The organism is Photobacterium indicum, assembly GCF_003026215.1.
Classification (GTDB): Bacteria; Pseudomonadota; Gammaproteobacteria; order Enterobacterales; family Vibrionaceae; genus Photobacterium; species Photobacterium indicum.
The window spans coordinates 1-115,343 of record NZ_PYOC01000014.1; the positions used below are offsets into that span (position 1 = coordinate 1).

Genomic DNA, 115,343 nt, shown 5'->3' on the forward strand with positions numbered 1-115,343 from the left:
GATAATAATAGTATTAATTTTCAATTATTATTAAAGTGAAATTTTTCACAAATTTGCATTCATAAGGTGAGGTTGATCACCAATTGTAGGGCGGTACAATGCGCGTCCTTTTTGAGTTTACATTCTGGTTTAAACCATGATTGCAATTTTTGGTATTATTGTTCTGCTTTTTCTTGCGTGGCTAATTTCGGTTGATAGAAAAAGAATTCCATTGAAAATGGTGTCAGTCGCCTTTCTGCTCCAAGTACTTTTTGCATTATTGGTTTTATATGTGCCTGCGGGTAAATCGGCGCTTCAAGCCATTGCTGGTGGCGTTACTTATGTGACAGATTACGGTAATGAAGGGTTATCATTTCTTTTTGGTGGCTTAGCAACAGGTAGCGTTGGTTTTGTATTTGCGGTTAACGTGCTAGGTATTATTGTCTTTTTCTCTGCTCTTATTTCGATGCTGTACCATATTGGTATTATGCAAAAAGTGATCGATGTGTTGGGTGGGGCTCTACAACGTGTACTTGGCACGGGTAGAGCAGAGTCGCTTTCTGCGACAGCCAATATTTTCGTTGGCATGTCTGAAGTGCCGCTGGTGATTAAACCTTACTTAAAGAAGATGGACGACTCCCAACTTTTTGCCGTGATGACATGTGGCATGGCATCTGTTGCAGGTAGCACCATGGTGGGTTATGCAGCCGTTGGTGTTGACCTTCAGTACCTTATTGCAGCTTCGTTCATGTCTGCACCTGCTGGCTTATTAATGTCGAAGATGATTGTACCGCCATCGGTTGATAAGCTACAAGACGACGAGATTTCTTCTGTTGTTATTCCTCGAGCAACTAATATTGTTGAAGCACTTGCCGACGGCGCAATGTCGGGTATGCGCATGGCTGTCACAATTGGTGCCACATTATTGGCATTTATCAGCGTAATCGCATTGTTAAATGGCATGCTGGGTGATGCGGGGGCTTATTTTGGTATCGAGAACCTAAGTTTTGAATTAATCATTGGCTACTTATTCGCCCCTATTGCGTTGCTTATTGGTGTGCCTTGGATTGATGCTGTAACCGCGGGGTCATTGATTGGTCAGAAAGTCGTTATGAATGAGTTTGTTGCATTTATCGACCTAATGAGCTTAAAAGATACGATGCAAGAACACAGTGTTGTTGTGGTGACATTTGCACTATGTGGTTTTGCTAACGTAACAACGCTAGCTATTCTGATTGGTGGTATGGGCAGTTTGATTCCTGAACGTCGCCCGTTTATCGCTGAATATGGTATTCGTGCAGTCATGGCTGGCGTATTAGCTAACCTAATGAGTGCGGCTATCGTTAGCATCATTCTATTGCTTTAGGTTTATACACCTAGTAACGGCAAACTAAAAAAAGCGCAGTCTTCGTTTGAAGATATGCGCTTTTTTGCGTTGAAGAGCTGCTGGTATACTTACCCAGAATGCTATTAGCTACACACTGAACAGTTAGCTTGTTTGCCTAACTTCATTTCTCGCCAACTCATCGACATGGCATCTAGCATTAAAATCTTACCTGTTAATGCTGTACCCATGTTTGCCACTACCTTAATGGCTTCCATTGCCTGTACTGCACCCACAATACCGACCACTGGTGACATAATACCGGCTTCTACGCAGCTTAATGTTTGTTGACCGAATAGGGCACTCAAACATTGGTAGCATGGTTCGTTATCTTGGTAGGTATACACGCTAATTTGACCTTCCATACGAATTGCAGCACCAGATATTAACGGTGTTTTCGTTTGGTGGCATAAACGGTTTAATTGATTACGTGTTTCAACATTGTCGCTGCAATCAAGCACAATTGTGTGTTGTTGAATTAGCGGTAACAATTCATCATCGTTCAGGCGTTGTGCAATCGTATCAATGCTTGTGTAAGGATTGATGGTGGTTAACGCTTGTTTCGCTGATTCAACTTTTAACTGACCAACTGTATTATCGTTATGTAATACCTGACGCTGTAAGTTTGATACTTCAACCTTATCATCATCAATTAAAGTCAGCTTACCCACACCTGCTGCTGCTAGGTATTGTGTGGAAGCACAGCCTAAGCCGCCAGCCCCTAGAATGAGCATGGAAGCGTCTTTTAATGCTTCTTGTCCGTCAAAATCGAATTGGCGAAGAATGATCTGGCGGTTATAACGAAGCATTTCTGCATCAGACAGTTCTGCCACAATATATTCCTGTTCTGTGAGAGTGAAGGGGGCAAAAACGAGATATCAATGATATCCCGTTTCTTTGATTCGTGTATTTAAGCGGATGCCAGTACATCGAACCTTAGTCTTTAAATACTTAGTACATCGAGTGGTTAAACAACTCGATAGTCACATCTTCACCCGGAGAAACGCGTCCACGTTCTTGTTCAAGTACAACAAAGCAGTTAGCTTGATGCATAGAGCTGAATGCACCTGAGCCTTGATTGCCCGTTGTGGCCACTTCGAGTTGTCCTTGCGCGTTAATTTGGTAGATACCGCGTTGGAAGTCAGTACGGCCAGGGCGCTTTTTAAAGAGTGTTGTCGCTTTCGCTGTCATGCGCTGCGGTGGTTGGTACTGAGAATGACCAGACAACTGTGCTAGCATCGGCTGAACAAGCTGGTACAGCGTTAGCATTGCAGAAACAGGGTTACCCGGTAAACCACAGAACCACGTATTATCAATCGTGCCAAATGCGAATGGTTTACCTGGCTTCATGGCTATTTTCCAGAAACCAATTTCGCCTTGCTCATCAAGAATGTCTTTGGTGTAGTCAGCTTCACCGACACTTACACCACCTGATGTAACCAGTACGTCAGCTTCAGATGTTGCTTTCTTGAATGCTTCTCGTAGTTTTTCAGGGCTATCCGGAATGATGCCTAAATCCAATACATCACAGCCAAACTTTTCAAGTAATGCACGAATACCATAACGGTTGCTGTCGTAAATCTGACCAGCTTCTAATGGCTCGCCAACAGATCGTAATTCGTCGCCAGTTGAGAAAAAAGCAGCTACAGGTCGTGCAAAAACAGAAAATTCAGCAATACCCAAAGAAGCGAGTAGTGGCATTTCACGCGCCGTAATACGTGTACCTTTAGCGACAACTGTATCACCTTGATGTACATCGTCACCAATAGGGCGAACGTTGTCATGGGCTTTTGGTTTGATAAGGAAACGAACGTTGTCTCCTTCGACTTCCGTTTCTTCCTGCATGATGACAACATCAGTGCCTTCAGGCATTTGAGCACCAGTCATAATACGAATACATTGACCCGCTTCGCATACACCTTCAAAGGGAACACCAGCAAAAGATTTTCCTGATAGAACAAGGGTATCGTTATCTTTTAGATCGCCAGCGCGAAGAGCGTAGCCATCCATTGCCGAATTAGCAAAAGGCGGTACATTGATTGGAGAACGAATATCTTCAGCAAGAACACGTCCCATTGCATCAGAAAGTGCAACAATCATTACTGAATTAAGTGGCTTAATGTCAGCCAAAATTTTATCTAAAGCCGTTTCTACAGGCATTAAACCTGGTGCGTCACAACATCCCATATTGGTGTCCGTCGTTAGTTATAAGTCATAGGCTTGAATAGCAACTAAGAAAGATTGAAACACGCTCAATATTCTTGATTGGTATTTGCTTGAATGATTATTATGACAAAAAAATGGAGTTTCAACTATTCACTTATCATTTACGAGGTGTAATTGTGTTTATTTACAGGTATCCTTCGGTCAGATTTAGCTCTGGAAGTGTGTTTGTAGGTAATTTCTACACATCATGTTGTAGACGATTTAAGTACAGGCATGACACGTTGGGCTTGTTTTCGCATTAAAGCCCAAGCCAGTTGGAGGGGAAAGAATGACAGCATTAAGCGAATCTGCATTGATGGTACGCGCAGCACTTGAAGAACGTGGGCTTGAAACACCCATGACGAGCAAAGTGGTAAGCCGCGAAGAGAAAAAAGAAAAGATCGAGTATCACATGCGTGAGATCTTAGAGTTATTGTCGTTAGATTTAACCGATGATAGCTTAATGGAAACTCCGCATCGCATCGCTAAGATGTATGTAGATGAAGTTTTTTCTGGTTTAGATTATGCGAATTTCCCAAAAATTACCGTGATCGAAAACAAAATGAAATGTGATGAAATGGTACGTGTAAAAGGCATTACGCTAACCAGTACCTGTGAACATCACCTTGTTACGATTGATGGAAAAGCGACGGTAGCGTACATTCCGCGTGGCAAAATCATTGGTCTATCAAAGATTAATCGCATCGTTCGTTTCTTTGCTCAGCGCCCTCAGGTGCAAGAGCGAATGACACAGCAAATCTTAGTTGCGCTGCAAACATTGCTTGAAAGTGATGATGTGGCCGTAACGATTGATGCGACCCACTACTGCGTGAAAGCTCGTGGTGTGATGGATGCAACCAGTGAAACAACGACGACGGCACTTGGCGGTATCTTTAAGAGAATTCCTGCAACGCGTGCTGAGTTTTTCCACGGCATTCGCTAAGCAAAAATGATTTATCGGAAGCCGCGATTTTTTCGCGGCTTTTTTGTCTGTAAAATTAACGCTTTGCCTAGAACCCAATAGATCCTCGCTGAAATGAGCATCTTGCGATAATTGGGTATAGCCTTCCAGTAGGCAGAGTGTTGTTAGCTTTACGGTAAGTTGAAGCTTTAAATTGAATGGGTTATGAATAGAGCGATATGGATCTTATAAAGCTTTCTCGAATTAGCATGAAACACTTGATTACCTTGCATGTCATGTTAGATACATTAAGCGTAACGGGCAGTGCAGAGCGTCTTTGTGTTAGCCCGTCATCAGTCAGTAAAACATTAAGCCAGTTGCGTGATTCTTTGAATGATGAGCTGTTTTACCGTCACGGTAATAAGCTTGTTGCAACCCCGCTGGCGCGAAGACTTGGCCCTAGTGTTCATCAGATGATTAACGATATGAACCAAATTATGACGCAAGAGGCTTTCGATCCTTCGCGTTATGAAGGTGGTTTTTCATTAGCGATGCGAGAAAGTACTTTTGAGTTAATAGCGGCAAAGTTAAGCACCCATGTATTAAACCTTGCACCGAATATTCGTTTAGATATTTGGTCGAAAGATAGTTTAGGTTTTGATGCGCTAGCCAAAGGTAAGCTTGATTTTGTGATATTACCGCATGATAGAAGTCAGCCACCGAGCACTCAAAATAACCTTATCTGGGAAACCTTAATCGACGATGACATGGTGTGTTTGATGAATCCATCGCACCCTTTAGCTGATCAAACATTGAGTATCGATAACTACCTAAGTTATGGGCACATAGGTATTATGGATACTGATTTAAATGTCCCTTTCTTTGAATTGCAATTAGCACAACAGCATAAAAAAAGAAAAATTACCGTAACCGTGTCTGATTTTGGTAGCGCGGCATTGATGTGCCATCATAGTGATTTACTGTTTACCTGTTCTCGTCGTTGGGCAAACATTGCCTTTCAAGCTAAAGGTTTGTTCAGCAAGCCTTTACCGTTCAATTACGGCGATGTGGCTTATAGCTTGGTGTGGCATCAACCAAGTATGAATGATCCGGCTCACCGTTGGATGTATGAACAAATAAAAGCGTGCTGCAAAGATATAGGCATGTAATCTAGATAGGGTAGTACATGTCTGTATTTGCCTTTATATCTACACTTGTAAATGGTGGTGTGTCCGGTTCTTTATAGATAAATAGGCGGAACGACAATGTTTCTTACATTACGCTCTGTAAGCTGATTAGCTAAATGGGTAATATCACTTTTTTGGCAAGTATCCCATGTTAATGCTTCGCCTGTAACGCCATGATGCTGAAATGCATTAAGTTTAATACGTGTGTCTTTAGGTAATTGCGTTAAATAACTCGCAAGTTCATCAACTTCTGCATCAAAATCTGTTTTTCCTGGTATGTGTAACAACCGCACTTCGTATAACTTATTGTGTTGTGCTAATAGCTCGATACTTTGAAAAACACGATGATGTTGCCGCCCAGTTAGCCATAAATGGGTTTCTTCTTGCCATGCTTTTAAATCAATCATTACACCGTCTGTAAAAGGAAGCAGTTTAGCCCAACTTGTGGTGCGTAAACTCCCATTACTGTCAATCATACAGGTTAAATGCTGTAAATTTGACGATGATTTAATCGCACTAAATAATCCCTGAATAAAGCCTAATTGTAGTGTTGCTTCTCCTCCTGTAACAGTAATACCTGATATGAAAAAGAGGTTGTTACGTATAACATCCAGCATTTCTGCCACGGTATATTGTTGCGTTTTGGGGCTAGATTGCTTCGGGCATACAGCTAAGCAATTATCACAATGGGAGCACAATGACGCATCCCATTTCACTTTTTGTGGATTATTAGGTGCTGGCTTACTTTGCTTGTTTTCAATGATAGAAACGAGCTTAAGTGCACCTGTCGGGCAGGTTTCGACACAATCACCGCAGTGATTGCACATATCGATAGTCTGCGGGTTGTGGCAGCTTTTACACTGGTAGTTGCAACCTTGCAAGAAAATCACCAGCCTATTACCAGGACCATCGACACAAGAGAAATTCAGAATTTTACTGACTGTCGCTGTTCGTTCATTCGAATCTTTTACATGCAGAATATGTTGATTATGTGATTGAACTGTTTTCTGTCTTTCACTCATGTCGAATATGTCACTTATTTGATGTTGGCTTTATTGGTTATTGGTTATTGGTTATTGGTGTTGATTCTTGGTATTAGCTCTTGGTATAGGTGCGCGCTGTTAAACTCACTTTTTCTTATTCCGTATACATGGATTCTGTATAAATCGGTGATTGTTCATGACAGGCGACACGCGGTTTACGGTTCAAAATCCCCGTGTTTTCAGATGCCTCTGCACCTAACCAAGTCGTATTGGTGCGAGATCCTTTTTCTTTAAATACCGCAACATCGGATAACTTGATCATATAGCCTGTCACACGTACTAAGTCGTTAGAAGCAACGTTAGCCGTAAATTCACGAAATCCAAGGTTTAACGCGCCCTTACACAATTGGTACATTGCCTCAGGATTATCTTTAACAGTTTCATCAATCGTCAGAATTTCACTGATACCCGATGTGTAATATTGATGATGTGCTGCCAATGCTTGGATATGCGTAACAGGATCGGGTTCTGTGCCATAAGGAATACGCACGCCAGGTGTTACGTCTTTATCAAGACTAATGCCACCTTGGGCATGCAATAGGGCACGGTTGTTATAGCCATATTTTACGGGTGTAGATTTAACAATATGATCAAGTGTGGCTGAGATTTGATGCCCTAATTGATTCGCTGTTTCATTATGGCCATATAGATTTACTGCTGTTGCGTGATGGTTTTCTTTATTTGTAGTGCTTTTTTCTAGCGAATCTTTTTCGATTAAAATATTGACTGCTTCCGCCATACCGTAGATACCAAACATAGGGGCAAAGCGACTCTCTTCAATTAATTCTTCTTTCACCAAAAAACTATCAAAAAAATGTGATTCCTCATGTAGAAACTGCGTACGTGCTTCAATCAGTTCATACATAACTTGGCAATAATGTGGCAAGGTTTCAGTTAAGAATAATGCGCTGTTTTGGGCTTGTTGTGCGACTTCTTTTAAGTTCATTCGCACTAATGTATTGGCACCGCCCGCTAAAGGTAATGAGTTATAACAGCTTACAATCCCAAAGCCTTTCTCATCATAGTTTTTTGCATGAATAGGGTAATTGGCAATGTGTGGCTTGCTGCATTCACATATGTTGGATGTTGCTACGCGCAGTAAATCATCTGGTGTGATTTCAGGGTCATACATAAAGGTAAGGTTTGGCGCGATTTGTTTCAGCTCTGCGTCAATTTTTAAAATGGTTCGGCAGATTATATTATCAGTAGGACCAATATTCACATGCATGAATGCATCGGGCAAAGTACGGTCGAGCATGATCCAAAACCGTTTCAATTTTCTGTATATTTCATCGTGTGTTAAATCTTGTACATAATCGATTAAAATATCGTCAAGAGAGCCTAAATACACTGGAATATTCGTTACAGAAGGAACATGGTGATAAATGATTGTTAGTGCATTTAATGCATCATCAAAATCGGCCACCGGAGGTAACTCTAAATATTCAGAGCCATTTTGAAGAAATTTAGCGTAATCAGGTAAGACATAGCGCGGCTTAAAGGGGGCGTGTCCTTCAAACATGTCACAGATAATACCAGCTTTCATCGCGGTGTTTACGCTTTCAGGAACAGATACATAGTCAAGGCTAGCTTCTGCTTCTAATGAGAGGTAGGTCGACTTTTGTTTAACTGTCAGCGTGTTATCTGTAATTATGCGTCTAAGGTTGTCTTGTAGGGTCATCACAATATATCCATTTAAGCAGTGTGGATATAAATGTAGCGTGAATAATAAGTTTCCAGAAGTGAAAAATATAAAGGTGTATATTTCCATTTTAGAAATCGGCTATTGTCGATCACACCTACCTTGTTATATGGAGAATAAAATGTTTTCAAAAAAAGTTGCGGTATTATTTGGTGTAGTTACGGCTGTGTCATTGTTATCAGCGTGTTCTACAAAAGAACCTGAGCCAGTAAAGCCAATTGGTATGGCTAATCCTGCTTCTGTTTTCTGTACAGAGCAAGGCGGTAAGCTTGTGATGGAAAAAGATACAGAGGGTAATAGCATAGGGTATTGCCAATTATCTGATGGTACATCTGTCGAGCAATGGGCTTATTTTCGCGAAAATCAGAAATAATAAGAGCACTTTCTTGTGAGAGTAATAGATAAAATACCAGATTAGACATTTTATCTACGCGTCAAAATAAAGGCATGTGAAGAAATGAAAGGTTATATTTTTGTTTAATTAAATCATTGGCTTAAGTTTACTTGTGTTTAGGTTGATGTGTTTAAAAAACATTAGTTGAGATAATTAATAATTAAAAATAGAGACGTTAAATTGTATGAATGGTGTTTTTTTGTCTAAATATAAGAGTATGAACATTATTTTAATGATGAGCTAACTTGGCTCAAGCTTGTATTACTGCTTGATGTACTTTGTGTCACTGGTTGGCATTTATCTATTTTTAAACAATAAGGAGCGCTATAACGATGTTTAATCATAAGCGTATTGTTATACAGCGTTTCAGCACTCTTGTTGCGTTATCTTTTTTTATTTCCGGCAGTGCCTTTGCGGTAGAGTCGGGTGTTTATTCAGATCGTTTGTCTGTGAATGCCCCTGACTCTTCAGTAAAACCACTCGCGCCTATTAATGCTAATTTACCCTCAAGCAATGTTGAGTGGTCTTATCTTGATGCTATAACGGTAAATAGCAGTCGACAGCTATGCCCTAATTCAGGGGCAGCAGTCTGTTTTAAGACGTTGGCAGAGCAAGCCTATGCAGATAATTATTTTTATCCTCTGTGGCAAAACCTCAAGCAACGAAGAGAGTTTGAATTACAGTTAAAATCCGTTGTTGATACAAGGGGGGTCGATGGGCTTAAAGATCGTTTAGATGAGCTGTACTTGCTTGATAAACGTAATGACCAGCGTGCATACGATTTACTTGCTACAGATAGTTACTTTGTTTACCGCAAGTATTTAAATACGATTCAGCGTAATAGAAGTGCCTTGTTTACGTTGGAACAGATGAATTTTTCTTTACAGGAAAATACCTTAAGTACAAAGCATTACTTTCCAATGACAATGGATAAGCTGAGTCTTACTCGTCCCGCCAATGTTCCTTTTGAGCAAAGCATGTCTGTGATTGAAACATTACAGCAATTGCCGCCCCACAGTTTGACGAACTCAGATCTGAAAGGACTTATCCGCAAAGGTGATACGATTGTTGCAGGCAAAGATCTTGCTAAGGTGCTATTCGATTTAAATGACATGACGGAAGCTGAGTATGCTTTCATTACACAAATGCCAACGGTAACGAACAGCGGTACAATGTTAGAGGCGATTAAACGCTTTCAACGGCGTCATGGTTTAGCTGATGATGGAATTATCGGTGCTGCAACCAAAGCCCAACTAGTGATGCCGTATACTGATATTGCGCGCCGAGTTGCTTTAAACATGCAGCGCTTTCGTAATATCAATATGATTGATAACCAGCCACATATTTGGGTGAATATTCCTGATTATATGCTGAAAATTTTTGAGCAAGGTAATGTGATTTTTGAATCTAAAGTGATAGTTGGCCGATCAAGCCGTCCAACTAACTTGTTCTCATCAGCAATAAATACCATTGTGGTAAACCCGACATGGAATGTACCTGAAACAATTAAGCGCAAAGATGTTATTCCTAAAGTGAAGCATTCACGTGATTACTTAGCCGCTCATAATATGCGTATATTGAATAGCTGGCGTGATCGTACTGAAATTCCGGCGGATCAAATAGATTGGGCTAGTGTAAACCCCAAAACGTTCCCTTATGAGTTTCAGCAAGGGCCTGGTCCAAGTAATTCTCTTGGTCGGGTTAAGTTTTTAATGCCAAATGATTACTCGATATATTTACATGACACGCCAGCAAGAGGCTTGTTTAATAAATCTAAGCGGAATCTAAGCTCTGGGTGTGTGCGTGTCGAAAAAGCGTATGATTTAGCCAATTTTATTATCGACTTTCAAAAACGTAAGAATATTGAACCGTTTAATGCAATGTTGAAAGATGGTGATTTAGATACGGTTCGGTTGTCTCAGCGTTTAGGTGTCGATTTTGTATATTTTACTGCGTGGGTTGATGAAAAGAACATCCTACAAATGCGTGAAGATATTTACGGGTATGATAGCCCACAAAAAGAAGCGATCGATTCTCAATTTATATCAATGAAAAACTATCGTAGATAGAGGGATGGGTATACCCAAGTAACCTCAAAGTGCAAGATGTAATATGTAGGATTCAGAGTCATTCTGGTCGTCTTTTGACTAAAATAAAGCCCCTAAAAAGGGGCTGAATTAAAGATGATTGACATGTTAATTGCTAATTTTAAAAGAGCCAACATGATGATCGAGCGTCTGAGCAAGCTCAGATAAGTTCTGGCTTGATCTTTCTAACTCTTGACTCGCCGCTAGGCCAACTTTTACCGAACCATCTACAGTGTCCATGTTGAGGTTGATTTCATTGGCAACGCTAGATTGCTCCTCAGTAGCAGTAGCAACTTGCGTATTCATATCAAGTATCGTCATGATCTGTGCTGAAATTTGTTCAAGGGCTTGCTGAGCTTTTTCCGTCGCTAAAGAGCCCTCTACGGTTAATAATTTACTACTGTCCATCGCATTTACAGCGTTTTGGGCTTCATTCTGTAGTTGGTCAATCATATTTTGAATTTCATTGGTTGACTGAGACGTCTTGGTCGCAAGGTTTCTGACTTCATCTGCAACGACTGCAAAACCACGACCAGCTTCACCAGCTCGTGCAGCCTCAATTGCCGCATTTAACGCCAATAGGTTAGTTTGGTCTGAAATACCTCGAATAACGTCAAGAATAGACCCTATGGATTGTGTTCTATCAGCTAGGGAAGTAATCACCTCTGACATACTGTTCATTTGAGAAGCCAGATCAGTAATGCTGCTGGTTGCTTCCTGCAAGATTTTTTGTCCTTCCTGAGTTTCGACGTTGGCGTTCTCTGCAGATTCTGCGGCACTGGCTGCATTTTGAGAAATTTCACCAATTGTTGCGATCATTTCATTCATCGAAGTTACGACTAATAAAGACTGTTCGCTTTGCTCGTGACCTCGTGATAATGCTTTCTGAGATTGGCTATGAAGCTCTGTTGCAGAGTTGCCTAGCTCTGTTCCCGTATTGACTACTTGACCAATAATTTCATTGATTTTTCCCACAAAGATATTGAAGGCTGTGGAGATATGGGCAATCTCATCGTTGCCTCGTACGGGCAGTCGAATAGTAAGATCGCCATCGCCTTTAGATATATTTTCTAGGGCATGCTGTAATCCGGAAAGCGGTCTTAAGAGTTTGCCTAGTAGCCACATAAGTATACAGCCACAGATAGAGAAGATAGCTAAGATGGCTATTAACTGAGTAATTACAATGCCTTTCGCCGCTTCACTGACTTCAGTGATAGGGATACCAACATCGAAAGTACCGTATAACTCGCCATTAACATAAACAGGTGTCAAAATGTCGTATACCCAAACATCTTGTATATCTGCATACCATTTAGAATGCAGTGCTTTTCCTGTAGTGGCTCCATCAACGGTATAGCTATCGTTATAAGTCTTGTTTAATTTTTCAATATCACTATGAGCAATCGCTTTGACATTTTTGTTAATTACGACAGCATAGCTAATATCTGAACGACTTTTGAGTGATTCGACCAAGTTTTGTAAATCATCTAAAGGTTTTGGAGATGTGCTTAATACATATTCCACATTTTTAGCTAATAATTCAGCTTGTGCCTGAGATTTCTTTAAAATGATCTTGTCAATTTCTTGATGAGATATATAAGAGGTTGAAGTAACACTTGTTATTGCAGCAATTGCGAACATTAGACAGACAACAAATAATATTATTTTTTTCATAACTCGTACCTTTATGCCATTTTCAGCAAGAAAGACCTAACCAATAAATATGAATGAGCATCACTAGGGTGTGTACCCAAGCTGCTCGCTGAGAACACTCTGAATCCTGTATCTTGAGGTGGCTTGAGTATTGGATAAAATGACAATAATAAACTCATGCATCATCAGCAATGAAAACGCTGATTTCAATGTGAAATATTACATAAAAGGCTTACAGATTATCCTCTGCATAACAAAAATATTGATATAGCTCTCTATATAAGTTCAATGAGAAAGGTATATCTGTACATTTGCTTACAATTTGAGCGGCTTACTATACCTTGTGCTTCAAAGAGATAATGATTGCGTGAAAGAGTGACTAAAGTGACTCGAGTGTGAGGGTGGGTTTATAACAATCTTTGTTTTTCTAATTATACTTTTGTCGGGTTATAAAAAGGCTTGCCAACCGACAAGCCTTTTTAGGTATTAATGTAACTTTTACATCAAGAACATATTTTATTATTGTGTTTGTTCAACTTGATCACGAGTTTTCCAAAGCGACGCCACAATAGCCGTTGTTATACTCAGTGCAATTACCGCTAAAGATACTGGCGTTGGAATTGCCCATACAGTTTCCATTAATAGCATCTTGATACCAATGAAGCTAAGAATGAACGCTAGTGCTACGCGTAGGTAGCAGAAACGTGTCAGCATACCTTCCAGTACGAAATACAACGAACGCAAACCTAGCAATGCGAATACGTTAGCCGTAAAGACCAAAAACGGTTCTTGAGTTACCGCAAAGATTGCAGGAATCGAATCTAGTGCGAACATAACATCAGTCAATGCAATAACGGCAACCACAATCATTAGCGGTGTTGCTATCCAGCCTTGGCTGTCTTTCACCAGCATTTTATTGCCTTGATATTCATCACTTACCCGGAAGAACCGCTTAACTAAACGAACAGGCAAGCTGTTAGAAAAGTCTTCTGGTTCCTCTTCACCTTCTTTCCATAACTTATAACCGGTATATAGCAGGAAGGCTGCAAAGATATATAGAACCCAGTGGAACTCACTAAGTAGCTGAGCACCAACGGCAATCATTATGCCACGCAGAATCAGAGCCCCTACAACACCTAGCATCAGTACGCGAGGGCGTAAATGTGCAGGTACAGCAAATTGACCAAATATAAGTGCAAAAACAAATAGATTATCGACACTTAATGACTTCTCAAGTAAGTAACCTGTTAAGAATGCAGTGGCAGCTTGACCATTGGTGTAGCTACTTTCTGGCGCCATTAACGGCCAGTATAAATAGATAACAACGTTGAAAAGTAATGCAAGTGCAACCCAGAAAAGGCTCCAGATTGCTGCTTTTTTGATAGTAACTTTACCGCCGCGAGTTTGATACAAATCCAGCGCTAGCATAAGTACTGTTAATATAGCGAAACCTTCATAACTAAAAAGGCTCATAGTTTTTATCCTTCCAAACGAACGCGGAAGGGTACGGATATTAGACGTGACTAATGACCTTCCGCGCATTAAAAAAACCACACAAAACGTGCAGTAAATAATGGCGTTGGTCTCGTCAAAATGGTGCTTGCTGTTTTAATGAAATGATTTATATCGGTATAGCGTCAATAATCATTTTTCTTTTACAGAAACAAATCCATTCTCGGCTGCCGGAAGCATGGGGCTTCGTGATGACGACAGACGAACAATTGGTGACTACTCCCCAAACAGGGGCATTCTATGCCTACTGAAACTGAGATACCAGCACTATTTCACCCGTAATTACGCTTATTAATAAAAAGCTTTTCTGTGCAAATACGGGGGCGTATGTCTCTTCATAATCCTGTAAGCCTGACATAAGCCGGAATCAGTTACTGAACCCGGTTTATGTAATTAAAATCAGAACGTTTATCTATTGGTTGAGTGAGATACCGCATTTGCTAAAAGTTCTTTTGCAGTATGTTCACACGGTGGTAATTCAATATCCGTTTGATGAATAGCGGTTGTGCGCTCACCCCACTGAATAAACATCGCTCCCCAAGTTAAACCTGCACCAAAAGCCGCTGAAAGTATTTTACTTCCTGCTTGAATTTGACCTTGTTCAACCGCTTCACATAATGCAATAGGCACGGTTGCTGCAGAAGTATTACCGTATTTATGAATGTTAATAAACGCTTTATCTAATGGGATTTTTGCGTGATCACACAACGCTTCAATAATACGTTTGTTTGCCTGGTGAGGGATAACAACATCAATATCATTACTGTCTAGTTCAGCACGATTAAGCACCGTATTCGCCGCTGATCCCATGCCGCGTACGGCGCTTCGGAAAATATCACGACCAACAAAATCAAAAGCAAAATGGCCTGATTCTGGGTCGTAACGATCCATCGCTGTACCAAATTTAGGTATGGCAAGTACATCACGGCCTTTCGAGTCACAACCTAATTGTGCTTGAAGTACACCAACAGGCTTATCTGTTTTACTTAAGACGACAGCGCCAGCACCATCACCAAATAAAACCGCGGTATCACGCTTGCTCCAGTCTAAATACCAAGATAAACGTTCTGCACCAATCACTAAAGCGTGACGGTAAGCACCGGCTTGGATCATACGCGTCGCAGTTTCTAATCCGTACAAAAATCCAGTACATGCCGCATTCATATCAAAAGCGGCTGCTTTACTAGCACCGAGTTCTAATTGAACCTTAGAAGCAATATTGGGAATTAATGTATCAGGTGAACAAGTAGCAACAATGATTAAATCAAGTTCGTTGGCATCAATGCCGGCAGCTGCTAATGCTCGTGCGCCAGCAACATGTGCTAAGTCTGATGTATTTACATGGCTGATATGGCGAGATTCAATACCGGTACGGCTTTTAATCCATTCATCAGATGTTTCAACAAATGTACTGAGTTCATCATTGGTGAGTATTGCTGGTGGTAAACATTTTCCCCAGCCAGTGATTTCAGCGTAATGCAGCATAGTTCCCTTCGCTATCGTAATGGCCTGTCTTTATTCATGCATAGTTCGGCATCAATAGTGGTTGGCGTATTTTAATGTTTAAAGAATTGAATCGTGGAGGTCACGTATTTTCAATTGGTACAGAATTATTTTCTATACTACGTCAGTCGCGTATTAGTGCAAGGCAGAAGCTTATGTTTACCTTCAGTTGGTTAAGTGGATAATAGAACTGTTAACTATGATTGATTTAAACTGGTGTAGGGAAGAATAATGGTGCGTTTTGGTGTAATTGGAACAAATTGGATTACTGAAAAATTTATCGAAGGGGCACATGCATCAGGAAAGATGCAGCTTACTGGCGTGTATTCTCGAGAGATGGACAGAGCAAAAGAATTTGCGGCTAAATTCAGTGTTGATCATAGTTTTGATAGCCTAGAAGAAATGGCTGCAAGCGATATGATTGATGCCGTATATATTGCTAGTCCTAATTCTTTTCACGCACCACAAGCCAAACTGTTTATTGAAAATAGTAAGCATGTTATTGGTGAAAAACCGCTCGCATCGAATATTCATGAAATTGAATCGTTGATTGCGTTAGCGCAAGAAAAAGACGTTGTGCTTTTTGAAGCTCTTAAAACGACTTACAACCCAAATTTTAAAATATTGCAGCAAGCACTTCCTAAGCTTGGAAAACTGCGAAAAGTGCACTTTACCTATTGCCAGCATTCATCACGTTACCAAAAGTTTTTAAACGGTGAAAACCCGAATACATTTAACCCGAAATTTTCAAACGGTTCATTAATGGATATCGGTATTTATCCACTCAGTGTTGCGATTGGCTTATTTGGAGAACCGAAGAGCTTTACTGCTCAAGGTGTATTATTGCATTCTGGGGTTGATGCTCACGGTACATTGGTGCTGCATTATGATGATTTTGATGCGGTGATTTCTCACTCTAAAGTCAGTAATGGTTATGCGCCAAGTGAACTGCAAGGTGAGCAAGCATCAATTCTGATTGAAAGCATTTCTGAGTGTGAAACGGTGTCGATATTGCGTCAAGGTGAGCCTGCTGTTGTGCTATCACAAGATCAAGGTGCAAATACGATGCAGTATGAAGCTGACGTTTTCGCTGACCTTATTGAAACAAAACAAACAATGCATGCAGGTTTAGATCGTACATGTATTGTAAGTGCCATTATTACACGTGCTCGCGAGATTACTGGGGTTCGATTCCCTGCTGATGAAATTGTGTAATATCCCCCATTTTCGCTGAAACGAGCATCTTGAGGCAACTTGGGTATAGCTTATATTTAGTGGTGAAAATCATAAAAAAGGTGGTCTACAAGAGACCACCTGAATGGGGGGGAAGTTGATTATGATTTTAGAATCACTTTAAATCACTGTTACCAGAACAACCATGCAAACGTTGTTAGTGCAATAATACAGGCAAGATTCAAGTAGATACCCACCTTCATCATCTCACTTTGCTTAATATGCCCAGAACCAAAGACGATGGCATTCGGTGGCGTTGCTACAGGTAACATGAATGCACATGACGCGGCAACAGCGATAAGTGCAGAAAGAATAATAGGTGAAACGCCTAACGCTTCTGCAACCGTTGCAAAAACAGGCACTAGCAGTGCAGCACTTGCGGTGTTACTGGCAAATTCAGTAAGGAATACCACGAAACTCACAATCACTAAGATAGTAAAGAACAAGCCAGCTTGCTCAAGGAAGCCACTAAGACTATGTGCCAAGAAAACACTAGTACCTGTTGCTTTCAGTACGTTACTTAGACAAATGCCACCACCGAACAGAATCAATACACCCCAGTCGGTAGATTTTTCGATGTCTTTCCATTCAACAACTCGTGATACACCAAGCAAGATGATTGCAAATAAAGCGACTAAGGTATCGAATTTGCTAAAGCCACCTAAGAAAGCATTGACTGGTTTACTGAATATCCATAAAGAGACAGTAAGCGCAAAAATAGCGAGTGTAATCAGTTTACCGTTATCCCATTTTACTGGTGTATGGTCGAGTTCAAATGTATGCGAAAGGTTTGGCTTTAAAATGAAATAAAGTAGCGCCACTGTAATAGGAAGTAGAATCATGGCAATTGGCACACCAAATTCCATCCATTCAGTAAAACTTAAACCAACTTCGGCAGCAGCAATTGCGTTGGGTGGGCTACCAACAACGGTTGCAATACCACCAATACTTGCACAATAAGCAATACCTAATAGTACAAACACGTAGGTACCACGTTCACTTTTGGCGTTTACTTTATTAAGTACACCTAATACTAGCGGTAACATCATTGCTGTTGTGGCTGTATTACTGATCCACATAGAAAGCCCTGCAGTTACACCGAAAAGCATAAAGACAGCAACAGACATTTTACCTTTAGCAAGAATAAGTACTTTATCTGCAATGGCTTTATCAAGCTCTTGCTTATGAAGTGCAGCGGCTAACGCAAACCCACCAAGAAATAAGAATATAATTGGATTTGAAAAGTTGGTTAATGCTTGTGGAGTTTGAAAAATGCCAAAACCTACCGCGAGTACAGGAACGAGAATAGCGGTAATGCTGACATGAACAGCTTCGGTAAGCCAAAGTATCGCGACAAAAGTCAGTATACAAAGCCCGATAACAACATCTCTTTCAAAAGGTAGGGTATTTAGCATGATTGAGAATAATAAGATATTTCCGATGAATATCATGCTGTTTCGATTCAGCAGCCAGTTTTTAAGTGTGAGCGTTAAGGCTGTCATAGACTTTCCTTCCATTGGTTATCGTTGTGTCTATTAGCGGAACCACAACGGTGTAGTTGCTAAGAATGTTACACTTTATCTGTCTTTTGTTAATGCCTTGCTGGTCAGTTGTTGCTCTGTTGGCGGAGTAATTATAATTTTTGTGAGGTTATTGATTTCTTATGTGTAGAGATCTACCCATTGAATAGGATGGGTAGAAAACAAGGCAAAACGCGAGAAGGGTAGTTACGTAGTGTCATTAGATATTCATTATTAATGAGAGTCTGTATTTTATTATTGGTAGTTATCATTCATTAAGTGCAGGCTAAGTGTTGTTGCTTTGTGTTATTCGATACGGTCAATGTTAAAGGTTAATTGTTATATATAAATAACCTATCGAATAACCATTTATTGACTAATATATTAGTAGCCATCATGTGTAGAAAATAACGGGTTAAGGTGGCCGATATTAAAAATTAGGCCAGAAAAAAGCGTGATTTATATCGCATAAAATATTTCATTGATTAAAAAAACTCGCTCAAACTCAATGCCTTATGTATCATATGTCTAGGTTCTTTTTATGAATAAGAATCACAAAAATAATACTAAAATAAAGGCTAGGTTAAAATGAGTTCCAAAAATGCACCATTGCGTAAAAGGATACACGCTGAAGCTCAAGAACATATGAGGCAAGTGCGAGCTAGGTGTCTGCGAGAGCTTAAAAATAATTCAAAAAACAGTAGTTGTGATGAATGATTGAAGTATATATTCGTAGTTCGAATTTATTTTTCACTAAAAAAGCCAGTATTAATACTGGCTTTTTTAATGAATTTTAAAAGAAGACATACTAATTAAAATTATTTAATTGGCCGTTCATTTGGCGGTTTTGTTATCAATGTTAGCGCTTATTTTATCATTTTTTGTGGGTTCTATTGGCTCTTTAGGGCCAAGAAAACGCGGCTGAATATCTAATACGTATAAATCGATCACCGCTTTACCACGAGCTAGTACTTCTCTAAGTCGAATTTTAAACCCTGCCAACCCTCTTGGTTCGGGTACCGCCAAACAAATCGCATCGATGTTATTGCTCTCTGCTATAAACAGTGCACGCTCACAATGGAATTTTTGGGTAATAATAACAAAGTGATCGGCTTCAAAAACCTCTTTAGCGCGAACAACAGAATCTAAGGTTCTAAAACCCGCATAATCGAGCACAATATCGCTATCTGGAATGCCTGACTTTAATAAATCACGTTTCATTGTCCAAGGTTCATTATATGAGCGATGGGCGTTATCACCACTCAATAAAAAAACGTTAATTTTCCCTTGTAGATAAAGCTCAAGTGCAGCTTCCATACGATAGCTGTAATAAGGGTTCAACGTTTTAGCGATGTATTTACTCGTGCCGAGTACTAACCCAATAGAGCGAGAAGGAATATGAGAGACGTCATAAAAAATACGTTCGGAAGTACTCGCTGAAACCCAGCGATCGATCAGTAAACTAGTACTAACTAAAATGATACAGAGAACTGCAAAAAAGCGACATATTGTGAGCAGTTTCATAACTATCCAAAGATAAAATAGATTCGATAATATTACCTTAATCTATTAATAATGTTGCGTTAAAAACGTGTCAAAAGTGATGTAAATTTTACCTGTTGGTACAAATTTAAGCATAACGAGTATTTGTTTACCATGTGAATTATAACTAACAGCTGGTTATTGATTGTAACTTATGCGGTTATCTTTCAATATATTAAAAAGCCCGCTCGAAGCGGGCTTTATGTTTCATTTCTGCGAAATTACGTATTAGAAAGAAGTACGTTTGTAATTACGGTAATCTGACTGCCAGAAGTTAGCATCGATTTTCTCAAGGATACGATCATCAGAGTTCTTCGGTGCTTTACCTTGTTCAATGGCTTTTTTCGCAACAGCAAATGCGATCTTACGTGATACTTTTTGAATATCTTCAAGTGGTGGAAGCAATGCCCCCTGACCGTTGATTGCAAGCGGAGAACACTCTGCCAATGCACGGCTACTTTCCATTAGCATTTCATCTGTAACACGGCGAGCATTTACTGCTAGTACGCCTAGACCAATACCAGGGAAGATGTAGCTGTTGTTACACTGTGCAATTGGGTATGTTTTACCGTTATGTACAACAGGTTCGAATGGTGAGCCTGTTGCTACCAATGCGTTACCGTCAGTCCAACGAATGATGTCGGCTGGTGTTGCTTCGACACGGCTAGTTGGGTTAGATAACGGGAATATGATAGGGCGCTCGCAGTGGGCATGCATTTCACGGATCACTTCTTCACTAAATAGACCCGGTACGCCAGATACGCCAATTAGTACGGTTGGTTTCGCATTGCGCATTACATCAAGCAATGAAACATTGTTGTCTGCTAGATCCCAATCATTCACAGTATCGCGTTTCTGAACCAGTGCCTGTTGGAAGTTAAGCAGGTTTGGCATGTCGTTAATCAGCAAGCCCCAACGGTCGACCATGAATACTTGGCTGCGTGCTTGCGCTTCAGAAATACCTTCAGATACCATTTGTGCAACAATCGCTTCAGCAATACCACAACCTGCTGAACCAGCACCCAAGAAAGAAATTCGCTGTTCAGACAGTTTACTCTTCGCCGCTTTACACGCCGCAAGTAATGAACCTACAGTAACAGCAGCTGTACCTTGAATGTCATCGTTGAAACAGCAGACTTTGTTTTTGTAACGCTCAAGCAATGGCATAGCATTCTTTTGTGCGAAATCTTCAAATTGAATTAACGCATCTGGCCAACGTTGCTTAACTGCTTGAATGAACTCATCAACAAACTTGTCGTATTCCTGTCCAGAAATACGAGTATGACGCCAGCCCATGTACATAGGGTCAGATAAACGTTGCGGGTTGTTAGTACCAACATCTAGTACAACGGGTAGAGTATATGCAGGGCTTATACCACCACAAGCGGTGTAAAGTGCTAGCTTACCAATGGGAATACCCATGCCGCCGATACCCTGATCGCCAAGACCAAGAATACGCTCGCCATCGGTTACAACAATAACTTTTACGTTTTGACGAGAGGCATTGTTTAGCATGTCTTCAATGCGGTCACGGTTCGGGTACGAGATAAACAGACCACGACCACGACGATAAATGTTAGAGAAATCTTCACAAGCCGCGCCAACTGTTGGCGTATAAATAATCGGCATCATTTCTGTGATGTGATTTTCAACCAAACGGTAGAATAACGTTTCATTTGTATCTTGGATATTACGAAGATAGATGTGCTTATCCATATCTTTATCAAACTTTTGGTATTGTTGATAAGCACGTTCTGTTTGTTCTTCTATAGATTCAATTGCTTCAGGAAGCAGACCTTCCAAGTTGAAGAACATACGTTCTTCTATAGAGAATGCACTACCTTTATTTAGCAGAGGTGTTTCAAGTAAAGCAGGACCGGCGTAGGGGATGTATAAAGGTCTTTTATCGTTGTTCATGCAATAGACTCTGTTTATGTTTAGAAGAAGGCATAAATGAAAATTTTAGTATAACTTTCATTTAGGGCGTCAATCGTAGAGCGTCGAGGCGCGTAATTCAAAGGATGATGACATAAATTTCGCGTCCGAGATCATGTTTTTGTATATTTGTGGGGATTTTCCCCGATCCTGATTCATTAAGCGTTAAAAACAATATGCTAAGGTAATTAATAAGTTAGCTAGTAACACTAATTTTGTGACTCTACATAGTGTTTTGTAACGAAGTGTACGGTTGCTGTATGACAATATAATGTTTGTATTTAAACATAAAACCCGCTGTTAGCGGGTTTTATGTTATTCATTCTAGCGCAGGGAGGATGGATTAACTACTGTGAGAGCTCAAACCGTATTTTTTGATTTTTCGGTATAACGTTGCAATACCAATCCCGAGTTCATCTGCAACTAACTTCCGGTTGCTTAACCGACTAATTGCTTCTTCAATTCGAATCTTTTCCATCTCTTCTAAGCTCATAATGCTGTCATCAATAATCAGTTGATCACTTTTATGTTCTAGTACTGTGCCTTCAAAGTAGGGAGGTAATAGATCGACATCGATAGCATCACCTTCTGGTACCACATTGACGAGGTATTCAATAAGATTGCTCAACTCACGCACATTGCCTGGCCAATGGTATGCATTCAGCCGCGACATAACGGCAGGTGTAATACCCGGATAGCTAACACCGATTTTACGGGTGTGAATATCAAGAAAGAAGTGGATTAGCAGCTCAACATCTTTTCCGCGTTCTTTTAAAGTGGGTAAATGAATGGGAATGACGTTTAAACGGTAATATAAATCCTCTCTGAACTTGTTGGTGGCGATCATTTCAGAGAAATTACGGTTTGTTGCTGAAATCACGCGAATATTGACGGGAATAGCCGTATTTGAGCCAATCGGCATGACTTCTCGTTCTTCTAATACCCTTAATAATTTCGCTTGTAGCGTCATCGACATATCACCGATTTCATCAAGAAATAGGGTACCTTGATTGGCGGCTTGAATTAGCCCTGTTTTTCCTTTGCTTGATGCACCAGTAAATGCCCCTTTTACGTAGCCAAACAGTTCACTTTCTAATAATTGGTCTGGGATTGCAGCACAGTTAATGGCAATAAAAGGCTTGCTAGCACGATCGCTCATATTATGAACCGCATGCGCGATAACTTCTTTACCTGTGCCGCTATCACCATTAATTAATACACTTGAAGGGCTGCTGGCAATACGAGAAATAAGCACCTTGAGTTGCTGCATTTTTTTACACTCACCAATCACACTTGTAAATTGTGCCTTCGGTACTTCGCTAATCGAGAAAGATGTATTTGGTTGATAGAAAGCCATAATAAAGAGTTGGTGCCCTTGAATATCATGGAACTGACCAACCACTAATTCTTGGCGTTTACCTAAAGAAATTATGTGCTGTTGATGACCTTTAAGGTCGTTATTGTGAATGGATAAAGGTTGGATGTTTACTTCTACCCGTACTAATTCTTCTTTTTCTATATTCAAATTAGTGAGGGCTGGCGTATTCCCATATTGAACTCGGTTATGTTCATCGAGTACTAATACACCTTGATCCATATTTTCGATAAGACTAGTAAACACTTTATCAAGCCCGTGCTCTGAGTCGTTTATGTCCAAAACTTTTGAGACAAACAGCTCTGAAATGTGCCGAATATAGTCGGAAAATAGCTGAGCATTTTCTTTGATTTTTTCACGCGACTCGATATTAAATGCCACTAAGCTGATCACACCGATACAGCGGTCTTCAATCATAATGGGGACGCCAAGAAAAGCAGTTTCACGACAGCTCGTTTTGTTCGTACATCCATCGCACAATGGATCGGTACGTGATTTAACGACGACTTTTTCTTGGTGTGTTTCCAAAATATAGCGAAATATTCTGGAACTTGTATTTAACTTCTTACCAAAAAACTTACTGTAAGGACCAGTACCCGCAATACGTACTAAATTGGCATCAACCACTTCTGCATCCAGTTGAAGTACGGCAGAAAGCATCTGGGTGAAGCGCAGAATGGTTGGTTGCAATTGCATTAATTCTGATTGATGTGTGGTGTTCAACATAATTCAGTTCTATCCCTAAATAATACTTCTATAACTTAATCAAGTATTGCTTGCATCAATTTGATGTGAATCAGGCTTTTATCGTCGAGTGATAATACGAAATAGGAATTGCTAGCGGGGTCACACCTGAATATCAATATGATAATTGACACTGTGATCACTATCATTTTGGTCACTATCACTGATAGCCGATGATAGTGATAATTTGGCTATAAATATTAAGTAACTTTCCCTGTGTAAATGTAAGCTGTTGTTTTTTAATGTGTTAAATCTATTTTAGTTAATTGTTTTTTAATTGGCACAGTTATTGGATTAAGAGAACCAGAAGCTTGTTAACACCCACAAGCATTTACAGCCTCGCGCTCTTACAAATTTAATAACTGGATATACACCAATAACGAATTCATAACTGGGAAGAATAAAATGAAAAGCATTAATGAACTGATCAAGGAAATCAATGAACTAAAGTCTGAACTGCATGATAAAGATTTCTTATTAACGTGGGAGCAGAGCCCAGAAGAACTAGAGCGTGTATTAAAAACAGCGCAAGTTTTAAAAGCGATGCGCCAAGAGAATATTGCAACCAATGTATTTAATAACGGCTTAGGTATCTCTCTGTTCCGCGATAACTCAACGCGTACCCGTTTCTCTTATGCTTCAGCGATTAATATGTTGGGTTTGGCTCAGCAAGATCTTGATGAAGGTAAATCTCAAATCGCACATGGCGAAACCGTACGTGAAACAGCAAACATGATTTCATTTTGTGCCGATGCGATTGGTATCCGTGATGATATGTATTTAGGCGCGGGTAATGCCTACATGCGTGAAGTGGGTGCTGCACTAGATGAAGGCGTAAAAGAAGGTGTTTTACCGAGCCGTCCTGCATTAGTTAATCTTCAATGTGACATTGACCACCCGACTCAATCAATGGCAGATCTTGCATGGCTAGAAGAGCACTTTGGTGACTTGAATCAGCTTAAAGGCAAGAAACTTGCGATGACATGGGCGTACTCTCCAAGCTACGGCAAACCACTTTCTGTGCCACAAGGGATTATTGGTTTAATGACCCGTTTTGGCATGGACGTGACATTAGCGCATCCAGAAGGTTACGACCTTATTCCTGAAGTGGTTGAGCAAGCGCGTCAGAACGCTGAAGCATCTGGTGGTAGCTTTACTCAAGTAACGTCGATGGAAGAAGCGTTCGACGGTGCAGATATTGTTTACCCTAAATCATGGGCTCCGTATCAAGTGATGGAGCGTCGTACCGAGCTGCTTCGCGCACAAGACCATGATGGATTAAAGGCCCTTGAGCAAGAGTGCCTAGCACAAAATGCGAACTTCAAAGATTGGCATTGTACTGAAGAAATGATGACGAAAACCAAGGGCGGTGAAGCTTTATACATGCACTGTTTACCAGCTGATATTACCGGTGTTTCTTGTAAAGAAGGCGAAGTGGAAGAGGCTGTATTCGAGAAGTACCGTATTGCCACTTACAAAGAAGCAAGTTGGAAGCCGTACGTCATTGCATCGATGATCATGAACCGTAAATACCAAGAACCTGGTTTGGTATTACAGCAACTGCTTGATGAGTATAAAACTCGCGTTAAATAAGCTTTTATCCTTATCGCGGGGTAGTGTGTTCTTCGTTATCCCGCACTTCTTTTTATTCACATCAATGAGGTCTGATCGTGTCTATATTCTCTCTAAAAATGGAGATAGCAGATAACCGTCACTATAACGGTCAGCTGTCTTCTTTGTTCACCATTGATGAAGCGGAAAAAGCCCGTGCCTTCCATCAAAAAGTTGAAGGTTATCAACCAACACCGCTGCAATCCCTCGACTGTCTAGCCAAAGAGATAGGCGTTGGCAAAATTCTTGTAAAAGATGAATCTCACCGTTTCGATTTATGCGCATTCAAAATGTTAGGTGGGGCATATGCTATTGCTCGCTTGCTATGTGATGAATACCAACTTGATATTAATGTCTTTGATTTCGATACGCTCAAAAATGACATTAAAGAAAAGATGACATTCGCAACAGCAACCGATGGTAACCATGGACGCGGCGTGGCATGGGCAGCGAATAAGCTGGGTCAAAATGCAGTTGTGTATATGCCAAAAGGTGCGGCTGACGAACGCGTAAATAACATTCGCGCTTTAGGTGCTGAATGTATCGTTACCGACATGAACTACGACGATACCGTGCGATTAGCTATTAAGACAGCAGAAGAGAGCGGATGGAAAGTGGTTCAAGACACTGCATGGGAAGGTTACACCAAAATCCCAACATGGATTATGCAAGGTTATACAACATTAGCGGCAGAAGCCGTTGATCAAATGAAAGCCCACGCTGTTGCTAAACCAACACACGTGTTCTTACAAGCCGGTGTCGGTGCATTAGCGGGCGGCGTATTGGGTTACTTATGTGACCAATATGGCGCTGAAAATCTGCATTCTGTAGTCATTGAACCCGACCAAGCAGACTGTATTTACCGTTCAGGTATCAGCGCTGACGGCGGCATGGTGAATGTTGGCGGAGACATGGCAACCATTATGGTGGGGCTGGCGTGTGGTGAACCAAATCCATTAGGTTGGCCAGTATTGCGCGATTGCGCAACTCAATTTGTTTCTTGCCAAGATAGCGTAGCAGCACTCGGAATGCGCGTATTGGGTAACCCGTTAGGTGATGATCCCCGTGTGATATCTGGGGAATCAGGTGCAGTAGGTGCAGGCTTATTAGTTGCTGCTCATTACCATCCAGATCGTGAAGCATTAATGGCGAAATTGGGGCTGAATGAAGACTCTGTTGTGCTGCTAATCAATACCGAAGGTGATACTGATCCGGTGCATTACCGTGAAGTGGTATGGCAGGGCAAGCACCCGACGCTTTGATTGTTATTTTTGCTAATTAGCACAATTACGGCATCGAAAGTGCTCATTTATAGTCATAAATTCCGCGCTTTCTCTTTGTTCTAGCACTAATTAGCTTCAATAAAAAGCAAAGGTTACATCAATATATATTAAGAAAATTAATTAGCGTCCTGCGTGTGTCATCAATAGTGCAGGGTGCCTTGAAAATAGATCATGTCGGGTGTGATGACCACCACTCGACCCAAGGAGAATTACAATGACAATGAATATTCCTTTCAACACTGTTGTAGAAAAAGCTGAAGAATACCGCGCAGATATGACACGTTTCTTACGCGACATGATTGCGATTCCAAGCGAAAGCTGTGACGAAGAAAAAGTAGTGTTGAGAATCAAAGAAGAAATGGAAAAAGTGGGTTTCGACAAAGTTGAAATCGACCCAATGGGTAACGTACTAGGGTGGATTGGTCATGGTCCACATCTGATTGCGATGGATGCACACATTGATACTGTTGGTGTCGGCAACATGGACAACTGGGAATTTGACCCATACCAAGGCATGGAAAACGACGAAATTATCGGTGGTCGTGGTGCATCAGATCAAGAAGGCGGCATGGCTTCAATGGTTTATGCTGGCAAGATCATCAAAGATCTTGGTCTTGAAGATGAATACACGTTGTTAGTTACCGGTACTGTACAAGAAGAAGATTGTGATGGTCTTTGCTGGCAGTACATCATCGAAGAAAGCAATATTCGTCCAGAGTTTGTGGTTTCTACCGAGCCAACAGATTGCCAGATCTACCGTGGCCAGCGCGGACGTATGGAAATTCGTGTTGATGTAGCAGGGGTGAGCTGTCATGGCTCGGCACCAGAGCGTGGCGATAACGCTATCTTCAAAATGGGTCCAATTCTAAACCAACTTGAAGGGCTATCTCATAACCTAAAAGATGACCCATTCCTAGGCAAAGGCACACTGACTGTCTCTGAAATTTTCTTTACCTCACCAAGCCGTTGTGCAGTCGCAGATAGCTGTGCTGTATCTATTGACCGTCGCTTAACATGGGGCGAAACATGGGAAGGTGCACTTGACGAAATTCGTGCACTACCGGCAGTACAAGAGGCACAAGGTGTGGTGTCTATGTATGAATACAACCGCCCAGCTTACACAGGTTTGGTTTACCCAACAGAGTGTTATTTCCCAACGTGGGTGATCGATGAAGAGCATGTCGCAACTAAGACACTAGAAGCTTCTTACGAATTATTATTCGACAAGAAACCAAAGGTTGATAAGTGGACGTTCTCTACCAACGGCGTTTCTATTATGGGTCGTTACGGTATTCCTGTTATTGGGTTTGGCCCAGGTAAAGAGCCTGAAGCACACGCGCCAAACGAAAAAACGTGGAAAGATCACCTAGTAACCTGTGCAGCAATGTATGCCGTGATCCCACAGATGTATTTGAAGGAACTAGAAAAATAGAACCCTGATTTCAGGTACTGCTTTAGATTGATGTAACTGCGCAATGTCGGATGATGTTTTCTTCTAACAATAAGCGTTAAACGACATTGATACCGACTTCCGTCCCGAGGGTGTCAGTTCACTCTGCCTTAGAGAACTGACCACATATCCCCCTCGGGATGGCTTTATCGTTTGAGCTAGCGAATGCAACATAGAATCAGTCGATAAAAAATAACAAAATAGTGTAATAAATGGATTTGATACGAAAAGGACAACGTGATGAAACAGAGTATTCATTCTTCAAACCGTCCAGCCGACAACGATGGTCGTCCAACTTTGATCGTTAACGGTATTGTTGTAGACGCTCATAGCGAAAGTAAAAAACAGATTTTAATTATTGATGGCAAGGTAGCCAAGGTTGCTCATACCATCGATGATTATCCCAAAGGCACCAAAGTGATTGATGCCGTGGGATTATACGTGATGCCAGGTGGTATTGATGTACATACCCATTTCAATATTGATGCAGGGTTTACCCGTAGCATCGATGATTTCTATACAGGTACCCGATCGGCAGCTTGTGGTGGTACAACTATGGTTATCGATCACATGGGGTTTGGACCTAAAGGGTGTAACCTGCATCATCAACTTAGTGTTTATAAAGACTATGCTGGTAATAATGCCGTTATTGATTACAGTTTTCATGGCGTTATTCAGCATATAAATGACGAGATTCTTGCCGAAATGGCATCTATGGTCGAAGAAGAGGGTATTTCGAGCTTCAAGCTCTATCTTACTTATGGCTATAAATTAGATGATGATTCAGTACTGCGCGCATTAACGCAGTTAAATAAAGTGAATGCGCTAACAACGGTTCATCCAGAAAACGATGCTGCAATTGCATTACGTCGTACTCAACTGTTGGAAGCCGGCAAAACCGCCCCGAAATATCACGCCATAAGCCGTCCACTAGAGTGCGAAGCAGAAGCTATCGGTCGAATGATAAATCTTGCACGATTAGCCGATAATGCACCGTTATATATCGTCCACTTATCCAATGGATTAGGGCTGGACTACATTCGCTTAGCCCGCCAAAACAAACAACCGGTATGGGCGGAAACCTGCCCTCAGTATTTGTTATTGGATGAACGTTGTTATGAACGTGACGATGCATTGAAATTCATTTTAAGTCCACCATTACGACCAGTCGCAGAACGTGAAAAATTATGGCAAGGCCTTATGGATGGCAGTATTGATACCGTTGCGACTGATCATTGCTCGTTTACTTATCATGAGCAAAAACAACGCGGGAAAGACAACTTTAGTGCCTGTCCAAACGGAATGCCTGGCGTCGAAACGCGTATGCCATTGCTCTTCTCTGAGGGTGTGATGGCAGGGCGAATTACGCCAAGCCGTTTTGTGGAACTAACCAGTTATATGCCAGCAAAGCTGTTTGGATTATATCCACAGAAAGGCAGTTTTGATATTGGTGCTGACGCTGACATTGTGCTGTTTGATCCGAAAGAGAATGTCACAATCACACACGATTTATTGCACGACAATACCGATTACACCCCGTTTGAATCAATAGAAAGCCATGGCTGGCCAGTTATGACGTTGAGCCGTGGCAATGTAGTGGCGTGCATGGGTGAATTTATGGGGAAAGCTGGGAATGGCCGCTTTGTTCACCGCAAACCTTTCTCAACGCATCAAGCCGCAGAGAAAGAGTAAAACGGCAACTTCCCTTTAAAATTTTTAAACCTCAAGGAGGTAATATGAAACCCATAGCTGTAGTCGCCCTTGGCGGTAATGCATTACTGCGTCGTGGCGATGCACCCAGTTTTGACAACCAACTCGCGAACATCAAAGTCGCGGCAAAAGCCATTGCTGAAATAGCCAAAGAATACCAAGTTGCTATTGTTCATGGTAATGGCCCGCAAGTCGGTTTATTAGCGTTACAAAACCTAGCGTATGACAAAGTATCACCATACCCACTCGATGTGTTGGGTGCAGAAAGTGAAGGCATGATTGGCTATATGTTGGCGCAAGAGCTGCAAAATCTAATGCCTGAAACACAAGTGGCGAGTTTGTTAACCCGTATTGAAGTCGATGCCAACGATCCAAGCATGTTGGATCCTTCTAAGTTTGTTGGGCCTGTCTACAACGAAGAAGAAGCAGGTATCCTTGCAGAAGCCAATAATTGGATTATGAAACGAGATGGCGAATTTGTACGTCGTGTAGTGCCGTCACCCAAACCAATCAATATATTAGATAAGGTGTCTATCGATACTTTACTTGCGGCTGGGCAGGTCGTGATTTGTTGTGGTGGTGGAGGCATTCCTGTTTGCCGTGCAGAGGTGGGTTACCAAGGTGTAGAAGGCGTGATCGACAAAGATCTTTCAGCCACGTTATTAGCAAAGCAACTCAATGCCGATAAATTATTGATCTTAACCGATGCTGACGCTGTGTATTTAGATTGGGGTACTAATAACCAACGAGCACTGCGTAAGGCAACGCCTACAGAACTGAATGAATATGATTTTCCCGCCGGGTCAATGGGGCCAAAAGTCGAAGCAGCGACTGATTTTGCTACATTCGGTGGACGTGCCTATATAGGGGCGCTTGAAGAAGGATTAGAAGTATTGGCCGAACGCGCAGGTACATGCGTGAGTATGTAGGCCAAGTGCAGTGATGAGGAAAAGAGGTGGATATTGGCACTGTGCTTAACGTAGCTAATAAGCCTAATTCTTTCACATCACTGCTTTTCATGATCTGCGCCCACTCAAATTATTACCTCCAAGGGCGCATTTTTTTACCGTCAAAAAGGTAGAATATGATGAGCAATTGTTCTAAGGATATGACCTTACCCCCAGACCTTAAACTTAAGAAAGGGTCAGGGGCCATACGTACAAAATTCCCTATCTATTCCAATTCCCTACCACCTTGTAATCACGCCTGTCCTACCGGGAGTAATATACAAGAATGGCTATCCCTCGCTCAGTCAGAGCGATATGAAGATGCCTTCCAAGCATTAATCAAAAATAACCCAATGCCAGCGATCCATGGTCGTGTGTGTTACCACCCGTGCGAATCGGCGTGTAACCGTACCAACGTGGATCAAGCGGTGAGTATTCATGCCGTTGAACGTTATTTGGGTGACCAAGCGTTAGTCAATAATTGGCAAGTGCGTTTTCAGGCCGAGCCAACCGGTAAACGGGTATTAGTTGTCGGTGCGGGTCCTAGTGGTTTAGCGACAGCGTATCACCTCAAGCGTAAAGGGCATGAGGTTGAAATACGTGATGCAGCACCAATGGCGGGTGGCATGATGCATTTTGGTATTCCTGCGTACCGTTTGCCGCGTGATATTTTAGAGAATGAAATTGCACGCATCGAAGCCATGGGTATCAAGATTGTCTTGAATCACAAAGTGGAAGATTTACTGGCCGAGAAAGTGAAAGGGCAGTTTGATGCGGTTTTCCTAGCAATTGGCGCACACGTAGGTCGTGGTGTTGACATTCCGAACGATGAGCCTGAAAAAGTCAATGATGCGGTATCGTACTTACGCGATATTGAAATGGGCACTGCACCAGTATTAGGCAAACGTGTTGTTGTTTATGGCGGCGGGAATACCGCGATGGATGCAGCTCGAACTGCACGTCGTATGGGAGGCGATGTGATGGTGGTTTACCGCCGTGATCGTGCACACATGCCAGCCCATGATTTTGAATGCGTCGAAGCTATGGAAGAAGGTGTGACTTTCCATTGGCAACGAACCATCAAAGAAATAGATGGCACGACGTTTACACTGGAAAAAATGGCGATTGATGACAGTGGTCGTCCACAACCGACGGGTGAATTTGAAACGGTGGAAGCGGATTCATTGATTCTAGCGCTGGGTCAGAATATTGATACCAAACTGACCGAATCGATACCCTGTGTTGAACACAAACACGATGGAACCGTGATCGTAAATGAACAAATGATGACGGGTTACAAAGGGTTGTTTGCAGGCGGAGATATGGTACCGAGCGACCGCACCGTTACCATTGCGGTGGGGCACGGTAAGAAAGCGGCAGCGCACATTGATGCCTTCCTTAACCACCGTAGTTTTAACAAGATCAGCAAGCAACCACTGATCCGCTTTGATAAGTTACACCTGTGGTACAAAACCGATGCCGAGCAGAGCGAGCAGCCCGCGATTCCAGTGATCCAGCGTGCAACTTCATTTGATGAAGTAGTGGGTGGGTTAACCGAAGAAGAAGCCTTATACGAAGCGCAGCGTTGTTATTCTTGCGGTAACTGCTTTGAATGTAATGGTTGTTTGGGGGCTTGTCCGCATGGTGCAATTACTTATCTGGGGAAAGGTAAAGGCTACAAGGTGGATTACGACAAGTGCACTGGCTGTGAAGCCTGCTATTCCCAATGTCCTTGTCATGCGATCGAAATGGTCGCGGCACTAACGGAATAGGAGCTTATCATGACAACGAACAATGATCTTATCGCTAAAAATCTGTCAACAGAATCTGTTATGCACACCTGTGACGGTAACGAAGCCACGGCACATATTGCTTATCGTGTTAGTGAAGTGTGTGCTATTTACCCAATAACCCCATCTTCGACCATGGCGGAATTTGCCGATCAATGGGCAGCCGAAGATAAGCGTAATATTTGGGGTAATATTCCTCTTATTGCTGAAATGCAGAGTGAAGGTGGCGCAGCTGGTACCGTTCATGGCGCGCTACAAAGTGGAGCATTAACCACAACATTTACCGCCTCTCAAGGCTTAATGTTAATGTTGCCGAACATGTATAAAATTGCAGGGGAACTTACTTCTGCGGTATTCCATGTTGCTGCCCGTTCGTTAGCTGCACAGGGTTTATCTATCTTTGGTGACCATCAAGATATTATGGCTGCTCGAGGTACCGGTTTTGCGTTATTGGCGTCATCGTCGGTACAAGAAGCCCATGATATGGCGCTGGTGGCTCATGCCGCTACTCTGGATTCTCGTATTCCCTTTATTCACTTTTTTGATGGTTTTAGAACATCGCATGAAGTGAATAAAATCGAGGTGATTTCAGATGCCCATATCAGAGAAATGATCTCAGATAAGTTAGTTCGCGAACATCGGGAGAGAGGCTTAAGGCCCGATAAACCGTTTATTCGTGGTACGGCACAAAACCCAGATGTTTACTTCCAAGGTCGTGAAACGGTTAATCCGTTTTATGCTCAAACGCCTGCAATTGTGCAGCAATGTATGGATAAACTGGGAGAGCTAACAGGGCGTCATTATAAGTTACTGGAATTCCATGGCGCACCAGATGCTGAACATGTCGTAATTGCGATGGGATCTGGTGTTGAAACCATTAAAGAAACTGTCGAATATTTAGTGGCGCAAGGCAAAAAAGTGGGTGTATTACAAGTACGCCTCTATCGTCCTTTATCTGCGGAACATCTGTTGGCAGCATTGCCTGAAACAGTAACGAAAATTACGGTGCTTGATCGCACCAAAGAGCCGGGTGCCAATGCTGATCCGCTGTATCAAGATGTATTGACTGCTTTGATGGATAATCAAGATGTGTATAGCACTAAGCCTAACCAGATTATGCCGCGATTAGTGGCAGGTCGTTATGGATTATCCAGCAAAGAATTTACACCCGCGATGGTTAAAGCTATTTTCGATAACCTCGCACAAGATAAACCAAAGCATCATTTTACGGTCGGTATTATTGATGATGTGATGAACTCGCACCTTGAATACGATCCCGCTTTCGATATTGAATCAAACGACGTTGTTCGCGCTATGTTCTATGGACTTGGTGCCGATGGCACGGTTGGGGCCAATAAGAATACCATCAAGATCATCGGGGACGATCCTGATTATTTCGCGCAAGGTTACTTTGTGTATGACTCTAAAAAGTCAGGATCGCAAACAGAGTCACACCTGCGTTTTGGTCACCACCCAATTAATAGCCCGTATTTGATTCAATCGGCGAACTTTGTGGCGTGTCACCAATCAACGTTTGTTGAGAGCACAGACATGTTGGCGAAAGCCGCTGATAAGGCAACGTTCTTACTCAATACCACGGTTCCAGCAGACAAGGTGTGGGATAGTTTACCTGCCAGAATGCAGCAACAATTAATTGAGCGCCATATGAGCCTGCATGTTATCGATGCCTACAAAGTCGGACGTGATACGGGTATGGGAACGCGCATTAATACGATCATGCAAACCTGCTTTTTTGCGCTGTCTGGTGTGTTAGATAAAGACGTCGCCATTGCGAAAATTAAAAAAGCGATCGAAAAAACCTATGCGCGTAAAGGTCCTGAAGTGGTAAAGAAAAACTTCGCGGCGGTAGATCATACTTTGGCGCATTTATACCAAGTAGACGTTCAGCAGAAAGTAACAGCAACCAGCCAGCCTAAACCTGTTGTGTCAGAGCTGGCACCTGAATTTGTGCAGCAAGTGACAGCACAGATGATGGCAGGGAAAGGGGATTTAATTCCTGTTTCTATGCTCCCTGTCGATGGTACTTATCCGTCGGGTACTACTCAGTGGGAAAAACGTAACATTGCTCAGAAAATACCAGTTTGGGAGTCGCAAGAGTGTATTCAGTGCGGTAACTGTAGCATTGTCTGCCCACATGCTGCGATTCGTGCCAAGTTCTACGATAAGTCGATACTTGAGCAGGCTCCGGAAGGATTCAAATCGGCAGGTATTACTGCCCGTGGTTTCCCAGATACTCGCTATACCTTGCAGGTGTATGCCGAAGATTGTACCGGATGTACGTTATGTGTTGATGCTTGCCCAATGGTGATCGAAGAAGCGAGCGACGGGAAACCTGAACGCAAAGCGATAAACATGGAAATTAAAGCGCCGTATATGGAGCAAGAAAAGCAGAACCTTAGTTTCTTTGAAACCATTGCTTATAACGATCGCTCTCGTATTGATTTCTCTAATGTGCGTGGCGCGCAGTTCTTGCAGCCGTTATTTGAATTTTCGGGGGCGTGTTCAGGTTGTGGAGAAACCCCTTACCTTAAATTGATGTCTCAGTTATTTGGTGATCGCTTAATGATTGCTAATGCGACAGGGTGTTCGTCAATTTATGGGGGTAACTTACCCACCACACCATGGTCGAAAAATACGGATGGTCGTGGCCCTGCGTGGGCAAACTCTTTGTTTGAAGATAATGCCGAATTTGGTTTTGGTTTCCGATTAGCAGCGGTCAAGCAGCACGAGATGGCAGAGCAATTGCTGGTGGAAAATAAGGAATCGCTCGATTCTCAATTAGTCGATCAGCTTCTGCATGCCGATCAGCTTACCGAAAGCGATATTCAGAACCAAATTAAACGGGTTGATAAGCTAAAAGCACAGCTTAAAGCACTGGGTACAGAATCAGCCTTAAATCTAATATCGGTAGCCGACCAGCTTATTCGTCGCTCTATCTGGATAGTGGGTGGTGATGGTTGGGCATATGACATTGGCTCAAGTGGTTTAGATCATGTATTAGCCAGTGGTGCCGATGTTAACGTGTTGGTGATGGATACCGAGGTGTATTCAAACACAGGCGGCCAGATGTCGAAATCGACACCGTTAGGCGCGGTAGCAAAATTTGCCACTGCAGGTAAGCAAGCCACCAAGAAAGACGTCGCGATGCAGGCTATTTCTTACAACAATGTGTATGTTGCTCGAGTTGCCTTAGGTGCTGATCCGCAGCAGGTGTTGTTAGCGATGCGAGAAGCAGAGGCGTATCGTGGTCCTTCTATTATTATTGCCTACAGCCACTGTATTGCGCATGGCATTAATATGGAAGAGGGATTACATCAGCAGCAATTAGCGGTGAAGTCAGGGCACTGGCCGTTGTTCCGTTATAATCCGGACTTACGAGATGTTGATGAAAACCCATTCTCATTAGATACATTACGCCCGAGTATTCCATTGGCAGAGTATCGTTATAATGAAGCGCGTTATCAAATTCTTCGGAGAACGCACCCTGAAGTCGCTGCTGATATTACAGCCCGCGCACAGAAGGTGGCAGAGCGTAAATGGCAACTCTATGAGGAATTAGCGACTCGAAAACAAGGGTCAATTGCCCCTCATGTTGAGTTAGAAAATAATGACTAGATGTAAAGAGTAACTGCTTTTGCTAGCAAAGCCTGATGTTAGATTACATGTCTAACTATCAGGCTTTTTTATTTGGGGTAAATAAAGTAAATCAAAATGATAGTATTGAAAAAAGTGACTATCAATTTGATAAATTTCAAATGAAAGGTGAAATAGTCAACGGTAATACATTTGTTAGTGCAGAACTGCGATTACTGCGTTTTGATTAACGATTGATACGCATCTGGCGTATCAATATCTAAATATATTTCATCACATTTTAGACCGAGATACTTCACAGTATGCGCCATAATTAAGGGCTTCATTTTGCTGGTAATCGGTGCGTTTTTTATTATATCAATCATGTTCTTGGGTAATAAAACAGGGTGTCCAGGCTTGTTTAACGTACCGGGAAAGACGGTACATTGCCCCTTAAGTGCCCATACTTGCTGATAGATACTTGCGGGAATACACGGCATATCACCATGGCAAATAAAAAAATGTTCACTTTCTACATGTTCAATACCTACTTGAATGGAACTGAACATACCTTGTTGATAATGAGGGTTTACCACGACCAATACATTATCGTGACGACAATAATGTCTGACTAACTCTTCATGTCGATGACCCGCGACAACGATCACACGCGAACAAAAATGGAGTGCGTTTTCGATACTCTCATCAAGGATTGTATGCTGGTGGTAAGGTAGCATTAATTTCCAGTCACCCATTCGTGACGATAATCCAGCGGCTGGCATTACACAATCTAGATGCTTCTGTTTCATTGTCATTCAGTGCTCGTAATTAAAGTTATATAGCCATTAAGCGAAGTAAAGGTGTTGTTATGACCCCAAATAGTCTTTTTGCTCAGCCTTCGACCCCTTTTGTTATTGCCTTAGTGGGTGGGGGCGGTAAAACATCAACAGCATTTTGGTTGGCGCAAGAATATAAAAAGCGTGGTCATTGCGTATTCGTAAGTACGACCACCAAAATGTATTTACCAGAGAGGCATCAGGCCGACTGTTTTATTAGTCGTGCCGATTTGTTTAATAAAGATAGAGTCTTAAGAGCTGATAAATCAAACAATCAAATTGATAGCCTGCCTATTAGCTGTTCTTTACCCTTAAATCTTGAATCGTCTAAAAATGTGATGGAAACACCTTTACTATTATCACGACGTCAACCAAAAAAATCAGAGCCTTCTATCACTTTTTGCTATCAAGAAATAATAAATGAGACATCAGCAGCGGATAAAAAAAAGGTAGCAGGGATCACGCCAGAATGGATCGATAAACTAAAAAATGATTCGCCTTTCACAGTTTTTATTATTGAAGCTGATGGTGCTAAGTGTTTGCCAATAAAGGCACCTTCTGGGCATGAGCCTTGCATTCCTCTTAGTTCAGATATGGTAATTGGCGTTACAGGTGCAGAGGTTATTCATACTCAGGCAAGCCCCGAGAGAATTCATAGATGGAACGTATTCTCTGCACTGACTCAATGCTCGGAAGGTGATGATATGGATCACCGAGTATTTAGTCATTTGATTGCAGATCCACAAGGAATGTTTAAGCAAGCGCCCAAACATGCCATCAAGATTTGGTTAATAAATAAAGTAGACCTTGCGTGTTCTTATTCCACTGTAAAACAGTTGGCGGAAAGGGTCATAACAGACAACCAAAAACTTGATGAAATTTGGCTTGCAGCGATGTGTGATCATTCGCCAATAAGAGAGATTGTAACGAGGTAGTCGTATGGACCTCTTACAGATAATTAGAGGTTATATTTCATGAACATTTTTTCGCAGGCAGCTCAGTTAGAGCAACAGAATATTCCATTCGCTCTTACAAATATTATTGATACCAAAGGCTCTGCTCCTCGCCATTCAGGGCAGATGATTGTTAAAGCGGATGGGTCAATCATAGGCACTGTTGGTGGCGGTATGATTGAACGTTACGTTATAGAGCAAGCCATAGAAGCGCTACAAGAACGCAAGCCGCGTGTTGTTAAAGGCAGAATGACCCGTTCAGGTCCCGAAGCGATGGGAATGGATTGCGGTGGTGCAATGACAGTCTTCATTGATGTATTCGGATTACGCCCTGCGTTGTTATTAATTGGTGCTGGGCATGTAAACCGTGCTGTTGCCCATGCTGCCCATGTTTTGGGGTTTGATATTACCGTTGCCGATGCGTATGAAGAAAGCCTGTCAGAAGAACACTTCCCCGAAGGTACAAAGCGTGTATTGGGTAAAACGATGGATGATGCCATCGACCAACTTACGATTGATAAAAACAGCTTTGTAGTGATAGCCACCAATCATCAAGACCAAGATGCGATCACGAAAGTAGTGGGGTGTGACACCCAATATATAGGTTTAATGGCAAGCCGTCGCAAAGTACAAACCTTATTTACCCACCTACGTAAAAGCAATGTGAGCGAAGCCCATATTCAAGCGATCCATTCCCCCATTGGATTTAATATCGGTGCAGAAACGCCAGATGAAATTGCCATTAGTATTATGGCTGAGGTGTTAAAAGTTCAACACCAGTCAGCGGGTGGATTAATGAAGGATGATACCCGCGTGAATCGTAATAAATTAGTATTAATCCGTGGTGCGGGAGATATTGCTACAGGCGTTGCTGTGCGTTTACACAATTCTGGCTTCAAAGTAGTGATGACGGATATTGCCCAGCCAACAGTCATTCGTTGTACCGTTTCTTTTGCTCAATGCTTATATGGCGACTCGGTAGAGGTTGAAGGTATTACAGCCCAGAAAGCACGAAGTTGTGAAGAGGTTTTTACAGTCCTAGAGCAGGGGAATATCCCTGTAATGGTGGATCAAGAATGCTGTTCACTTAATAACCTTAAACCTACTTTTGTTGTTGATGCGATTTTGGCGAAACGTAATCTTGGTACGACTAAAGATATGGCACCCGTCACGGTAGCGTTAGGTCCCGGTTTTAATGCGGGTGTTGACTGCGATGCAGTGATCGAAACTAACCGTGGGCATTACTTGGGGCGCGTGATTTATCACGGTGAAACACAAGCCAATACGGGTATACCGGGTAATATTGCGGGTTATACCCATCAACGGGTTCTTCGTGCACCTTGCAACGGTATTATGCACAACCATGTATCACTGGGTGACATTGTTGAAGAAGGTGATGTTATCGCACATGTTGCAGATAGCCCTGTAGTGTCTCCATTAAGTGGCATGGTAAGAGGGCTATTGAATGAAGGGCTCACCGTAACCGAAGGATTCAAAATTGGTGATATCGATCCTCGTGGTATAGAGGCAGATTTCACGACGGTTTCAGATAAAGCACGTGCCATTGGTGGCAGCGTACTGGAAGCCATGTTGCACCTAGAGCAGACGATATTGAGTTAGCGCAAGGTGAGTAAGGGTACCCACCTTAGCAAAAATTTTTGAAGGAGAGGGCGACGTTATGAAAATCAAAGGATATGTTCATCACTTCATTACTTGTTTCGTATTTTTTACGGTGGCAGCTATTGCTTTAAAAGGCTTTTTTATGCCTGAACACACAGGTGTACTGCTCATTGATACGGGACTAATACCAGCAATGTATGTTGAACCCATAACGTTCGCTTTTCCTTTTGCGTTAACTGTCTGTGCATTGCTTGCGTATGTTGACATAGTGAGTCTTAAACCCACTATTTTTTGCCTTGCTTTATATACATTTTTAGCAGGGTTAGCAATTCAACAAGGACTAAATCTAGACTGTAATTGCTATGTGGCAGGTTCGTTAGAATCAGCCGTTTATCGAGAATTAGAACCCCAGTTTTACATTATATTACTCGTTATTATTGTTACCAGTGCCTTGCATATATTCAATACACGGCATTCGAAACAGAACCAGCCTTATATGGTGTAACTCCTATTTTACAATAACTTAGAAGGTATCGTTATGCATATACATAAACACTCGTCTATGCCTTGCCGCCGCGGCTTTTGGTTGAACGTCTTCATTCTTGGATCGGCGATATTGCTGTTATTGTATTAGTGGGAAGATTCATCCGAACAACTAAATTCGATAATGTGTCATGGCGGTCTTTTTCGTTTCTAAACTGATATTGAGTAAGTGCTTGCTTTAAATGGCTAGTTCAATACCCAGTCCCCCTTCGTTAATTTGTGATGCACCCCAAAAAAAGCACCCGCTTACTTGTTAAATTAAAGTTATTGTTATATCCATAAGTAATAGTGACCAAGTTGCAGTGCGTTTCGGTGCTTAAGTGGAGTTTGAATGAGCAAGTTTTTGATAATAGAAGACAGTAAAGTGATGGCAGAGGTACTAGCTCAAATTATTCGAAAATGCATTACTCCTAAGGAAATTATGAAATGTTCAACCATTGAGTCTGCGCATAAGGTCCTCTTGAATTCAAAAGAAAACATAACAGGCATTTTTTTAGATTTAAACATAGAAAAGCGTCTTGATGGATTAGAACTTTTAGCCTTCATTCGCAATAATTACCCCACAATACCGATTTCTATAATTACGTCTGAAAGTGATACTGAAACAGTAAAACGTACTCTTTTATGCAAACCTCAAGATTATTTAATAAAGCCATTATCTGTTGCTAAAGTTAAACGAAGCATATTGAAATTTGAAGAAAACAAAAAATACAAACAAAAGATGACTTAATAGCCAATCACAGGGAATTGTATGTTTAACGCAAAAGAAATAATCAATGAGTTAATTGTCGATACTGTTTTACCAATAAAACCTGATTTAATTGGCAATGATATAATTAAAGGTTTAATCGAAATTGATCCTATTTCGTTACAATACGTTCCGCCTGAATGGCAATGTAATGAGCTATGCATGTTAGCCGTAGGAAAAAATGGAGTCTCTTTACAATTCATAGCAATGACACTAAGGAGTGAAGATGTTTGCAGAATAGCCGTTGGAAATAATGGATTGTCTTTGCAGTATGTGCCTGAAAAAGTTAAGAGTTTTCATCTTTGCGAGCTAGCACTTGATAATAATCCAGATGCAATTCAATTTGTATCTGATAAATACATTACAGAGTTACTTTTACTAACATTAGTGAAGAGGAAAGGAAGAGTATTAGCATATATTCACAAGTCTTATAAAACGTCAGAACTATGCAGGGAAGCTGTTAAGAATGACTTATGGGCTATATCTTCTGTACCTGTAGAATTGAGATGCTATGACATTTGTTTTGATGCAGTCAGTCGCTATGGTTTAGCTATACAGTTTGTACCTAGTGATGTCATTGATATCTATATGGCGATTGCCGCTGTAGAGCAAGACCAACGTGCAATAGAATACATTTCAGATGAATTCAAAACATTAAGTCTCTGTGTAACAGCAGTACAACGAGACGGCGATTTACTTGAGTTTATACCCTTTGAGAATAAATCATTTGAACTGTGTATTATCGCGCTCAAAAACAAGCCTGCTGCAATTAAATTTGTGCCAGATATGGTACGACAAAAAATCTGCCATAAATATGAAATAAATAAAAACGATTCACCTGAGTTAATTGAGATTGCACTCATTGTTCCGAAGGATGAATAATTCTTCCAGAGTTATATAGCTTATGCGGGCTAATTGACTTGGTGAACCTACTTTTTTCTATGACAACCTGCAGGCTTTTTGAACCCCGCCACGATCCATTAAATTATCAACAACCTAGTTGTGAGAAGAAAACATAAAAACAGCGAGCTATTTTCGTTTCGCTCAAGTTTAGCCCACTATTATTTGCGAGTTATTAGAGGCGTTATGTTTTCTAGCGAACTAAGAAGTATGTATCTTCTATAATTAAATTGTTCAAAAAACAATGCATCCCTAGGGGCAAGTAGTCTGATTGTTCCGTGGATGAATAATCAATTATGAGGGTAAGGGCTATGCATTTAGCTGATATTGTACAAAGAGGTTGGGAAGCAGTAGGTGCTGGAGATTTTGATACGTTAGTGGCTGACTACGCAGAAGAAATGGTTTTCATCATGCCGGGGCAAACGGATATTTTAGAAGGACGAGCTGCGTTCCGCTCTGCTTTGGATTGTCTTGGCGAGCTCCTTCCTCCTGGTTTTGAAATAACAGAGTTGCGACAAATTGAAGGTGAAGATGAAGTCATCTCGATTGTTGGTTGGAAGTCTGAGAAAGTATCTGGCTCTCAGTTTTCAGTGTTATTTAAGTTTGTCGACGGGAAAATTCACGAGGAAAGGTGGTTTGTTGACACTGAACAGTGGAATGCTGCTTTTTGATACCACAAGAGAAACATAACCAAAAGGTCAAGTTGACGCATTTTACTCCACAGTTTTGGTGTGGGGTTTAGTGCGTTATATGCCATCGTTGATTCGTCCTATGAGTAGCTTGGAGGACGACTACCTTTCATCAATAAATCTAGCCTTCTTTGAGCTTGTTTCGGTTTGTCTAAGTCTATTGTTTCAATCATTTCACATTCATCTCTAATCATTTCTGGTACGAGGCTAGGGTAATGACGGCAGTCTTCAGGTCTATCTAAGTAGATGCTGCATGTATATTTATTTGGGGCAAGAGAGTTTATTTTGAGTGAAAGCTCAAGAAAGGGGCATTTTGTAAGTCTTGTTCCTGATTCAGGCTCGAACCATATCTCACCATTTTTAACGAATTTGAAGATTTCTGGGTTAAATATTTCCCATAGATCAATTTCATCTTTTGTCGCCGAAAGATCACCACCTCCGTATTTGATGCAACATTTACCGCATTGATTACAATCTTTCATAATTCGCCAATTAGCAGGGTTTGCGAAGCTGTATTGTACCATCAATGGTATTTTTAATTATCTGTGTATGTGATGAAACCATAAGACTTATAGGTGACTTAAGTGTCTACATGTTTGCACAAAAATGTTTCCGACCTTATTGACCCATGGATAGAAAACGCGATTAAGTAGTTGTGAACTGCGCCTAACAGATAAGGATGTGTGTCGCGAAGCCAGCACCTATCATATAACAAATAGCGATTAACTGTTACCAATCACTTGGCTTCATATTGAAAATAAAGATGCTTTCAACGTGAAAGCATCTAAAGTTTATTTTTGTTCTTCTTCAATGATTTGCTTTTTCAGTTCCTTTACAAAACGAGATAAACGCACAGATTCAGCCGCAGTACTAAAATATTCATTATCAGTAAATGCCCAACTTTCGTCGTTCCAATAGACATTTCTGCATGTTGGGTTTAATGGGTCAAAAACAACTTCACAATCACCAAAGGGATTACTGGCTGAACGAACTCGTGTGATTAAGCAGTCGTGAGGGTTTACCCATATCCAACGTCCTGCATAAACTGTAGGGCGAAGCGCCATTTTTATCCTCCTTAAGTTAAATGAGTGAAGTCTTTTTAACAAAAAGAGGGGAAAAGTCGTGTGACAGATGTCCGCATTTTACAATTCATTATCATCTGTGTGTATTTATACATACTTGGTTTTTTCCGGCGGCTTTCGCTTTATACAGTTGTTTATCGGCACGTGCGTAGCAGTTTTTATCGCCATATTGGCAGGGTATAACCCCAATACTTGCGCTGATTGTAATGGCTACATTATGTTCGGTTTTGAATAGTGGTTGTAAAGAAAGCGCAGACAGAATGGCATCGGCGATGGCTTGCGCTTCAGCTTGGTGAATGATGTTTGACCAAATCGCAAATTCTTCACCACCGATACGCCCAATCATATCCTGATCACTGAGGCATGATGTGCACACTTGTGAGAAATACTTGAGGGCATCATCACCCACGACATGGCCATATTGGTCATTAAACTGTTTAAAGTTATCGATATCGAGAATAAACAACCAGCCACGGTGTAACGGTGATTCTGCTGGTCCTGTTGGCTGATGTAATTGGCGTTCAAATTCATCCCAAAAGTAACGGCGGTTTGCCACGTTGGTTAGAGGATCATAATACGCTAATTGTTGGAGCTTTTTATTGGCTTCGGTAAGTGAGAGAGTGCGCGCTTGAACGCGCTCTTCTAACTTCTGGTTTTGTTTTTCGAGCAATGCATTTAAGCGTGCGGTTTCATCTTGATGCGTATTGAGTTGGTCGATGTAAGATTTTAAGTGCTCAATCATCTTATTAAACGAACGTGCTAGTTGACCGAGCTCATCTTGGCGATCAAGGTGTATTTGGTGATTCCATTTACCTTGGCTTATCGCTTCAGCGCTGTGTGTGAGCCGTATGATCGGCGTGAGGATATATTTAGTGCCGTATGAGCCGTAATATATTGCGATGCCAACCAATAGTACTGTAATGATGATGGCAAAATGCATGGTTTCGATAAATTCAGATGTGAAATCGGAAACGGGCGTTAGAAATAATACTAAAATGTCCCGACTATCACTGAGAGGATAATAGGAAGTAAAACAGACCCATTGTTCACCTTCATAGCGAAACTGATACGCTGAGTTGTTTTTGTAATATTCTGCGGGCGAGACTGTTGGCCAAATGGTTTGTAAGAGCGGTGTTTGACCGGATGACACATTGAGCAGTTGTCTATCTTTTGGGGTGTGCTTATCATTCGTACTTGCAATAATCTCGCCTCTTGTATTCATTAAGAGAACTGTACTGTTTGGGCTCAACTTACTTTTCTGTAATTTCTGAGTCACACTATTGAGCGTTAAATCTAGCCCCCACACACCAAGTACTTTACCGTCGGTGTCTTTTAGCACTTTAGAAAGACTAATACCTAAAATATCGTCGATGACACCAGGGTAGATATCACTCCATACCGGCTGGTTTTTTTCTAGTGCCCGCTGATACCAATCACGAGTGCGGGGATCAAAAAAAGTCTTTTGATTTAAGATATGCTCGCCGTTTCCACTGAAATCAGCTTTATAACTACTAATTGGGCCGACGCTAGGTTGATCAGACTCAAGACGTATATATTGTGCATTTTGAGATTTACCCAACGACAGCAAGGCACCTTTATTATTGGCAAAATAGTAATAATCAATATCATGGTGGTGATTCAAGATATTGGCGATATGTGTCAACAGTTTGTCTCGATCGTTGATAGTTTCGGCTAAGTTAATATTTAACCGAGATTGATGTTCATAGACGATTTTGGCTTCGGTGAAAAAATCGTCTAACTGACTTTTAATCACCTCGCTAGAATGGTGATAGAGTTTTTCTATGGTTTTGAACAGTACTTGCTCAGAGCTTGTATACCAAATCAAGCCAATCGGTACAGCTGTAATAAAGACAAACAGAGATAACGTAAACTGAATTCGCCAGCCAAGATTTTTGGTGAAGAATATCAGCATAAGTTGTGAGCCTGAATAATTGTTATCATAGATGCGCTTTTTTACTTCTTTGGTAAGTGAGGAGAGGATATATTTTTGATGTGAACAATTCAAACATGAACTGTCAAAAAAATAACGATACCTCATTTTTATTGACGGTCTATTTATCAGGTAATTAGTTATAGCCGAGTAAATAGCACCAAGGTGTTGGTGGTAAAATATGATAGACATTAAATAGTTTGGCTCAACGTAATTATTTAAGCTGGGGAAACACTAATAATGGCAGTAGATAAACGTGGCTTAAGTGTCTCTAATTCGGGGGGGAATGATGAGAAACCGCGCATAAAGCACGCGGATTATATCAGTTTCAACCTACATGTTGGGCGATGCTTTGCTGGCATTGGGTTTTGATCCGTTTCATTTCAGCTAAAAAAGCGAGGCATTGTGGGCACATTTTAGGGTGCTTATCGGGATGCATAATCTTGGCGTACTTAAGCGCACTTCCATAACTAGAGTGATAACCAATTATAAGTTGTTCGCTAATATAGGTTCCACAGTCGGTACGTTCATTATGTAATAGACTTACGCCAGTCAGGGCACTCTCTTCATCATCCATCCAATAGAACATGATTTCTTACTCGTGTGATTAGGCTAGAGAATATGGTAAGCCATTGACGTAAATTAAAAAGAGAACATCTTTGTTTTGTTTTTTCCTCTTTTAACTCCTCTGATGTAGAGGTGTTTGTCTTGTATGCATTTCTTGAAATAAGGATTCTTCCTACGTAGGTAAGATTCTTATCTCAGTCGCAACGTTAAGTATTGCCTTTAACACTTTTAGTCAATGTTAATCCTTCTAATGAAAGCCTTCAAAGAGGCAACTTCTATTGGCTACGCTAGAGATACGCTTTGTGAAAGGCTTGAATTCTTTTCAAGTAGCTAAACAAAGTTGTCATTTTCACTCTTTTTTTGTGGGTGTAACCTGCAAGTTGTATTAAGGGCTTAATCTATGAAATTCATTGGTATAACCAACCGATTGCTCATGATCGGTGCGGTATGTATGTTGTCGTTTTTTTATTCAGGTGCTTCAGTTGCGTTTGTTGAGCCGCCCAATACACTGCAATTTACCTTGGAAGGTTGCCGAAATGATGGCTCTCCATTGATAACGCCTGGTGGTACATTACCGAATACGGATGGCAATTTTACCTGCCAAGATGTGAATAGCTTAGGGGGGAATGACACACCCTATACGTCAGGGAACTTAGGGAAAGGATGGCATGAGCTGGATTTGGTTCCACATCGCTTAATAACGAAAAATAATCAAAATGGTACAAATGCACAGTACAACGTGCTCATTGCTGCCGATAATGCACTTAATAGTGTAGAAGGGTATGACCAAATTTTTGATGTGCAAATTATCACACCCCCCAGTGACTCGTTAAATGTATTCTCCGACCCTTCATGTAGCTTAATCGTTGGTCCGCAATTGATTGATCAGACTGGTACAGTAACGGGCGGTATTGATGATGTTATTTATCGCGAACTGACGATCTCTCAAAATGCGAATACAACGTGTGTGATTGATTGGGCTAGCCGTTTGGCTATCGGTGCCAGCCAATTTAGTGGCTCATCACTGCAAGCGTATATGTTTGAATCGGAAGATTTTACAAAAGGAAAGCGAACAGTACCCATTCCAGTCAAAGATATCGTTGCAACATCGCTGCGCAAAGACATGACCGCGACACAAGGTGGTGGTGATATTTGGAATGTTACCAAGCAAGCCTCACCGACAGCAGTAAACCTTGGTGATACTTGTGACACTTCTGTAACCAATGAGCAAGATGTTGAAATTAGGGTTGAATGGAGCGTTATTCCAAGCGAGGCAGGGGAAGTATTGGTGGTCACCAATATTTATGCCACAAACCCGGCAGCACGTGCTATTACGATCAATGTAAAAGATGTCATCAGTGGTAATTTAGGTAATGGCATAATCGAGTTAGATGATGCAGAGTCTGGTGATGTTACGTTACCACCGAATCAAGACGTGAATGTACTTATACATACATTTTCTGCTGCTGCAGGTGTGACTGATTTAAGTGATACTGTGGCTGCTACATATTCGGACCCTGCATCTTCAGGTTTAGCGCCTTTACCTATTACAGGTCAAACAAGTGCCAGCTTTGACTTAGATACTGATGGTGCTGGTATTCAGCCAGGCTCTCAAGACAATACAACAGCCGTGATTACCGACACTGAAACAATTACAGGGAATGGGCTAAGTTATGCTGCATTGGGTACGGCAGCAGGTAGTGCTAATGGTGATTTTACCCTCGATGGTGTGGCTTATACATTAGCGACTCTTTTAGATCAGAATAATGAGAATTTATTATGGACATCAGCTACTCAGTCTGCTGCGAACGCTGTTGTCTTTAATAAGCGCGTCTCTGTACCTGCTGCGACAGTAACATCAGGTATTTTGTCTGACTGGGCATTGTTAACTGCATCTGACGGTGCAACAGCATCTAGCGGGTCTAGTGAAAGCCCTGTGAATATTTCAATTGTTAGTACTGCACTTATTGATTTGATGGTATCAGTTGAAATTCCTGCTTTAGCTCCATCTGAAACGTTGACATGTGAGGTTGAAGTTAAAAATAGCAGCAACGTAGTTGCTGATACGTTAACGTATATGTTTGATGACAATAACAATATACTTTCTATGGATGCCAGCAATCTTATTCCTGACGTATATACGCTGAGTGTTAGCTCCTGTGGAACATTAGTTGTCGATGGACCTGCGATTCAAACCGTTGATCTTACGTTACCGGCACAGCCTACGATTGATGACTGTTCGGATACCGCAAGTTTTGTTTTGATTAAACCGGAGGTTGATGCACCAGTATTAGTATCGGTGAATAAAGTTACCCTGCCCGCAGGGCTTGAAAATGGCTGGGAAATGACGTTAACAGGTAGCCCACTTACAGGCTCAGTAGAATTAATTACCGCCGATAATGACGCATCTGCTTTTGAACTCTTTCAAGGTGATGCTAGTCCTCTGGAGTTGGTACCAGGTGACTATACAATAACTGAAAGCCTTAAGCCTGGCTGGGAGCAAATATCCAGTACTGGGTGTGAGTTTACAGTGACGGAAAATGATGTAGGAACAACTAAGGCATGTTCGTTCACTAATCGACAATTTGGTACCATTATTATTCATAAAGTGACCGAGCCTAGTGGCGGAGAAGGTTTTGGTTTTACACATAATATTGGTGATGCGGGAACAGCATTTACCTTAAATGACGCCAATAACCAAACTTTCATGAATGTACCTGCTGGTAGTTATACCGTAACAGAAGATAATCCGGCTCCTACTTACTCATTATCTAATCTTGTTTGTACCGAGGGTACTCAAAACTCGTCAGTGGATGTGAACAATCGTAGAGTGAATATAGAGTTAGACCCAGGTGAAACCGTAGAATGTACATTTACCAATAGCGAAAAAGGCATGGTGGAAGTACTTAAGTTAACTAAAGGATATGAAACCAATGATGTTTGGGACTTTACACTAACGGGGCCGGGGGTGAATGTGTCGGCGTCTACGCCTCCTACGCGTTTAGATTTCGGTGGCGTAAAATTGGACTCTGGCGTCGAATATACTTTATGTGAAGTGAATATTCCGTTTGGTTGGCGTCCAATTTGGCGAGTTAATACCGATGGTAGCGCAGAGACATCAATTGCTTACACTGAAGATACTAGTTCTGTGATTGAACCTGAGTTGGGTTATAGCGAAGTGTTCAATCCAAATGCTGATACCTCTGTCGATTATAAAAGCACCAGTACCTATTGTGTAAACTTCATGGTTGATAATGGGCAAGCGCTAGTGTTCGAGCTGAATAATGTGAAGTACTACAAGGTGGCTAGCCATCCGCCGCAGGAAGAGGTCTGCTATGTGATGAAGCAAGGTTACGAAGTGACGGAAAACTACATTGCAAATAATGCATACAATGTAGGATATATGCGTATTGATAGCTGTGAGTTACTTTCTACACTTTTTAATAGCCATTATTACAATAATCGACGCTTACCTGCTCATTATTTAGCTGGTAAACTATTAAAAGCGAAAGTGTATCAATCATTAGGTTACGCGATGTGTGATAAATCCTCTCGTCTTATGCAAGACGGTCAAAACTTATTGCTGCATGTAGGGTACGATGGATCTTATGGCTATATGCCTCGAAAATATGCGAGGACTGCAAAGAAGTTGGCGTTAGCACTGAATAAATATAGTAGAGGCAGAATGTGTCGATAGTGGGTAGGTACATATATAATGTATTAATTGCAAATTATCATACAAACAAATAGAAGGAGGCTAATATGCCTCCTTTTCTTTTGGGATCTACGATAAGAATTGTAGCGATAGTGAGCTATACCAACTTAGATAAGTATTAGTCTGTTTATTTTTGAATCTTTATAGGTTATTGATATAGAAAATGATATTTTAATCATTCTATGATTTCTCTGTCTAAGTTGATGAAAAATGAGTGAAAGATACTTAAAAGGTGCCGAAAAGCTGAATGAATTAGAGCCTAATGGCGCTAATAATTTAATAGATACTTTTAGTGAGGTCTGCCCTGATCTTGCGAAGTATACAATTGAGTATCCTTTTGGCGATATATTGCAGCGAGATGGGCTGGATTACCGTACGCGTGAGCTTGTAACAATTGCTGCTTTAACCACACTTGGAAACTGCCAGCCACAGCTTAATGGGCATATTAATGGTGCTTTGAATATAGGTTGTACTCAGAAGGAAATTACTGAGGTTATCCTTCAAATGTCAGTGTATGCAGGTTTTCCAGCTGCAATAAACGGAATGACTGTTGCGAAAGAAGTGTTTGAATCTCGTGATGAAATGCCTGTATAAAAATCAAACACACACTATTTCTCAGTAGATTGGGTTTGAATAAGCTTTGTTATTATAGTGTTTAGGTTAATTTGTGGCGTAATTGCGCCACAAATTACAGGCGGTAGTTGAATGGAGTCATGTATGTCATCAATCCCCCAGAATAAAGATGAGTTAATCAATGCAATCATCTTTGTATCGGGAAGGTTGTTAGATGATTACCGTTCAATTCCTGATGAATTGTCGAGAACAATTGCGATAGAAGGGAATGTTAAAGGTACGGCTATTAGTGTTTGCGATACGCTTGCATATTTGATTGGCTGGGGGAAACTTATCTTGAAGTGGTATTCACTGCAATCACAGGGGCAAAGCGTCGATTTCCCAGAGACTGGCTACAAATGGAATCAACTAGGATTATTGGCACAGAGTTTTCAAAAAGATTATAAAAATTGGGATTACTTGAGCTTACAAAGTGAGTTCACAGCGACAACGCAAGATATTTTACTGCTACTGGCTAGTCTTGATAACCATGCTCTTTATGGTGTGGCTTGGTATGAAAAGTGGACACTTGGACGTATGATTCAGTTTAATACATCATCACCAATGAAAAATGTGCGAATCAAGGTTAGACGATTCAAAAAAATAAATGGGATCAAGTGAGTATATTAGGGTAATAACGATCATATTGATGCTTTCACATGGAGATTAGAGAGTATTATGGTTTTTAGGTATTTGATAACACTTTAGGAAAGTGGGCGATGGATTATTTGTTGGTTGTTACTCATGTTGTTCTGATCTGGATATTAGCAGTTATTACCCCAGGGGCTAATGTGCTGCTTACCATTAATACTGCACTGCATTATGATCGCAAACTTGCAACGTTTTCAGCCTTTGGGGTCAGCTCTGCGATATTGTTATGGGCGCTCTTTGGAGGTTCAGGACTCGTCATTCTATTTTCTCTTTTCCCTCAATTATTTTGGGTAATGAAGTTCTGTGGTGGAAGTTACTTACTTTATCTAGGCATACGTCAGATTTACCGTGCACGATTAGATAAAAATAGGGCAAATACGACAGATGTTCATCAAGCAGTACTTCCCTCAAAACGAAAGATCTTTTTTTCTGCATTTATCACCAGTATTTTAAACCCAAAAACTGGTTTCTTTGTCGTTAGTTTATTCAGTGTTTCAATGCCTCAAGAGGTTAGTGTGGGGTTGATGTTTACTATTATGTTAATAATGTCATCAATTACACTATGCTGGCACCTTACCCTTGCTGCTATTTTTTCGCACAACTCAGCGAAAGGAGCATATAGCCGAATATCAGGTATTGTTGATTATATTACTGGTGGTCTATTTGCAATGTTTGGCTTAAGAATCATGATGTCTTAGAAAGCAAACTACAAGTGTATTTTAAAAGGTAATAAGGCTTGAACAACCATCAAGTTTCTCTGATGAAGCGAGTGTGATAATACCCACATAAGTTATTGGTCGTGTTTTCATTGCCATTCCTTTTTTAGTGACACTGTCACACTGGTTGGTGTTGTGCTCTGAAATTAGCCATTAATCGTTTCTTTATTAAACAAGGGATAGGTGTATTCTCTATTTGATGTCTAAAAATGTATACAGTAGCTCGTTTTAATATATTGAGCAGTGTGCATATTGACAGATTAATATATTATTAATCACAGTGAATATAATGAGCTACAAGGTTGTTTAATATAATGCGTATTGGTGTATTACTCGGGGGCGAATCTAGCGAAAGATCTGTCTCCTTAAAATCAGGTGAATGTGTTGTAAAAGCGATTGAATCGCTGGGCCATGAAGCTATTTCAATTGATCCTAAGCACATTGATGTCACCCTGATGGGTTTCTTTAAACTGGATAAAGTGTTCATTGCGTTACATGGTGGAATAGGGGAAAGCGGGCATATTCAGGCATTGTTAGATTTGCTTAAAATTCCTTATACCGGCAGTGGTACTTTAGCCTCTGCAATGTCTTTAAATAAACTCAATAGTAAAGAAATTTGGCAAAGTAATAGTTTAAAGAGTGCTGATTGGGTAACCCTTCATAAGCATGCACCGATAGAAGACATTAAAGCACAGTTGTCGAGTGTTGTTTGCCCTGTCGTAGTTAAGCCTATATCTCAAGGATGCAGCATTGGTGTGTCAAAGGTAGACAATAATGCTGACCTTTTAGAGGCGGTGATTACTGCCTTTGAATATGACGATGATATTTTGATTGAATCCTTTATTGCTGGTCGTGAATATACGTGTGCAGTGCTTAATGGTAAACCATTACCCATTGTTCAAATTCGGTCTGAGCAATTTTTTGATTATGACGCGAAATTTGGCAGTCAGAGTGCGACTTATCATTGTCCTAGTGATCTAACGAGCGAACAAGAACGCGATATGCAAGTATTAGCGTTAAACGCATATAATGCCCTTGGATGTCGTGGCTGGGGTCGGGTAGATACTATTTTGGATGAATCTGGCGACGTTTTTTTGATTGAAATGAACACCATTCCAGGAATGACAACACGCAGTGTATTTCCAATGGCTGCAAAAGAAGCCGGGTTAAGCTTTGAGCAGGTTATTTCATCATTACTCGATTCTGCAAAATATGACGATATTTGTTAAGTCATGCCTCGCATTGCGTGTTGACTAAATGCTGATTGCTATAAAACAAAAAGGGTATCGTTAGATACCCTTTTAAGATCACTAATTAATTAGCGAATTATGCGATTTCAACGTTTGCAGCTTGAGGGCCTTTTTGGCCTTGCTCAACGTCAAAAGATACTTTCTGACCTTCAGCTAGAGATTTGAATCCGTCACCAGTGATTGCACGGAAGTGAACGAATACGTCAGCACCGCCGTTATCTTGAGTGATGAAGCCGAAACCTTTCTCGTCGTTAAACCACTTAACGATACCTGTTGTTTTAGACATTTTATGTCTCCTGAATTTGTATTGTGTTATTACGCATTATTGCGCACTTAAGCCAACATAATGTATTACTTATGGACAAAAGAAGTTTGAAGCTCTTCAGGACAACAACACTTATTACTAAGTAGCGGAACGAAGTTTTCTATTTCAATTTGCGGCATAAATATTTCTGCATTACAAGCCGAACTCCATTAAGCCATAGGCTAGGAAGAGGGGCAAGGGGTTACAAATAGTTTAAATAACTTATCATCAGAAATGTGACAAAAATAACGTTTGTCCGTATCAAAAAGCGTATTAATTTATGAGGTTAGACCAGAAATGTGATGAAAATAATGGGTTGGGTCAAGGTTGTTAATTAATTTGGAGAAACAACGGAAAAAAGGGCTAAAAAGCCCTATTTTATAAACTGTTATATAAAATATATCTACAATTAGATAGCTTCTACATTTGCAGCTTGTAAACCCTTTGGTCCTTGTTCAGTTTCATAAGAAACCTTCTGGCCTTCGGCTAGTGTTTTAAAGCCGTCACCCGTAATGGCACGAAAATGAACGAATACGTCAGCACCGCCGTTATCCTGTGTGATGAAACCGAAACCTTTTTCTTCATTGAACCACTTAACGGTACCTGTTGCTTTAGACATGTTGTCTCCTGATTTTTCTACATCAACTGTTATAGGCAATAATCATTTAACGGATAGTGCAAATTGAAATGGTGAATATCTTCAAGATAACTAATCTATAGTAGAAATGTTACACGAAGCTTTCATTGTTCAGATTGCGATATAACTGTCAAAAACGTATTAACCTATTAGAAGAGTAGGCACTCATATGCCAAATGCAAATAATTGTGTGAAGATTTTGTGGGTTAATTCACATATCGGTAGGCATGAATGTCTAAATTTTAGTGGTGTCTACGTTTGTCATAATCATTTGTTACAATACCTCGATTATCTTGAACGAAATCAAGGAAGCTATTTTAAAATCAGTAGATTCTAGTAGGCACTAATTAGATGCAATTTGAATATATTTTCCGTAAAAAGCATAATGCTGGTGGTATTGCTTGAGGTTTTATACGAATTTCTGTTATAACGATTTCAGTGATAATGAACTGAGTGATTAAGTGATCTGTTGGTGTGTTTATAACCGCCGAATAAGATCTTGCATTAAGTCAGTTCAAATAGATTTATATTTTTATTAAGGGACACAAAATGAACAATATCCTTGAGCTAGTGCGCCAAACACGTCGTAAAAACAAATTGAAGCGTGAAATTCTTGATAACGACCGTAAAATCCGTGACAACCGTAAGCGTGTTGAATTGCTAGAAAACTTATTGGACTACATTCGCCCAGATATGAGCCAAGAAGCGATTCTAGAGATTGTTGAAAACATGAAGGGTGATTATGAAGATCGTGTTGACGACCACATCATCGTTAGCGCAGAGCTTTCTAAAGAGCGTCGTGAAGTAAGCAAGAATGTAAAAGATCTTAAGAAAGCAGAAATTGCACACAAATAACAGATGCTTACCACTAGATAATAGTATTAAGGTCTGAGTTGTGTAAAATTAGTGCGAGATATAAGTCTGATCATGATCAGGCTTTTTTTTTCGCTTTTTTTAAGGTTAAGCAGTTAAACTTATACATTAGTAATCATTGCATCAAATAATAAGTAAATTTGTAGCATTTGTGGGGATGTAAATTTGATAAAACGCTGGGCTTGTTTCGTACTGTCATTACCTGTATTCGCATTCGCGGGTGATGAGGGATCTAACGTAGAGCAAGAAAACGCCAAGAAAACAGGCTTTGTATCTTTGCAAGAGCTGCGTGATAAGCGAGATGAAGAACAAGATTGGGGTATTGCTGCTGCTGTTCGAGTGGCGTCTATCCCGTATTCAACGAGTAGCGCAGTTGCAGATAGTACTGTTAGTACGTTTGTACCCATGATGTTTTATCAAGGTGATAGGTTTTTTGTTTACGGCACCGAGGGCGGGTTAAACCTATACCGAGAAGATGAGTGGGAAGTGAATGCACTTATTCGAATGCATTTTATTGATTTACCTTCATCATTTCAAAACGAAATAGGCGGCGACAGTGGCGATGGTGGGCTGCGGTTTAAGTTTAATATTGATGAGAATATCTATTCTAAAGTGGATTTAATGTTCGACTCAAATATGCGTTTTCATTCTGTGGCCACGATTGGTGCGCGTTACGACGAAGGGAACTGGTTAGTTCAACCAAGTGCTTCATTAATTTGGAAAGAATCGGATTATAACTCATACTATTATGGTTTGAATCATGAATCTATAGACGGCGGCATTGATTTAAAGCTTGGCACTACAGCGCGTTATCATGTCGCGTCTAATTTGTATTTATTGGGCGGTGCATACGCGAGACGTTTCGATAGCAATGTACAAGATTCAGCGACGATTGATGCTGATTGGCAAGGTGAATTATATGCAGGCTTTGGTTTCTTCCGTGATGACAGTAAACCTGCAAAATCATCAATATCAAACAAATCATATTGGCGTATAGCTCATGGTTGGGCAACACCTTCTAACATTGGCGATATTTTTAAGTTTAACCGTGAAAAAGATGAATTTGATAATAAGCTCACGTCTATTTTCTATGGGCACCCGCTTACTGATGAACTATTTGGTTTACCGCTAGATATCTATTTAACGCCTGGTGTTGCGTGGCATTGGGAATCTGATGTACAAAGTTCATCGCAAGAATATGTTCTCGCGATTAAAGCCTATTATACTTTCGATTGGCCTGTGCAATGGCGTTTTGGTTTAGCTGAAGGTTTATCTTATGCAAGTCAGATTACCTATATCGAAGGCAGTGAAATGGAGCGTAAGGGCTACGAGCCAAGTAAGTTATTAAACTACCTTGATTTTTCTTTTGATGTAAACCTTGGCGATATCTTTAATGAGAAGTCGATGGATAATGTCTGGGTGGGATATAGTTTGCATCACCGTTCTGCAATCTTTGAATCTGCTTCTCAGTTTGGCAGAATTAAAGGCGGCAGTAATTACAATACTGTTTACGTTCAGTTCGGCTTTTAACCTGATACGAGTATCTTGATATAACTGGGTATATAGAGTTCCAAGAGCGGGCTAATTTATTACAATAAGCCATGCAGAATATCAATCATTTACGTAAATTGAATGTAGCATGGCTTTTTGAGCGATAGGTTAAGGTTATTCAGTATAGGGAAGATACCCTGTAAAGCCGCAGATTTTCCAACCAGCGTCTGTATTTTTTAGGTAGTATAGCGTTTGCCATAATAGCTCATCATAAAAATAAAAAAGCCTTATCGAACAATGTGATCCGATAAGGCAAAAGCTAAAATAATTCTTAGCAGGCAATTTAATTGGTTATCTAAAAGTCATTGGTAGCATCAATGCTTATGCACTGATTTTGTCTAAAGCAGATTTAGCGTCTGTAATGCCTTTAGCTGCCATATCATCACCCATCGCGAGTGCTTCACCGTAAACAAACTCAACATCGGTTAAGCCAATGAAACCAAGAATTGTTTTAAGGTATGGCACCATTGTATCGGTAGGGCCATCTTTGTGCATGCCGCCACGAGTTGTTACAACAATCACTTTTTTACCTGTAATTAACCCTACAGGACCATTTTCAGTATATGAAAAGGTAACACCTGCACGTGCAATAATATCGAACCAGTTTTTAAGTTGAGTAGGCACAGAGAAGTTATACATTGGTGCAGCAATAACGATTGTATCGCTGTTTTGTAATTCGTTGATAAGCATATCTGATAGTGCAAGGGCTTCTTCTTGACGAGCAGTCAGTGTATCACCACCACGTAAACCACCTGCAATCTCTCCATCTAATACTGGAATAGGTGTTGCGACTAAATCACGCTCAATCACAGAACTGACACTATCTCCCCATGAAGAAACAAGATGCTCGATAAGGCCATTTGATTGTGAGTAGTCACCAAGAATGCTTGATTTAAGTACGAGTACATTAGACATGTTGTATTCCTTATTCGGTATTAGCTGTTTGCTATGGGGTTAACTATAAAAGGGGGAAGCACTAGAAGATAGCGGAAAAAATTGTGTGTCTTATTCAAAAAAATAGAACGTCATTGTTTGGTCGTAATTATTGTTAATAATCAGATTGTTACTTTTTAATTTGTTGGGTATAAGACGCAAAGTTCTGAAGGTTAAAGCATGCGAAGACTGGTTTGGTCAGAAATTATGAGCTGTATTCATTAATGTAATGCAGATTGTTTAGCCAAAAAGCTAAAAGCATATTTATGAAAGGTGAAAAACAGACAAAAAATAGCCCGAAACGACTCCTGTCTCGGGCTTAGGGGAATGGCTCGTGAGAGCCTTGCGCTAACTGGTTAATATATGGTTATCGATTACACTATCAATGTTAGCTCACACATTATAATTTGCCAGTTTAACTAATGAGAATGTAGATTAGCTGCACATTACTTCCCGTTTGTTGCCTTCTAGATTGGTTGATGGCCAGAGGCTTATCTAGATGGCATTAAATATCGAATAAGTTGGTATCACGGACCAATTCACGTGGAAGACCATTTTTAATTCGGTTGCCTACCCATTTGCCTATACCGATAGGGTAATCGCGGTAAGTCACAATGACCTCACCTTTACCTAAAAGGTTTTCTGGGCGAATATCTCTTCCCATGAACCATTCTTTAGCTTGCTCTGGAGTTAAATCGATCGCAACGTCTTCTTTTCCAGTTGCAAGAGTCATAACTGCTTCATGTTGCCAGCGGTAACCTTTTTTGTGCTGCTCTGCTAATTTAACACCCATGCGTTGGAATCGTATTTCACCAATAAGTGGACGCAGGTTCACAGGGAATAGCCATACTTCTTTCTCTCGTATCCAGACATCACTTTCTGCCGGTAGAGTAATACTCAGTGTAGCTTGAAGCTGTTCTGCAATTGTGGCTTTATCGGCATCTGTAACAATAGTGAATGGGAATTTACCCATACGCTTTTTAACTTTAGGTGTTTCAACAGCTGCATGTTTACGAATACGGGCAACAAAGAAGCCTTCACTGTCGAAGACTTGAGGATAAACGTGTAAAAAGCCTTCCTTTGTTAAGGACTTTTCAGCACCTTCAAATAGGTCGCCTAATGGCTCAAATTCAACGGCATCACCAAATGTTTCTTTCAGAAAATGGCAGACGTGCTGATTTTCGCTAAGGTTAAGTGTACACGTTGAATACACCATCATGCCGCCTGTTTTCAGCGCCTGAAAGGCACTAATAATAAGGTTTCGTTGAATGGCTGCGATGTCTTCAATGGAACTTAGGCTCCAGTTCGCCATTGCATCGCTGTCTTTACGAATAGCGCCTTCACCTGAACAAGGCGCATCAAGCAAAATAGTATCAAATGATTCTGGGGCCCAACCACCAAACACACAGCCGTCAAAGTGGGTGAGTGCTGCATTGTAAACGCCACAACGTTGTAGGTTCGCATGAAGCACTTTAATACGGCTTGCTGCTAATTCATTTGCCACTAATGCGCCACGGTTTTGCATTGCACAAGCAATTTGCGTCGTTTTTGAACCGGGAGCTGATGCCATATCAAGTACACAATCTAACGCATCGTTATCTTTTAATAATGCAGTTACAGGCATCATAGAGCTTGCTTCTTGAATATAGAACAAGCCAGCCATGTGCTCTGCTGTATTACCTAACGATACCGATTTTTCATCTTCTCGTTCAATCCAAAACCCTGTGTCACACCATGGTACTGGTGTTAACGTCCAATCTTTATCAGACACACGAACAAGAAAATCTTCAACGCTAATTTTTAATGTATTCACGCGAATACTACGGCGTAAAGGTGTTCTACATGATGCGATAAATTCATCCATGCTTAGGTGCTCTGGTATGATTTCACGGATCATTTCAATAAATGTGTCTGGGATATAGGTTTTAGGATTCAAGAGACTATCTCGATTAACTAGCAATGGGGCGAGATTCTATACCAAATAGTAGGAATAATCGAACGCTCAAGCTTGATTGAACAGGTTTTTAATCAAGTAGGTAGGATTAAAAAGATAGGAGCGCAAAAGCGCTCCTTAAATCAAAAATCACATCGTTATAACAGCTAGGTGCTACTAGTCACGAGGAATGGCGGTACGCCATGTTTTCCATCTGTCGTCAGCTTCTCTATGTAGCAAGAAATGATCTTCTTGTTTAGCAAGCGGTGATAAAGGTTGTTCTTCTGGTGTGGCAAAAGAAATACCACCACGCAGTAAACTATCAACGGTACCTGTTTGTATTTTGGCTCCCGTTAAGCCGATGGTGAAATCAACGCCTGAGGTATTCCAGAACACGGTATCGGTACGAATAAGGTGGCTGTATTCCTTTTCAATTTGGATTTTAATCAATACGCGGTCAGATAAATCACCTAGAGATACTTTGATTACTTGGCCAACTTGAATATCACGGTAAAGAAGTGGGGTGCCTTCACTCACAGAACCTCGGTCTTCACTTTCTAGAATCAATGTTAAACCTGATGAAATCAGCTTTGCTGTACCCAAGTTAAACGTTTGGGAATAAGAGCCATCACCTGGTTGCACAGCAATATAGCTGTTTAATAATGAATCTAAGTTTTTTGCACCTGACAGGCTTAATTTGGGGGTGACTGTCCAGAAATAGCTGTTTGATTTTGCCAAAATCTTGGCGTATTTAGGGAATAATCGCGCCTTTATCTGTACATTAGCCAGCTCAAAATTAGGTTCGATACTAACAACCTTGCCCACATTAATACCTTGATAACGGATGTCTGCATTTTTCGATACAGAGCGTGCATCTGGCGCTGTTAGGGTGACTAATAAGCCAAAATTTTGAGCGTCACTTAAGCTTGGATATAATTTGAATTTCGACCCTGCCTTATTTGTGACTCCGACGATATCATCAAATGCGATCCCCCCTTTAATGAGCGTACTAATAGGGTCGGCTTTAACTTTAACCCCATCTAATCCAGCTTCGATTTCAACACCAGAACGATTCCAAAAAACCGTACTAGGGCTGATTAAATGACGATATTTATTCTCAACCTTAAATGACACAGTTACACCGTCACGTACAAGGGCGTAGCCAGTCACTTCACCAACTTGTAGGTTACGATAAAGAATAGGGCTACCCTCTGAAACGGGCGGTAATTCATCGGCAAAGAGCGAGTATTTAGCGAATCCGCGTTGGTTATCAGCGGCAAGGTTAGACAGACGCTTATTTTCGTAAAGAGGGTAACTCTTTTGAATATTCTTAGACCCTGATGAGGTAAAGCTAATACCATTACTGATCAGTTGATCGGCAGGTGGCATTGATACGTCGATGCCTTTCGCACTGATGCTTGCTTGAATACCACCGTCTATAAAGAATCGACTGTTAGAACGTACAAGGGATGTGTATTGAGGACGAACAATAACATCGAAGCGCACTCTATTGCCTTCAAAAGAGACTTTCTTCACTCGGCCTACATCTAAACCGCGGTGACGAAGCTTAGAGCCTCGCTCTATACCGTAGCTGTTATTGGCATACAACGCGAAGCTAACAGTACCCGGTTGCTGTTCCTGTAGCTGGTCTTGTGTTATAGCTTTGAACATTCGCGCCTTTTCGCCTTCACCTGGTATTAAGGTTAAGAAGTTACCGCGAATAAGGTTACCAATATTCTTAACCCCATTTAAAGACAATTCAGCTTCTTCTAATAGCAAGCGAGAGCCCGTATTTAGCAAGTCACTCATGCTTGGCTCGATTGCTGCGTTAGCAATAATTTTATTGGTCTCTTTATCAAGGCGAAGGCTTGAAATTTTGCCGATCTCTAACCCACGATAGATAATAGGCGCGCCACTTGTACTGATGTTATTACCGTCAGGTAATTCAACTTTTATGGCAATACCACGACCTGCAGTATTCAAATCTGGATATAAGCGAAATAGATGATTGGGATCGATAGCAACGCCTTCATCGGGAGAATCAAAGGCAATGGCACCACCAATCATGGCTGATAGGCTCTCAAATTGAACATCAACACCATTAAAACCAATGTTGGCACTCATGCCACTGACATTCCAGAATCGACTCTTATTGGTTATCAGCTCTGAATATTGTGGTTTGATAGTAACATCAATTAATACCTGCTTTCGGTTCTCACTTAGCGTGTAGTTATACACTTCACCGACAGGGATCTTTTTATAAAAGACTTGCGAGCCAATACTGACAGAGCCAAGATCGGGTGAGCGCAATTGCAACGTTAACCCTTCTCCCAAAGGTGTATCAGCAGGTTGGGTATCCAGCGCGGTAAATTTATTGGTGGTTTTGCCTTCCCCTGGTTGCAAGGCAATGTAATTACCAGACACCAAGGCATCTAACCCCGATATACCAGTGATTGATGCTTTAGGCTTTACTAACCAAAAACGCGTGTTTGCTTTTAATGTTTGTACGGCTTTAGGGTAAATATCCGCATCGACATAAATACTTTGAAGATCTTCTGATAAGTTCACGTCACGAACAATACCGACTTCAAGGCCTTGATAACGAATAGTTGTTCTACCTGCAATCAAGCCAGCAGCATCATTAAAATGGATTTGAATACGTTCACCAGATTCATTCACCGCTTTAAATACGAGCCATCCCGCGAGCACAAGTGCAAGTAGGGGCAGTAGCCATAAAGGGGATAATCCACGGTCACGACGTATATCTACTGCTTCGGGTTGTTGATCATTTTGTCCGTTATTCATAGTTGTCCCATATCAGACGAGAATCTAAGTTTTCTACTGCTAACATTGTTAAAACCACTACCACTCCAAACGCAATAGCGCCTGGCCCTGGAGTGAAATCCAAAATTTGTCCACGGTCGATCAGCGTTACCATGAGGGAGATAACAAATAAATCCATTACCGACCATTTGCCTACCCATTGAATAACACGAAAAGCAAGCATGCGTTGTTTGTGATATATACAGCGTTTAAATTGGATACAAAGCAGGATGTAAGCCATACCTAAGATCTTAGCGACGGGTACAACAATACTGGCAATAAAGATAATGATTGCTATACCCGTCATGTCTGTTTTTACTAAATAAGCGACACCTGAAAAGATCGTATCTTCTGCTCTTTTCCCGTTATTCAAAAATATCGAAATAGGGTATAAGTTTGCAGGGAAAATAAAGACTGTTGCCGCAATTAAAAAGGCCCATGTTCGTTGAATTGAACGTGGTTTACGGTGATGTAAGAGCGAATCACAGCGAATGCAGTGTGAAGAATAAGCCTGTGTCATATGGCATGTTTCACAATGAATCTCTTCCAGTGTTTGTAATTGATTATTTATTGGGTTCGTAGATTCATTATCACTTTTAGCCTGTTCGCCAGCTAAAGGTCGAATTGTCTTAAACGTAGGGTGATCTTTTTCTGGTTGCCATGATTCCCAATAACGGTTTGGGCTAACACGAGTAATAAGTAAAGACATCAACACCTGCAAGATAACCAAACAATATAGGCCGGGTCCTACGTAGATATCGGCATAATCTTGTACTTTGAAACATGCGATTGCCAAGCTAACTAAGAATACATCGTACATTGCCCAATGCTTTAAGTGGGTGATTACCCATAAAGATGATTTTAATAAACTAAAATTTTTCACCTTTAACGCTAGCTGAGCACCTAGTACAGACAGGCTAACTAATAAAGGGGCAATAGAGCTACAAAATAAAATAAGAAGCGCAACGGCAGGAAATTCTGATGCAAGGCTAAATGTACCAGACGGGAGTGTCGCTGGAATCATGACTCCAAATAAACGTATCGTGATTAACGGAAAAATATGGGTTGGAACAAAAAGGATGAGACAAGCTAAAGCGATGGCGAGTTCGCCACTGAATCGACATTTACCACCACGGTAAAGACGTGTGCTACAACGTGGGCAATATGCGCTTTTACCACGAGGTGCTGCATGGGGCATTATAGATAAGTCGCAGCCTGGGCAACGTCGAGCCATCGACATGTTGATGTCATCCTTAATATCAAACCAAATGGGTCGGGTATATGATAATGGCCTTATTTAAAGGCCATTATTCAATTGAAAACGAACACTATATTATTTTGAGTTCATTCTGGCTACTGCCAAGTTATCTTCACTGGTATTACCATCAAGCTTTTTATGATCAATAACTTGTGTATTGTGCGTTTCTTGACCATTTTCATTGGTGTTGTTACTGATCACGTCTGAAACCAGCACTGATTGATGTTTTTCATCAGGTGATTGCACAGAACCATATAAAGTTTGGTATAAGCCTTTCTCATTAACAAGTTCTTTATGTGTACCTGTCTGGCTTACTTGCCCATCTTCGAGCACGTATATTAAATCAGCTTGCTTAACCGCAGATAAACGGTGCGCAACAATAAGAGTTGTTTTGCCGACTAAAAATTCATTCAAAGCAGTATGTAGCGCGGCTTCTGTTGCTGTATCTAAAGCTGACGTTGCTTCATCAAGTATGACAAACTCAGGATCAGACAAGACCATACGTGCAATAGCAAGACGTTGTCGCTGCCCACCTGATAAGCGAATACCTTGACGGCCAATTTCAGTGTCTAAGCCATTAGTTAGGCGCTCTGTTACATCGGTTAATTGGGCTATATCTAATGCTAACCACAATTGTTCATCAGTATAATCAGCACCTAACGTTAAATTCTGCCTTAACGTATCATTAAACAATACAGGGTGCTGTAATACCACCGCCATTTTGTTTCGAAGATTGTCGTAACCAACATCTTCAATAGGGTGATTATTGATTAAGATATCCCCAGTATTTTTTTGATAAATGCCCAATAGCAATTGAATCAAGGTTGATTTACCGCCGCCTGAAGAGCCGACTAGCGCCACTCTCTTCCCTGCAGGGATAACTAAATTCAGATCCCGTAACACTTCTTTATCTTCATCGTAGGCGAAATGTAGATTTTCCACTTCTATATGTAATGTTTCACCATCAACGAAAGGATTTACTTTTGGTGCTGGACGAACTTCTTCTTCTAACACTAATACGCTGTTTAAACGTTGCATCGCGGCTGAAGCACTGTACCAAGCAAACTGAATGCCTAATAGCTCTTGCACGGGGCCTAACATAAACCATAGGTAACCAAATACAGCAAACATCTGGCCAATAGATAAATCACTGAACAGCACCATCAACATTGCAGCAGCGCGGAATAGCTCAAATCCTAATAAGAAGAGTAGAAAAGAAACACGCCCCGCAGCTTCTGATTGCCATGCGTATTTATCCGCATTATGGCGAATGTCATTTGCGTTCGATTTTAATTGGGCAAGAAATTCACGCTCACGGTTAGATGCGCGTAGCTGGTAGAGACCCTCAAGCGTTTCAACAAGGCGCTGTTGGAATTTTTCAAATGCTTGGTTTTCTTTCTTCTTCAGATTTTTTACGCGATTGCCCATTAACCGAGAAGCGTAAACCACCATAGGGTTAACAAGTAGGATGAGTAACCCAAGTTGCCAATTTAGCCACAGTAGAATAACGGCCGTACCAATGACCGTTAACAAGCCGATTAAAAAGCGGCTCAACGTATCACCCACGAATTTGTCGATGGTTTCGACGTCGGTAATAAGGTGCGAAGTTATACCGCCACTGCCTCGTTCTTCATATTGACGCATACTGATGCGCCCCAGTTTATCAAGGAGGTGGCCACGAATGTTATAAGTTATATCTTTTGCGACGAGGGTAAACTGCCGACTTTGCAGTATATTAAGCGCTTGTCCTGCTACGCGCATCAATACCACTAGGAACAACACCATTAAGATGTACCCAGTTGCTTCATGGAATGATTCTGGCAACAAGAGTTTTAAGAATTTGACCCCATCAGCGGGTTTATCAAGCAAGACTTCATCAACCATTAAAGGCATTAGAAGTGGGATTGGCACGCTAACCAACGTTGCTATGAGAGCAATAATATTTGCAGCGACAAGTCTTGGGCGGTGACGTTTTGCTTGCTTTAGAAGCCAAGACCAGTTAATTGTTTGGTTTACAGAATCTTTCACAATGATAATGATTCCTATTATTGGTGGGGGAGCTATATTAACGGCTATATAAGGAGTAAGCCATGGAAAATAAGAACGCGTTTTATAAAAGATTAACTCAGCAGGCAATTGCACTGACAGAAGGTGAGCCTGATTTGATTGCTAATATCTCTAATATTAGTGCGTTACTGAATATGGAGTTAGAAGATATTAACTGGGTAGGCTTTTATTTACTCAAAGGCGATCAGTTAGTGCTTGGTCCATTTCAAGGAAAAGTCGCATGTGTGCGTATTCCTGTTGGGCGAGGTGTATGTGGTACCGCCATCTCAGAAAACAAGGTACAACGGGTTTCTGATGTGCATGCCTTCCCTGGGCACATTGCTTGTGATGCCGTCAGTAATTCTGAAATCGTAATACCACTAGCCGTTAAAGGGAAATTGGTTGGCGTTTTGGATATTGATAGCCCAAGTTTGTCAAGATTTGACCAAAATGATGAAGATGGACTAGTGTATTTTGTGAAAGAACTACAAAAAAGCCTCTAATTGTATGCTTTCGGTGGTTTTTCATTGTTAGGTAACTATAATAGCGACACTATTTCTTTTTGATCACAGTACACACAGCGAGATCTCTCGTTTTATGTCAGGAAACTCCATGGAAAACTCTGAAAAGTTAACGAACAGTAAAGAAGTTATTGCATACATTGCTGAGCGTTTCCCAAAATGTTTTACTATTGAAGGTGAAGCTAAGCCACTTAAAATTGGTATCTTCCAAGATTTAGCTGAGCGCTTAAATGAAGATGAAAAAGTAAGTAAAACACAATTACGTACTGCACTACGTCAATACACATCTTCTTGGCGTTATCTTCATGGAGTAAAAGCCGGTGTAAACCGTGTTGACCTTGATGGCAATGAATGTGGCGTTCTAGAGCAAGAGCACGTAGAACACGCACAAAAAGCCCTTGAAGAAAGCAAAGCTAAAGTTCGTGCTCGTCGTAAAGAGCAAGCAGTTGCTAAAGCTGCTGCAAGCAAAGATGGCGAAGCGAAAACAAATAAAAATCACGCTAAATCAGCTAAACCCAAGAACACTAAGCCAAAAACGTCTAAGCTAGATAAAAAGCCTGCAGATACATCCCGTGCTTTAACAGCTGATGAAGTAAAAGTTGGCAACGATGTTTTAGTGAATATGGGCTCTGGTAACATGCCGGCATCTATCGTTGAATTTAACAAGGACGATGTGCGTGTTCGTTTAACCAATGGTTTGACCATGGTTGTAAAAATGGAGCACCTGCGTTCGTAAAGGAGAATGCTCGACGCATGAACTGTCGATTCCGTTTTTCCCTGATCGCTGCTGGCATGATGCTGGCAGCCTCAGCGCAAGCCCTAGAGGCTAAGTATTCATTAAGTGATTTGCCCCAACTTGCGCCTGAAAAGCAGCATGCTACGGCAAGTAAAAGGGTTGCTTCGCGGTTTACACGTTCGCACTACAAGCAATTCTCTCTTGATGATCAATTTTCTTCTGACATGTTCGATCGTTATATCGAAATGTTGGACTTCAACAAAAGCTTCCTTACTGCGGCTGATGTTAGGCTACTTGAAAAATGGCAAAACCAATTCGATGATCAACTTAAAGTCGGTGATACATCGGGGGCTTTTGAAATTTTCAATAAAGTGCTTCAACGTCGTTATGATCGCTATCAATACGCGTTAACATTGCTAGATAACGAAATTAAATTCGATACTAATGATGACTTTGTTGTCGATCGTTCAGAATTGGATTGGGCTGCAGATCGTAATGCATTAAATGAAATTTGGCGTCAACGTGTAAAATACGATGCGTTAAATCTGAAACTTGCAGATAAAGATTGGAAAGAAATTAAAGAAACCTTGAGCAAGCGTTATAACAATGCGTTAAAACGTCTCACACAAACTCATAGTGAAGATGTATTTCAAATTTACATGAATGCATTTGCACGTGAAGTTGATCCGCATACCAGCTATTTATCTCCTCGTAATGCAGAACAATTCCAATCAGAGATGAACCTATCTTTGGAAGGGATCGGTGCTGTGCTTCAAGTTGTTGATGATTACACTGTTATTCGTTCACTTGTTGCTGGTGGTCCGGCTTCATCATCTAAAAAACTTGCTGCAGGCGACCGAATTATAGGTGTTGCGCAAGATGGAAAGAGCGTCGTCGATGTTATCGGCTGGCGTCTGGATGATGTTGTTCAGCTGATTAAAGGCCCTAAAGGTAGCAAGGTTAAGCTTGAGATTCTTCCAGAAGGAAAGAACAGCAAAAGTTACGATGTAACTATTGTGCGAGATAAAATCCGTTTAGAAGATAGAGCTGTGAAATCGGAAGTGAAGACAGTCGGCAGCAAGAAAATAGGTGTAATTGAAGTACCTAGTTTCTATGTTGGTTTGGCTGAAGACACGAAAAAAGAGATCGCAAAACTAAACGAATCTCAAGTCGATGGTGTGGTTATCGATCTTCGTAATAACGGTGGTGGTGCGCTTACAGAGGCTACAGCATTAACCGGTTTATTTATAAACAGTGGTCCGGTTGTTCAAGTACGTGATAGTTATGGTCGTGTAAAAGTAAATGGTGATTCTGATGATCGCGTTTATTTTGATGGGCCGTTAACCGTACTACAAAATCGATACAGTGCATCGGCTTCCGAAATTTTTGCCGCAGCAACACAAGACTATGGCCGAGCTGTTGTACTTGGCGAGCAATCTTTTGGTAAGGGTACTGTTCAGCAGCACCGTTCATTGAATCATATTTATGATTTGTTTGATAAGCCTTTAGGCCATGTCCAATATACAATTCAGAAATTCTACCGTATCAACGGTGGTAGTACTCAGAATTTAGGTGTTGTACCTGATATTGCTTTCCCAACGGCGGTTGATCCTGCTGATACAGGTGAAAGTGTCGAAGATAACGCATTACCTTGGGATAGCATTAAACCTGCAAGCTATCAAAAGTTAACTAACTATTCCCCAATATTACCTTCTTTAAAAGCGAAGCATGAGCAACGCATAAGTAAAGATATGGAATTCGGTTTTATTCTTGATGACATTCAAGAATACAAAAAGGATAAAGATATTAATACCATTTCTTTGAATGAGAAAACGCGTATTGCGGAACAGGATAAGACAGACAGTAAACGATTAGCACGTTTGAATAAGCGCCAGAAAGTATTAGGTAAAAAGCCTTTTGCTACACTGGAAGATGTGCCAAAAGATTATGAGTCACCAGATGCTTACCTTGATGAAGCTGTTGATATAACAGCGGATTTAGTTAACGCTCAAAGTTAATTTCGTTAGTAAATTATAAAACGGCACTGCTTAAAAGCAGTGCCGTTTTTATTTGTGCTGATAGTACGGTACTGACTAATACCGATTCCATTAATTAACTCTCGCTGAACTGATCAGATAATTAATGGATTTGGTATAATATCTGGCTGATTATGAACACTTTTTTCCTCTTCTTGCTATCGATTCTCGTTGTCTTATAACTGAGAAGCCCCGAGTTTATACTGTGATATAAATCATATTTTTAAGCAGAAAAGAGTATTGGCATCTAAGGTTTATATAGGTCTTTTTTTCGGGAGTTGAGACATGTATAAATCGTGTATGGTAGCTTTTATACTTTTCTTTAGCAGCTTCAGTGTTCACTCTGTTGCCGATGATTTGACTGAGTTTGATTACCCTTTATTACTAGGTGATTGGTACTGGTTTAGTACTTCTGATGATGGTATTGAAAGTGAGGGGGAGAGTTATCGGGCGATGAATATTAAATTCAAGTCGTCTTACAATTTTGTTATTCGGTTATTACGTGTCGATGGCTCGGTTGATGAGTGGACGGGCAAATACGATGTTGATGAAACGAATATTGTATTTTCTTCTGAAGGGCAGTTAGAACAAAATCATAATTATATGCTCACGTATAATCAATTTATTTTAGACGGTGCTCGATTCACAAAGCTAGCGCCTGAAAATTTACCGGGTGAATGGCGCTCATCGAAAATTTCGGGGCGAGACGTTGCTGAAGGTATTTCTGAATTATCTATTTCATTACGACCTGACTTCTTATTTTCGGCTGAAGTATCGAATAATGAGGGTAAAAAGAAAGAACACCGTGGAATCTATTATTTGGAAGATGACCATATTGTTTTAATCTACGAAGGTGGTCAGCAAGATAGCCAGTTTTTATTAGGTTCAGATACATTGACACTATCTAATACACAATTCGGTATGGAAGCGGTTATGCAGCGAGAATAGTGTTCAAGATAAGAATATATTGATAAAAAAACTCGTCTTATGACGAGTTTTTATGTATTTGAACGAGTGAAACTAAGTCGATTTTAGTTAGCTATTTTGAAAGCTTGGCGAAGCTGCGATAAATAATTTTCATCACGGCACATAATCTTTCCTGGTTCATCAGAGATCTTAGCCACAGGTCGGCCTTCACATTGCGTCAGCTTTAGTACAACATTCAATGTTTCAACGCTCGGCAAATCACACGTCAGCTGCGTGCCAATACCAAAGCTAACGTTAATACGTGAAGCAAAGTGTTTGTAAATGTTTAATGCTTTATCCAATGTTAAGCTATCTGAAAAGATTAAAGATTTTGTCTTTAAATCAATGCCTAACGATTTATAATGCTTAATCGCTTTTTCACCCCAAGCAATTGGATCACCGCTATCGTGGCGTAACCCTACGAAACGTTCAGATAATTCTTGGTTAAAGTCACGCAAGAATGCATCGGTATTAATGCAATCGGTTAGGGCAATACCTAACGAATCTGGGTACTCTTGTAGCCATCGATTTAATGCTAGCTGTTGTGAATCGGCAAGTTCACCAGTTAATTGTTGGTGAGCTTGAAACCATTCGTGTGCTTGTGTACCAAAGGGGGTTAAATTTCGTGTTCGAGCCAAATGGTAATTTGATGTTCCTTTAAACTCAGGTACGTTTGCCGCTAAATAATCGACAACTTTGTGGTGCACATCTTTCGAGAAACGTCGGCGGCTACCAAAATCAATTAGATCAAATTGACTTAAATCTGTGGCTGTTTGTGTTGCATTATCTACCGTTTTAGCATTTTGGTAAAAACGCTCGATTTTAGTTTTAAGCTGTGTAATTGCGTCATCTGCAGTGGAGTGTGGGTAACAAAGGGATGAACGAATTTCGCATATGATAGCAAGTAATGGGACTTCCCATAAAATGATATCAATCCACTTGCCCTTAATCTTGATTGAAAGTTGATCGCCTGAATCATCTACAGTTACTTGTTCACTGTTGAGTGAAAAGTCTTTTAAATAAGTAAGGTAGTCTTTCTTGAAGAAAGAGAGTGATGCAAGATAATCTAACTCTTCTTGTGCAAATGACAATGTTGAGATGTGTTGAATTTGTGCTTGAATTGCCTTGGCGTAGGGACGGAGGTCTTCTTTACTTCGGCAATGAAATTCAGCAACGGCTTCTACGTGTGGATATTGATGATAAATCGCTTGCTGCATGTGCAGCTTATACGCATCGGTATCAAGTAGGGAGTCAATAATCCCAATGAGTTTTGTGTGATTCATATCTAATGCTGCTGTTTAATGCAATCCGGAAATTTTACATTATTTTGTGCCTGATTTGATATGAAATATGAAAAATAAATGCAATATCAGTTTATAAAAAAGAATTGAGGGTGCGTTCAGTTATTATTTGAGCAATACCTTTGAGGTAGCTTGGGTATAAGTCTTTATTTTTAGCTGAATTATTACGCACTGAAGCGACAAAAGCATGGGTTTACGGGTATAGTTGACATTAATTCTTGTTTGAGTGCCATAAAGGCAGAATAATAATGACAGGCGTCAGTCGTTTAGAATGAGGACTTCTTGTTCTAGCGGATAACAAAGGAATAAAAAAGAATGAGCGAATTATCGACACAAACAGCAAGCCCTAAAGCAAAGTACCGTGCAGATTACATAAAGCCAGACTATACAATTACCGATATTGATTTTGAATTTGACCTGTATGATACAGCAACCCACATTGTTGCAGTCAGCAAGGTTGTTCGCCAAGTCGAAACCGATGCGGCGTTAGTCTTAAATGGTGATGGGTTAGAGTTAGTTCGCGTAGAAGTAAATGGCACAGCATGGTCTGATTATGATGTATTAGAGTCATCATTAACGCTACGTAGTTTGCCTGCAAGTTTTGATCTGACAATCGAAACATTAGTTAATCCAGAAGCCAATACATTGCTTGAAGGTTTGTATAAGTCAGGTGGTGGTTTTTGTACTCAGTGTGAAGCTGAGGGTTTCCGTCGAATTACTTATTATCTTGATCGTCCTGATGTACTTGCTCGTTTCACCACAAAAGTGATTGCGGATAAAACAAACTTCCCTTATTTATTAAGTAACGGTAACCGTGTTGCTGAAGGTGATTTAGACAATGGCCGACATTGGGTACAGTGGCAAGACCCATTTCCAAAACCTTCTTACTTGTTTGCACTAGTTGCCGGTGACTTCGATGTACTGCGTGATAAATTCACAACCATGAGCGGTCGTGATGTTGAGTTAGAAATATTCGTTGATAAAGGTAATCTTGATCGTGCAGATTACGCGATGGCTTCACTTATCAATTCAATGAAGTGGGACGAAGAACGTTTCGGCTTAGAATATGATCTTGATATCTACATGATTGTTGCTGTTGATTTCTTCAACATGGGCGCAATGGAGAACAAAGGCTTAAACGTCTTTAACTCTAAGTTTGTTTTAGCCAATTCAAAAACAGCAACTGATACTGACTATCAAGGTATTGAAGCGGTAATCGGTCATGAGTATTTCCACAACTGGACGGGTAATCGTGTTACTTGTCGTGACTGGTTCCAGTTAAGTTTAAAAGAAGGACTAACGGTTTTCCGCGATCAAGAATTCTCTTCTGATCTTGGTTCTCGTGCTGTTAATCGCATTCAAAATGTTCGTATTATGCGTGGTCCTCAATTTGCTGAAGATCGTGGTCCTATGTCTCATCCAATTCGCCCTGAAAAAGTGATTGAGATGAATAACTTCTATACGTTAACAGTGTATGAGAAGGGCAGTGAAGTCATTCGTATGATGCATACTTTATTGGGTGAAGAGAAATTCCAAGCAGGTATCAAACTGTACTTTGAACGTCATGATGGTACAGCGGCAACGTGTGATGATTTTGCACAAGCAATGGAAGATGCATCGGGTGTTGATCTTACTCTGTTCCGTCGTTGGTATAGCCAATCGGGTACACCGGTAGTGACAGTTACAACCGATTATGATGAAGAACAAAAACGTTACCTTGTCACTATTGAGCAAAATACAGCCCCAACAGCTGGTCAAGACGATAAATTACCGCTTCATATTCCAATGGATATCGAATTATATGACAGTGTAGGTAATGTTATTGCGTTAGAGTGCAATGGTGAGCCAATTCATCACGTACTTAACGTTATTGAAGTTAAACAAGTCTTTGAATTCGATAATGTAAATGAAAAACCCATTATATCATTACTCCGTGAATTTTCTGCGCCTGTTGTATTGGAATACAACTATTCTGATGAAGAATTAGTGTTCTTGATGGTGCATGCGCAAAATGAGTTTGCACGTTGGGATGCAGGTCAAATGCTACTTGCTAAGTACATTCGTACAAATATTGCCAATGTGCAGCAGGGTAAAGAAGTTGAATTTCCTGAATCGGTGATTGATGCGTTCCGTGGTGCGTTATTGGATGAAAATCTGGATCCTGCATTCATTGCTGAAATGCTGGCGTTACCAAGTGAAAATGAAATTGCAGGCTGGTATAAGATCGTTGATGTTGATGCGATCAATGCGGTTGTCGGTAAGATCACTGCGATCTTAGCTAATGCATTGGAAGATGAGCTAACCGCTATTTATCGCTCTCTTTCGCAAGGCGAGTATAATTTAGCTCATGAAGCAATGGCTAAACGCGCACTGCGTAACCGTTGTCTTTCTTATCTTGCTCATACTGATGAAGGTAATAAGTTAGTTGCTGAGCAATATGTGTCTTCAGATAATATGACAGATACAATGGCATCAATGGCTGCTGCAAATAATGCAGAATTACCATGCCGTGCAGAGCAAATGACAGACTTCAGTGATAAATGGACACATGATGGCTTGGTAATGGATAAGTGGTTCATGTTGCAAGGTGCAAACCCTGCGGCAGATTCACTGCCGAATGTGCGTCAAACAATGTCTCATCCAGCATTTGATTTGAAAAACCCGAATCGAACTCGTAATTTGGTTGCAAGCTTTTGTGCTAATAACCCAGTTCGCTTCCATGCAAAGGACGGTTCAGGTTATGCGTTCTTGACCGAGATTCTAACGGCACTGAACGCAAGTAACCCACAGGTTGCTTCACGCTTGATTGAACCATTCTTGAAGTACCGTGTATATGATGAACAGCGTCAGGCATTGATGCGAGCAGAATTAGAAAAATTGGCGAAGCTTGAAAACCTCGCTAACGATCTATTCGAAAAAGTGCAGAAGGCGCTGGATCAATAAGTATCTGATTCGGCAGCTACAGATCAATGGGATCTGCTTTTTATGTGAGTGCATTTTTATATAAACATGTGTCTTAATCGTGCTTGTATAATAGCAAGGTTCACATAATAACAACCTAATAAGGGCCTCTAACGAAGAGGCTCTTATTTTATGATCATCTACTTATCAAGATAGGTATGATCCTTTGTGTTTCTTTTTTTTATTTTTGTATGGTGCCATGACGACGTATACATTTTCGATGAACATTAGCTACCAGTATTATCTTAACCATTATTCTGGTGCAGCTAGCACGGTACTGGTCGTAACAGATAGCGGACTTAAACTTCAACTGCCAGCCTCGCGTTTTCGTCCATTTTTGAGCCAATTAGGTGTAAGAGGGCGTTTTAGAATTGTAGTGAATGCACAAAATAAATTTGAAAAGATAGAACAGATCTAAATTTAGCATTATTCATTGCCAGTTTCATAACATCAAGTTATTAACATCTTAATAAGTATTCACCTATTTTGATTGTCTATTTATTTATATTGTGTAGCGGTTTCCCTCATAAAATTTATTCTCGCCATTAGAAAAATTGACATATGAAATAATTGGTTAGACCAATGACTAAGGTAAAAGAAGTGGCTTATTGCTTATATGCATTCAGCTAGATAGAACCGCCAGTCAAAATCTTAACCTTAGTCACATATTCGATTTTTTCTTCTCTTTATAGTGTAATTAACGTAACCATTGCGCAACAAAACCCCCTACAATAGCTATCACGCTAAAGCGTTCAAACCCCCTATACTGAACTATAAACATAATAATGATGGAGCAATTGCTATGACCGCACCCGATCCGATAGTGCCGGTACTGCTTGAGAAGGTATATGGCTTAATCCAGAATAAGATTGAAGCCCCTCAGCAGTCATTAGTGGATGTTTTTGCTCAACGATTGTTAGGGCAACTGGCTGATGATGATCTGCTTCAACGGAATGAATCTGATTTATATGGTGCTGTACTTAGCTTATGGCACCATTTGATGCAAAACAAACCTGAACAAAGCTCTGTTCGAGTATACAACCCAACACTTAGTCGATATGGATGGCAGTCAACACATACTGTGGTTGAAATTGTAACGCCTGATTGTCCGTTCCTTGTTGATTCAGTGCGAATGACATTGAACCGTCTAGATATTACTAGCCACCTTATGCTCAATGGTCCGTATTTCTTCAAGCGTGATGAAGACGGTAATATTGTAGAAGCATGTGGAAAGGAGGGTGATTACCAAACACTTTTCCACATTGAGGTGGATCGCCTAACCAGCAAAGAAGAAATGCAAGCACTCAAAAAAGAATTAGAACACGTGCTAAGCGATATTGACCTGGTTGTGAACGATTGGCAGGCGATGCAAGATAAGATGCAAGACATTGCTCAGGATCTTAAAACTGCAGATTTGCCAGTAAACAATGTGCATCGCGAAGAAGCTGTCGAATTCATTAATTGGTTAACACGCCATAACTTCATGTTTATGGGTTATCACCAATATGATTTAAACCCTATAGAAGGGGATTACAAGCTTTGTCCAAGTGATGAAAGTGGTTTAGGGCTATTAAATAAGACAGATAAAGAACATTGTTTACTATTGTCTGATTTACCAGAATCAGCCCGTATCGAAGCACGCAAGCACGATATTTTGATTCTAACGAAAAGCAACGGTAAATCCAAAATCCACCGTCCTGCTTATGTTGATTATATTGGTATTAAACGCTTTGATGAGAAAGGCAATGTTATTGGTGAACATCGCTTTGTGGGGCTTTACGCGTCAACGGCTTACCATCAGAGTGCACTGAATATTCCACTGATTCGAGATCGCGTTTCACGTATTCTTGAGGCGAGCGGCTATACCGAAGGTTCACATTCGTGGAAGGCGTTAAATAATTTACTCGAAACCTATCCTCGCGATGAACTCATTCAAGCAAATGAAAAAGAAATGTTAGATGTGGGTTGTGGCGTTGTTCAAATGCAAGATCGTGATTTGCTACGATTATTCGTACGACGTGACCCATTCGGTCGTTTCTTCTCGTGTATGGTTTACGTAACAAAAGAGCGCTATAACACCGAACTTCGCAGTAAAACACAGGAAATTCTTAAAGACTATTTTGGCTCTGAGCAGACTGTTGAATTTACTACTTTCTTCTCTGAAAGTTCATTAGCGAGAACCCATTACATCGTGAGAGTTAAAAATAATAATTTCAATATTGATGCGAAAGCCATTGAACACAACCTCGTTGAGGCTGCGGCTTCTTGGGAAGATCGTTTAGGCAACTCGTTAATTGCTAATTTTGGTGAAAGTAAAGGTATTCCGCTTGGTAAAAGCTATGCACGTGCTTTCCCACGTTCATATAAAGAAGAAATGCTGCCGGGTTCTGCCGTGGCTGATATTGAACAGCTAGAAAGCCTAAGTGAAGACAACAAGTTAGGTATGTTGTTCTATCGCCCTCAAGAAGAAGCGAACGATTCACACTTTGTTAAGTTGAAGCTTTTCCACCGTGACGAGCCCATTCACTTGTCTGATGTTATGCCAATGCTTGAAAACCTTGGCTTACGTGTAATTGGTGAATCACCTTACCAAGTTGTTAAAGCAAATGGCACAGTGTATTGGATTCTTGATTTCTCTATGTTGCATAACGCATGTACAGGAATTGATTTAAGTGAAGCGCGAGATCGTTTTCAAGATGCATTCTCTTCGATTTGGCACGGTAACTTAGAAAGTGATGGTTTTAACCGTTTAGTACTTTGCGCAGGGTTAACGGGTCGCGAAATTACCGTGATTCGTAGTTATGCTCGCTACATGCGTCAAGTGGGTTTCCCATTCAGCCAACACTACATTGAAGAAACATTATCGAGTCATAGCGATCTTGCTCGTGATTTAGTGAAGCTGTTTACACTGCGTTTTGAACCAAGGAAAAAGTACTCACCAAAAGCTGAGCAAGATCTGATTAAGAAGCTGCATGATAAGTTGGATCGTGTAGAAAGCCTTGATGATGATAGGATCATTCGTCGCTTCATGGATATGATCCTTGCAACGCAACGTACTAACTATTATCAAACAGATGAAAAGGGCAATGTAAAGCCTTGGCTATCTTTGAAGCTTCGTCCTTCAGAAATTCCAGAGATTCCAGCTCCGGTTCCTTTCTTTGAAATCTTTGTCTACGCACCTGATATAGAAGGTGTTCACCTACGTGGCGGTAAAGTAGCTCGTGGTGGTTTGCGTTGGTCAGATCGCCAAGAAGATTTCCGTACTGAAATTCTTGGCTTAGTAAAAGCACAACAAGTTAAAAATACCGTTATTGTACCTGTAGGCGCTAAGGGCGGTTTCATCTGTAAACGTCAACCACAGATGACAACCCGTGAAGAAATTTGGAATGAAGGACAGCGTTGTTACAAGCGTTTCATTCGTGCCTTACTGGATGTGACAGATAATATTATTGATGGCGAACTAATGCCGCCAGTGAATGTTGTTCGTCACGATGAAGATGACCCGTATTTGGTCGTTGCAGCTGATAAAGGTACCGCAACCTTCTCTGATTTAGCTAACTCAGTATCAGATGATTATAACTTCTGGCTAGGTGATGCATTCGCATCAGGTGGTTCTAACGGTTACGATCATAAGCAAATGGGTATTACGGCAAAAGGTGGCTGGGAATCGGTTAAGCGTCATTTCCGTGAGCTAGGTATAGATTGTCAATCTACCGATTTCACGTGTGTAGGTATCGGTGATATGGCGGGTGACGTATTTGGTAATGGTATGTTGTTATCAAAACACACGCGTTTAGTTGCTGCATTTAACCACATGCATATCTTCTTGGATCCAAATCCGGATGCTGCGAAAACGTGGAAAGAGCGTGATCGTCTATTTAATCTTCCGCGTTCAAGCTGGGAAGATTACGATAAAAGTTTGATCTCTGAAGGTGGTGCGATCTTCTCCCGTCGTAGCAAGTCGATCAAACTGACTCCGCAGATCCAAAAACTCTTAGGTACACGTAAGCAAAGCGTACCGCCTAATGAGTTGATTGGCCTTATCTTGCGCATGGAAGTAGATCTTCTGTGGAACGGCGGGATCGGTACTTACGTTAAAGCGACGACGGAAACACATACTGACGTTGGTGATCGTGCGAACGATGGTTTACGCATTAATGGCGGTGAGTTACGTGCAAAAGTAATTGGTGAAGGTGGTAATCTGGGTATGACCCAGCTTGGCCGTGTTGAATTCGCTAAAACGGGTGGCTTAGTTAACACCGATTTCGTTGATAATGTGGGTGGCGTAGATTGTTCAGATAATGAAGTAAACATTAAAATCTTGCTAAATAGCCTTGTCGCTGGTGGCGATCTTACTTATAAACAACGTAATGAAGTGCTTGAAAGCATGGAAGATGAAGTAGGAGAGATCGTACTAGATGATGCGTATTGTCAGAGTGAATCTATCTCTGTAACGCAACAACAACACGTGCAACTGCTGAAAGAGCAAATCCGCTTTATCCATTATTTAGAGCGTGCCGGTAAGCTAGATCGTGCACTTGAGTATTTACCTGATGATGAGACATTGGCTGAGCGAGAAAAATCAGGCATGGGTCTGACTCGACCTGAACTTGCGGTACTAGTCGCTTACGGAAAAATGGTGCTAAAAGAAGATCTAGTCAGTGATGAGATAGCAAATGACCCATACCATGCCCGCTTGCTACCTGCGTATTTTCCTAAGCAACTTAAAGAGAAATACCGTGCACAGATGGATCAACACCCGCTAAGAAAAGAACTGATTGCAACATCGCTCGCAAATCAAATGTCTAACGAAATGGGCTGCAATTTTGTCACACGTTTACAAGAAGAGACAGGTGCAACGGTTGTAGAAATTTCATCTGCTTATTCTGTAGGGCGTGAAGTTTTCCGATTTGATACATTCTTTAGTCAAATTCGTGAATTAGACAATAAAGTAGCAGCAGAAGTGCAGTACGAAATGCTTTATCGCTGTCGCCGTATGTTACGCCGCGCCACGCGCTGGATATTACGTAATCGCGAGCGTAAGTTAGCAATAGAGCAGCAGATTGCATTGTATCAACCTATTTTGAATACGTTACAAGAAAACCTTGAAAGTTACCTTGTAACAGGAGAGGTTGAAGAGCATAACGATCAAGCGAATGTGATGATTGAGCAAGGTGTTCCTGCTGAGCTAGCACACAATATTGCACGACTAACTAGTTTGTATTCTGCGATGGATATTGCTCAGATAGCAAAAGAACTGGATAAAGATATTGATCATATCTCGCGTGTTTACTTTGTTGTTGGCTCTAAATTGTCTTTGCATTGGTTCTTACAGCAAGTACACAATCAGCCAGTAGAAAACCATTGGCAAGCGTTGGCTCGTGCTTCGTTTAGAGAAGATCTGGATTGGCAGCAACGCCAGTTAACATCTGCCGTTATCAGCAGTAACCAAAATGATGAGTCTGCAGAGCAAAGTATAGAAACATGGATAGGGATGCACGAGACTGCTATTCATCGTTGGAACAGTGTACTCGCTGAATTTAAAGTGGGTACAGCCCATGAATTCGCGAAATTTTCTGTAGCCTTACGTGAATTAATGTTACTGAACCTGAACTGCCGTCCCAATATGTGAGGCGCCAGAGATAACTATCATAAGTCTATGATATAAATTTGGTTCCTACTAAAAAGCCATTACATAACAGATGTAATGGCTTTTTTTATTGTTTAGATAACGACTGACCAACACGACCGTTACATATTGCTAGTTAAACGGAATCGTTTGCGTTGTTTTTGATAAATTAATGACAAATTTGAAGCTGTAACTCATTGTAAATAAACGCCTAAATGTAAGTAATTGTTTTATTGATACAAATGGTGTAAATAGTCATTGAAGTAGAAGGGATAACTGTGAATAATAAGCCCGTTTATTTGGAGCTTTTTATAAGGAGAGACAATGATTTATCGCCTCGCACGATCCGTTTTTTTCCAGCTAGATGCTGAAAAGGCGCATGATCTTGCTATTCAGAACTTTTCTCGTTTTACCGGCACTCCGCTTGATCTCTTCTATCGTCAACATGTACCTGATCGCCCCGTTGAAGTCATGGGTATTAAATTTAAAAACCCTGTTGGATTGGCTGCTGGCCTAGACAAAAATGGCGAATGTATTGATGCATTTGGCGCAATGGGTTTTGGTTTTGTAGAAGTGGGTACAGTAACGCCACGTCCACAATCAGGAAATGAGAAACCACGTCTTTTCCGCGTACTCCCAGCTGAGGGGCTTATTAATCGCTTTGGCTTTAATAATCTGGGCGTTGATAATCTGGTTGAGAATGTAAAAAAATCCAAATACGACGGTGTTATCGGTATTAACATCGGTAAGAATAAAGACACACCAATCGAGAAGGGTGCAGAAGATTACTTAATCTGTATGGATAAAGTTTATGAGCATGCTGGCTATATTGCGGTAAATATTTCTTCACCTAATACCCCTGGGCTTCGCTCTCTTCAATATGGAGAGGCGCTTGATGATCTTTTGTCTCAATTAAAAGCGAAACAAGAAGAGCTGGCAGCTAAACACGGTAAGTATGTTCCGATAGCACTGAAGATCGCTCCCGATCTAGAAGATCATGAAATTGTGCAAATCTCAGAATCTTTGATCAAAAATAAAATTGATGGCGTGATTGGTACTAACACGACATTAGATCGTACATTGGTTAAAGGTATGCCACATTGTGATGAGATGGGGGGGCTAAGTGGTCGTCCGTTACAAAATCGCAGTACTGAGGTTATCCGTCGTTTAGCTGAAGAGTTAAATGGCGCTTTACCAATTATTGGTGTGGGTGGTATTGATTCTGCTATTTCAGCACGTGAAAAAATGAATGCTGGCGCACAGCTTGTACAGATTTATTCTGGTTTCATTTATCACGGACCAAAATTGGTAAAAGACATCGTGACGAACTCTTAAATTGACCATTTCTTAAATTGAACTTTGATGAAAGGCCTTTTTAAGTACTGCTTTCGAAAAAGTTCCACCTTTTAGTTCTCGGTAGCTAAAATATCATTGAAAATTGTCAAAATTACATTTTCATGTAACAAAAAGGGGATATTTATTCCCCTTTTTTTTTATCCTAACCCCCGTAAAATTCTCCTAAAGTTTTTTCTGTATTGTTAGATACGTAGTACAAAGAACTGTTTCTGGAGCGTTTACGTGTTAAAACCAAATAATTCATGGATGTGGTATTTCGACCTTAAGGATAATTCCCTAATGTTAGATTTGGGAAGTGATATGGTTTTTCGTGTAGGTATTCCAGCAAAACATCTTATCCCTTCGGCGAGTGAACAGTGTGAATTTACTGTTGATGACGCCTCTATTTTCCAGAACTATAAAGAAAACGTTTCACATTTAGAGATATCTGAACCGCGTAAAGCTGAATTAGCACTAAATGCGGTTGCAGCCAGTCGATTCCATAAACCGATGATGCCCAAAAGTTGGTTTTTTGATACTCAATCAGTAAGCTGTGAGCCTGAGAATGGTGACATCGTAACCCTTCAAACACCTTTAGGTATGGCAAAGTTCATTGTTATTGAGAATAGCGGCTGTGCAAGCCTATGTATGATGGTCGATGTAGAGCCTTTAGCGCTGTCTAGCACTAAGGAAATGCGCTTTTGTGACACTATTAAGGTTATGAACGATCGTATAACTGCTTACGAAGAAGACGTGATGCTGAACCTAGCACTCGTAGGTTAATTAGTGAATTGGTTAATAGTGTCACTTTAGAACGTATTAGCTGATTTTTTCTTACTACAATTCCTATAACAACCCATATAAAGTCATGTATCTAGAGTTATCGATACTCCTGTCTATAAGCCTTCTGCGTATCTAATCTCTGCCACACACATACCCAATCCATTAATTCATATCAATGCTCATCATTATTTGAGAGGTTAGGGGACATTATATCTTGTCGCCACACCATCTTTCACCTTCTACCTTCAATTTAAACCCAGCCTTCAATTTTATTATTACAATCTAAAGCATTAAGCGTCTGATGAAAGTGGCGCTTGATGAATCTAAGCATCTGATAATAAGTACTGGGAAACGTTTTTTTGTATAAAAAACAAACATGTTTGGTGAGGCTAATCCAGTTATTGACTAATAAATGGTATTTTTTTTTGCCTCCTTTTGGCGAAAATCGCGTCAAATTACTGACACTCATTGCTAAACTAAGCGTGAATAAACAAGAAAACTTCCTGTTTTTCCTCATTTGCGTAATTTTATTACACGCCGATCGCTGGTCGCATCTTAACACTTTCCAAAATGGAAAGTATGTGGGGGGAGTTTTTATTCACGATGACGTCTAGTGCGATATATCGCTATATAGTGTGAGATTTACTGTATTTCATAATTTAATTGGCTATTAATTCATTTATAATCAATTGGTTGGGCGGTTGTTTCTGTGTGTGGATAATCAATTGGCGTGTTTTATGAATACTTACCGCATTATTTAATTAGGGGGGGGACACCATTGTTTCCACTGGTGGATGGTGTTGAGTGAGCGATGGTTGCTATGTTCTGAAGCCCATCAGCTCCGAAAAATCGTTATTTCATTATTTTTTAACCAAATAATGCGTATGCAATGGGGAATAGAGAGGCATTTAGTCTGTTTTACGTTATAATTCCCGGCAACATAAGTGCGAAAAGAATTCCATGAATCAATATCTAGCTATTACATCTCGAGGTCTTGAAAACCTCCTTGCAGAAGAATTAGAACAACTTGGTGCTCAGAGCATTCAAGTTGTTCATGCCGGTGTACGTTTTAAAGCCGATCAGTCAACCGCTTACCGTTGTTGCCTATGGACACGTATATCGTCTCGTATCATTCAAGTTCTTAGCGAATTTACCGTTCGTGACGACATGGACTTGTACCTTGGCGCTGCGGCGATCAATTGGACTGAGTATTTCAGCAACGCTACACGTATTGTCGTAGATTTTAACGGTACAAACCGTGAAATCCGTAATAGCCAATACGGCGCAATGAAAGTTAAAGATGCTATCGTCGATCGTTTCACGAAAGCAGACCTACGTCGTCCTAATATCGACCGTGAACAACCTGATCTACGTATTCACATGCGTCTATCTGGCGAAAAAGGTGTGTTAGGTCTTGATATGGCGGGTAGTGGTCTTCACCAACGTGGTTACCGTACTGAAGCAGGTCGTGCGCCATTACGTGAAACGCACGCTGCTGCATTAGTACTGAAAAGTGGCTGGACGCCAGGTCAACCGTTACTCGACCCAATGTGTGGTTCAGGTACATTGTTGATTGAAGCTGCAATGATGGCGGCAGATATTGCACCGGGTCTTAAACGTAAGCGTTGGGGCTTTGAGTCAATTAAAGATTTCGATAAAGATGCATGGCTTGAAATTCATGCTGAAGCGTCTGTTAAAGCACGTCGTGGTCCTGCTAAAGTTCAGACTAAGTTCTTTGGTTTTGAATTAGAGCACCGTGTATTAGCCATTGCGCGTGATAACGCTGGCCGTGCGGGTGTTAAAGAACTGATTAATTTCCAACAGGGTGATGCGACAGAGCTGAAAGCCCCTGAAGGTTATGATGCTGGTATTGTTATTTGTAACCCACCATACGGTGAGCGTTTAGGTACAACACCTGAATTAATCAACTTATACACAGAACTTGGTAATCGTCTTAAACTGGCGTTTGCGGGTTCATCTGCGTCTATCTATTCTGGTTCTAACGAATTACTTAGCTGCTTACGTATGCGTGCTGATAAGCAATTCAAACTACCAAACGGTGCACTAGACTGTGTACTTAAAACGTATTTGATTACAGCTGGTAGCGTTAAGAAAGAAGAAGGTGAAGCTGAAGGCCATGTTGAGCAAGATAACGTTGCGCCTGATTTTGCTAACCGTCTTAAAAAGAACATTACTAAGCTGAATAAATGGGCAAAGAAAGAAGGTATTGACTGCTACCGCATTTATGACGCTGATTTGCCAAATTACAATGCAGCTATCGATAAGTACAATGACTACCTGATTATTCAAGAGTACGCCGCACCTAAAACCGTACCTGAAGAGATTGCTCGTCGTCGTATTATGGACGTGTTACGTGCAACAATTGAAGTTACTGGTGTTCAAACTGATAAAGTTATTCTAAAAGTGCGTGAGCGCCAGAAGGGTAAAAATCAGTACCAGAAGCTTTCAAATGCAGAGCGTCACATTATCGTTAACGAATATGGCGTAGACCTTAAGGTTAATCTTTACGATTACCTTGATACAGGTTTGTTCTTAGATCACCGTATAACGCGTAAAATGTTAGGTGATATGGCGAAAGGGAAAGATTTCCTTAACCTATTTGCTTACACCGGTTCAGCCTCTGTACATGCTGCTTGCGGTGGTGCTAAATCGACTACAACTATCGATATGTCAAACACATACCTTGGTTGGGCTCAAGAAAACATGGAGCTTAACAACCAAGTTGGTGATCAACATGAGTTTATTCAAGCGGATTGCTTGCAATGGCTTCAAGAAGTTGATGACACATTTGACCTTATCTTTATTGATCCGCCAACATTCTCTAACTCTAAGCGTATGAAGCAGACGTTTGATATTCAGCGTGATCACATCATGCTAATGGAAAACTTGAAGCGCATGCTACGTACTGATGGCAAAATTGTTTTCTCAAACAATAAACGTCAGTTCAAAATGGATTTAGAAAAATTGAATGAACTTGGTTTGGATGCTAAGAACATTTCTGATAAAACACTGCCAATGGATTTTGCGAAGAATAAGCACATTCATAACTGCTGGATTATCACTCACAAGGAAGGTTAAGTGCTGATAACCCTTTATAGCACGGAAGGATGCCACCTTTGCGAGCAAGCTTATAGCTTGCTTGTAGAGGCAGGGGTACAAGAGCACGTTCAGGTAATAGATGTTGCCTTTGATGACGTGCTCTTTTCACGTTACGGCGTAACAATACCGGTTGTATCCATAAACCCCGTAATATCAACGTCTTCAGATGCTTGTTCTGTAACCGCAGACATTGTTTCTGATGAATCTACACACTCAATTTCTGAACTTGGTTGGCCGTTTGATAGTGCCGACCTTGCAGCATGGTTAAAAAACAATGGCTTTAATTAATATTAGTAACGCGCAACTTGCGTATGGTGATCACGCTTTACTTGATAAGGCGGAGTTCGTTCTTCAACCCAATGAACGTGTTTGTTTAGTGGGCCGTAATGGCGCAGGCAAATCAACGTTTATGAAAGTGGTTACAGGCGATGTATTGCTTGATGATGGTAGTATTCAGCGTCAGACAGAGCTTACAATCTCTCGCCTAGAACAAGATCCACCGCGTAATGCACAAGGCAATGTGTTTGATTATGTTGCTGAAGGTTTGGCTGAAGTGGGTAAGGTACTAAAAGAATATCACCACTTATTGGATTTAATCGGCGTTGACCCAAGTGAATCAAACCTTAACAAGTTGATGAAAGCGCAAGAAAAAATTGACCATGCGAATGCTTGGCAGTTTGATAGCCAAATAGCGACTGTATTAGAAAGCTTGCACCTTGACCCGCATACAATGCTTAGCGATCTATCGGGTGGTTGGCAACGTAAAGCTGCGTTGGCACGTGCATTGGTATGTAACCCAGATATTTTACTTCTTGATGAGCCAACCAACCACTTAGATGTTGCAACTATCGAATGGCTTGAAGGTTTCCTTAAGAATTTCCGTGGTTCAATCATCTTTATCTCTCACGACCGTGCTTTCATTCGCTCGATGGCGACACGTATTCTTGATTTAGATCGCGGTAAACTTGTTTCTTTCCCTGGTGACTATGAACTGTATCTTGAAAGTAAAGAAGAGATGCTACGAGTAGAAGCGGAACAAAACGCAGAATTTGATAAAAAGCTAGCACAAGAAGAAGTATGGATCCGTCAAGGCGTTAAGGCTCGACGTACTCGTAACGAAGGGCGTGTTCGTGCTTTAAAAGCATTACGCAATGAGCGCAGTGAACGCCGTGAAGTGGTTGGTAAAGCCGACATGAAACTTCAAGAAGCGAAACGCTCTGGTAAGATTGTATTTGAAGCTGAGAATATCTCATACAGCTATGGTGATACGCCAATCATCAAAGACTTTAGCTTCACTGTTATGCGTGGCGACCGTATCGCACTTATCGGACCAAATGGTTGTGGTAAGAGTACATTGCTAAAAGTAATGCTAGAGCAACTCACCCCAACATCGGGTAAGTTCCACTGTGGTACTAAGATTGATGCCGCATACTTCGACCAATATCGTGAAATATTAGACCCTGAAAAAACCGTAATGGATAACCTTGCTGATGGTAAGCAAGAAGTGACCGTTAATGGTGTAACACGTCACGCATTAGGATATTTACAAGACTTCTTATTCCATCCTCGTCGTGCTCGTACACCCGTGAAAGCACTTTCTGGTGGTGAGAAAAACCGTCTGTTACTGGCGAAATTATTCTTAAAACCAAATAACTTATTAATTCTCGATGAACCAACAAACGATCTAGATATCGAAACATTGGAACTTTTAGAAGAAATACTTGCCAACTATCAGGGTACTTTACTTTTAGTAAGCCACGATCGTCAGTTTGTTGATAATACTGTGATGACAAGCTGGATTTTTGAAGGCAATGGGGTTATCGACGAATACGTAGGCGGTTATCATGACGCTCAAGAGCAACGTGCTAACTCTCTAACAAATATTGCGAAAAATCAGGCTGCTGAATTTGAGCTGGCGAAGAAAAAACAAGAAAATAATAAGCCGCGAGAGACAACCCGTTCTACGCCAAAAAAGAAGCTTTCTTATAAGTTTCAAAAAGAGCTAGAAGGTCTACCGCTTATAATTGAAGAATTGGAAAATGAAATTGCACAACTGCAGGAACAAGTTAATGATCCTGCATTCTTCCAAGACGTAAAGAATGATACTGAAGCAACATTAGCTCGCCTTGCAGAAGCAGAGCAAGAGTTTGAAGTAGCATTTGAGCGCTGGGAAGAATTAGAGGCAATGCAAAAGGAATCCTAATGCAACATAAGATGTTAAAGCTTTCTACACTGGCGATACTTATCGCCGGTGCTACTGGTGCCAATGCCGCTGTGTATAAAGTGGTACAGGTTACAGATACAAGTGGTGCTGAATCATTACAGTATTTCCCGACTGCGAATACGAGCAGTAACTCTGTTGAATTTTATGGTCAAGGTATTGAAGCCACCTCAACATCACAAAACTGTTTTACAACAGACTGTGGTGATGCAGATGAATATAAGGTTGTAGGGGAAAGCCGTAGAGGTACAGATGGCATCAATTACCGAGATACCATTGCTTTTTTAACGGACAATTATCAACACATAAATGATCGAAATGAGTTCGAGCGTTATTGTAATGATAATCTTGGGTTCAACACTTGCAATGTGTGGTCTGAAGCGCAGTACTATGGTAATGCCTATAACAGAGAACAAGCGGATGATCGTACTGGCTTAGGTGGGCTTCAACGCGAGCAGGCTGCTTGGTCTCTTGGCTATTATTCAAATGCGTCAGCTATTGTTTATGGCGAGACACTTAGTACATTTGCAAATTCTGCTGATGGGTATAGTGATGCAGATAAAGCTGTCTTAGGTACAATCATTGATAGTGGTAGCCATGTAACACCAAATTCTGTTGTTAATGGTATTGTTGCAGAAGCTGGCACTGATTACGTCTACGGTATTACAAGCTCTGCGTATTTTTCGAAAGATGGCCGAAATGCTCGTGCGTTCGATAAGCGTGGTTTTGTTAACGCTGGTGCAAATAAAACTGAATTAACACCTCCAGCAGCTAGCATTGATCGTCCTGATGATAAGTTAGCTGAACAAATGGGGCAAACATTAGCTAATGATGCTGTTATTTATGATAGCGGTAGTGGCAGTAAGTTATTAGTGGTTGGATCTGCTTCTTATGCCCCTAGCTTTTATTATAATAGAGGCACTACAGATAGTAAGAATTGGTATTATGATTCAGATAAAGTGCCTAATACTGATGATATTAATGTTAGTGGCTTAGGTTTTAGTGGTACTGATTTTCAAACTTGCGCAGCAACTCCAACAGCTGCTAATGTTTACTCTAAATATGAATGCCAATTCAGTACATTTGCGAATCAAGCAGCTTTTTGGTTAGTGGATTCAGCAACTACTGGTAAAGTTACAGCCTCTGCAATTGTAAAACCGAGCCTGCCTGTATTAGATGTTGATAGTGAAAATCGTTCATATCAAGCATCAGCTCAGGCTATTTCATTGGTGAATAACCTACCAATCGCGGTGGGTTTTGCTACTGACTCTGTTGATAACGATTACTATGCGCCACGAGCTGCAATTTTTGAATCGAAGGCGGCGGGATCAAGCTTAACTTGGACAGAGAAATTTATCCCTGGAATTGATATTGAAAGGGGTAGTGATCGTATTTATAGCTATACAGTAGCGACAGATATCAATGCCAATAACGTAGTTGTAGGTGTTGGCAAGAACTTTAGAGCTGCAAATCGATCATATGCTGAAGCTATTTTTATCTATGACAACCAGAATGATTCATTAAAAATGTTAGATTCAAATGTGAATGCTAATATTTTCTTTGACGGTTCTAACGGTCGTCCAAGTGCAATAAATGGTAATAACCAAGTTGTTGGTTGGGTTGATTCTGAAACCGTCAATCAGATTGATGGTCGTGAACGTCGTCAACGAGCATTCACTTATATTGCTGGTGATACCGCGATTGCTGGCTCTCCGTTGACTGCTGGTGGGTCTTGGATGATCAACGACCTTACATATGGCGATGAATCAAATTCGATAGTCGCTAATAATAACCAATACAGAATTGCGCAAGCGACGGATATTAACGATGCGGGTGTTATATCTGCAACAGCGTTTATGTGTGATGGTGGTTATGATTCGTTCAGTAATGAAGCTCAATGTAAGGGCGGTGGTGTAGGTAAAGAAAGAGTCGTTGCCGTTAAACTTGTGCCAATTCCGGACGGTACTGTTGATGTACGTCCAGAAGAATCAGGAACGATAAAACGTTCTGGTGCTTCTTTTGGCATGTTTGCTTTGACACTGCTAGGTCTATTTGGTTTCAGAAGAAGAAAATAAATTTTTGTCATAATTATTTATTTTTCACTAAGGCTCACAATTTGTGAGCCTTAGTTGTTTCTGAGGTTGAAAAAATAGTGAAGATCGCTAATTCTTATATTTGGAGTCACCAAAACTCCATCATTACGAAACTGTAGTGAAACAATATAAATAAGGTTGAGGACGAACTATGAAGAGACAAAAGCGGGATCGATTAGAACGTGCGCAGGCTCGCGGGTATCAAGCTGGCTTAAATGGCCGTTCTAATGAAATGTGTCCGTACCAAGGTGTGGACGCCCGTACTAATTGGCTTGGTGGTTGGCGAGACGCAAGAGAGGAATTGCAAACAGGTCTCTATAAATAATATCCCTCCCTCATAGAAAGAACCCTTATTTAGCCCCATAGGAGAAGGGGCTTTTTATTGCCTGTAATTTACTAGTCTTTACTGTATATGACTTTAAAATCAAAGGGGTAAATTAGGCGCTTGTTAGTTACGGGGTATTAAATAACAGACAGAAAAAAGGCCGCATAATAGCAGCCTTTTTGTACTTGTAAGTGAACCCAAAGGGGGCGACTTAGAAGTTTGTAGTGTCAGAGAATAGACCTACTTTTAAATCTTTAGCAACGTAGATTTCTTTACCGTCTACCAATACACGGCCGTCAGCAACGCCCATGATAAGCTTACGGTTAATAACACGCTTAAGCTGAATGTCGTACGTTACTTTCTTTGCTGTTGGTAGAATTTGACCTGTGAATTTAACTTCACCTACACCAAGAGCACGACCTTTACCTTCGCCACCTTGCCAGCCAAGGAAGAAGCCAACTAGCTGCCACATTGCATCTAAGCCAAGACAACCAGGCATTACAGGGTCACCTTTAAAGTGACAATCGAAAAACCATAGGTCAGGGTTAATGTCTAATTCCGCATGAATGAAGCCTTTACCGTGCTCGCCACCTTCGCTTGAAATTTCAATCACGCGATCGATCATCAGCATATTGTCAGAAGGTAAAGAAGGGAAAGCTGGACCATAAAGTTCACCTTTACCACATGCTACTAATTCATCGTATTCAAAAGATTGTTGGCGTTTCATCAGATTCTTACTGCTCCAAGAAAGTATGAGAGCAATTTAGCGTACACGTGTACGCTAAACAACTCGGATCAGTGCTGGCCAAACCAGTTGCGGATAATAGATAACCAACTGACATCATTAGGCTCTTCACCATGATGGAAGGCATCTATTCGCATTGCAATTCTCGCAAGAATTGTATCACTGTCGTTTTCTTCGCCTCTTAGTGCTTTTCCCATAATTAGCGGAACAGCCTCGTCGACGTTTTCAACAGCCCAAATATGAAATTGTCCTGATTTTATTGCTTCGAGGACATCTTCATTTAAGCATAAATGACTTAAGTTTGTTTTCGGTAATATGACACCTTGAGTGCCTGTTAGGCCACGGTGAACACAAACCTTATAGAAACCTTCAATCTTCTCGTTAATGCCGCCTACTGCTTGTACACGACCGAATTGGTCTACTGCACCTGTAATGGCAATTTGTTGATTGATTGGCTGCATCGCTAATGCTGAAACAAGTGTACATAGCTCAGCTAACGATGCACTGTCTCCATCGACTTCGCAGTATGACTGTTCGAATACAATAGAGGCAGAGAAGGGTAATGCTTGATCTAAGTTTAGCGCGGCACTCACAAAAGCCTGCATTATCATCATGCCTTTAGCGTGAATATTACCACCAAGGTCTGCTTTACGCTCAACATCAGAGATATCACCATCACCAAAGTGTACAACACAAGAGATACGTGCGGGTTCTCCGTAAGAGACAGGGTGACCTTGTACATCGATAACGGTTAAAGCATTCACTTGGCCAATTTGTTCGCCTTTACAATCAATAACCACTTGACCGTGATGAATATCTTCAATAGCACGTTCAGGTAAGTATGATTCGCGGAAATGACGTGCTTTTAACGAAGACTTTAAATTTTCAGCAGTAATCGTGTGCCCGTCAGCTTCAATAGCCGCTTCAGAAATTAACCCTTGGTGCCAAATAGGACAAAGCGGAACACGCGTTTGATCTTCAGCATGGCGAGCGCCCGTTGCTAATAACACATTAATCGCGTCAGCATCGGCAAGGTCAGGTAAACCTGCTTTGTTAATAATGGCTTTTACGTAAGCAAGATAGGAAGGAAGACTTTGCTCTGAAATAAGTAAGTCTTGCTCAAATTCACTGTACATTGAAAAACCGGATGTGAAATCGGGTTCACCGTTATCAAATTCACCCATTAAATACCGATCGCCCATTACGACAAGCTTCAGATTCAGCTTTTCAGGCACCGGCAGTGGGTAAAGAGTTTTATGAGAGGCAGCTTGCCATTCCAGCTCACCATTCATTAAGACGCTTTTTAATCGAGGCCACAATGCAGGATTACTTAAAATACTTGTAACAGAAAGCACAAGGTAGCCATTGTTCGCTTGATGAACAAGGCCATGCTTAACTTGAGCTTTCGAAATTTTCCCATCTTCAGAAGGGGGATAAACCGCACCAAAAAGGCTTAGCTCAGTCACATTTTCGCCAGCAATAATAACCGTTGATTCTGCATTCTGATTTTTGTTATTGATTTGCTCCTCAGAATCAACCTGCTGTGATTTTTTTTTCTTGTTCTCTACGTCATATTTAGCGAGTAGCTCAATCACGTAATCGCGATAGACTTTGTTGTCAGGCGCAGTAATACGAAGAACGCGAGGTTGCAGTTCAATTGCGGTGAAGCGGCGAACGGCGTCACTAAGACGGTCTTGCAAAGTACCTACAGGGGCAGGCTGAAGATTCTCATAATCTTCCATGATTGTTTGGTACTTCGAGTAATCTGGGATCATTGTACGCCAGGATTCTTCATGCATAGACTTGTGCTTTCTTTCGTTACTGTGAAAAGGACAGCAGTATAAAGGAATCAATGCCCTCATAATAGTTAGATATGCAGGATATTGAGTTTGTGAGAAAACAAACAGTTAATATCGTGATGTAATTGAGCTTTTATCTAGAATCAGTTACGCTGTCACTGTTTGTTTTGGACTTTTGAGAATTATCCCCTTTTATGAAATATCAGCAACTTGAAAACCTCGAAGCCGGTTGGAAATGGACTTACTTGGTCAAAAAATGGAAAGAAGGAGAGGCAATCACCTGTCATATCGATTCGAGTGAAGCCGAAGCTGCTATTCAATCTTTACTTACCATTGAACACGAACCGACAAAAGTGATTGAGTGGATTGATAAGCATATGTCTCCTGAGCTTGAAAATAAGCTGAAACAAGCTATTCGAGCAAAACGCAAGCGTCATTTCAATGCGGAGCAGGTACATACGCGTAAGAAATCGATCGATCTTGACTATCGTGTATGGGAAAAGTTAGCAGAGAAGTCACAAGAACTGGGCTCTACGTTATCAGATACGATTGAATACTTGTTGAGTGAGAGCAATCGCACAGAGACAGTCACTAAGACGGTTTCAGACATCCGTAAAGATTTATCAGATCTATTAGATTGAGAGTGATCTATTTGTAGTGAATATTAGATTCGTTACAGTAAAATTTTCAAACTGATATAGGCTTATAATAAAACGTACAAAAAGGAATCATTGAATGGAATATGTCATCATACTTGCCGTTGCCGTCATTTTTCTTGTTTTTAAAGACCGTCCTGTAATGACGATGAAGTTCAAAGACGGTGAACTGACGCATTCAAAAGGGGATATTCCCCATGGTTTTTTGGTCGGCTGTAAAGAGATAGCGCATAAGCAGCCGTTCTCTGGTCAAATTAAAGTCTACAAAAATCGCTTTACAACAAAGATCACCTTTTCAAAGACTGTGCCAAGTAAGGTAAAGCAACGTATACACAATGTGTTCCCGCATACTGGTACGAATAAGAAACAAGGTCGACGCGCCTAATCTTTACCTTTTTAAAATGTAGTTATCTGATAACGGCTTCTAATGAGGCCGTTTTTGTATCCGCTTAATATGGAAATGCTTATCTTATGATTCAACCTCATGCCCTTCGATTAACTCAAGGGGACGATTTAAAAGCCTCTGTTTTAGCCTATGTGAAGGCGAATAGCATTAAAGCAGGCTCACTTTTATCTTGTGCGGGATGTTTAACGACAGCGCGTATACGCCTTGCTGATGAGTCTAAATCATTGACGCTTGATGGACCTTTAGAAATTCTAACACTTTCTGGCACATTAACGGCTGATCATGTTCACCTTCATATTTCTGTTGCAGATAAAGAAGGCAGGGTATTTGGTGGTCATTTAATGGATGGGAATCTAGTGTCTTACACTGCTGAGATTTGTTTATTGAGTTTTACTGAGCAACACTTTTCTCGTGAATACGATGCAGCAACGGGTTTTGATGAGCTGGTGGTTGATAATAATACCAAATTCATCTAAAAGTGGGTTTCTATGCTTTGATTAAACCTATTTATACAAAGTAGAAACCCAAAATAGTAATACCATTCTGGATAAGTAAATGGTCAGATACTTGTCTAGATGGTATAGCAACCGTGTTTAATATAAAAAGAAAAATGGGTTAGTTGATTGCGCCGAAAAGCGCTCGCTGGCTTTCAATATAGTTGGTTAATTTCTCTTTTAATTGTTTCAATTCATCTTCTGCTTTTATCCGTAATTCCATTTCAGCTTCAAGCTGCTTACCAAGATCAACGGCAAGGTAACCGCCTTGTATAAGCGCTTTTGTTGTAACGTTACTTTTAGTTAATTTTTTTAAATCTTCGATCATATAATAATGCTGATCTAGATCTCGAATCGTAATAGCCATTAATACTCCTTGTTAAGGGAGCATTTTACCTTATTATTATGTCTATTACCTAGAATGATTGCATTTCCTTCGGCGGGAATAATAGGTCATACTGATTTTTGATTGCATTATTTAAGGTGAATGTGTTTTAAAATCTCTATATAGATACCAATAATGAATGTTTAGGTTAAATTTTACGAGGTCATCAATGCTTTTTTCCTTATATTGTAACGATCTGCTTGATAATTAAAGCCACATCACTACACTCTGATAGCTTATAAATATAATGATTATTATTAATAGCCGAAAGCGGTAGGATTGTCTTTTGAATGTAAATGGAAATGCGCTAAGAGAACGGCTTTTAGCTAAACGTAGTGAAGAGTCAGTGCCTGGTATACGCGGCATATGTATGATTAACCATGGTAGTAGTATTACGATTAGTATAAAAACCCCGCTAGGACGCTTGTTTCAATGCGAAACGACATTCATTGGATCTAATGGTACCGATTATTTTATTTTGGCTTTACCAGAAGTCAGCCCACATGATTTAGGTGATTATTTTTGTGAAGGGTACTGGGTATCGATTAAGGCAATTTCCGACCGTGGCGAAGGGGCGATAGTCAGATTCAAAACTCAAATGGATAATATTATTCAAAAACCCGAGCGAATGATCACGCTCAGAATTCCACAAATTATAGGGTTAACACAGCTTCGTAGCGAGGCGCGTTATGAAGTGAAATTACAAGGTCATGTCTCAATTTCCAATCGCCTTTTGCTGGTGGAATTTAAAGATTTGTCATCAAAAGGGTGCTGCTTCGTTTACGGTTCGAATGGTCCTTCATTTGATACCGATAATAAAATAACCATTGTTGTGAAACACCCAGTAACAGGACAAAATTACCGCCTTACCGGTGTAGTGCGTAGTGCGCAAAAAATGAGTGGATTAAATAATTGTGGTGTTCTATTTGATAACGACGGGCAAGATATAACGAAACAGTTATTAGCACAGCTAATTTTTGATGGCTCTCGGTTGTCATTTAAAGCTTAATGATTGTTGTATTAACGATTTCAATCAAAGAGAGTCATTCAACACTGGCACTATAGATTACGCGGTCACGCTGATTACCCTAATGCACTATAACTTTATTTTAATAAGAAATTTAAACAGCTTCGTTATATATCACCACAGATTTATCTATAACTCGGGGAAAAAGAAGGGGTTTGTTACAGCGCGTGACGCTGTAACAATTGATTTATGAGCCACTTGTACCAATAAGAACACTATTCAGATTAATTAGTGATCCATTTTTTGCGACAAAAACGCCTCTCTGATCTGAAATCAAAAAAGCATCGCTCTTATTCACATTCTTTATAAAGAAACTACGGACTGTAAAACTTTGATGTTTCTCTGCACCGTCTTGTTCCGTTGCATATAAATAGTAATGTGAGCCAAAGCGTAGGAAAAAACCAAAAAACTGCTTCGATATAACGATAGCGTCTTTAGTGTCTTTGCCTATAAACTGCATTTTCATACGCCCGCGATTATAAGTAATCTTTAGTGTTTCTTTTCCATAGCCATCATACTGACTAGAAAAGCGGTATGAATTCTTAGTTAATAAGGCTGATGCTGAACCAAACAAAACAATGAACAATAGGGCAAGTACAACTCCCGTTATTATTTTTCCAACTAACTTACTCATTGTTGCAATCACCTTGATCTATCTTTGCTGTAAAATCTACAATACTCATATCATTGAAACCGATAATTTGAAAAGATGAGCAAAGGCCACCAAGTGGATACACTATCAATTCTGACATATCGCTGGGAATACTATTAACAGATAACGATATGCGCTCTGGAATATCTACGCCATCGTATAAAGTACTTATCCCATTCACGCTGGTATGCTCGACAAACAAAAAATACTTACTGAAAACAACTAACGTGAGTAGAAAAAAAACAACGGAAACAAAATGGTTTTTAACAAAAATAAGAGTCGTTGATTTTACGTTTATCTTTTCATGCTCTGTAAAGTGGGCTGTTTGTTCAATGTTCAATGGTAATACTGTTTCAGGTAAAGGGCCGATACCATTTGAGGATAATTTTAGTGTATGTAATTGCGCATCATTTTCTTGCAGGCGTATTGAGTAACCTTTTTTAGGTTCGGTAACGATAATATTATCTTCACCGATTACCGCAAAAGCATTGCGTATATTTTTAATCGCAACAGTTAAAGAGCTATGTGTAACGACTTTTCCTGGCCAACAACACTCAAGTAAATGCTCTCTACAAATCGTAACACCATGATTCGAAGATAATAACGCAACAATAAGTACTTCAGACTTTGATAATTTAATCGATTGTTGATCGGTTGTACGAGTAACAGTTTGAGTCAAAGTATCAATATTATAATTGCCGATTGTAGAATATGTGGCCAAAGGTTGCTCATTGAACATTGTTTTTAACTCATAGACAGGTACAAAAAAACAGGTTTGAATGAACAAACCTGAAAGCAGTGTGATTTTATCTTATTGGTATTAGAACAATCAATACAGCGTTATAAGTTCATTTTGAATCCTAGGTGCATTATCTTTACAGTCGCTAAACCAGATTTTACAGCTTCAAGGTTCATGGCCATCTCTTTTGCTGCTTTCTCATCTTTCGCTAATACCGCAATAGAATAAATAGGTCTTAACTTTTCACTGTTGGCAGAATTTTTATCTTCTACTTTTTGAACATTCAGATAGGAAGATGTCACTTTACCACTGGTATTCCAGTCAACAACTTGCTGTAAATCTTTACCTAAAATTTGGTCAACAACATAGGGAGAATGTGCATCTGTCCATTCTAGTTCAATCGCATAGTTTTCTTGAACCAGTTCTGTATTTAGCCACTTGTTCCCAAGATCTCTAGCATCGACAATTGTGACTAAGTCTTTTTTAGAAAAGGGAAGTTGGCTAATTATACTCTTTACCGACTCTTCATTATCAGCTTCAATAACGAAACGAATCATAGGGAACTCTTTATCACCGACAACACTTTTACGAACAAATACATCGTGAATAATACCGGCATCTATTAGCTGAGAAAAAGCACTTTTTTGCGCAGTCATCGTCTCAAATATCTGCTGAGGATCTTCTGTTTTCCACTCGGTACTCACACCGTAGGCTGCACTATTGGCAGACATAGCGTTAACTAGTAATAAAGGGGCTGCAATTAATCTTATTATCGTTTTAGCTTTCATCGTATATCCTTCTTTAACATTATGATTCAGCAATCGTGAGATGTTTAATTACGAATGACTTCATACAAGGCGGGATAATTCTTCACACCATCAAGTTCTAGTGCTGGAATTACTTTTTGCATGTTTGAAATAGCACGTTGAAAATCTTCTGTAGATTCCCATTTAGCAATATTGATCAAGAAGAAAGTACTATTAGGCTGTAATGACTTATGCAGTTGAGTTGAAACATACCCAGGTTGAGTCTGAAGAAAATCACGGGCTTTCTCCCAATGCTCAATGGTTGCCTCTTCATGCACCGCTGGTACTTCAAAAGGGTTAATTAAAGTAATATCTTGGGCTAGAACAGATGAAGAGCAGAGTAGTGATAGGCTTAATAATTGTATTTTCATTTATTTCTTCCTTATCGGCTCGTTTATTTAATTAGAGGATGAGCCAAGAAGAAATCTACCAGAGTCAGCGTTTATAAGAAGCCTTGAATCATTTAATTCATGTGAATTAAGAATAATAAAATGAGAAGGCAATACTAAGATCACCTTTTCAACAGTTTCTAATATCAGAACGTGTAACGCATACCAACTTGGTAATTCATCTCTCTTATATTAAGCTCTTGACCAAATGTATTCGCGCCTAATGCTCGGTGAGCAAAGTTTGCCTCTAGACCTATATTTTTCGTAATACGAATAGTATTTGCTAATCGTAATTCATACATTTTTTCGTCATAATCGGCCATTCTGATTGCTGGTTCAATTTGCCAAGCATCTAGAACATTGAATTTAGCACCGAGTTCTACTGTAAGTGCATTGTCTTTTGCTCCAACATAGCCATTCATGCTTGAGATACTAATATCAGCTTGATGCACAAATTTATTGACGTCGAATTGAACATCAATTTCATCAACACCGACAAGACCATATAATGAAAAATTGTCGTTGAAAGGATGAAAATAGCCTAATCCAGCAGTCGTCTGTGTTATCGACAAGCTGTCTTTAGATGTAGAGTCATGACGAACTTCAGCAAAGAAATTATTATAAAAATTCCAACTACCACGCAAGTAATACCCAGTCGTGTAGTCGTAACTTTTACCTAAGGCTGTAGGAATATATTCATCAAAAGATGATAACTGGAACCCGCCAGATATGAAATCATAATCAGAATTCGCACTCGTGTTGAAAGAGGCTGCTGTAAGAATAACAGCAAGTAGTGGTGTGTATTTTTTAACATTTAATACAAGCATGGTTCAACTCCTAATTATTAGGCTGCGAACCATAAATTAAAGTGTTTATTTACGATACATCACGAAGCATTAATTCATATTAAAGAGTAGCTAAAAATATTAAATTCGCCTATAAACAATTACTTGCACTATTGTGGTTCATATTGTTTAAACGAAATGAACCAGCATTAGGTGACGCCGTCACTGTTTATCATGAGGATATAAGAAAATAAAGGGGGATTAAATGTATACAGATTGTTGGTAAAAAAGGGCAATCATTAGTGTGAATTGCCCTTCATCTGTTCTTACTTATCTTCAGAAGTGTAGCTTGAATATGAACAGTAATAGCAGCCATTAGATTGTGGATATATTTCTTTCGCGGCATTTAATGCAGTACTGCATGCTGTGTGGTAACCAAGGGGATCACAGTTTTTTACACCAGGGCTGTGAGTACATGTTGCTGTGTGAACTTCATGATCGCCATTATCTTGCGCTTTCTTATCAACATAAAACAAACTCATAATCACCTCTGACAATTAATGTTCAATCGGATTCTTGAATAACCACATTACTCCTATCCAATTATAGGTGATAGTTAAGAATACAAATAGTTAGATGAGCGTCACTAGTTGTTCTGTACCTATACCCAAGGGAAGTGATTCAACTCACGCTAAGGATTCCCATCAAACCCCAAGGGTTACGGTGTCACTTTCTTGGGCGGTATTTCGTGCTTTAATTTGTTATATTGCAATCATTCATCGATATTGTTTGGCAGCACAATTATATTTCGAATACAGTGTTTTTAACGCTTTTTTCTGCTTTCGGTATTCTTTTTTCTGCTTTTTATTGCCCATTGAATATTTTTTATCTATATCTTTCATTTTTGTTACTAGCCCTGAGCACGGTAGGTTTTTGTACTGCTTAATATATTGATCTACAGTTTTAGCATTTAAAGGAAAACAAAAGAATAAGGCTGCGAGTAAAATCCATTTCATAATAATCTATCTTTTTTGCGAATATAATTAGCGTATCAAACATTCATGAATTAATAGACGAAGGCGTAGAATAAATAGGGAGACAGCATGTATTTAAGAGTAGACAAATAGTCATTACATTTTAATTTGAATAGAAATCTCACACCATCAGCCTGCTGAAGCGTAGGCAAGAAGCATCAAAGACGATCATTGATAATTGTCAGCATGCGTGCGTAATTGGAAAAACGTGGGAAAATGGAGTGATTCGTTGGTAATAATGGAAAGTATACGAGTAAGCCTGTTTACCGCTAACACATCAGTGCTATTGTGCTTATGTTCTGCAAATTGGCTAAAATCACGATGTACTAACACACCTACAGGAATGTATGGTTTGATTTTTTGGTTGTCACCAAACTCGAATGTTTTACCAAGTTCAGCCATTAAGCCAAGTTGGTATGTTGTCGTTTCAGTTTTAAATGTCGTTTCACCATCACCTGAAGGTAGATTCTTATTACCATTTGAATACGCAAAGCGTAAAGATGTTCCAACATATTCATTGATATCAGTAGCTACTGATAAATTAAAACCTTTGTTATCTGTATTGCCATAATCCATTGCGGTGTAACCGATAGAAGAACGAATATTCATCTCATCGAAACTAAATGATTCATTAGCTATAGCAGAAGTTGATACCGAGGAAATAATAGCAATTGCAGCGATATAGTTTTTCATTAATAAAACCTTTTTATTTTCTTTGGTTGTTAGTGGTAATCATAGGTCTATTTTTCAATGGCTTATGTTTACCTCTTTAATTTAATACGGCGTACAATATCAGAAAGCAACCATATTAAAATGTCGATTGGTTAATTAAATTAGTTTCACATCTAATTTCACAATTAATAAATTAAGCGTTGAAAATAAATATAAAAAACAAAAAGTGAGCATTTCAGAATGTAATAAAGTGAAACATACCTTATCTATCCTTATCATTATTTACGAGACTCATTATTTATTGGTGGCAATATTTCACTTGTATATTTTTAATGGTTACTCCAATAAAAATCATAAAAAAAAGACGAATATAGAAAGTTAGTTGGAATTGCATTCAATTAATGGGGTTCAACTGTTTTCGAACAGTAAAAGCGCATGAATCGGTATTGAGTGAGTTTAAAAAGAGGTTAGCTGATCATGAGGTTGGAATGGGGAATGGATGGACATAACCAGCAAAATGAGTAAAAACTTATTGAATATCTTGGTGTTGGGTGTAACGTAAGTTGAGTTGCTTACTGTATTTAAAGGAGCGTTGCATGATTGATACTCTGATCTCGGCAATTGAAAATAGACAAGAAATCAAATTCACATACAGTGGTTCTCCCCGTATTGCTCAACCAGCAGCTGTTGGTGAATCTTCAAAGGGAAGTTTAGTTCTTAGATGTTATCAAACACAAGGTGAGCATGTTACTCCAGGACATGAATGGGATTTGTGTAGCATTTCAGATATAGAAGAACTTGAGATTACAACAGATACCTTTTTAGTCGACCCACCTGATTACAAACGTGGTGATAGCCACCTTAGGCGAATCTACGCTCAACTATAATGTTAATAATATACCAAGCCCGCAATAGCGGGCTTTGTTTTAAATAAAGGGTAGGGAAGTTACCAAGATATTTTCTTTTCTATTACCTGCCTAATCTATATATCATTGGCCCTCAGAACATATTAAGTAAATGGTGCTTTGACGTTAGTTCAACATGATACTTCTAAACGGGTCTAACACCCTCGGTGCGAAGTATGGCGTCTTATGTTAAAGCAAAAAACAAACTATAAAACAATCAATTAGAATCATTTCTTTGCGATAAGAAGGATTTGATGCGAAATACACATGAACTTACAGAAAACTATATTTTTCGATTTTACAGATGCGGATTAAGCATAGAAAATACCGCTAAACTTTGTTTTAAGAGTGTGAGAACTGTCACGCTGTGGGATAAGGGGAAACCAATACCGCCAGAGTGCAAACGGTTAATGCGGATGTATTCTGGACTTGAACTTGACCCATTAAGTGATGATTGGAGAGGATGGAATATTAGAAAAGGTCTGCTTATTACGCCAAATAAATGGTCATTAACACCAGACCGGATTATTACTGGAAATGCCTTGATTGAAATTGGAGCCGAGCGAGATAGAAAGAATCTCAGTCAAATTATCAAAGTTGCTAGACTAATCTCTCGATGAAAATGATAGCAGGGCTTCGGCTCTGCTTACTGCATCAAATATTACTACACACAAAGGCAAACCCTAACCCCAAGAGAACGCGATTCCAGATATTCGCATGAACCACAAACTGGACACCTCTGAATCCTAACCATTGGAGACCCCCATTTAACAAAGAACTAATCTCACTGTCTAACAGCCTAAGTTAACGAAACAAGACATAGTCTGATATTTTTTACATTCGTAAACTCCCAGGAACTAACGTTGTCATTGAGTGGCTTTTGCCCCTTTCTTTGTTAACGTAAATACTCAGTAGCAGATCGCACCAGTCGGTTTGCAATACTTTTTCGGCTCTTCTCCGGTTAGGCTGTCTATCCGTGATGCTCAAAAACTTCCAAAGCGGGCATTACGTAACAAATCCCCTGTCAGTGACTGGATGGATACCCTCTCATAGGTCTCCTTCCGAACCATACAGTTCGGTCTGATGAATCCCAACGCAAACCTAATGAACATTAGTTAGGGTCACAAATGTTTGTATTAAACAATGAGTAAAATTCATTACTCGACAATAAGTTATTGCCATAGAAGTCTTCTTGAACGTCAGCAAGTTTGCTCTCAATCTTTTGCGTGAATATTATGTGCTACTATTTCCATGGTCTCTTGCTTTATTGGCACAGCTCTCTCAGAGGTGTGCTGAATATATTTCGGGAATAGGTACAAGGGGAAGGAAGTGGTATGAAAAAGGTGCCATTGTTGCTTAGGATTTCAGTATGTTTGATCGGACTTTTAGCCTTTGATTTAAGTTTAGCTCGTGATGCAGGTGTAGGGAGGCCTGAAAAAACCTATGATCGAGAAGCTGACGTAACATTTGTGAATAGGATTGGCCGAAATCATTGCTACTCTTTCAATAAAATTTATCCATTGTTCTCCGACTCGACCAAATCTATGACATATTCTCGTGAAATATGCCGACTAGAGGTGGACAAGCCCAAGCCTGGATGGCTCTCTATAAATGCAAAGAAAGGATACGGTCCTGCACACAAAGATGCAGAATTCACCCGACTAGACAGTGAAACAACTTTTACCGCTCCTCTCGATCAACTTAATCCCCAAATCTCGTTGGGATTGTGGTCTGGCTTTTTTACATTGGAATGTCTTTCAGATAATTGCATAAATATTAATGGTTGGGGTGATACGGCAACTGGACCAAATTTGTCTCAGACAAAAAGAATAAAATTTGATGATTTAAAAAAAAGTTCTTTAGACGTATCACTTGCCATGAGGTATCGAGATACTGTCAAAGTAATTCGTGCGCTCTCTCGACTCATTTCACCAGATCACAGCGATCAACTTGTTTGCGAAAAACTCAAGTGTAGAAATTGAAATCAACGCTACTAGACTAAGGGTTGATCTATGGCTGTAATCATAGGAGTCAAATATGTACTCTAAACAGATTCTAAGGCTATTTGTTTCTTTTTCTGTTCTATTTTCTCTTTATCCTTCAATGTCCAAAGCACAGGGTGCCGAAGAAATAATCCGGAGGGATCTATTCATTGAGCACTACCTTGAAGCTGTACGTGAAGATCCTAGACTTATGGTTGGAAACCTTGCTTATATTACTGCCGTCAACAACCAAGGTAATCCCTTAAATGAGAATGAGTACAATAAAATAATAAATAGCTGGCAATTGGAAGATAGCATCGCTTATTACAAAAAGTATATACCCCAAATAGGGATCGGTGTGCAAGTGGGGCCTTCTACTGGCATCTTCTCAGGCGGTATTTCGTTGGAATATAACCTAACACCTCTCTTGGTAGATATGGTTAGAATGACACTCGGCGGCCTGACACGCGATGAATTAGAAGCGCGAATGAGAGACCTAACTACATGGAATTCTGATAGTATTCGAAGTATTGGTAGGCTGATCTATGAGAGTCATCATAATCCCCACGGAGAACTAGCAAAATTCTATCCTTTGTACCAAATTTCCAAAGTGAGTGCACCCCAACTTCCTTCACCTAAGGGGTCCCCTAAAGATTATTATGATCGCGCTAGTCCATTATTCAAAGCATGGATTTCAGCCAAAATGATGGGTATGAACTCAAACCAGAAGCAGAACACTCTGTCCAATTGGAATACATTCACATCATTCCTGAAGAACAATTCAACTCCGGTTTTACCAAACGCTAAGCTGAATGATCTTGCTGAACAAGTCGCCAATAAACTCGCAGAAAGGCTACGCTATAGTTCCGATATTTTAGCTGTTCAACATGAAATAATTGACTCGGTTCTTCAAGGTGTACCTTTAGACCAAGATATATTAAACGTTCTAAAAAAAACGCTGTTAAAAAAAGGACTCCTGGAAAAGATATTCGTACAAAATCGAATACTTCGGGATAAGAAAGTCAACGAACTCAGAGAACAACTACGTTATGCACAAACATTGCTTAATTCGACAAGCCGAATTGCCAAGGCAATTGGCAGCGTTGAAGACCAACGTGCTATCGCTTTTGTTAGTGGAATTGTGGAATTCTCATTTCAGGCCAGTATAGCTTATACAGCCACAACCAAGGCAACTGCCCTTGCATCAGGGCTGGCATCAGTCGCGGCTTTAGCTTCTTTAGCATCGATGTTCAACAACCAAACTCCAGATTCTTCAGCAAAAGCAATTAATGCTATTTTAAGTAATCAACAATTAATAGTTGAACAACTTGCGAGAATTGAAAAGCATTTGGTGCATCTTCGTCTGGCGGTCCGTGAAATGGAGAGGGTGATGAAGCGCCATGCTGATAGAACTGAGTTCAAACTTGATGAGTTACTTATACACATTGAAGAAGCAAGAGCAGCAACGTTTTTCGCTAGGGATTCTCTGCTAAGCTCCTTAGCGACAATATCAAGTACTTCACTTTGGTCCTCTGCGGCAAACTTAAGGAAGATGGCACAGGACGTAGAAGTCCAGAAGGCCCTTGTGAAAAATGACTACACAACAAAACAGGAGATTCGTAAGTACATTACCGATATTGAAACATTTATGTCATACATTGTAACTCTGCCCCCTTACATACTAAATTTATCCCTTGATGATGCAGCCAGTCAGAGGCTTATTCAAAATGGGCCGTGGTCAAATATTAGTAGCGCATCTAAGTTTATTGTCACATCCGCCGACCGCTACCCATTTCATTCAAAGCAATTCATGTCTAGCTTGACTGAAGTAGATAAACCTCTTCTTATAGCAGGTCTCGCTGCGGTTAACAAACTTCGAAACCGCGTTTCAGACCCAACATTTGAAGCACAAGCTTTCCTCAAAGGCACGACCCTGCTGACTGATGCGGTAGTCAGATTCGATCAGAATTCTATTCCCCCGGTCGACACGGAAACTCATTGCAATTTAATTAACAACAAAATCGATAGGTTGGAAAGCTTGGTTCAGTCACTGCTTGTCCTAGACTATTCATTACGTGAAGACGGCAAATATGCATTGAACAAATGGGAAGCCTTTTTTGAACAAGCATACTTGTTGTCCTTCCAACATACTGATTACTTCCTAAATGACTTTTGGCTTAATAAATATTTTCTTAATAGTGACACTTGGGATTTACCACAAACGTATAATTGCTTGAAAGAAAGAGATCAATGTGAGGATCTCGAAACACATGCGCCAGCTCATAATCTGAGCTATGAAGCTTTCTTAGTGCACTTAGGCATAGCAGAACCGCAGTATATATTCGTTAACAAGGGATCGACTAAGCTCAGTCTCACTTTTCAGGGAAAAATTAATCCTAGCTATGCTTGTTTCGATGTGGTTAAAATCCTCAATTGGACACGCTCCACCATTGCTAGATACCCATCAAAGGTAGTGCAATCTCCGGATGGTGTAATTGCAGATTATCGTAGTGTATGCGGTCATTTTGTACCAGACTTTAAAGATACAAAGGAAGCTCATGAAATTTACAGTTCAGGAATTGACAAAAGAACTGAGTTTGTATGGAACAACCAATTCAGAGATATAATTCAAGACATCTTCGAGGAAAATGGAACAGTCATTCTCAAAAGGGAGGATGTGGTGCCGATTAATTCAACTAATGTCAAAGTAATTTACGAAATTTTGTTTGCTGAACAAGACCGAATACGCACCAACCTTAAGAGGAGTTTCGTAACAGACACTTATGCTCGTCGTAGAATGATGGAAGCACTACAATTTTTTGGTAGACATGCTGTTACATTTGGTACTGCTTATTCTCTAATGCTCCCAAACTGCCAAGATTCTCTCTGGGGGTCACATCTAAAGCACTTATTGAAACAAGAGACTGATGGTGTTGTTACCATCTATGAGGAGATCAAGCGTTTGATTGAACTTGAACGATATGCCGATGTTGATCGTCTTATTCGCCGTGCAGCCAATCTTGAATTGAAATTGGATCCTCAACAGTGCTTTTTTGTGCCGACAACGATCTCAAGAGCATCCGAACTGTTAAAGTTAATTGACGTCTATGCAAAGCGCTCTTCAGTTTGCCGTTGAGACTATTTTTTTCTGGAAGACTTATTACAATAAATTATCCGAAAGCAAAAAGTGGAGTTAATTTTATTAACAAGAAATTGTCCAGAAGCTTGATATAACGCTGATAGTAAGAATGGCGATTATGATTAGATTATCGCCATTTTGCATCTCACGCGCTGGAGACTTTCTCCCCGTATTACTAGACGGGGTAGTGTCAATTTTTCTGCTTTGAGCATTTCGTTATTTTTGCAGCTATATAGTTTGGTACGTCAATTTTGCTTCCATTTTCACTAAAGTGACAATCAAATGCATAAGCTATTTTTTCCAAAGGAGCTTCATTATAACCAAGGCTTTGAACCTGAGTTATGTACCGCTGAAGAAAAGAGTTAGCACCTAAATGCAGCCATTGAGCAACATGGACAAGTTCATGAAAATGCAGTCTTATATTTTCTTCCTCTTGAGGGATAATATAGTAAGTATTTTTGTATGTTATTCCGTAAACGTCTAGATCGAGAAAATCACTTAAGCCAGCATTACGTACTTCCGGAAAATCAGGCTTCGGAATTGTATCTACAACTACAAAATATGCACTTTTTAGGAACTCAGTAGAATAGAAACCTTGGAAAATATCAGAGAACTTAATGCAACTTTGACGTTTGTGTAAAAATTGCTTGTTTGTTGTATCTATCCATTGTTCAATTTTATCAATCATACTAAAATCTCCTAATAATAACGTATAAAATAGCTTATAAACCAAACCAAGGCTTAACATATGGGCTTGCCCAAACGCCAAAAACAAAAAGCAACAAGCCAGCCCCTATGCTAATTAAGAACGAATAAATACGTTCCTTTGTTTTACCTTTGCTTACTGTATGATCTAATTGAGAAATTAGAGCTTCAACTTTTGGCTTTTCAATTTCAGCTAATTTTGAATATCGGTCTAATTCATTTTTAAGTTTCTCGACAGACTCAATCTTCAAATTAAGTTTATATTCCAGTCTTTGTACTAATCGAGAAGTATCTTGAAGAGAATCGTATGCACGATCAATCTTCCTTCCGAAAGACTCTTCGTTTTCTGTCAAGTCTTCAAGTAAATATTCGAATTCTTTAGCAACTTGAGGCGTAAACATTTTAATAAGTGTCCGGCTCGAATATTTTGAAACAAGTTTAATTTTTTCTTTGATTGTATAATCCATGTTTATTCTCTGAATATGATTAATCGCCTTGATTATTTATAACTAAAAAATTACCACTGGTCATCCATCATACCGTCTCGTAAATAATATTTCTCCCCATCGACTATGCTTTTGATTATTGCTTTTATATTTACGGGTAAATCTGTTTCAATTAATTCCATTGCTTTTTCTTTTAACAACTTCATATCTATAACATCTGAAAAATGTTTATCTTTTATTTCAACATATGGTCCATTTGATGAGTCACTACCTGAATTTCCGATGATTTCAGCAATTCTAATAATACCATTTTCAGTGTCAATAATTTCTGACATTAATTTTTTTGTGCGTTCTGGTGAAGAACGCTGTAGCTCATAAAATATATGTGATTCAAGGTGATTAGAATTGAATGTTTTTTTATTTAAAGCTTCTATTGCTGAGTTCTGAAATAACAACTCTAATTCAATCAACTGTTCTTTGGTGACCCATTGATTCTCGGCTTCTTGTTTTCTTACTTTGCGAAGTAAGTCTGCACTAATAGCTGAATTTTGGTATCTAGACAAAATCCTCTTAATTAACTCATCTTTTTTATTGTTATCTGTAATGACTTTATTTGTTAACCATACCATTTTTCGAAATGGATCATTGGTCATGAATCCAATATTCTCTTCAAGAGAGGCTTTTAATTGGTTTGAGCTTAGATTAGCATCATATATATTAGTCAAAATATCAAAGCTATTCTCTTTACATTCGCTTGAGTAATGAGTCATCATTTCAAAAAAACGTTCATTTGAATCATTAGCAAAAACATCAATTAAGAAATCTTTTCTATTTACATTACCTTTAATAAAGTCAATTATTTCTTTGTCTGATATATAATTTGTTGGTGTAGTGTAATGCAATGCTACATACAACCGCTGAAGAGCTGAAACTCGACCTGCTGCATCATCATTAGAGGCGCCATAATGTGAAAAATCGCCAGAATCAATTAATGGAAAAATATCTCCCAATAGACCATTGATTAAATTAACCTCGCTTTTACTGAAACCTTTTAATGACTCTTTTCTATCGTCAGCAAGTGAACTCACTATCTCTTTAGGCTTACCCATCAACAATCCATCGTTGTTAAATCTACAACCTATATATGCTTCAGGTGTCTTCTTTATATGTTCATAAGTTTCACTAGCTTTGGTTGCAATTATAGATAGTGCGAAAAGATCTGCAAAACAAACTTCGCCTTCAACCTGTTCATAAACAAACCTTAAGTGGTTGAAGAATCGTTTTAAATCCCTTGGGTTTTTAATTATATATTTAAAGTGATTATGATAAAGCCAGCTAAGTCTTTCTTGGTCACTTTCAAAGTGACCAGTTAGGTTTTTATCGCTTAACCTTTCGAACTCAAGGTTAGCCAATTCATTCATACTTCGGTCTGAAATAAGAGGTAAGGGAACTCGTAACTGAATGACTTTATTAATATATTCAGTTGAGTTCTCGATGTTATTCTTATTTAGAACAGAGGAAAGATACTTTGCATCAAATGCCAGTAAAAAAGACGTCCCTGAAAAATCAGCAACAGCTTTAACCAAACGTAATACCTGAAATGTTTCAGATGGAGTTAATCTGTCGATATCATCAATAATCACAATGATTGGTTTTTTTATTTTTTTTATCGCTGATATAACTTTATTTTTTTTACCGAGTAAGTCTAACTTTTTTAATTCTGCTATCTTTTTCGTGGCTTTCCCAAATTTAGAAAAAACCTTTTCAATAATCGAAGCCCATGGTTCTGCACCTGGAATCAATTTAGCAGCACTAAATAGACTTGAATATGCAATTAGTTCTTTTGCCGCTTTTAGGGCATCTTCAGAATTATCTCTTATATTCAGTTGTGAAGAAAATTGGAGTAAAAAATCTTGAATCAAGGATTCTGGTTTACCTGCTAGCCAAGGATTATATTCAATGATAATTGGACTTTGTTCTTTATTTTTAAGAGAGGTCTTAACAAGATTAATAACCGACGTTTTACCATATCCCCATTCACCTTCTAAAGATACTGTTAAACAATCATCTTCTGAATCAAGCAATAAAATACTAGATAAATGATTTGAAAAATTAGTCCTATTAAGTAAATCAGGTTCTTCTTGTCCGCCATCAATCGGTTGATCATTATGATATTTACCCACTGACTACTCCCATAATTACATTGATGTACTATTTTCTGCGAATGTATCCACTCACAAGGACGCTTAATGGCTATCATTCTAGCTTGTTATGTAAAGGTTGTTATACAGCATGTGCATGTAAATTAATCGGTAATATCAATGCATATGACATTGATCAAGTTATCAATTCATATTCGTTATGATTTTAAGGTTAATCACGCAAAATCATAGCTTTAGTAGTCTAGCTAAGAGCAAGAGCGGCTTAGCAGTATGAAGGGCGGTTATGTGGATTTTTGAATTAGTCGCGGTTTCGACCAGCGAGTTATGCCGGAAAATTGGAGTATGGAGAGTGGTCTTATATGGCTGCGCCATGAGGCAGTCAACCACTCAATATTTAGCGATAGTTTTATATTACCGTGACCTTGATTAACACGGACATTTGAGAGCTTACTGACTTGTCAGTAGTTGTTCTGAATAAACCCCCAATCCACGGTATATCTTTCAATAGCGGTACGCCGGATTCTGATTGCCTCGATTCATCTGACACCAAACCACCCAAGATAATGGACTGACCATCAAGCACTTGCACAACCGTATTGATTTCCCGATTGTTGGTAATAATATCGGTAGCGATATCACTATCAGACACGCTCGATGATGTTTGGTTGATCGTGAGGACCACCGAATCATTCACAATGTGCGGGATAACAATCAAACCTAGCCCGACATTTTGACGCTCAATTTTTTGTACTAATGAGCCATTGTTCGAGGTTTCAGTGGAGACTAAGAAGTGCACGTTCTGACCGACGTTGATAGATCCTTTTTCTCTATCCATCACCAACAGATACGGTTTTGATAAGAGCTTAGTATTCTGGTTTTGCGTAATGGCCGTCACCAAGGCACTTACATCACCTTTGTCATAAATGATATTGCCACCCTTAAAAGTTTCCTTAATCGACGCCACCGGATTAGAGATCAAACGAAATCCCGCACCTTCTAACAACACATCCAAACTCACGCCAATAGATTCACTGTCACCAAGACGGGTATCCATCACTACCGCATCAATCAACACCTGTTTACGCCTGACATCAATACGCTTAATCAGATTATCAATTTGCGTTAGTTGAGAAGGTGACCCCGTAACAATCATCGTGTTGATATTAGGTAAGGGAATGACTGAATAGGCGGTTTGCAGCTATTCCAACCTTAGTGACTTTGCGATTGCGGTTATTGCAGGACGTAAAACCAAGCAAGGGTTTGAGATTGCGTATTACCCGAAACGAGAAGCTACCGAAGAAGATTTTGACCGTTTCTGCTCAATTGCATGGGGTGTCGGTGATGGTAAACATGCCAAACCGATAAAGGTGATTTGTGACGAAGTTGCCGAGCATAGCCACACTACGGGTAAAGCAACTGGCTATCATGGCAAGTTATTGAGGCTAGGGCGGAAATACAATATTCACACCATCAACATGTTTCAACGTGGGCAAGAAGTATCAAAGACGATCATTGATAACTGTCAGTATGCGTGTGTGATGATGCCAAAAGCCGATGATAGTGCGCATTACATCCAACGTAAAACAGGGATTCCCGCTAGTGAAGTTATTCCCCTAGCGAAACTTGAATACATATTACAAGATGGGAAACAGTGGAAGAAAGGAGTGATTCATTGGTAATTCTTTAATTTATAAATGTAGGTATATGCTGCATGAATGTTTTCATTTAAACCGCTGTTATTATACGATATTATGTCTAAATTAATTTTCACCGTAACGGAACAAAAGGTAAAAATTTTGAAAATAATTATATTATTAATGACTCTATTTTCTGTGAGTTGCTGGGCATATGATGGGACACCGAAAGAACAAGTTAACAGCTTTTTTAATGATTATTCAAAAGGTGATTATGAAAGAGCTACAACTGAGTTATTCGAGAAAAAGAAAATGAGTAGCTCCCAAAAACAGATGTTGATTACTATGCAGCAACAATTATCTGCCGCATCTAATGCTTTCGGGGAATATATTGGTAACGAAAATATATATTATGATGAGCTATCGCCATCTTTAATTAGAGTTGTTGAAATTGCGAAATATGAACATCATGTCTTGGTATGGGAATTTTATTTTTATAAACCTAAAGATGAATGGATAAATTCTGAGGTTACGTTTAAAGATAGTTTTACTATCCTAGATTCTAAAAAATAAGTAAGCATGATGTACTCGTTGGCAATAAAAAGGTTTATTTACTAACTCAATGCAAGTTGCGAGACATCTCCACACTTTTAAAACTTAGGTTAAACCACCTAAATTTTCGTGTTACTAATACTCTTAGGCGTTAATTGAGGGTACGGAATGTATGGCATTAAAATTGAGTTTGAACCTTGTCCCGAGTGTGGGCAAGACGAAGACTTTTTTGTTGATGAGGATCGGGAAATCGTTACATGTATTTGTGGTGTGATTGTTGTTGAGCCTGTTCTGCATTAATTTTTGTGCGTTAAACCTAATTCTTTAAAGCCCGTAAACCTATAGGTTCGCGGGCTTTTTTATGTTTGCCTTAAAACCAAATCACCTGTTTTCCTATTGGCTCTTAAGCATGTTTATACAGAGAGCTAATAAACATGAATGCAAAAACTAAAGGGTATGCAGTCACAGCAGGCACAGCAGTGATTGCACTGCTTGTCGCGGGTGGCGTTGTCTGGGTATCAAATAATGTTGATGCTGTTGAAGACCAAATCAGTTAAGGGGCAAGCATGGAACTGTTAAGCACAAACTTAGCACCTCGCCTCTATTGAAGGTGTAGGTTGGGGTAACCTTATTGTATGCATTTTTTTACACATACGCTCAGATGGCAAAAAATATCGAGTATGCTTAAATGACTGAAATACGCCTAAAAAAGGCATCTGAATTATGTTAAAACGACTAATATTATTATCACTTCTATCAACATCACTATTAGGCTGCGATAGTAATGACGATGTTAAAGAATTAGATTCAGTGCTTATCAAGGAGAATGAATACTTTTCAACGCAATTCAATGTAGACGGCAATCAACAAGTTAACGTCAAAGTTAGTTTATTGGATAATGTCCCTTCAGAAGCGTTTATCATTACAGAAGAAGAGTACAATAACTGGGAAGATGAAACACAGACAAATGACTTTGCGAATGCAACGTTAGTTTCACTTGTTACGTTTTCACCAATCCCATCAAGTCAAACAGAGTCTGGTTGGATGAAGTTGGATTCTGGTGACTACCGTATACTTATAGAGAACACAGCCTTTGGTTCTGTAAGCCCACCATCAAGCAACATTTCAAACTCAACTAATGTCATGTATTCCATACTCTACAAATAAGTTATCTAGCTAAGAACAAAAGCGGCTTGGCAGTGTGAAGGGCGGTTAATGCGGATTGCTGAGTTCGTAGCGGTTTCAACCAGCGAGCTATGCCGAAAAATTGGGGTGTAAGGAGTGGTCTTATATGGCTGCGCTATTGGGGCAATCAACCACTCAATGAGTGGGATGATGGAAAGTCGATCCCGCCTGAGTGCAGGCGCTTAATGAAACTTTATTCTGGACGGGAACTGTCTTCAATTGATAATAATTGGAGGCAGTGGCGTATGGCTAAAGGGGAGCTAATAACGCCAAGCGGTTGGGGACTTACACCTGACAGGATTATTACGGGAAACGCATTGATTGAAATTGGAGCTGAAAGAGATAGGGTAAACATGTCTAAAATAATCAGAACAGCAAGGCAATTGAAAGAACTACCAAAGAGCCGCAGAGGCTGTTAATTAATAGCTCTCATTCTAACAGTCAACAGGGTGTTGGCTGTTATTTTTCGTACCAAAGTTGCCGAGTGGAACGCATCATTTTGATTGTTTTATGTTATCGAATCTACATACCCCTTACCTTTACAATGCTCACAATCTCTTAGGTTTGGTTTTAATCCAGTAGCAGATGAAACTAAGTTTTGTAAAGAGTTTTCAAATGTTTGGAACTGATATTCATCTAACTCAGCACCTGACTCTCTTAGCTCCAGTATTAACCGAGACACTTCATCTGTTGCATCAATTATATTAATTAAATTCATATTAAACGCTCCAAGAGGACATTTCCGCATACACTTTTTTTACAGTTTCAGTGATTAAGTCTTTTCCACAATAGTCAACATCAGGTAAAAGCATTGTATGCGCAAATAATTGACAGTAAATGGACTTGTACCTATCAAAGAATAGATCGTATATTAAGTTTTTGCTTACACCACAATCAATCCACATAGCTGCAGTAACTTTTAATGCATTAGCTCCATCAATAGCGACCAACGTCTTAGGGGTACTTGCTTCAAATACTTTATTGTGCGGTGGTTTTATATCACCGTGACCTTAATTAACACAGACATTTGAGAACTCACCGACTTATTAGAAGTTGTTCTAAATAACCCCCCAATCCACGGTATATCTTTCAATAGCGGCACACCTGATTCTGACTGTCTTGATTCATCCGACACCAAGCCACCCAAGATAATAGACTGACCATCAGTATCAAAAACGATCATTGATAACTGCCAATATGCGTATGTGATGATGCAAAAAGCCGATGATTGTGCCCATTACATCCAGCGCAAGACGGGGATTTCCGCATTTGAATAGCTGATCTTTTTCGATTCACATCAACACGTGGCAGTAAGTAATATATTTATTATAAAGCTGATCTGTATCTGAATATTAGAAACGCATTGAGCACACGGCTAAACATTAAGTAAATGGTGTTTTGAAGTTAGTTCAACGTGACATTTCAATCTGGGAATAAAGTGTCGTTTTAAATCAAAACTGACAAACAACAGAAATCATCTCTACGTCACATACAGTATGATGATGGGTGCATATAATGTTTCTTGTTGGCTGATTCAATGAATGATAATTAGCAAAGGATTGGTACATATCAATAATTCCCCCTTAGTTCAATTGGAAGAACAATAGACTCTTAAGTGAATCTTTAGATGCTGGTTCGAATCCGGCAGGGAGACCCAAATTCATATTTTTCATTTCTAAATGGTTCTGACACCCTCAGTCTGTTCTGTCCTGCTTTATTCCCTGATTAAAATGTCTCTTTTTAAGGTAGTTCAGTGTGTGCTGATGTGGCGTGTAGAGTAGGGATGTCAGCCTTTCTTGGTGCTCGGTTTGAAGTCCTCAGGGTGTATCAGTACTGGGTTGATTTCCCGCAGCTGCTGTACTGCTCGTTGTTGGGCTCTGCGTTTGTGTTGTTGCTCGAACTCTTGTTGTTTCTCTTGGGCAAATTTCAATACCGCGCCGAGGCGTTTATTATCAACAATTTGGCCTTGGTCAACGTTAGCCAACTTATCGGCGCAAATCAGCTCAATGTTTAAGTCATTGAGTACACGGCCAAACTGGGTGAGTCGCTTGGTTTCGGCATCGCGTTTATTGACATGGAATACTGCATGGCGATCGCTGTAAAAGGCCGACGGTTTACCGTGTTGATTGATGTATTCGCGGGTTGCGTTTGGCATGCGGCACCCAAAGGCCATCGGCGATCATCTATTGGCGCAAAGTTTCTAACGAGATATGAACGTCATGAACTTCAGTCAATTTCTCATGAGCAAGCGTGGGTCCAAAATCGATGTAGTACTCATGGATGATGGCTAATGTCCGTAATTTTAATCTTTCATCATGACGATGATTACTGGGACGACCACGTTTGAGTGACAGTAAACCACCAGAGCCCAACATCATAAAGCGCTTAGCCAAACGATAAACTTGTCGGCTACTCAAACGAAGAATACGAGCAGCCTCAACGCCAGTGATACGTTTATCGCAAATATCTTGGATCAGTTTTATTCGTAGCAGTTCATCATCAGTCATGGTTAACAACATCTCATTGGCTCCAGAGCACACAT

Annotated in this window: 94 protein-coding genes, 1 tRNA gene and 2 pseudogenes; 55 read left to right on the forward strand and 42 right to left on the reverse strand. The window is 40.2% G+C overall.

The genetic code is table 11. From position 1 onward, the window contains the following. The first annotated feature begins 136 nt into the window (after nt 1–136). On the forward strand, nt 137–1,345 hold the full coding sequence (locus tag C9J47_RS23260) for a NupC/NupG family nucleoside CNT transporter (RefSeq protein ID WP_107255633.1): 1,209 nt from the start codon (nt 137–139) through the stop codon (nt 1,343–1,345). Nucleotides 1,346–1,449: 104 nt separating this feature from the next. On the opposite strand, the gene moeB is transcribed toward C9J47_RS23260, so the two are convergent. Then, nucleotides 1,450–2,196: a molybdopterin-synthase adenylyltransferase MoeB gene (gene moeB, locus C9J47_RS23265; protein WP_107255634.1), complete on the reverse strand. Its 747-nt coding sequence runs from the start codon at nt 2,194–2,196 to the stop codon at nt 1,450–1,452. Between the two features lie 118 nt (nt 2,197–2,314). Beyond that, entirely contained in the window at nt 2,315–3,550 is a 1,236-nt protein-coding gene (gene moeA, locus C9J47_RS23270) for a molybdopterin molybdotransferase MoeA (protein ID WP_107255635.1), read from the reverse strand. Between the two features lie 307 nt (nt 3,551–3,857). Here moeA and folE point away from each other — a divergent pair, with 307 nt between their 5' ends. Both folE and C9J47_RS23280 read left to right on the forward strand, forming a co-directional pair. Then, on the forward strand, nt 3,858–4,511 hold the full coding sequence (gene folE, locus C9J47_RS23275; RefSeq protein WP_006232024.1) for a GTP cyclohydrolase I FolE: 654 nt from the start codon (nt 3,858–3,860) through the stop codon (nt 4,509–4,511). A gap of 197 nt (nt 4,512–4,708) precedes the next feature. Beyond that, nucleotides 4,709–5,638, forward strand: coding sequence for a LysR family transcriptional regulator (locus tag C9J47_RS23280; protein ID WP_107255636.1), 930 nt, complete (start codon nt 4,709–4,711; stop codon nt 5,636–5,638). 71 nt (nt 5,639–5,709) lie between these two features. Here the strand turns inward: C9J47_RS23280 and C9J47_RS23285 are convergent, their stop codons facing one another. Both C9J47_RS23285 and C9J47_RS23290 read right to left on the reverse strand, forming a co-directional pair. Further along, the gene (locus tag C9J47_RS23285; RefSeq protein WP_107255637.1) at nt 5,710–6,678 is read right to left on the reverse strand and encodes a YjjW family glycine radical enzyme activase; all 969 of its coding nucleotides are present in this window, start codon (nt 6,676–6,678) and stop codon (nt 5,710–5,712) included. A 115-nt stretch (nt 6,679–6,793) separates the two neighbouring features. Next, nucleotides 6,794–8,380: a YjjI family glycine radical enzyme gene (locus C9J47_RS23290; RefSeq protein WP_107255638.1), complete on the reverse strand. Its 1,587-nt coding sequence runs from the start codon at nt 8,378–8,380 to the stop codon at nt 6,794–6,796. A 142-nt stretch (nt 8,381–8,522) separates the two neighbouring features. Between C9J47_RS23290 and C9J47_RS23295 the strand changes: the two genes are divergently transcribed. Both C9J47_RS23295 and C9J47_RS23300 read left to right on the forward strand, forming a co-directional pair. After that, on the forward strand, nt 8,523–8,774 hold the full coding sequence (locus C9J47_RS23295) for a putative hemolysin (protein ID WP_107255639.1): 252 nt from the start codon (nt 8,523–8,525) through the stop codon (nt 8,772–8,774). Between the two features lie 353 nt (nt 8,775–9,127). Then, nucleotides 9,128–10,864, forward strand: a complete 1,737-nt coding sequence (locus tag C9J47_RS23300; protein WP_107255640.1) for a L,D-transpeptidase family protein — start codon at nt 9,128–9,130, stop codon at nt 10,862–10,864. A 126-nt stretch (nt 10,865–10,990) separates the two neighbouring features. On the opposite strand, the gene C9J47_RS23305 is transcribed toward C9J47_RS23300, so the two are convergent. The 3 genes from C9J47_RS23305 to C9J47_RS23315 form a co-directional block, all read right to left on the reverse strand. After that, the gene (locus tag C9J47_RS23305; protein WP_107255641.1) at nt 10,991–12,556 is read right to left on the reverse strand and encodes a methyl-accepting chemotaxis protein; all 1,566 of its coding nucleotides are present in this window, start codon (nt 12,554–12,556) and stop codon (nt 10,991–10,993) included. A gap of 498 nt (nt 12,557–13,054) precedes the next feature. Beyond that, nucleotides 13,055–14,008 carry a TerC family protein gene (locus C9J47_RS23310; RefSeq protein WP_107255642.1) on the reverse strand — a complete coding sequence of 318 codons (954 nt, stop codon included), beginning with the start codon at nt 14,006–14,008 and terminating at the stop codon, nt 13,055–13,057. A gap of 447 nt (nt 14,009–14,455) precedes the next feature. Further along, nucleotides 14,456–15,532: a ketoacyl-ACP synthase III gene (locus C9J47_RS23315; RefSeq protein ID WP_107255643.1), complete on the reverse strand. Its 1,077-nt coding sequence runs from the start codon at nt 15,530–15,532 to the stop codon at nt 14,456–14,458. A 249-nt stretch (nt 15,533–15,781) separates the two neighbouring features. On the opposite strand from C9J47_RS23315, the gene C9J47_RS23320 reads away from it, so the two are divergent. Then, the gene (locus tag C9J47_RS23320) at nt 15,782–16,765 is read left to right on the forward strand and encodes a Gfo/Idh/MocA family protein (protein ID WP_107255644.1); all 984 of its coding nucleotides are present in this window, start codon (nt 15,782–15,784) and stop codon (nt 16,763–16,765) included. A 149-nt stretch (nt 16,766–16,914) separates the two neighbouring features. On the opposite strand, the gene C9J47_RS23325 is transcribed toward C9J47_RS23320, so the two are convergent. The 4 genes from C9J47_RS23325 to C9J47_RS23340 form a co-directional block, all read right to left on the reverse strand. Beyond that, nucleotides 16,915–18,285: an SLC13 family permease gene (locus tag C9J47_RS23325; protein ID WP_107255645.1), complete on the reverse strand. Its 1,371-nt coding sequence runs from the start codon at nt 18,283–18,285 to the stop codon at nt 16,915–16,917. 852 nt (nt 18,286–19,137) lie between these two features. Next, the gene (locus C9J47_RS23330; RefSeq protein ID WP_107255646.1) at nt 19,138–19,827 is read right to left on the reverse strand and encodes a SanA/YdcF family protein; all 690 of its coding nucleotides are present in this window, start codon (nt 19,825–19,827) and stop codon (nt 19,138–19,140) included. A 246-nt stretch (nt 19,828–20,073) separates the two neighbouring features. After that, nucleotides 20,074–21,762: an NAD-dependent malic enzyme gene (locus C9J47_RS23335; RefSeq protein ID WP_006232011.1), complete on the reverse strand. Its 1,689-nt coding sequence runs from the start codon at nt 21,760–21,762 to the stop codon at nt 20,074–20,076. A gap of 361 nt (nt 21,763–22,123) precedes the next feature. Continuing rightward, nucleotides 22,124–23,881, reverse strand: coding sequence for a sigma 54-interacting transcriptional regulator (locus C9J47_RS23340; RefSeq protein ID WP_107255647.1), 1,758 nt, complete (start codon nt 23,879–23,881; stop codon nt 22,124–22,126). A gap of 423 nt (nt 23,882–24,304) precedes the next feature. Here C9J47_RS23340 and ygeW point away from each other — a divergent pair, with 423 nt between their 5' ends. From ygeW to nifJ, 7 genes are all read left to right on the forward strand, one after another. Beyond that, nucleotides 24,305–25,492, forward strand: coding sequence for a knotted carbamoyltransferase YgeW (ygeW, locus tag C9J47_RS23345; protein ID WP_006232009.1), 1,188 nt, complete (start codon nt 24,305–24,307; stop codon nt 25,490–25,492). A gap of 77 nt (nt 25,493–25,569) precedes the next feature. Then, on the forward strand, nt 25,570–26,772 hold the full coding sequence (gene dpaL, locus C9J47_RS23350; RefSeq protein ID WP_107255648.1) for a diaminopropionate ammonia-lyase: 1,203 nt from the start codon (nt 25,570–25,572) through the stop codon (nt 26,770–26,772). 235 nt (nt 26,773–27,007) lie between these two features. Next, nucleotides 27,008–28,225, forward strand: a complete 1,218-nt coding sequence (locus tag C9J47_RS23355) for a YgeY family selenium metabolism-linked hydrolase (RefSeq protein WP_006232007.1) — start codon at nt 27,008–27,010, stop codon at nt 28,223–28,225. 258 nt (nt 28,226–28,483) lie between these two features. Continuing rightward, nucleotides 28,484–29,935 carry a dihydropyrimidinase gene (gene hydA / locus C9J47_RS23360; RefSeq protein WP_107255649.1) on the forward strand — a complete coding sequence of 484 codons (1,452 nt, stop codon included), beginning with the start codon at nt 28,484–28,486 and terminating at the stop codon, nt 29,933–29,935. Nucleotides 29,936–29,979: 44 nt separating this feature from the next. After that, nucleotides 29,980–30,882, forward strand: a complete 903-nt coding sequence (gene arcC / locus C9J47_RS23365) for a carbamate kinase (protein WP_006232005.1) — start codon at nt 29,980–29,982, stop codon at nt 30,880–30,882. A gap of 155 nt (nt 30,883–31,037) precedes the next feature. Further along, a complete protein-coding gene (locus tag C9J47_RS23370) occupies nt 31,038–32,672 on the forward strand; it encodes an NAD(P)-binding protein (protein WP_170107568.1) in 1,635 nt (544 codons plus the stop codon). Between the two features lie 9 nt (nt 32,673–32,681). Then, complete coding sequence (nifJ, locus tag C9J47_RS23375; RefSeq protein WP_107255651.1) at nt 32,682–36,326, forward strand: pyruvate:ferredoxin (flavodoxin) oxidoreductase; 3,645 nt, start codon at nt 32,682–32,684, stop codon at nt 36,324–36,326. 191 nt (nt 36,327–36,517) lie between these two features. On the opposite strand, the gene mocA is transcribed toward nifJ, so the two are convergent. Continuing rightward, nucleotides 36,518–37,099 carry a molybdenum cofactor cytidylyltransferase gene (mocA, locus tag C9J47_RS23380; RefSeq protein ID WP_107255652.1) on the reverse strand — a complete coding sequence of 194 codons (582 nt, stop codon included), beginning with the start codon at nt 37,097–37,099 and terminating at the stop codon, nt 36,518–36,520. A gap of 53 nt (nt 37,100–37,152) precedes the next feature. On the opposite strand from mocA, the gene yqeC reads away from it, so the two are divergent. From yqeC to C9J47_RS23410, 6 genes are all read left to right on the forward strand, one after another. Further along, nucleotides 37,153–38,055: a selenium cofactor biosynthesis protein YqeC gene (yqeC, locus tag C9J47_RS23385; protein ID WP_107255653.1), complete on the forward strand. Its 903-nt coding sequence runs from the start codon at nt 37,153–37,155 to the stop codon at nt 38,053–38,055. Nucleotides 38,056–38,094: 39 nt separating this feature from the next. Further along, the gene (gene yqeB / locus C9J47_RS23390; RefSeq protein WP_107255654.1) at nt 38,095–39,693 is read left to right on the forward strand and encodes a selenium-dependent molybdenum cofactor biosynthesis protein YqeB; all 1,599 of its coding nucleotides are present in this window, start codon (nt 38,095–38,097) and stop codon (nt 39,691–39,693) included. A 58-nt stretch (nt 39,694–39,751) separates the two neighbouring features. After that, entirely contained in the window at nt 39,752–40,198 is a 447-nt protein-coding gene (locus C9J47_RS23395; protein ID WP_107255655.1) for a MauE/DoxX family redox-associated membrane protein, read from the forward strand. 369 nt (nt 40,199–40,567) lie between these two features. Next, a complete protein-coding gene (locus tag C9J47_RS23400) occupies nt 40,568–40,966 on the forward strand; it encodes a response regulator (RefSeq protein WP_107255656.1) in 399 nt (132 codons plus the stop codon). 21 nt (nt 40,967–40,987) lie between these two features. Continuing rightward, entirely contained in the window at nt 40,988–41,866 is an 879-nt protein-coding gene (locus C9J47_RS23405) for a DUF4116 domain-containing protein (RefSeq protein WP_107255657.1), read from the forward strand. A 329-nt stretch (nt 41,867–42,195) separates the two neighbouring features. Then, complete coding sequence (locus tag C9J47_RS23410) at nt 42,196–42,555, forward strand: nuclear transport factor 2 family protein (RefSeq protein ID WP_107255658.1); 360 nt, start codon at nt 42,196–42,198, stop codon at nt 42,553–42,555. A 98-nt stretch (nt 42,556–42,653) separates the two neighbouring features. Here C9J47_RS23410 and C9J47_RS23415 read toward each other — a convergent pair whose 3' ends face one another. From C9J47_RS23415 to C9J47_RS23430, 4 genes are all read right to left on the reverse strand, one after another. Beyond that, on the reverse strand, nt 42,654–43,055 hold the full coding sequence (locus C9J47_RS23415; RefSeq protein WP_107255659.1) for a YkgJ family cysteine cluster protein: 402 nt from the start codon (nt 43,053–43,055) through the stop codon (nt 42,654–42,656). A 309-nt stretch (nt 43,056–43,364) separates the two neighbouring features. Then, a complete protein-coding gene (locus C9J47_RS23420) occupies nt 43,365–43,637 on the reverse strand; it encodes a hypothetical protein (RefSeq protein ID WP_107255660.1) in 273 nt (90 codons plus the stop codon). Nucleotides 43,638–43,728: 91 nt separating this feature from the next. Continuing rightward, nucleotides 43,729–45,588 (reverse strand): diguanylate cyclase domain-containing protein, encoded by a 1,860-nt coding sequence (locus C9J47_RS23425; RefSeq protein ID WP_107255661.1) that lies wholly within the window; start codon nt 45,586–45,588, stop codon nt 43,729–43,731. Nucleotides 45,589–45,934: 346 nt separating this feature from the next. After that, nucleotides 45,935–46,195, reverse strand: coding sequence for a hypothetical protein (locus C9J47_RS23430; protein ID WP_107255662.1), 261 nt, complete (start codon nt 46,193–46,195; stop codon nt 45,935–45,937). Nucleotides 46,196–46,573: 378 nt separating this feature from the next. On the opposite strand from C9J47_RS23430, the gene C9J47_RS23435 reads away from it, so the two are divergent. The 5 genes from C9J47_RS23435 (at nt 46,574) to C9J47_RS23455 (ending at nt 53,096) form a co-directional block, all read left to right on the forward strand. Further along, on the forward strand, nt 46,574–49,870 hold the full coding sequence (locus C9J47_RS23435; protein ID WP_107255663.1) for a prealbumin-like fold domain-containing protein: 3,297 nt from the start codon (nt 46,574–46,576) through the stop codon (nt 49,868–49,870). A 228-nt stretch (nt 49,871–50,098) separates the two neighbouring features. Continuing rightward, complete coding sequence (locus C9J47_RS23440; RefSeq protein ID WP_107255664.1) at nt 50,099–50,482, forward strand: carboxymuconolactone decarboxylase family protein; 384 nt, start codon at nt 50,099–50,101, stop codon at nt 50,480–50,482. 123 nt (nt 50,483–50,605) lie between these two features. Beyond that, entirely contained in the window at nt 50,606–51,121 is a 516-nt protein-coding gene (locus C9J47_RS23445) for a ClbS/DfsB family four-helix bundle protein (protein ID WP_107255665.1), read from the forward strand. A gap of 98 nt (nt 51,122–51,219) precedes the next feature. After that, nucleotides 51,220–51,849, forward strand: a complete 630-nt coding sequence (locus tag C9J47_RS23450) for a LysE family translocator (protein WP_107255666.1) — start codon at nt 51,220–51,222, stop codon at nt 51,847–51,849. 332 nt (nt 51,850–52,181) lie between these two features. Further along, entirely contained in the window at nt 52,182–53,096 is a 915-nt protein-coding gene (locus tag C9J47_RS23455) for a D-alanine--D-alanine ligase (protein ID WP_107255667.1), read from the forward strand. A 97-nt stretch (nt 53,097–53,193) separates the two neighbouring features. Here C9J47_RS23455 and cspE (C9J47_RS23460) read toward each other — a convergent pair whose 3' ends face one another. Together cspE (C9J47_RS23460) and cspE (C9J47_RS23465) are read right to left on the reverse strand one after the other, a co-directional pair. Beyond that, nucleotides 53,194–53,403 carry a transcription antiterminator/RNA stability regulator CspE gene (gene cspE / locus C9J47_RS23460; RefSeq protein WP_006231983.1) on the reverse strand — a complete coding sequence of 70 codons (210 nt, stop codon included), beginning with the start codon at nt 53,401–53,403 and terminating at the stop codon, nt 53,194–53,196. A 427-nt stretch (nt 53,404–53,830) separates the two neighbouring features. After that, a complete protein-coding gene (gene cspE / locus C9J47_RS23465; protein ID WP_006231982.1) occupies nt 53,831–54,040 on the reverse strand; it encodes a transcription antiterminator/RNA stability regulator CspE in 210 nt (69 codons plus the stop codon). Between the two features lie 567 nt (nt 54,041–54,607). On the opposite strand from cspE (C9J47_RS23465), the gene C9J47_RS23470 reads away from it, so the two are divergent. Next, on the forward strand, nt 54,608–54,913 hold the full coding sequence (locus tag C9J47_RS23470; RefSeq protein ID WP_006231981.1) for a DUF496 family protein: 306 nt from the start codon (nt 54,608–54,610) through the stop codon (nt 54,911–54,913). Between the two features lie 294 nt (nt 54,914–55,207). Next, a complete protein-coding gene (locus C9J47_RS23475) occupies nt 55,208–56,461 on the forward strand; it encodes a MipA/OmpV family protein (protein ID WP_245903599.1) in 1,254 nt (417 codons plus the stop codon). Nucleotides 56,462–56,803: 342 nt separating this feature from the next. Here C9J47_RS23475 and C9J47_RS23480 read toward each other — a convergent pair whose 3' ends face one another. From C9J47_RS23480 to C9J47_RS23500, 5 genes are all read right to left on the reverse strand, one after another. Next, on the reverse strand, nt 56,804–57,397 hold the full coding sequence (locus tag C9J47_RS23480) for an FMN-dependent NADH-azoreductase (RefSeq protein ID WP_107255669.1): 594 nt from the start codon (nt 57,395–57,397) through the stop codon (nt 56,804–56,806). A 523-nt stretch (nt 57,398–57,920) separates the two neighbouring features. After that, nucleotides 57,921–59,351: a 16S rRNA (cytosine(1407)-C(5))-methyltransferase RsmF gene (gene rsmF, locus C9J47_RS23485; RefSeq protein WP_107255670.1), complete on the reverse strand. Its 1,431-nt coding sequence runs from the start codon at nt 59,349–59,351 to the stop codon at nt 57,921–57,923. Between the two features lie 174 nt (nt 59,352–59,525). Further along, nucleotides 59,526–62,153: a PqiB family protein gene (locus C9J47_RS23490; RefSeq protein ID WP_107255671.1), complete on the reverse strand. Its 2,628-nt coding sequence runs from the start codon at nt 62,151–62,153 to the stop codon at nt 59,526–59,528. Continuing rightward, nucleotides 62,146–63,411: a paraquat-inducible protein A gene (locus C9J47_RS23495; protein WP_107255672.1), complete on the reverse strand. Its 1,266-nt coding sequence runs from the start codon at nt 63,409–63,411 to the stop codon at nt 62,146–62,148. Before C9J47_RS23495 ends, C9J47_RS23490 begins: the two co-directional genes overlap by 8 nt. Nucleotides 63,412–63,504: 93 nt before the next feature. Beyond that, the gene (locus tag C9J47_RS23500) at nt 63,505–65,457 is read right to left on the reverse strand and encodes an ABC transporter ATP-binding protein (protein ID WP_245903593.1); all 1,953 of its coding nucleotides are present in this window, start codon (nt 65,455–65,457) and stop codon (nt 63,505–63,507) included. A 62-nt stretch (nt 65,458–65,519) separates the two neighbouring features. On the opposite strand from C9J47_RS23500, the gene C9J47_RS23505 reads away from it, so the two are divergent. From C9J47_RS23505 to C9J47_RS23520, 4 genes are all read left to right on the forward strand, one after another. Next, on the forward strand, nt 65,520–65,978 hold the full coding sequence (locus C9J47_RS23505; protein WP_107255720.1) for a GAF domain-containing protein: 459 nt from the start codon (nt 65,520–65,522) through the stop codon (nt 65,976–65,978). A gap of 109 nt (nt 65,979–66,087) precedes the next feature. Next, entirely contained in the window at nt 66,088–66,732 is a 645-nt protein-coding gene (gene proQ, locus C9J47_RS23510; protein WP_107255674.1) for an RNA chaperone ProQ, read from the forward strand. Nucleotides 66,733–66,749: 17 nt separating this feature from the next. Continuing rightward, nucleotides 66,750–68,750 (forward strand): carboxy terminal-processing peptidase, encoded by a 2,001-nt coding sequence (prc, locus tag C9J47_RS23515; protein WP_107255675.1) that lies wholly within the window; start codon nt 66,750–66,752, stop codon nt 68,748–68,750. 303 nt (nt 68,751–69,053) lie between these two features. Further along, nucleotides 69,054–69,716, forward strand: coding sequence for a lipocalin-like domain-containing protein (locus tag C9J47_RS23520; RefSeq protein WP_107255676.1), 663 nt, complete (start codon nt 69,054–69,056; stop codon nt 69,714–69,716). Between the two features lie 83 nt (nt 69,717–69,799). Here C9J47_RS23520 and pncB read toward each other — a convergent pair whose 3' ends face one another. Continuing rightward, nucleotides 69,800–71,017 (reverse strand): nicotinate phosphoribosyltransferase, encoded by a 1,218-nt coding sequence (pncB, locus tag C9J47_RS23525; protein ID WP_107255677.1) that lies wholly within the window; start codon nt 71,015–71,017, stop codon nt 69,800–69,802. A 333-nt stretch (nt 71,018–71,350) separates the two neighbouring features. On the opposite strand from pncB, the gene pepN reads away from it, so the two are divergent. The 10 genes from pepN to rmf all read left to right on the forward strand — a co-directional run bounded on the left by pepN (nt 71,351) and on the right by rmf (nt 89,502). Continuing rightward, entirely contained in the window at nt 71,351–73,978 is a 2,628-nt protein-coding gene (pepN, locus tag C9J47_RS23530; protein ID WP_107255678.1) for an aminopeptidase N, read from the forward strand. A gap of 217 nt (nt 73,979–74,195) precedes the next feature. Then, nucleotides 74,196–74,414, forward strand: coding sequence for a DUF2835 domain-containing protein (locus tag C9J47_RS23535; RefSeq protein WP_107255679.1), 219 nt, complete (start codon nt 74,196–74,198; stop codon nt 74,412–74,414). A gap of 384 nt (nt 74,415–74,798) precedes the next feature. After that, complete coding sequence (locus tag C9J47_RS23540; protein ID WP_107255680.1) at nt 74,799–79,628, forward strand: NAD-glutamate dehydrogenase; 4,830 nt, start codon at nt 74,799–74,801, stop codon at nt 79,626–79,628. 321 nt (nt 79,629–79,949) lie between these two features. Further along, nucleotides 79,950–80,960 (forward strand): quinone-dependent dihydroorotate dehydrogenase, encoded by a 1,011-nt coding sequence (gene pyrD, locus C9J47_RS23545; RefSeq protein ID WP_107255681.1) that lies wholly within the window; start codon nt 79,950–79,952, stop codon nt 80,958–80,960. 243 nt (nt 80,961–81,203) lie between these two features. After that, nucleotides 81,204–81,743 (forward strand): cell division protein ZapC, encoded by a 540-nt coding sequence (locus C9J47_RS23550; protein WP_107255682.1) that lies wholly within the window; start codon nt 81,204–81,206, stop codon nt 81,741–81,743. 960 nt (nt 81,744–82,703) lie between these two features. Continuing rightward, nucleotides 82,704–84,842: a bifunctional 23S rRNA (guanine(2069)-N(7))-methyltransferase RlmK/23S rRNA (guanine(2445)-N(2))-methyltransferase RlmL gene (rlmKL, locus tag C9J47_RS23555; protein WP_107255683.1), complete on the forward strand. Its 2,139-nt coding sequence runs from the start codon at nt 82,704–82,706 to the stop codon at nt 84,840–84,842. Beyond that, nucleotides 84,843–85,151, forward strand: coding sequence for a glutaredoxin family protein (locus C9J47_RS23560; protein ID WP_107255684.1), 309 nt, complete (start codon nt 84,843–84,845; stop codon nt 85,149–85,151). Next, nucleotides 85,138–87,066 carry an ABC transporter ATP-binding protein gene (locus C9J47_RS23565; protein WP_107255685.1) on the forward strand — a complete coding sequence of 643 codons (1,929 nt, stop codon included), beginning with the start codon at nt 85,138–85,140 and terminating at the stop codon, nt 87,064–87,066. The genes C9J47_RS23560 and C9J47_RS23565 overlap by 14 nt, the downstream gene beginning before the upstream one ends. Continuing rightward, nucleotides 87,066–89,159 (forward strand): DUF3466 family protein, encoded by a 2,094-nt coding sequence (locus C9J47_RS23570; RefSeq protein WP_107255686.1) that lies wholly within the window; start codon nt 87,066–87,068, stop codon nt 89,157–89,159. Before C9J47_RS23565 ends, C9J47_RS23570 begins: the two co-directional genes overlap by 1 nt. Nucleotides 89,160–89,328: 169 nt before the next feature. After that, nucleotides 89,329–89,502, forward strand: a complete 174-nt coding sequence (rmf, locus tag C9J47_RS23575; RefSeq protein ID WP_107255687.1) for a ribosome modulation factor — start codon at nt 89,329–89,331, stop codon at nt 89,500–89,502. Nucleotides 89,503–89,713: 211 nt separating this feature from the next. Here the strand turns inward: rmf and fabA are convergent, their stop codons facing one another. Both fabA and C9J47_RS23585 read right to left on the reverse strand, forming a co-directional pair. Continuing rightward, a complete protein-coding gene (gene fabA / locus C9J47_RS23580; RefSeq protein WP_006231956.1) occupies nt 89,714–90,229 on the reverse strand; it encodes a bifunctional 3-hydroxydecanoyl-ACP dehydratase/trans-2-decenoyl-ACP isomerase in 516 nt (171 codons plus the stop codon). Between the two features lie 68 nt (nt 90,230–90,297). Continuing rightward, nucleotides 90,298–92,046, reverse strand: a complete 1,749-nt coding sequence (locus tag C9J47_RS23585; protein WP_107255688.1) for an AAA family ATPase — start codon at nt 92,044–92,046, stop codon at nt 90,298–90,300. A gap of 194 nt (nt 92,047–92,240) precedes the next feature. Here C9J47_RS23585 and matP point away from each other — a divergent pair, with 194 nt between their 5' ends. The 3 genes from matP to C9J47_RS23600 all read left to right on the forward strand — a co-directional run bounded on the left by matP (nt 92,241) and on the right by C9J47_RS23600 (nt 93,584). Beyond that, nucleotides 92,241–92,687 carry a macrodomain Ter protein MatP gene (gene matP, locus C9J47_RS23590; protein ID WP_107242911.1) on the forward strand — a complete coding sequence of 149 codons (447 nt, stop codon included), beginning with the start codon at nt 92,241–92,243 and terminating at the stop codon, nt 92,685–92,687. Between the two features lie 94 nt (nt 92,688–92,781). Next, on the forward strand, nt 92,782–93,087 hold the full coding sequence (locus C9J47_RS23595) for a DUF3634 family protein (protein ID WP_011218491.1): 306 nt from the start codon (nt 92,782–92,784) through the stop codon (nt 93,085–93,087). 86 nt (nt 93,088–93,173) lie between these two features. Then, nucleotides 93,174–93,584, forward strand: a complete 411-nt coding sequence (locus tag C9J47_RS23600; protein ID WP_107255689.1) for a PPC domain-containing DNA-binding protein — start codon at nt 93,174–93,176, stop codon at nt 93,582–93,584. 139 nt (nt 93,585–93,723) lie between these two features. Here C9J47_RS23600 and C9J47_RS23605 read toward each other — a convergent pair whose 3' ends face one another. Further along, nucleotides 93,724–93,969 carry a hypothetical protein gene (locus tag C9J47_RS23605; protein ID WP_107255690.1) on the reverse strand — a complete coding sequence of 82 codons (246 nt, stop codon included), beginning with the start codon at nt 93,967–93,969 and terminating at the stop codon, nt 93,724–93,726. A gap of 304 nt (nt 93,970–94,273) precedes the next feature. Here C9J47_RS23605 and C9J47_RS23610 point away from each other — a divergent pair, with 304 nt between their 5' ends. Beyond that, nucleotides 94,274–94,996, forward strand: coding sequence for a PilZ domain-containing protein (locus C9J47_RS23610; protein WP_107255691.1), 723 nt, complete (start codon nt 94,274–94,276; stop codon nt 94,994–94,996). A gap of 205 nt (nt 94,997–95,201) precedes the next feature. Here the strand turns inward: C9J47_RS23610 and C9J47_RS23615 are convergent, their stop codons facing one another. The 8 genes from C9J47_RS23615 to C9J47_RS23655 all read right to left on the reverse strand — a co-directional run bounded on the left by C9J47_RS23615 (nt 95,202) and on the right by C9J47_RS23655 (nt 100,112). Then, nucleotides 95,202–95,648 carry a hypothetical protein gene (locus C9J47_RS23615; RefSeq protein ID WP_107255692.1) on the reverse strand — a complete coding sequence of 149 codons (447 nt, stop codon included), beginning with the start codon at nt 95,646–95,648 and terminating at the stop codon, nt 95,202–95,204. Then, complete coding sequence (locus tag C9J47_RS23620) at nt 95,641–96,405, reverse strand: winged helix-turn-helix domain-containing protein (protein WP_107255693.1); 765 nt, start codon at nt 96,403–96,405, stop codon at nt 95,641–95,643. The genes C9J47_RS23615 and C9J47_RS23620 overlap by 8 nt, the downstream gene beginning before the upstream one ends. Nucleotides 96,406–96,506: 101 nt before the next feature. Next, nucleotides 96,507–97,193 (reverse strand): hypothetical protein, encoded by a 687-nt coding sequence (locus tag C9J47_RS23625; RefSeq protein WP_107255694.1) that lies wholly within the window; start codon nt 97,191–97,193, stop codon nt 96,507–96,509. Nucleotides 97,194–97,237: 44 nt separating this feature from the next. After that, complete coding sequence (locus C9J47_RS23630) at nt 97,238–97,582, reverse strand: antibiotic biosynthesis monooxygenase family protein (protein ID WP_107255695.1); 345 nt, start codon at nt 97,580–97,582, stop codon at nt 97,238–97,240. A 164-nt stretch (nt 97,583–97,746) separates the two neighbouring features. Then, entirely contained in the window at nt 97,747–98,427 is a 681-nt protein-coding gene (locus C9J47_RS23635) for an outer membrane beta-barrel protein (protein WP_107255696.1), read from the reverse strand. Nucleotides 98,428–98,711: 284 nt separating this feature from the next. Then, entirely contained in the window at nt 98,712–98,927 is a 216-nt protein-coding gene (locus C9J47_RS23640; RefSeq protein WP_006231944.1) for a hypothetical protein, read from the reverse strand. Nucleotides 98,928–99,161: 234 nt separating this feature from the next. After that, on the reverse strand, nt 99,162–99,401 hold the full coding sequence (locus C9J47_RS23645) for a hypothetical protein (RefSeq protein ID WP_107255697.1): 240 nt from the start codon (nt 99,399–99,401) through the stop codon (nt 99,162–99,164). Between the two features lie 186 nt (nt 99,402–99,587). After that, nucleotides 99,588–100,112 (reverse strand): outer membrane beta-barrel protein, encoded by a 525-nt coding sequence (locus C9J47_RS23655; RefSeq protein WP_107255698.1) that lies wholly within the window; start codon nt 100,110–100,112, stop codon nt 99,588–99,590. A 575-nt stretch (nt 100,113–100,687) separates the two neighbouring features. Here C9J47_RS23655 and C9J47_RS23660 point away from each other — a divergent pair. The 4 genes from C9J47_RS23660 to C9J47_RS23675 all read left to right on the forward strand — a co-directional run bounded on the left by C9J47_RS23660 (nt 100,688) and on the right by C9J47_RS23675 (nt 106,114). Next, the gene (locus C9J47_RS23660) at nt 100,688–100,978 is read left to right on the forward strand and encodes a hypothetical protein (protein ID WP_107255699.1); all 291 of its coding nucleotides are present in this window, start codon (nt 100,688–100,690) and stop codon (nt 100,976–100,978) included. A gap of 272 nt (nt 100,979–101,250) precedes the next feature. Further along, entirely contained in the window at nt 101,251–101,616 is a 366-nt protein-coding gene (locus C9J47_RS23665; protein ID WP_107255700.1) for a DUF3653 domain-containing protein, read from the forward strand. A 714-nt stretch (nt 101,617–102,330) separates the two neighbouring features. Then, entirely contained in the window at nt 102,331–102,978 is a 648-nt protein-coding gene (locus C9J47_RS23670) for a hypothetical protein (protein WP_107255701.1), read from the forward strand. 55 nt (nt 102,979–103,033) lie between these two features. After that, on the forward strand, nt 103,034–106,114 hold the full coding sequence (locus C9J47_RS23675; protein WP_107255702.1) for a hypothetical protein: 3,081 nt from the start codon (nt 103,034–103,036) through the stop codon (nt 106,112–106,114). A gap of 193 nt (nt 106,115–106,307) precedes the next feature. Here C9J47_RS23675 and C9J47_RS23680 read toward each other — a convergent pair whose 3' ends face one another. From C9J47_RS23680 to C9J47_RS23695, 4 genes are all read right to left on the reverse strand, one after another. Beyond that, the gene (locus C9J47_RS23680; protein ID WP_107255703.1) at nt 106,308–106,805 is read right to left on the reverse strand and encodes a hypothetical protein; all 498 of its coding nucleotides are present in this window, start codon (nt 106,803–106,805) and stop codon (nt 106,308–106,310) included. Between the two features lie 34 nt (nt 106,806–106,839). Continuing rightward, nucleotides 106,840–107,289 carry a hypothetical protein gene (locus C9J47_RS23685; protein ID WP_107255704.1) on the reverse strand — a complete coding sequence of 150 codons (450 nt, stop codon included), beginning with the start codon at nt 107,287–107,289 and terminating at the stop codon, nt 106,840–106,842. 50 nt (nt 107,290–107,339) lie between these two features. Next, nucleotides 107,340–109,451 carry a KAP family P-loop NTPase fold protein gene (locus C9J47_RS23690; RefSeq protein WP_107255705.1) on the reverse strand — a complete coding sequence of 704 codons (2,112 nt, stop codon included), beginning with the start codon at nt 109,449–109,451 and terminating at the stop codon, nt 107,340–107,342. A 385-nt stretch (nt 109,452–109,836) separates the two neighbouring features. Then, on the reverse strand, nt 109,837–110,628 hold the full coding sequence (locus C9J47_RS23695) for a type II secretion system protein GspD (protein ID WP_342749881.1): 792 nt from the start codon (nt 110,626–110,628) through the stop codon (nt 109,837–109,839). On the opposite strand from C9J47_RS23695, the pseudogene C9J47_RS23700 reads away from it, so the two are divergent. The 6 genes and pseudogenes from C9J47_RS23700 to C9J47_RS27380 form a co-directional block, all read left to right on the forward strand. Then, nucleotides 110,621–111,109, forward strand: a pseudogene (locus C9J47_RS23700) (ATP-binding protein); the annotation flags it as partial. The gene C9J47_RS23695 and the pseudogene C9J47_RS23700 sit on opposite strands and share 8 nt — an antisense overlap. Before the next feature lie 36 nt (nt 111,110–111,145). Next, on the forward strand, nt 111,146–111,637 hold the full coding sequence (locus C9J47_RS23705) for a hypothetical protein (protein WP_107255707.1): 492 nt from the start codon (nt 111,146–111,148) through the stop codon (nt 111,635–111,637). Between the two features lie 147 nt (nt 111,638–111,784). Continuing rightward, a complete protein-coding gene (locus C9J47_RS27485) occupies nt 111,785–111,916 on the forward strand; it encodes a hypothetical protein (protein WP_281259016.1) in 132 nt (43 codons plus the stop codon). Nucleotides 111,917–112,050: 134 nt separating this feature from the next. Beyond that, entirely contained in the window at nt 112,051–112,173 is a 123-nt protein-coding gene (locus C9J47_RS27490; RefSeq protein WP_281259017.1) for a hypothetical protein, read from the forward strand. A 166-nt stretch (nt 112,174–112,339) separates the two neighbouring features. Next, nucleotides 112,340–112,783 carry a hypothetical protein gene (locus tag C9J47_RS23710; RefSeq protein ID WP_107255708.1) on the forward strand — a complete coding sequence of 148 codons (444 nt, stop codon included), beginning with the start codon at nt 112,340–112,342 and terminating at the stop codon, nt 112,781–112,783. Nucleotides 112,784–112,986: 203 nt separating this feature from the next. Further along, nucleotides 112,987–113,220, forward strand: a complete 234-nt coding sequence (locus C9J47_RS27380; RefSeq protein ID WP_281259018.1) for a DUF3653 domain-containing protein — start codon at nt 112,987–112,989, stop codon at nt 113,218–113,220. Nucleotides 113,221–113,309: 89 nt separating this feature from the next. Here C9J47_RS27380 and C9J47_RS23720 read toward each other — a convergent pair whose 3' ends face one another. Both C9J47_RS23720 and C9J47_RS23730 read right to left on the reverse strand, forming a co-directional pair. Continuing rightward, nucleotides 113,310–113,519 carry a hypothetical protein gene (locus C9J47_RS23720; protein ID WP_107255709.1) on the reverse strand — a complete coding sequence of 70 codons (210 nt, stop codon included), beginning with the start codon at nt 113,517–113,519 and terminating at the stop codon, nt 113,310–113,312. 276 nt (nt 113,520–113,795) lie between these two features. Next, on the reverse strand, nt 113,796–113,984 hold the full coding sequence (locus C9J47_RS23730; protein WP_245903595.1) for a type II and III secretion system protein: 189 nt from the start codon (nt 113,982–113,984) through the stop codon (nt 113,796–113,798). 394 nt (nt 113,985–114,378) lie between these two features. Between C9J47_RS23730 and C9J47_RS23740 the strand changes: the two genes are divergently transcribed. Then, nucleotides 114,379–114,458 (forward strand) — tRNA-OTHER (locus C9J47_RS23740). Nucleotides 114,459–114,587: 129 nt separating this feature from the next. On the opposite strand, the pseudogene C9J47_RS23745 reads toward C9J47_RS23740, so the two are convergent. Continuing rightward, a pseudogene (locus C9J47_RS23745) lies at nt 114,588–115,308 on the reverse strand (helix-turn-helix domain-containing protein). Nucleotides 115,309–115,343 lie beyond the last annotated feature (35 nt).

What these genes read in the sequence shown, in the direction of transcription:
- C9J47_RS23260 (WP_107255633.1), top strand. Translation starts at nt 137, where the DNA reads ATGATTGCAATTTTTGGTATTATTGTTCTGCTTTTTCTTGCGTGGCTA.
- moeA (WP_107255635.1), bottom strand. Translation starts at nt 3,550, where the DNA reads ATGGGATGTTGTGACGCACCAGGTTTAATGCCTGTAGAAACGGCTTTA.
- folE (WP_006232024.1), top strand. Translation starts at nt 3,858, where the DNA reads ATGACAGCATTAAGCGAATCTGCATTGATGGTACGCGCAGCACTTGAA.
- C9J47_RS23280 (WP_107255636.1), top strand. Translation starts at nt 4,709, where the DNA reads ATGGATCTTATAAAGCTTTCTCGAATTAGCATGAAACACTTGATTACC.
- C9J47_RS23285 (WP_107255637.1), bottom strand. Translation starts at nt 6,678, where the DNA reads ATGAGTGAAAGACAGAAAACAGTTCAATCACATAATCAACATATTCTG.
- C9J47_RS23290 (WP_107255638.1), bottom strand. Translation starts at nt 8,380, where the DNA reads ATGACCCTACAAGACAACCTTAGACGCATAATTACAGATAACACGCTG.
- C9J47_RS23295 (WP_107255639.1), top strand. Translation starts at nt 8,523, where the DNA reads ATGTTTTCAAAAAAAGTTGCGGTATTATTTGGTGTAGTTACGGCTGTG.
- C9J47_RS23300 (WP_107255640.1), top strand. Translation starts at nt 9,128, where the DNA reads ATGTTTAATCATAAGCGTATTGTTATACAGCGTTTCAGCACTCTTGTT.
- C9J47_RS23305 (WP_107255641.1), bottom strand. Translation starts at nt 12,556, where the DNA reads ATGAAAAAAATAATATTATTTGTTGTCTGTCTAATGTTCGCAATTGCT.
- C9J47_RS23310 (WP_107255642.1), bottom strand. Translation starts at nt 14,008, where the DNA reads ATGAGCCTTTTTAGTTATGAAGGTTTCGCTATATTAACAGTACTTATG.
- C9J47_RS23315 (WP_107255643.1), bottom strand. Translation starts at nt 15,532, where the DNA reads ATGCTGCATTACGCTGAAATCACTGGCTGGGGAAAATGTTTACCACCA.
- C9J47_RS23320 (WP_107255644.1), top strand. Translation starts at nt 15,782, where the DNA reads ATGGTGCGTTTTGGTGTAATTGGAACAAATTGGATTACTGAAAAATTT.
- C9J47_RS23325 (WP_107255645.1), bottom strand. Translation starts at nt 18,285, where the DNA reads ATGACAGCCTTAACGCTCACACTTAAAAACTGGCTGCTGAATCGAAAC.
- C9J47_RS23330 (WP_107255646.1), bottom strand. Translation starts at nt 19,827, where the DNA reads ATGAAACTGCTCACAATATGTCGCTTTTTTGCAGTTCTCTGTATCATT.
- C9J47_RS23335 (WP_006232011.1), bottom strand. Translation starts at nt 21,762, where the DNA reads ATGAACAACGATAAAAGACCTTTATACATCCCCTACGCCGGTCCTGCT.
- C9J47_RS23340 (WP_107255647.1), bottom strand. Translation starts at nt 23,881, where the DNA reads ATGTTGAACACCACACATCAATCAGAATTAATGCAATTGCAACCAACC.
- ygeW (WP_006232009.1), top strand. Translation starts at nt 24,305, where the DNA reads ATGAAAAGCATTAATGAACTGATCAAGGAAATCAATGAACTAAAGTCT.
- C9J47_RS23355 (WP_006232007.1), top strand. Translation starts at nt 27,008, where the DNA reads ATGACAATGAATATTCCTTTCAACACTGTTGTAGAAAAAGCTGAAGAA.
- hydA (WP_107255649.1), top strand. Translation starts at nt 28,484, where the DNA reads ATGAAACAGAGTATTCATTCTTCAAACCGTCCAGCCGACAACGATGGT.
- arcC (WP_006232005.1), top strand. Translation starts at nt 29,980, where the DNA reads ATGAAACCCATAGCTGTAGTCGCCCTTGGCGGTAATGCATTACTGCGT.
- C9J47_RS23370 (WP_170107568.1), top strand. Translation starts at nt 31,038, where the DNA reads ATGATGAGCAATTGTTCTAAGGATATGACCTTACCCCCAGACCTTAAA.
- nifJ (WP_107255651.1), top strand. Translation starts at nt 32,682, where the DNA reads ATGACAACGAACAATGATCTTATCGCTAAAAATCTGTCAACAGAATCT.
- mocA (WP_107255652.1), bottom strand. Translation starts at nt 37,099, where the DNA reads ATGACAATGAAACAGAAGCATCTAGATTGTGTAATGCCAGCCGCTGGA.
- yqeC (WP_107255653.1), top strand. Translation starts at nt 37,153, where the DNA reads ATGACCCCAAATAGTCTTTTTGCTCAGCCTTCGACCCCTTTTGTTATT.
- yqeB (WP_107255654.1), top strand. Translation starts at nt 38,095, where the DNA reads ATGAACATTTTTTCGCAGGCAGCTCAGTTAGAGCAACAGAATATTCCA.
- C9J47_RS23395 (WP_107255655.1), top strand. Translation starts at nt 39,752, where the DNA reads ATGAAAATCAAAGGATATGTTCATCACTTCATTACTTGTTTCGTATTT.
- C9J47_RS23400 (WP_107255656.1), top strand. Translation starts at nt 40,568, where the DNA reads ATGAGCAAGTTTTTGATAATAGAAGACAGTAAAGTGATGGCAGAGGTA.
- C9J47_RS23405 (WP_107255657.1), top strand. Translation starts at nt 40,988, where the DNA reads ATGTTTAACGCAAAAGAAATAATCAATGAGTTAATTGTCGATACTGTT.
- C9J47_RS23410 (WP_107255658.1), top strand. Translation starts at nt 42,196, where the DNA reads ATGCATTTAGCTGATATTGTACAAAGAGGTTGGGAAGCAGTAGGTGCT.
- C9J47_RS23415 (WP_107255659.1), bottom strand. Translation starts at nt 43,055, where the DNA reads ATGAAAGATTGTAATCAATGCGGTAAATGTTGCATCAAATACGGAGGT.
- C9J47_RS23420 (WP_107255660.1), bottom strand. Translation starts at nt 43,637, where the DNA reads ATGGCGCTTCGCCCTACAGTTTATGCAGGACGTTGGATATGGGTAAAC.
- C9J47_RS23425 (WP_107255661.1), bottom strand. Translation starts at nt 45,588, where the DNA reads ATGCTGATATTCTTCACCAAAAATCTTGGCTGGCGAATTCAGTTTACG.
- C9J47_RS23430 (WP_107255662.1), bottom strand. Translation starts at nt 46,195, where the DNA reads ATGTTCTATTGGATGGATGATGAAGAGAGTGCCCTGACTGGCGTAAGT.
- C9J47_RS23435 (WP_107255663.1), top strand. Translation starts at nt 46,574, where the DNA reads ATGAAATTCATTGGTATAACCAACCGATTGCTCATGATCGGTGCGGTA.
- C9J47_RS23440 (WP_107255664.1), top strand. Translation starts at nt 50,099, where the DNA reads ATGAGTGAAAGATACTTAAAAGGTGCCGAAAAGCTGAATGAATTAGAG.
- C9J47_RS23445 (WP_107255665.1), top strand. Translation starts at nt 50,606, where the DNA reads ATGTCATCAATCCCCCAGAATAAAGATGAGTTAATCAATGCAATCATC.
- C9J47_RS23450 (WP_107255666.1), top strand. Translation starts at nt 51,220, where the DNA reads ATGGATTATTTGTTGGTTGTTACTCATGTTGTTCTGATCTGGATATTA.
- C9J47_RS23455 (WP_107255667.1), top strand. Translation starts at nt 52,182, where the DNA reads ATGCGTATTGGTGTATTACTCGGGGGCGAATCTAGCGAAAGATCTGTC.
- cspE (WP_006231983.1), bottom strand. Translation starts at nt 53,403, where the DNA reads ATGTCTAAAACAACAGGTATCGTTAAGTGGTTTAACGACGAGAAAGGT.
- cspE (WP_006231982.1), bottom strand. Translation starts at nt 54,040, where the DNA reads ATGTCTAAAGCAACAGGTACCGTTAAGTGGTTCAATGAAGAAAAAGGT.
- C9J47_RS23470 (WP_006231981.1), top strand. Translation starts at nt 54,608, where the DNA reads ATGAACAATATCCTTGAGCTAGTGCGCCAAACACGTCGTAAAAACAAA.
- C9J47_RS23480 (WP_107255669.1), bottom strand. Translation starts at nt 57,397, where the DNA reads ATGTCTAATGTACTCGTACTTAAATCAAGCATTCTTGGTGACTACTCA.
- C9J47_RS23490 (WP_107255671.1), bottom strand. Translation starts at nt 62,153, where the DNA reads ATGAATAACGGACAAAATGATCAACAACCCGAAGCAGTAGATATACGT.
- C9J47_RS23495 (WP_107255672.1), bottom strand. Translation starts at nt 63,411, where the DNA reads ATGTCGATGGCTCGACGTTGCCCAGGCTGCGACTTATCTATAATGCCC.
- C9J47_RS23505 (WP_107255720.1), top strand. Translation starts at nt 65,520, where the DNA reads ATGGAAAATAAGAACGCGTTTTATAAAAGATTAACTCAGCAGGCAATT.
- proQ (WP_107255674.1), top strand. Translation starts at nt 66,088, where the DNA reads ATGGAAAACTCTGAAAAGTTAACGAACAGTAAAGAAGTTATTGCATAC.
- prc (WP_107255675.1), top strand. Translation starts at nt 66,750, where the DNA reads ATGAACTGTCGATTCCGTTTTTCCCTGATCGCTGCTGGCATGATGCTG.
- C9J47_RS23520 (WP_107255676.1), top strand. Translation starts at nt 69,054, where the DNA reads ATGTATAAATCGTGTATGGTAGCTTTTATACTTTTCTTTAGCAGCTTC.
- pncB (WP_107255677.1), bottom strand. Translation starts at nt 71,017, where the DNA reads ATGAATCACACAAAACTCATTGGGATTATTGACTCCCTACTTGATACC.
- pepN (WP_107255678.1), top strand. Translation starts at nt 71,351, where the DNA reads ATGAGCGAATTATCGACACAAACAGCAAGCCCTAAAGCAAAGTACCGT.
- C9J47_RS23535 (WP_107255679.1), top strand. Translation starts at nt 74,196, where the DNA reads ATGACGACGTATACATTTTCGATGAACATTAGCTACCAGTATTATCTT.
- C9J47_RS23540 (WP_107255680.1), top strand. Translation starts at nt 74,799, where the DNA reads ATGACCGCACCCGATCCGATAGTGCCGGTACTGCTTGAGAAGGTATAT.
- pyrD (WP_107255681.1), top strand. Translation starts at nt 79,950, where the DNA reads ATGATTTATCGCCTCGCACGATCCGTTTTTTTCCAGCTAGATGCTGAA.
- rlmKL (WP_107255683.1), top strand. Translation starts at nt 82,704, where the DNA reads ATGAATCAATATCTAGCTATTACATCTCGAGGTCTTGAAAACCTCCTT.
- C9J47_RS23565 (WP_107255685.1), top strand. Translation starts at nt 85,138, where the DNA reads ATGGCTTTAATTAATATTAGTAACGCGCAACTTGCGTATGGTGATCAC.
- C9J47_RS23570 (WP_107255686.1), top strand. Translation starts at nt 87,066, where the DNA reads ATGCAACATAAGATGTTAAAGCTTTCTACACTGGCGATACTTATCGCC.
- rmf (WP_107255687.1), top strand. Translation starts at nt 89,329, where the DNA reads ATGAAGAGACAAAAGCGGGATCGATTAGAACGTGCGCAGGCTCGCGGG.
- fabA (WP_006231956.1), bottom strand. Translation starts at nt 90,229, where the DNA reads ATGAAACGCCAACAATCTTTTGAATACGATGAATTAGTAGCATGTGGT.
- C9J47_RS23585 (WP_107255688.1), bottom strand. Translation starts at nt 92,046, where the DNA reads ATGCATGAAGAATCCTGGCGTACAATGATCCCAGATTACTCGAAGTAC.
- matP (WP_107242911.1), top strand. Translation starts at nt 92,241, where the DNA reads ATGAAATATCAGCAACTTGAAAACCTCGAAGCCGGTTGGAAATGGACT.
- C9J47_RS23595 (WP_011218491.1), top strand. Translation starts at nt 92,782, where the DNA reads ATGGAATATGTCATCATACTTGCCGTTGCCGTCATTTTTCTTGTTTTT.
- C9J47_RS23600 (WP_107255689.1), top strand. Translation starts at nt 93,174, where the DNA reads ATGATTCAACCTCATGCCCTTCGATTAACTCAAGGGGACGATTTAAAA.
- C9J47_RS23605 (WP_107255690.1), bottom strand. Translation starts at nt 93,969, where the DNA reads ATGGCTATTACGATTCGAGATCTAGATCAGCATTATTATATGATCGAA.
- C9J47_RS23615 (WP_107255692.1), bottom strand. Translation starts at nt 95,648, where the DNA reads ATGAGTAAGTTAGTTGGAAAAATAATAACGGGAGTTGTACTTGCCCTA.
- C9J47_RS23620 (WP_107255693.1), bottom strand. Translation starts at nt 96,405, where the DNA reads ATGTTCAATGAGCAACCTTTGGCCACATATTCTACAATCGGCAATTAT.
- C9J47_RS23625 (WP_107255694.1), bottom strand. Translation starts at nt 97,193, where the DNA reads ATGAAAGCTAAAACGATAATAAGATTAATTGCAGCCCCTTTATTACTA.
- C9J47_RS23630 (WP_107255695.1), bottom strand. Translation starts at nt 97,582, where the DNA reads ATGAAAATACAATTATTAAGCCTATCACTACTCTGCTCTTCATCTGTT.
- C9J47_RS23635 (WP_107255696.1), bottom strand. Translation starts at nt 98,427, where the DNA reads ATGCTTGTATTAAATGTTAAAAAATACACACCACTACTTGCTGTTATT.
- C9J47_RS23640 (WP_006231944.1), bottom strand. Translation starts at nt 98,927, where the DNA reads ATGAGTTTGTTTTATGTTGATAAGAAAGCGCAAGATAATGGCGATCAT.
- C9J47_RS23645 (WP_107255697.1), bottom strand. Translation starts at nt 99,401, where the DNA reads ATGAAATGGATTTTACTCGCAGCCTTATTCTTTTGTTTTCCTTTAAAT.
- C9J47_RS23655 (WP_107255698.1), bottom strand. Translation starts at nt 100,112, where the DNA reads ATGAAAAACTATATCGCTGCAATTGCTATTATTTCCTCGGTATCAACT.
- C9J47_RS23660 (WP_107255699.1), top strand. Translation starts at nt 100,688, where the DNA reads ATGATTGATACTCTGATCTCGGCAATTGAAAATAGACAAGAAATCAAA.
- C9J47_RS23665 (WP_107255700.1), top strand. Translation starts at nt 101,251, where the DNA reads ATGCGAAATACACATGAACTTACAGAAAACTATATTTTTCGATTTTAC.
- C9J47_RS23670 (WP_107255701.1), top strand. Translation starts at nt 102,331, where the DNA reads ATGAAAAAGGTGCCATTGTTGCTTAGGATTTCAGTATGTTTGATCGGA.
- C9J47_RS23675 (WP_107255702.1), top strand. Translation starts at nt 103,034, where the DNA reads ATGTACTCTAAACAGATTCTAAGGCTATTTGTTTCTTTTTCTGTTCTA.
- C9J47_RS23680 (WP_107255703.1), bottom strand. Translation starts at nt 106,805, where the DNA reads ATGATTGATAAAATTGAACAATGGATAGATACAACAAACAAGCAATTT.
- C9J47_RS23685 (WP_107255704.1), bottom strand. Translation starts at nt 107,289, where the DNA reads ATGGATTATACAATCAAAGAAAAAATTAAACTTGTTTCAAAATATTCG.
- C9J47_RS23705 (WP_107255707.1), top strand. Translation starts at nt 111,146, where the DNA reads ATGTTTTCATTTAAACCGCTGTTATTATACGATATTATGTCTAAATTA.
- C9J47_RS27485 (WP_281259016.1), top strand. Translation starts at nt 111,785, where the DNA reads ATGTATGGCATTAAAATTGAGTTTGAACCTTGTCCCGAGTGTGGGCAA.
- C9J47_RS27490 (WP_281259017.1), top strand. Translation starts at nt 112,051, where the DNA reads ATGAATGCAAAAACTAAAGGGTATGCAGTCACAGCAGGCACAGCAGTG.
- C9J47_RS23710 (WP_107255708.1), top strand. Translation starts at nt 112,340, where the DNA reads ATGTTAAAACGACTAATATTATTATCACTTCTATCAACATCACTATTA.
- C9J47_RS27380 (WP_281259018.1), top strand. Translation starts at nt 112,987, where the DNA reads ATGAAACTTTATTCTGGACGGGAACTGTCTTCAATTGATAATAATTGG.
- C9J47_RS23720 (WP_107255709.1), bottom strand. Translation starts at nt 113,519, where the DNA reads ATGAATTTAATTAATATAATTGATGCAACAGATGAAGTGTCTCGGTTA.
- C9J47_RS23730 (WP_245903595.1), bottom strand. Translation starts at nt 113,984, where the DNA reads ATGATCGTTTTTGATACTGATGGTCAGTCTATTATCTTGGGTGGCTTG.